At 47.5% G+C, this 84,057-nt stretch carries 66 protein-coding genes, 1 tRNA gene and 1 pseudogene; 31 read left to right on the top strand and 37 right to left on the bottom strand.

Translation table 11 applies throughout. The annotated features are described in order from the left end of the window. The first annotated feature begins 185 nt into the window (after nucleotides 1-185). Both ilvD and JFC05_RS07115 read left to right on the top strand, forming a co-directional pair. Nucleotides 186-2,096 carry a dihydroxy-acid dehydratase gene (gene ilvD, locus JFC05_RS07120; RefSeq protein WP_198336360.1) on the top strand — a complete coding sequence of 637 codons (1,911 nt, stop codon included), beginning with the start codon at nucleotides 186-188 and terminating at the stop codon, nucleotides 2,094-2,096. A 320-nt stretch (nucleotides 2,097-2,416) separates the two neighbouring features. Further along, nucleotides 2,417-3,670, top strand: coding sequence for a cation:proton antiporter (locus JFC05_RS07115; protein ID WP_198336359.1), 1,254 nt, complete (start codon nucleotides 2,417-2,419; stop codon nucleotides 3,668-3,670). Between the two features lie 44 nt (nucleotides 3,671-3,714). Here JFC05_RS07115 and JFC05_RS07110 read toward each other — a convergent pair whose 3' ends face one another. The 4 genes from JFC05_RS07110 to JFC05_RS07095 form a co-directional block, all read right to left on the bottom strand. Further along, a complete protein-coding gene (locus JFC05_RS07110) occupies nucleotides 3,715-5,094 on the bottom strand; it encodes a serine hydrolase domain-containing protein (RefSeq protein WP_198336358.1) in 1,380 nt (459 codons plus the stop codon). A gap of 83 nt (nucleotides 5,095-5,177) precedes the next feature. Further along, entirely contained in the window at nucleotides 5,178-5,756 is a 579-nt protein-coding gene (locus JFC05_RS07105) for a protein tyrosine phosphatase family protein (RefSeq protein ID WP_198336357.1), read from the bottom strand. Between the two features lie 129 nt (nucleotides 5,757-5,885). After that, the gene (locus tag JFC05_RS07100; protein WP_105246173.1) at nucleotides 5,886-6,800 is read right to left on the bottom strand and encodes a MaoC family dehydratase; all 915 of its coding nucleotides are present in this window, start codon (nucleotides 6,798-6,800) and stop codon (nucleotides 5,886-5,888) included. Nucleotides 6,801-7,074: 274 nt separating this feature from the next. Then, nucleotides 7,075-8,475: a 3-oxoacyl-ACP reductase gene (locus JFC05_RS07095; protein WP_198336356.1), complete on the bottom strand. Its 1,401-nt coding sequence runs from the start codon at nucleotides 8,473-8,475 to the stop codon at nucleotides 7,075-7,077. 530 nt (nucleotides 8,476-9,005) lie between these two features. Here JFC05_RS07095 and JFC05_RS07090 point away from each other — a divergent pair. Both JFC05_RS07090 and ppk2 read left to right on the top strand, forming a co-directional pair. After that, nucleotides 9,006-10,451 carry an acetyl-CoA C-acetyltransferase gene (locus tag JFC05_RS07090; RefSeq protein WP_198336355.1) on the top strand — a complete coding sequence of 482 codons (1,446 nt, stop codon included), beginning with the start codon at nucleotides 9,006-9,008 and terminating at the stop codon, nucleotides 10,449-10,451. A gap of 224 nt (nucleotides 10,452-10,675) precedes the next feature. After that, nucleotides 10,676-11,689: a polyphosphate kinase 2 gene (gene ppk2 / locus JFC05_RS07085; protein ID WP_244658187.1), complete on the top strand. Its 1,014-nt coding sequence runs from the start codon at nucleotides 10,676-10,678 to the stop codon at nucleotides 11,687-11,689. Nucleotides 11,690-11,818: 129 nt separating this feature from the next. Here ppk2 and JFC05_RS07080 read toward each other — a convergent pair whose 3' ends face one another. The 10 genes from JFC05_RS07080 to rsmG form a co-directional block, all read right to left on the bottom strand. After that, nucleotides 11,819-12,166: a PilZ domain-containing protein gene (locus JFC05_RS07080; RefSeq protein WP_192995332.1), complete on the bottom strand. Its 348-nt coding sequence runs from the start codon at nucleotides 12,164-12,166 to the stop codon at nucleotides 11,819-11,821. 63 nt (nucleotides 12,167-12,229) lie between these two features. Continuing rightward, a complete protein-coding gene (locus JFC05_RS07075) occupies nucleotides 12,230-13,348 on the bottom strand; it encodes a DNA polymerase III subunit delta' (protein ID WP_198336354.1) in 1,119 nt (372 codons plus the stop codon). Between the two features lie 68 nt (nucleotides 13,349-13,416). Further along, a complete protein-coding gene (gene kdsB, locus JFC05_RS07070; RefSeq protein WP_227697456.1) occupies nucleotides 13,417-14,268 on the bottom strand; it encodes a 3-deoxy-manno-octulosonate cytidylyltransferase in 852 nt (283 codons plus the stop codon). A gap of 102 nt (nucleotides 14,269-14,370) precedes the next feature. Further along, nucleotides 14,371-15,537: a tetraacyldisaccharide 4'-kinase gene (gene lpxK, locus JFC05_RS07065; protein WP_198336353.1), complete on the bottom strand. Its 1,167-nt coding sequence runs from the start codon at nucleotides 15,535-15,537 to the stop codon at nucleotides 14,371-14,373. A gap of 50 nt (nucleotides 15,538-15,587) precedes the next feature. Then, complete coding sequence (gene msbA, locus JFC05_RS07060) at nucleotides 15,588-17,375, bottom strand: lipid A export permease/ATP-binding protein MsbA (RefSeq protein WP_198336352.1); 1,788 nt, start codon at nucleotides 17,373-17,375, stop codon at nucleotides 15,588-15,590. Between the two features lie 119 nt (nucleotides 17,376-17,494). Continuing rightward, complete coding sequence (locus tag JFC05_RS07055) at nucleotides 17,495-17,926, bottom strand: ExbD/TolR family protein (RefSeq protein ID WP_075102123.1); 432 nt, start codon at nucleotides 17,924-17,926, stop codon at nucleotides 17,495-17,497. 78 nt (nucleotides 17,927-18,004) lie between these two features. After that, on the bottom strand, nucleotides 18,005-18,733 hold the full coding sequence (locus JFC05_RS07050) for a MotA/TolQ/ExbB proton channel family protein (protein WP_226941235.1): 729 nt from the start codon (nucleotides 18,731-18,733) through the stop codon (nucleotides 18,005-18,007). Nucleotides 18,734-18,784: 51 nt separating this feature from the next. After that, on the bottom strand, nucleotides 18,785-19,918 hold the full coding sequence (locus JFC05_RS07045) for a ParB/RepB/Spo0J family partition protein (RefSeq protein ID WP_198336351.1): 1,134 nt from the start codon (nucleotides 19,916-19,918) through the stop codon (nucleotides 18,785-18,787). 117 nt (nucleotides 19,919-20,035) lie between these two features. Beyond that, nucleotides 20,036-20,815: a ParA family protein gene (locus tag JFC05_RS07040; RefSeq protein ID WP_198336350.1), complete on the bottom strand. Its 780-nt coding sequence runs from the start codon at nucleotides 20,813-20,815 to the stop codon at nucleotides 20,036-20,038. Between the two features lie 150 nt (nucleotides 20,816-20,965). After that, nucleotides 20,966-21,682, bottom strand: a complete 717-nt coding sequence (gene rsmG / locus JFC05_RS07035; RefSeq protein ID WP_198336349.1) for a 16S rRNA (guanine(527)-N(7))-methyltransferase RsmG — start codon at nucleotides 21,680-21,682, stop codon at nucleotides 20,966-20,968. A 318-nt stretch (nucleotides 21,683-22,000) separates the two neighbouring features. Between rsmG and JFC05_RS07030 the strand changes: the two genes are divergently transcribed. The 3 genes from JFC05_RS07030 to JFC05_RS07020 all read left to right on the top strand — a co-directional run bounded on the left by JFC05_RS07030 (nucleotide 22,001) and on the right by JFC05_RS07020 (nucleotide 26,828). Next, nucleotides 22,001-24,751 carry an ATP-binding protein gene (locus tag JFC05_RS07030; RefSeq protein WP_198336348.1) on the top strand — a complete coding sequence of 917 codons (2,751 nt, stop codon included), beginning with the start codon at nucleotides 22,001-22,003 and terminating at the stop codon, nucleotides 24,749-24,751. Between the two features lie 224 nt (nucleotides 24,752-24,975). Next, nucleotides 24,976-26,091 (top strand): helix-turn-helix transcriptional regulator, encoded by a 1,116-nt coding sequence (locus JFC05_RS07025; RefSeq protein WP_198336347.1) that lies wholly within the window; start codon nucleotides 24,976-24,978, stop codon nucleotides 26,089-26,091. 89 nt (nucleotides 26,092-26,180) lie between these two features. Next, on the top strand, nucleotides 26,181-26,828 hold the full coding sequence (locus JFC05_RS07020) for a TerD family protein (RefSeq protein WP_075102129.1): 648 nt from the start codon (nucleotides 26,181-26,183) through the stop codon (nucleotides 26,826-26,828). Nucleotides 26,829-26,997: 169 nt separating this feature from the next. Here JFC05_RS07020 and JFC05_RS07015 read toward each other — a convergent pair whose 3' ends face one another. Continuing rightward, nucleotides 26,998-27,981, bottom strand: a complete 984-nt coding sequence (locus tag JFC05_RS07015; RefSeq protein ID WP_198336346.1) for an ion transporter — start codon at nucleotides 27,979-27,981, stop codon at nucleotides 26,998-27,000. 657 nt (nucleotides 27,982-28,638) lie between these two features. Here JFC05_RS07015 and JFC05_RS07010 point away from each other — a divergent pair. Next, complete coding sequence (locus JFC05_RS07010; protein WP_198336345.1) at nucleotides 28,639-29,280, top strand: OmpW/AlkL family protein; 642 nt, start codon at nucleotides 28,639-28,641, stop codon at nucleotides 29,278-29,280. A gap of 260 nt (nucleotides 29,281-29,540) precedes the next feature. Here JFC05_RS07010 and JFC05_RS07005 read toward each other — a convergent pair whose 3' ends face one another. Both JFC05_RS07005 and aceE read right to left on the bottom strand, forming a co-directional pair. Next, nucleotides 29,541-31,307 carry a 2-oxo acid dehydrogenase subunit E2 gene (locus JFC05_RS07005; protein WP_198336344.1) on the bottom strand — a complete coding sequence of 589 codons (1,767 nt, stop codon included), beginning with the start codon at nucleotides 31,305-31,307 and terminating at the stop codon, nucleotides 29,541-29,543. Between the two features lie 25 nt (nucleotides 31,308-31,332). Further along, entirely contained in the window at nucleotides 31,333-34,146 is a 2,814-nt protein-coding gene (aceE, locus tag JFC05_RS07000; protein ID WP_198336343.1) for a pyruvate dehydrogenase (acetyl-transferring), homodimeric type, read from the bottom strand. Nucleotides 34,147-34,880: 734 nt separating this feature from the next. Between aceE and JFC05_RS06995 the strand changes: the two genes are divergently transcribed. Together JFC05_RS06995 and JFC05_RS06990 are read left to right on the top strand one after the other, a co-directional pair. Further along, the gene (locus tag JFC05_RS06995) at nucleotides 34,881-40,187 is read left to right on the top strand and encodes a DUF11 domain-containing protein (protein ID WP_227697455.1); all 5,307 of its coding nucleotides are present in this window, start codon (nucleotides 34,881-34,883) and stop codon (nucleotides 40,185-40,187) included. Nucleotides 40,188-40,359: 172 nt separating this feature from the next. Next, entirely contained in the window at nucleotides 40,360-41,130 is a 771-nt protein-coding gene (locus JFC05_RS06990) for a hypothetical protein (RefSeq protein WP_198336341.1), read from the top strand. Nucleotides 41,131-41,270: 140 nt separating this feature from the next. Here the strand turns inward: JFC05_RS06990 and JFC05_RS06985 are convergent, their stop codons facing one another. From JFC05_RS06985 to JFC05_RS06970, 4 genes are all read right to left on the bottom strand, one after another. Continuing rightward, nucleotides 41,271-41,963 (bottom strand): TetR/AcrR family transcriptional regulator, encoded by a 693-nt coding sequence (locus JFC05_RS06985; RefSeq protein ID WP_198336340.1) that lies wholly within the window; start codon nucleotides 41,961-41,963, stop codon nucleotides 41,271-41,273. A 237-nt stretch (nucleotides 41,964-42,200) separates the two neighbouring features. After that, nucleotides 42,201-43,220, bottom strand: coding sequence for an endonuclease/exonuclease/phosphatase family protein (locus JFC05_RS06980; protein WP_198336339.1), 1,020 nt, complete (start codon nucleotides 43,218-43,220; stop codon nucleotides 42,201-42,203). Nucleotides 43,221-43,501: 281 nt separating this feature from the next. Then, the gene (locus JFC05_RS06975; protein WP_198336338.1) at nucleotides 43,502-44,014 is read right to left on the bottom strand and encodes a hypothetical protein; all 513 of its coding nucleotides are present in this window, start codon (nucleotides 44,012-44,014) and stop codon (nucleotides 43,502-43,504) included. Between the two features lie 261 nt (nucleotides 44,015-44,275). Further along, nucleotides 44,276-45,934, bottom strand: coding sequence for an FGGY family carbohydrate kinase (locus JFC05_RS06970; RefSeq protein ID WP_198336337.1), 1,659 nt, complete (start codon nucleotides 45,932-45,934; stop codon nucleotides 44,276-44,278). Between the two features lie 695 nt (nucleotides 45,935-46,629). On the opposite strand from JFC05_RS06970, the gene JFC05_RS06965 reads away from it, so the two are divergent. From JFC05_RS06965 to JFC05_RS06945, 5 genes are all read left to right on the top strand, one after another. Further along, nucleotides 46,630-48,267 carry a TolC family protein gene (locus JFC05_RS06965; RefSeq protein WP_227697454.1) on the top strand — a complete coding sequence of 546 codons (1,638 nt, stop codon included), beginning with the start codon at nucleotides 46,630-46,632 and terminating at the stop codon, nucleotides 48,265-48,267. A 108-nt stretch (nucleotides 48,268-48,375) separates the two neighbouring features. Beyond that, on the top strand, nucleotides 48,376-49,242 hold the full coding sequence (locus JFC05_RS06960) for a YihY/virulence factor BrkB family protein (RefSeq protein ID WP_198336335.1): 867 nt from the start codon (nucleotides 48,376-48,378) through the stop codon (nucleotides 49,240-49,242). Nucleotides 49,243-49,287: 45 nt separating this feature from the next. Beyond that, on the top strand, nucleotides 49,288-50,481 hold the full coding sequence (locus JFC05_RS06955) for an HlyD family secretion protein (RefSeq protein WP_198336334.1): 1,194 nt from the start codon (nucleotides 49,288-49,290) through the stop codon (nucleotides 50,479-50,481). A 3-nt stretch (nucleotides 50,482-50,484) separates the two neighbouring features. Continuing rightward, a complete protein-coding gene (locus JFC05_RS06950; RefSeq protein WP_198336333.1) occupies nucleotides 50,485-51,885 on the top strand; it encodes an ABC transporter permease in 1,401 nt (466 codons plus the stop codon). Next, complete coding sequence (locus JFC05_RS06945) at nucleotides 51,885-53,069, top strand: ABC transporter permease (RefSeq protein WP_198336332.1); 1,185 nt, start codon at nucleotides 51,885-51,887, stop codon at nucleotides 53,067-53,069. The genes JFC05_RS06950 and JFC05_RS06945 overlap by 1 nt, the downstream gene beginning before the upstream one ends. A gap of 434 nt (nucleotides 53,070-53,503) precedes the next feature. Here JFC05_RS06945 and sthA read toward each other — a convergent pair whose 3' ends face one another. The 3 genes from sthA to ppsR all read right to left on the bottom strand — a co-directional run bounded on the left by sthA (nucleotide 53,504) and on the right by ppsR (nucleotide 56,623). Next, nucleotides 53,504-55,153 (bottom strand): Si-specific NAD(P)(+) transhydrogenase, encoded by a 1,650-nt coding sequence (sthA, locus tag JFC05_RS06940; protein ID WP_105246235.1) that lies wholly within the window; start codon nucleotides 55,151-55,153, stop codon nucleotides 53,504-53,506. A gap of 89 nt (nucleotides 55,154-55,242) precedes the next feature. Further along, nucleotides 55,243-55,647, bottom strand: coding sequence for a DUF4377 domain-containing protein (locus JFC05_RS06935; protein ID WP_100749539.1), 405 nt, complete (start codon nucleotides 55,645-55,647; stop codon nucleotides 55,243-55,245). Between the two features lie 79 nt (nucleotides 55,648-55,726). Then, complete coding sequence (gene ppsR / locus JFC05_RS06930; RefSeq protein ID WP_192995369.1) at nucleotides 55,727-56,623, bottom strand: posphoenolpyruvate synthetase regulatory kinase/phosphorylase PpsR; 897 nt, start codon at nucleotides 56,621-56,623, stop codon at nucleotides 55,727-55,729. Nucleotides 56,624-57,236: 613 nt separating this feature from the next. On the opposite strand from ppsR, the gene ppsA reads away from it, so the two are divergent. The 6 genes from ppsA to JFC05_RS06900 all read left to right on the top strand — a co-directional run bounded on the left by ppsA (nucleotide 57,237) and on the right by JFC05_RS06900 (nucleotide 62,758). Next, nucleotides 57,237-59,621, top strand: a complete 2,385-nt coding sequence (gene ppsA / locus JFC05_RS06925; RefSeq protein ID WP_198336331.1) for a phosphoenolpyruvate synthase — start codon at nucleotides 57,237-57,239, stop codon at nucleotides 59,619-59,621. Between the two features lie 154 nt (nucleotides 59,622-59,775). Next, complete coding sequence (locus tag JFC05_RS06920; protein WP_227697453.1) at nucleotides 59,776-60,765, top strand: RDD family protein; 990 nt, start codon at nucleotides 59,776-59,778, stop codon at nucleotides 60,763-60,765. Nucleotides 60,766-61,065: 300 nt separating this feature from the next. Then, on the top strand, nucleotides 61,066-61,464 hold the full coding sequence (rpsF, locus tag JFC05_RS06915) for a 30S ribosomal protein S6 (protein WP_075102154.1): 399 nt from the start codon (nucleotides 61,066-61,068) through the stop codon (nucleotides 61,462-61,464). A 16-nt stretch (nucleotides 61,465-61,480) separates the two neighbouring features. Beyond that, on the top strand, nucleotides 61,481-61,708 hold the full coding sequence (gene rpsR / locus JFC05_RS06910; protein ID WP_058368567.1) for a 30S ribosomal protein S18: 228 nt from the start codon (nucleotides 61,481-61,483) through the stop codon (nucleotides 61,706-61,708). A 25-nt stretch (nucleotides 61,709-61,733) separates the two neighbouring features. Next, nucleotides 61,734-62,243 carry a 50S ribosomal protein L9 gene (gene rplI / locus JFC05_RS06905; protein WP_075102155.1) on the top strand — a complete coding sequence of 170 codons (510 nt, stop codon included), beginning with the start codon at nucleotides 61,734-61,736 and terminating at the stop codon, nucleotides 62,241-62,243. A 245-nt stretch (nucleotides 62,244-62,488) separates the two neighbouring features. Beyond that, a complete protein-coding gene (locus JFC05_RS06900; RefSeq protein ID WP_227697452.1) occupies nucleotides 62,489-62,758 on the top strand; it encodes a hypothetical protein in 270 nt (89 codons plus the stop codon). Nucleotides 62,759-63,050: 292 nt separating this feature from the next. Here JFC05_RS06900 and JFC05_RS06895 read toward each other — a convergent pair whose 3' ends face one another. Together JFC05_RS06895 and JFC05_RS12770 are read right to left on the bottom strand one after the other, a co-directional pair. Beyond that, entirely contained in the window at nucleotides 63,051-63,602 is a 552-nt protein-coding gene (locus JFC05_RS06895) for a histidine phosphatase family protein (RefSeq protein ID WP_198336329.1), read from the bottom strand. A 173-nt stretch (nucleotides 63,603-63,775) separates the two neighbouring features. Continuing rightward, the gene (locus JFC05_RS12770) at nucleotides 63,776-63,895 is read right to left on the bottom strand and encodes an adenosylcobinamide-GDP ribazoletransferase (RefSeq protein ID WP_244658186.1); all 120 of its coding nucleotides are present in this window, start codon (nucleotides 63,893-63,895) and stop codon (nucleotides 63,776-63,778) included. A 174-nt stretch (nucleotides 63,896-64,069) separates the two neighbouring features. Between JFC05_RS12770 and JFC05_RS12960 the strand changes: the two are divergent. Both JFC05_RS12960 and JFC05_RS06885 read left to right on the top strand, forming a co-directional pair. Continuing rightward, nucleotides 64,070-64,126: pseudogene (locus JFC05_RS12960) on the top strand (hypothetical protein); the annotation flags it as partial. Nucleotides 64,127-64,250: 124 nt separating this feature from the next. Continuing rightward, nucleotides 64,251-65,063 (top strand): enoyl-CoA hydratase, encoded by an 813-nt coding sequence (locus JFC05_RS06885; protein ID WP_198336328.1) that lies wholly within the window; start codon nucleotides 64,251-64,253, stop codon nucleotides 65,061-65,063. Between the two features lie 35 nt (nucleotides 65,064-65,098). Here JFC05_RS06885 and arfB read toward each other — a convergent pair whose 3' ends face one another. From arfB to JFC05_RS06870, 3 genes are all read right to left on the bottom strand, one after another. Beyond that, a complete protein-coding gene (arfB, locus tag JFC05_RS06880) occupies nucleotides 65,099-65,512 on the bottom strand; it encodes an alternative ribosome rescue aminoacyl-tRNA hydrolase ArfB (RefSeq protein WP_075101581.1) in 414 nt (137 codons plus the stop codon). A gap of 206 nt (nucleotides 65,513-65,718) precedes the next feature. After that, nucleotides 65,719-66,057 carry a RidA family protein gene (locus tag JFC05_RS06875; RefSeq protein WP_075101582.1) on the bottom strand — a complete coding sequence of 113 codons (339 nt, stop codon included), beginning with the start codon at nucleotides 66,055-66,057 and terminating at the stop codon, nucleotides 65,719-65,721. A 64-nt stretch (nucleotides 66,058-66,121) separates the two neighbouring features. Next, entirely contained in the window at nucleotides 66,122-67,369 is a 1,248-nt protein-coding gene (locus JFC05_RS06870; RefSeq protein ID WP_198336327.1) for an NAD(P)/FAD-dependent oxidoreductase, read from the bottom strand. 452 nt (nucleotides 67,370-67,821) lie between these two features. Here JFC05_RS06870 and ychF point away from each other — a divergent pair, with 452 nt between their 5' ends. The 4 genes from ychF (at nucleotide 67,822) to JFC05_RS06850 (ending at nucleotide 72,186) form a co-directional block, all read left to right on the top strand. Further along, entirely contained in the window at nucleotides 67,822-68,913 is a 1,092-nt protein-coding gene (ychF, locus tag JFC05_RS06865; protein ID WP_105246264.1) for a redox-regulated ATPase YchF, read from the top strand. 276 nt (nucleotides 68,914-69,189) lie between these two features. After that, nucleotides 69,190-69,792, top strand: a complete 603-nt coding sequence (locus JFC05_RS06860) for a hypothetical protein (protein ID WP_198336326.1) — start codon at nucleotides 69,190-69,192, stop codon at nucleotides 69,790-69,792. 120 nt (nucleotides 69,793-69,912) lie between these two features. Beyond that, nucleotides 69,913-71,361, top strand: coding sequence for a deoxyguanosinetriphosphate triphosphohydrolase (locus JFC05_RS06855; protein ID WP_198336325.1), 1,449 nt, complete (start codon nucleotides 69,913-69,915; stop codon nucleotides 71,359-71,361). 144 nt (nucleotides 71,362-71,505) lie between these two features. Further along, on the top strand, nucleotides 71,506-72,186 hold the full coding sequence (locus JFC05_RS06850; protein ID WP_198336324.1) for a TetR family transcriptional regulator: 681 nt from the start codon (nucleotides 71,506-71,508) through the stop codon (nucleotides 72,184-72,186). A gap of 12 nt (nucleotides 72,187-72,198) precedes the next feature. Here the strand turns inward: JFC05_RS06850 and gspK are convergent, their stop codons facing one another. From gspK to JFC05_RS06820, 6 genes are all read right to left on the bottom strand, one after another. Further along, nucleotides 72,199-73,227, bottom strand: coding sequence for a type II secretion system minor pseudopilin GspK (gspK, locus tag JFC05_RS06845; protein ID WP_198336323.1), 1,029 nt, complete (start codon nucleotides 73,225-73,227; stop codon nucleotides 72,199-72,201). Between the two features lie 38 nt (nucleotides 73,228-73,265). Then, the gene (gene gspJ / locus JFC05_RS06840) at nucleotides 73,266-74,078 is read right to left on the bottom strand and encodes a type II secretion system minor pseudopilin GspJ (RefSeq protein WP_198336322.1); all 813 of its coding nucleotides are present in this window, start codon (nucleotides 74,076-74,078) and stop codon (nucleotides 73,266-73,268) included. Continuing rightward, nucleotides 74,075-74,548, bottom strand: a complete 474-nt coding sequence (gspI, locus tag JFC05_RS06835) for a type II secretion system minor pseudopilin GspI (protein WP_198336321.1) — start codon at nucleotides 74,546-74,548, stop codon at nucleotides 74,075-74,077. The genes gspJ and gspI overlap by 4 nt, the downstream gene beginning before the upstream one ends. A 3-nt stretch (nucleotides 74,549-74,551) precedes the next feature. After that, complete coding sequence (locus JFC05_RS06830) at nucleotides 74,552-75,211, bottom strand: prepilin-type N-terminal cleavage/methylation domain-containing protein (protein ID WP_227697450.1); 660 nt, start codon at nucleotides 75,209-75,211, stop codon at nucleotides 74,552-74,554. Between the two features lie 362 nt (nucleotides 75,212-75,573). Then, entirely contained in the window at nucleotides 75,574-76,257 is a 684-nt protein-coding gene (locus JFC05_RS06825; protein ID WP_075101590.1) for a TetR/AcrR family transcriptional regulator, read from the bottom strand. Nucleotides 76,258-76,490: 233 nt separating this feature from the next. Next, the gene (locus JFC05_RS06820) at nucleotides 76,491-77,279 is read right to left on the bottom strand and encodes a TatD family hydrolase (protein WP_105246280.1); all 789 of its coding nucleotides are present in this window, start codon (nucleotides 77,277-77,279) and stop codon (nucleotides 76,491-76,493) included. Nucleotides 77,280-77,504: 225 nt separating this feature from the next. Between JFC05_RS06820 and JFC05_RS06815 the strand changes: the two genes are divergently transcribed. Next, nucleotides 77,505-78,170 carry an acyltransferase gene (locus tag JFC05_RS06815; RefSeq protein WP_198336319.1) on the top strand — a complete coding sequence of 222 codons (666 nt, stop codon included), beginning with the start codon at nucleotides 77,505-77,507 and terminating at the stop codon, nucleotides 78,168-78,170. A gap of 46 nt (nucleotides 78,171-78,216) precedes the next feature. On the opposite strand, the gene tfpB is transcribed toward JFC05_RS06815, so the two are convergent. Continuing rightward, on the bottom strand, nucleotides 78,217-80,004 hold the full coding sequence (tfpB, locus tag JFC05_RS06810; protein WP_198336318.1) for a type IV pilus assembly ATPase TfpB: 1,788 nt from the start codon (nucleotides 80,002-80,004) through the stop codon (nucleotides 78,217-78,219). Nucleotides 80,005-80,105: 101 nt separating this feature from the next. Then, complete coding sequence (locus tag JFC05_RS06805; protein WP_227697449.1) at nucleotides 80,106-80,981, bottom strand: tRNA (N6-threonylcarbamoyladenosine(37)-N6)-methyltransferase TrmO; 876 nt, start codon at nucleotides 80,979-80,981, stop codon at nucleotides 80,106-80,108. Between the two features lie 531 nt (nucleotides 80,982-81,512). Here JFC05_RS06805 and JFC05_RS06800 point away from each other — a divergent pair. From JFC05_RS06800 to JFC05_RS06790, 3 genes are all read left to right on the top strand, one after another. Further along, entirely contained in the window at nucleotides 81,513-82,286 is a 774-nt protein-coding gene (locus tag JFC05_RS06800; RefSeq protein WP_105246286.1) for a ferredoxin--NADP reductase, read from the top strand. 153 nt (nucleotides 82,287-82,439) lie between these two features. After that, nucleotides 82,440-82,526, top strand: a tRNA-Leu gene (locus JFC05_RS06795). Between the two features lie 182 nt (nucleotides 82,527-82,708). After that, nucleotides 82,709-83,986, top strand: coding sequence for a tyrosine-type recombinase/integrase (locus tag JFC05_RS06790; protein ID WP_198334084.1), 1,278 nt, complete (start codon nucleotides 82,709-82,711; stop codon nucleotides 83,984-83,986). Nucleotides 83,987-84,057: the final 71 nt, after the last annotated feature.

Raw genomic sequence — 84,057 nt, 5'->3', positions numbered from 1 at the left:
GGGCTTGGCCGTCTTTAGTAGGAATCCCCTCCGTTTAGGGAGGGGAGGAAGTCAACATTCATATCTAATGGTATGGTCATGACCTAGTATTATTCATTGGTCGTTATTTAGTATAAAAAGCACACTATCATCACAGCTGAGGCTGCACTTTTTTATAAACCTCGCCTATTTGTAAGGAAAATCACATGGATTATCGCTCAAAAACCTCTACCGGTGGTCGTAACATGGCAGGTGCTCGCGCACTGTGGCGTGCAACTGGCATGACTGATGGCGACTTTGGCAAGCCAATCATTGCCATTGCCAACTCATTTACTCAGTTTGTACCCGGTCACGTACACCTAAAGGATTTGGGTCAGATGGTTGCACGTGAGATCGAAAAAGCGGGCGGTGTGGCAAAGGAGTTTAATACCATTGCGGTCGACGATGGTATCGCCATGGGCCATAGCGGCATGCTGTACTCATTACCCAGTCGCGATCTGATCGCCGACTCAGTGGAATACATGGTCAATGCCCACTGCGCCGATGCCTTGGTATGTATCTCTAACTGTGACAAAATCACCCCAGGCATGTTGATGGCCGCGATGCGTCTTAATATTCCTGTGGTGTTTGTCTCTGGTGGGCCTATGGAGGCTGGTAAAGTCATAGCCAGTACTGTGGCTCATAGTCATAACAATGATGGCGGCAGCGATGTCCATACCACTGATAATAAAGGCAACGCCATTCGCAAGCTCGACTTGGTCGATGCCATGATGGATGCCGCTGATGACCGCATCAGTGACGAAGACGTTTTGGCCATCGAAAGCTCTGCCTGCCCGACTTGCGGCTCGTGCTCTGGTATGTTTACTGCCAACTCCATGAACTGCTTGACCGAAGCACTGGGGCTATCATTGCCCGGCAATGGCTCACTGCTTGCAACCCATGCGCTGCGCCGCGAGCTGTTTTTAGAAGCGGGCCGCACGATTGTCTCATTGGCCAAACGCCGCTATGAGCAAGACGACGAGTCTGTCTTGCCGCGCTCTATCGCCACCAAAGCTGCGTTTGAAAACGCCATGAGCCTCGATATCGCCATGGGCGGCTCGACCAACACCATTTTGCATTTACTGGCGGCCGCCAACGAAGCAGAGGTGGATTTTAAAATGGCGGACATCGATCGCCTAAGCCGCGGTGTGCCTTGCCTATCTAAAGTCGCGCCCGCCTCACAAAAGTACCATATGGAAGACGTCCACCGTGCAGGCGGCGTGATGGCATTACTCGCCGAGCTTGATCGAGCAGGCCTATTGACCACCGACATACCGACCATCCATAGTGCCACGATGAAAGAAGCCATCGACAAATGGGACATTATGAACCCTGACAACACCGAAGCACGGTCGCTATATGTTGCAGCGCCGGGCGGTGTACGTACCACTCAAGCGTTTTCGCAGGCAAAGGAGTGGCCAAACCTCGATGTCAATCGCGAGTCAGGCTGTATCCGTAGTGTCAAACACGCTTACTCAACAGATGGTGGCCTTGCCGTGCTTTATGGCAATATCGCTGAGCGTGGCTGTGTGGTCAAAACCGCAGGCGTTGATGAAAGTATTTTAACCTTTACAGGTCGCGCGCGTATTTTTGAGTCGCAAGACGCAGCCGTCGCCGCCATATTGGCAGATGAGATCGTCGCAGGTGATGTGGTCATCATTCGCTATGAAGGACCAAAAGGTGGCCCTGGTATGCAGGAGATGCTATACCCTACTACGTATCTTAAGTCTAAAGGCTTGGGCAAAGAGTGTGCGCTGCTAACTGACGGCCGCTTCTCTGGTGGTACCTCTGGCCTCTCTATTGGTCACGCCAGCCCAGAGGCAGCAGAGGGCGGTGCGATTGGTTTGGTTATGGAAGGCGACACCATTCATATCGATATCCCAAATCGCACCATCAACATGCAAGTCAGTGATGCCGAGCTGGCGGCGCGCCGCGAAGAAATGCAAGCACGTGGCCGTGATGCGTGGAAGCCTGTCAGCCGTGAGCGCTATGTGACGCCAGCCTTACGCGCTTATGCTGCCATGACCACCAGTGCAGATACAGGGGCGATACGCGACGTGAGTCAAGTTGAACGCTAACGACATCCCTACTCTCTAAAACCTCAAGCTGTTGAGAAAAGCCTGCATCGTGCAGGCTTTTTTTTCACAAAAAAACAACGCAGCACGCGTTTTGATAACGATTTTTTTGCGGTAATAATATATTTTTGGCGTCATGATAAGATTGACTCAGAGCAGCCGCGCTGACGACTTCGAACAAACTATCAGTCAGATAACTTAGGTGACAGATAACTGAGGTGAGCTGGTTATCGACTAGGCCGTCATACATTAAATATTTTTAAATAGTTGTCGATAAAAACTTTTATAACATATTTTTATAACATAGTCGCGTGCACCCCTTTATGATTGAAAACTATAACGTCTTCTTATTGGTCTGCGGTATTGCCTTTTTGTTTGGGGCGCTGTTTCCTATCATGTTTAAACACACCCCGATATCATTGCCGATGCTGCAGGTAAGCTTTGGATTGCTCATGGGTTATTGTTGGACGACGTTATCGTTTTTGGACCCGATTGACAATGGCCTTATCATCGAAAAACTCACAGAAATCGTGGTCTTGGTATCACTGGTTGGCGCGGGTATCAAGATTGATACAGAGCTGTCTTGGCGGCTGTGGCGACCGACGATTAGGCTGCTGCTCATCACCATGCCGATTGGTATTTTTACCATGGCAGCTTTGGGCTACTATGCTTTTGGCTTGAGTATGGGGGCGGCGATTTTGTTGGGTGCGGTGTTGGCACCGACCGATCCTGTCTTAGCGTCTAGCATTCAGGTCGGCCCACCAAACACTGGCGGCGAGGACACGACGCGCTTTACCTTGACCTCAGAGTCAGGGTTAAATGACGGATTGGCGTTTCCATTTGTTTATTTGGCCATCAAGGTGGCAGAAGCGTTGAGCGCAGGTCAGCGTTTCGATGGCGAGATGCTCTGGTCATGGTTTACCCACGATGTTTTGTGGAAGATAGGCGCAGGATTGGTGGTGGGTATCGTCGTTGGCAAAGCCATGGCCAAGCTTGTGTTTTCTAAATACAGTCAAGAAACGCCCATCTCACAAGGCTATGTAGTGATCGCTCTGACGCTGGTCGCTTATGGACTGGCCGAGTATGTAGAGAGCTATGGTTTTATCGCTGTGTTTGTCGCAGCCTTTGCCTTTCGCCGCTCAGAGCACCAGCATGATTACCATCAAAAACTCCATGATTTCGCTGAGCAGTCAGAGGGTTTACTCATGTCACTGGTACTGGTGGTGTTTGGGATGCTGCTTGGTCAAGCCTTACAGTCAGGCATCGAGCTGACATGGCGGGTCTACATCGTCAGCTTTGTGTTTTTACTTCTGATACGCCCTATCGGCGGGTTTATCGCCTTATCGGGGCTAGGCCTGCCTCATTCCGAAAAATACGCAATCTCGGCTTTGGGCATTCGCGGTATCGGCACCTTGTATTACTTATCCTATGCGCTCAACCACGGCTACTTTGCAGACGATGATGCGCTCAAGTTATGGGTGGTCTGCTCTATTGTAATTTTGATATCTATCTTTATGCATGGCTTGAGTGCGCCAAAGCTGCTCAAAATAACACCCAATAAGCCGCCTTCGACATAAGCATTATCGAACATGTTAGCAATTTATACACTAGCTACGTGTGGCTAAGGCGCTATCAACGCGAGTACTGCTTCGGTCAAAGCAAACTGACGAACGTCATTGAGCATCGTAGTATCGAAGTTATGAATAAAAGCAAACGACAATTGCCGCGATGGATCACACCACGCCACTGAGCCGTTGTAGCCCATGTGACCAAAACCCGCCGCAGTATCAGCACAGACACTAAATAGACGATGATAACCCAAGCGCCAATGCATAGGCGCTGGCATGACTGCGTCTAACCCTGTGACTTGGGGCGTGGATAACTGCTCAAAAGTAGCGCGATCGATTAGCATCTGACCTTGCCATACCCCGCCATTGGCAAGCATGGCATATATCGTCGCCAGCGCCTGAGCCGACGCGACCCCATTAGCAGCAGGGATGACGGCTTGTAGCGTTTGTCGTTGATAGTAATCAATAGGCTGCTTGCCGGCTGGGATAAGCGCTGATTTGTAGTTTTTTAGATTGAGGTGGCTGGTATCAAAATACAGACGACTGATACCTGCAGTGGTTAACGCCGGCTGGCGGTGATGTCCTTTATCCGTCCCAGAAGCAGCTACAGAGCGCTGCATCTGCAAGGCTTGCTGCTGCCAACACGCCGCGCTTGGTAGATGGTTATAGACAGATAAGGTATTTGCCGAGTCTGGTTTTAATGTGGGTTTTTGTCGTTTTTGCCGCAGCTTAGAGGTTGTCGTCTCGTCTGCATCAAAGTCTTTGGCCAGCTTGGCGACAAGGTCGACTTTATCATCTGGCACCCCAAAATAGCAGCTATCAGCAATCCCTAATGGCGCCGTCAAATAATGGCTTAGCGCTTGCGCAAGCGGCATCTTGGTGACGATTTCTACCAAGCCGCCCAGCACCCAGCCGTATATTAGCGCACTATAAGCGGAGTCGTAAGCGTCGGCTTGGTCAGGTTGAGTCATGGTCATGTCGGCAACTTTTTTGCGCATATACGACCAGTCTAGTACCGCCTCGCTATCTGCCTCAATACTGGTAATTGCAAAGAGATCAGCTTGGTGCGACATCACCTGCCGTAGCGTAATATGCGCTTTGCCATTAGCCGCAAATGCCGGCCAATACTGGGCAATGGGGACGTCATAAGCGAGTAGCTGTTTGGAGACCAATACATGAACCAAAGCCGCGAGCACCCCTTTACCGGTCGAAAAGTTAATCGCTAGGGTTTGCGGTTGCCATGCCATCTCTGGACGCGCCAAGCCCACACTGGCACGAGCGATACACTCGCCTGCCTGATAGACCACTAGCGCCCCGCCAGCTGGCGCATCATCAAGCTGCAAGCTGGTCAGCAATTGCTGTAGACGCTGCTGCAGGGTGGTATTTATTTGAGCGTCATCGCGTTCGTTGGTTTTGTTCATTGTCTCAGTCATGGCAGCCTTACTCTATTATCATAAAAAGGCCACCGTCTGGTCGCCTTTTGTTCTATTAACCGATTACTTTAGGGTATGTCTTATTAGCGCGGGACCAACAAACGATTATACACCTCATCTTCTAGCTTGCTCAGACCGTGACTACGTCCCCGTGCCATGGCTGTATCCATTTTTCGGCCGCGCAACCAGCCGGCGCGCAGTGCCGTCACCGCGCCCACTCTATTACCAGAGCCACAGTGTAGGGCTACCTTTTTGCCGTGATACTGGCGCAGGATGTTATCAAACGCCAATACTTTTAGCTGCTTTAAATCAGCAGCGCCGCTGATAGGCAGCTGCTCATAATACATGCCTGCGCGCTTGACGGCGGCAGCTTCATCGAAGCTCAGCTCGTCATCAGGCTGCAAGTTGATGACCAGCTCGACGCCAGCCTTTGCCAATGCGTCAACTTTTTGTTCATCCAGAGCGCCGCATACGATGGTATTGGCATCAGGGCGAAAATAAGGCTCAAAGAGGGTCGAAAGCTCGATGCCATTGTCCACATTGTCCGCATCAGCTATGGCGCTGTCGTCTGCCGCAGCATCATTGGCAGCAGCGGTATTAGGCGCCGCGACATCATTGATTTGGTCTGAATTTGGGGTTGTTACTGTAGTATGTGAGGTCATAATAATAAAAAGATTCGTTAGTCTGTCTACGTAGGATATATATAAAGACAAACGCGCTTTAGTACTTAAACGCGTTTGATCCGTTCGCCATAACTTTCGATAGCAGTTAGGCGAAAGCCCCAGCTGTATTTACTTAGCGGTCTTGAGTGTTACCAAACCCGCTAGATGAGGCTTGTCATTTTTGGCGCTAAATAGACCAAACTCACAACTATCATCCGTGTTTTGTAGCTGTGATACCGGCTCGGCTATCAGCTCTACTTCAGCAGGCAAAAAGATAGGGAGTTTAAAGGACACATCGACAGTACAGGCATCAGGCAGCTCATCCATCAGCGCGAGACATTTGGCTTTCGACCACATACCATGAGCGATCGCTTTTGGAAAACCAAAGGCCCGTGCCGATAATGGATGCAAGTGAATGAGGTTAAAATCCCCTGAGACAAACGCATAACGACGGCCAATATCTTCTGGTACTTCAAAAACACTGTGGGTACCATTGTCATCGATAGTCGGTTTTACGGTAACTGGGCGCGGTTTGCTTTTTTTGTCTTTACTGCTGCTGGGTTTTTTGCCACGTGATAGATAGGTTGATGTCCCCTCCCACACCACCTCGTCTTTTGATTTGACTGTCGTGACAAAATCAAACTGTTGACCTTGGGCATGGTCGCGCAGATTATCAAAAGTCACAGACATCGCCACTGTTTCACGCTCACCGATAGGACGATACTGCGTCACACTGTTGTCTACGTGTACGAGACCGAGCATCGCAAAGGGAAACGGCTCTTTGACCATCATGTTCATTTGCAGCGTCTGCGACAACACAGAAAAATAAGTAATAGGCACTTTGCCATTATCTGCAAAACCACAAATCTTACGATAATCGTCTAAATTTTCTTGATCAATATGGAGGTCATCGACGTAGTAAGTCGCTTGTGGTAACTGATCTTTACTGACTTTGCCACTGTTGCCGATAGGCAATAAACTTTTGACGATATTGGCATAAGTTGTATGCGCTTTTGGCAACGCATCATAGTGTTTGTCTGACATAAATAAATCCTAAGTAGGGCTGGAGCAAACCTTTTGGGGCATTGTTATCATGAATTCTACGTTTTTATCATAAAATCATGAATTCTACGTTTTTATCATAAAAAAGCCACCCTTGGGCAGCTTTATTACAATTTATCAGCAATTTTTTCGTAAGCATATGTTAGGCAATCAAGAAAAAACCTCACATTACGATGTGAGCACCGCTTTATTCTTTAGCGACATTTACCTTACTTACTTTTGCCACAGCTTAGCTATGCACGGACAATTGCTTGTCCTAAGCACCCAGTAAGCTTTGACCACAAACGCGAACGATGTTTCCATTTAGGCCACCCGATGCAGGAGAGGCAAACCAAGCGATGGTCTCGGCCACGTCTACTGGCAGACCGCCTTGGCTCATGGAGTTCATGCGGCGACCTGCCTCACGAATAGCAAAAGGGATGGCCTCTGTCATTTGCGTCTCGATAAAGCCTGGTGCCACAGCATTGATGGTCATACCCTTGGTATTGTCTTGTAACTGTTTGGCGGTAGCATTGACCAGTCCGATGACGCCTGCTTTAGAAGTGGCATAGTTGGTTTGTCCCATGTTGCCTGCGATGCCTGAGATAGATGACACACATACGATACGTGCGTTGTCCTTTAATACATCGTTTTCTAATAGATAGCGATTGAGTCGTGCGATGCTAGCTAGGTTGATATCGATGACCATATCCCACTTTTTTTCATCCATTTTTGCCAACGTCTTATCGCGCGTGACCCCAGCATTGTGAATGATTGAATCAAGCCCACCGCGCTTTTGTGCCGCCTCTGCAATTTGCTTGCCTGCATCCTCGCTGGTGATATCGACTGTCAACACAGAGCCGCTGATTTCGCTTGCGACTTTTTGTAGATCTGCCTGCTGCTGAGGTACATCTAGGCAGATAACGTGAGCGCCTTCGCGAGCCAATACACGCGCGATTGCTTCACCGATACCGCGGCTGGCACCTGTCACCAGCATGGTTTTGCCACCTAAAGGCTGTGTCCAGTCGACATCCACAGTGTCGCCTTTACTGACACGTACCACTTGGCCTGACACATACGCTGAGCGCGCTGAGGTAAAGAAACGCAGCGTTGAATCAAGATTTTGCTCAGCACCTTCTTCGACGTAGACCAACTGGGCGGTGATACCGCGCTTAAACTCTTTACCAACAGACTTCACAAAACCCTCAAGCGCACGCTGCGCCAAGGCAGCCTCGATGTCTGTGAGGTTTTCTGGCGTACGGCCAATGATGATGACACGGCCTGATTTTTCGACACGGCGCGCCACTGTATGAAAAAATGCGTATACCGCTTTTAGCTGATCGGCGTTACTGATATTACTGGCATCAAATAGCAATACTTTAAACTTATCATCGCCGCCCGTATTGGCTTTTGCGTCTACACCAGCATCAGCCAGCGCATCTTTGATATCGTCGCTACTATTGACGTACACATCTGCATGGACCTCTGATAAGATGCGGGCCACTGCAGCGCTTACGCTTTTGTCGTCGCCATCAGCGCGACCAACCAACACACTGCCACGTACCAAAGGCTCACCGCTCTCAAAACGATCTAACGTCACTGGCAGTGGTAGACCTAAATTTTTGGCCACTTTTTTGCCAATAGACGACTGAACAAAATCACCATAACGGTCTGACATAATATAATCCCTATAATAAATGGTTAAAATAATTAAAAATGCAATGCGCCTATTATATAGACTCACCGGACGCATCATTATTGATATTTAGTAAATGCATTAAAATCTGGCTTAACTATACACTGCCGTTATAAACAAGTCCAAAAACTGACAAAGTCTACAACAATCTGTAAACAAGCCAGTATACAAGATGGCAACTTTTTTTCGCGTCACCGTGCCTGATACTGTGTTAAAATCAGACCCATAAGTTATGGCAAATGCAATTATCGATAACAATATATTATCAAATGCATTATTATGCAATGGTAATAATCGAGACGCCTGAGTTTACAAAAATAGTCTGGGTTTTCAAGCCGCTCTTTTGCTTTTAAAACCCTGACCAAGCGGCGACAAATAAGCGTCACATCGTTTGCCAAAGACATACATTACGCTGGTAAAAACGTCTTATCATAGATGACCATAGTAAGTAATAAATAACGGCCAGCAGCCACCTTTTTTCTTTTGTACCCATACTCTTTAAGGATAATATTATGAGTAATAAAAACAATCACCCTGATAGTCCAGTCGTTGAAAGCACTGTCGTAAAGTCTACCGATAGCAGCAGCAATAACAGCAAAAAAACCACTGAGGGCACTGCCGCAGCCGTCAGCAAAACAGCAGCTGCCACCCAATCAAAAAAGGCCAAACCAGCCTCAAACCTAAACCGCGTCGCAATCTTGGGCGGCAACCGTATCCCCTTTGCCCGCTCAAACGGCACTTATGCTGACGTCAGCAATACGGACATGCTAACCGCTGCATTAGATGGTTTGGTCGAGCGTTATAACCTACAAGACGAAATCATCGGAGAGGTCGTCTCTGGTGCGGTCATGAAGCTGAGCCGCGACATCAACTTAACGCGTGAAGCGACGCTAAACACAGCCCTAAACCCTCATACGCCAACATACGATATCTCACAAGCCTGTGGTACTGGCTTACAAGCGACCTTTGCCTCTGCCAACAAAATCGCCCTTGGTTTGATTGACTCAGCCATCACAGGCGGTGTCGATACCACCTCTGATGCGCCTATCGCTATCGGTGATGGTCTGCGCAAAGTCCTTATCAAACTTGGTGCGGCAAAAGACAATAAGCAGCGCCTAAAAGCACTAATGGGGCTAAACCCGAAAGATTTGATCGACACCCCACAAAATGGTGAGCCGCGTACCGGCCTATCAATGGGTGAGCACCAAGCCATCACCACGCTTGAGTGGAATATCAGCCGCGAAGCCCAAGACGAGCTGGCGTTTAATAGCCATAAAAACCTAGCACGTGCTTATGACGAAGGCTTCTTTGACGACCTTATCACGCCATATAAAGGCTTGACTCGTGACAACAACTTGCGCCCCGACACCACGCTCGAAAAGTTGGGCAAGCTAAAGCCAGTATTTGGTAAAAAGAACGCCAACCCAACCATGACAGCGGCCAACTCTACCCCTCTCACTGATGGCGCCTCTTGTGTCCTACTCGGTACGGATGAGTGGGCAAAAGAACACGGCCTCAAGCCATTGGCGTACATCGCGCACCAAGAAACAGCGGCTGTTGATTTCATCGGCAAGTCAGGTACTACTGAAGGCTTGCTAATGGCACCTGCCTATGCGGTACCGCGTATGCTTGAGCGTGCTGGCCTAACGCTGCAAGACTTCGACTTTTATGAAATCCACGAAGCGTTTGCGTCACAAGTGCTCTCAACGCTTGCAGCATGGGAAGATGAGACATTCTGTCAAGAACGTCTAGGTCTTGATGCGCCACTAGGTTCCATCGATCGTAGCAAGCTTAACGTCAACGGTTCATCACTAGCAGCTGGTCATCCTTTTGCTGCAACTGGTGGTCGTATCTTAGCCACAGCGGCTAAATTACTCGACGAAAAAGGCTCAGGCCGTGCGCTTGTCTCTATTTGCGCTGCTGGTGGTCAAGGCGTCACTTGTATCTTAGAGAAGTAAGCTGAGAGTTTACTGCTTATGAATAAATGATTTATTCATAAGCTTATCGTTATATTTAAACGTCCTTTGATGATCATCAGAGGGCGTTTTTTATGGCTAAAAGGTTTTTATTGTGACTGCTTTTTATAAATAACCGTTAACCTATCTCTAGAATTTATTAAAGGTATGGTAAAGTAATGATAGCCCTAACACTGCTATGACATTTTTATATTAATGAGTTTTATATGCCTAAGATACCATCAGCAATAGACCCTGACTCTCTAACGATTCAAGAGCGACACGAACTGAGCCCGCCTGAGCAGGATAACTTTGTCGAGCGTATGGATAAGGAGGTATACGATGATGAGCTGCGTCGCAAGATGCATCTAGACTTGATCGATACCTATGATGAGGAGCTTGAGAACGAAGTTGATGATTATGTGCGAGATTTTCATTTCGATGGTATTGAGATGAGCGAGCATGAGGTTTTGGAGCGGCGCACCTACTTTCAAGAGCTGGTACGTCTGCAAAGAGAGCTGATAAAACTCCAAGATTGGGTGGTGGATCGCGGCGAGCGCATTGTCGTTATCTTTGAAGGACGCGACTCTGCGGGTAAAGGCGGTGCGATTAAGCGCATCACTCAGCGGCTGAATCCAAGGGTTTGTAGAGTAGCCGCCCTACCTGCGCCTACCGAGCGTGAACAATCACAGTGGTATTTTCAGCGTTATGTAGCACACTTGCCAGCGGCGGGCGAGATTGTCTTATTTGATCGTAGCTGGTATAACCGTGCTGGTGTTGAGCGCGTCATGGGGTTTTGCAGTGATGCGCAGTACGAAGAGTTTTTTCAATCGGTACCTGAGTTTGAGCGTATGCTAGTGCGCTCAGGTATCCGCCTCGTAAAATACTGGTTTTCAATTACTGATGATGAGCAGCATTCACGGTTTATGAGCCGCATCCATGATCCGCTAAAGCAGTGGAAACTATCACCGATGGACTTACAATCGCGTCGACGCTGGGAAGATTATACTAAAGCCAAAGAGACGATGTTTGAGCGCACTCATATCCCAGAAGCGCCTTGGTGGGTGGTTGAGGGTAATAATAAAAAGCGCGCGCGTCTTAATTGTATCGCCCATCTGCTCGAGCAAATCCCTTATAAAGAAGTACCGCGTGATGAGGTCGAGCTACCAGAGCGCAAACGCGATGATGAATATTACCGCGAGCCTATCCCAGATGATATGTACGTGCCGCCGCGTTATTAACGACTTACGATTATCTTGCCCTACTCTATCTCAAACAAAAAGGCCGCGGTATCTTAAATGAGATACCGCAGCCTTTTTTATACTTTATACGCCTAGCATAGCATGCCAGTCATCACCATAACGCGTCAGCTACATGGTATAAGTAGACTGCAAACTGTCGATTTTGCCAGCCAATAAACGCTCTACTTCGTTTTTGATTCTTTGCCCTGCGATATCGGTGCCGATTTGTACCGCAAAACCGGCTGGCCGGCCGCTTTGGCTTTTAGAGTTGATCCACACCACCTTACCATTCATCGGTAAACGCTCGCTGGAGTTTGGCAACGTGATGGCAATAAACACTTCATCGCCCAACTGCTGTGGACGATCAGACGGTACAAATAACGCTCCATTGGTCACAAAAGATAAGTAGCTGGCATATAGCGTTTCGATGTCTTCAATATGGCAGGTTAAGACCCCGCCGCGTCCTGGCATGGCCATAGTCAGCTTCCTTTAGTCATTGGATTAAATTTTTATGAGTGAGCGCTCGTTTTAAATATTGGTTTATAAACGCGCCAATTCTTGCATCAGCTTATCATAGGCAAATTTTTCTTGCACATTTTGTTGTAGCGCAACTTTGCTTTGCTGCAAGTGATGAAAAAATGCCTCTATAGCACTGTCGTCAGGGGTACTGCCATCAGCCTGATCGCTCGTAAGCGCTGTCCAATTGATGTCTTGCTGTAGTACTGCTAGACCTAAACAGACGCGGCGTATGTCGAGCAGCATCAGCTCAGAGAGCTGAATAAACTCTATAATACTAAGCTGTGATTGCCAATAGTCGCTAGCCGCCACGCTACTACGTTTGCCACTTCGCAGCGCCAGCCAAGTCGTCAGCCACAAGGCACGCTTGCTATACCATGGGGCGTTGGCCAAGGCAATCGCAGCGAGCGGCGCGCCGTTAGCCAGCTGTATAAGCTGGCGAAGCCCGGCTGGGCTCACGGCTTCACGGTTGACCGTCGCCCCAAGTGCCTGCGTTATATAATCCATGGCGACTGCAGGCTCAATCGTCTGTAACGCCAACTGCTGGACGCGGCTTTTGATCGTGGGTAACAGTTGGGCTGGACTGTCGCTAATCAAAAACAAATGTACCTGCGCTTGCGGCTCCTCCAAGGTCTTGAGCAGCGCGTTGGCGGCAGCGACCGTCATTTGCTCTGCATGGTCTAACACACAGATGCGCAGGCCTTGGCCGCCTTGATAAATAAAGGGCTGTAGCGCGCGGATGTCATCTACTTTTATTTTTAAGGCGCTATTGCTTGTGGTCTTGGTGTTTTTTTTACCGACTTTTTCTTTAGCTTCTATATTATCGATACTGACTGGCATACTGATAAGTGGCAGCGTCTGTAAGCTTGGATGTGTACCAGATCTGAGCCACTGACAGCTATCGCACGTGGCACACGCCCCTTGCGGATGGGTGGCACGCTCATGGCATAACAGCCACGCCACCAGACGCCAAACAAAAGCACGTTTGCCCATGCCTTGCATGCCTGCGGCCAGTAGAGCATGCGGCAAAGTCTGCTGCCGAGTGACGCGGTCAGTGAGCTGTGACCATAATGCCTGCTGCCATGGCAATAGTGGCGCAAAGTAAATATCATCTGCAGTCTTTGATGCACCTATATTTTCCATTGTATGACCTATGGCTCCAGCTTTATAAAATGACTTGAAAGCTTAATGGTAATTTTGCTTAGGCTATTTTAGTTAGTGGTGCTGCTCGGGCTCTGAAAGTCGGTAAATGCCATTGCATTGAGGCGATCCAAGTCCTCTTGGGTATCGACCCCAGCCGGCAGATGACACGCTGCGGTCGCGATAGCAATATGGCCGCCGTTTTCTAGTACGCGTAGTTGTTCCAGACTCTCTAAGGTCTCAAGCGGGGTCTGTGGCCAATGTACAAACTGCTGTAGCAAGCTCACGCGGTACGCATAAAGCCCCAAATGCCGATAAGCGTTTTTGGGTGGTTGCTTGTTTGGCTCGTCTGCCAATACCACATCACGGTCACAAGGAATAGGCGCGCGGCTAAAATATAGCGCGCGCTGCAGCGCATTGGTATATTGACTGACGACCTTGACCACTGAGTGACGCAAAAAAGTCTCATAATCATCGATCGGCTCACACAAGGTGGCCATGACGCTGGCTTTATCCGCGACCAATAGATCCTTTACTTGTTCTAATAATAAAGGCGGCACCAGCGGCTCATCGCCTTGCATGTTGATGACGATATCCTGATCAGCCCAGCCTTTGATGGCTGCAACTTCCGCTAAGCGATCTGTACCCGAAGCATGCTCGCGGCTGGTCATCACCACCTCAAACCCTGCGTCCATACACACCTGAGCAATGCGCTCATCATCAGTTGCGATACACATGTCATCAGCAAAATGTGCCGCTTGCGCCTTTTCAGCGACCCACAAAATCATCGGCTTGCCATGAATAGCTAATAACGGCTTGCCAGGTAGTCGAGTACTCTTAAAACGGGCAGGAATCACAATGTGAGTTTTGACAGCAGCCATAGACGCAGTAGCAGGGTCAATGACAGACTCAATGTTAGACATGGTTACTTCCTTAGTAGATTTGATGTGACGTACCGTCTTATATATTTTTGATAATGGCTATCTTTGATAATGACTGTTTTTAGAGCCGCTTTATTTTTTTGTTTATTTTAGCGCCTGATGAGGCTTGATATCGATATCCAGTCTCTGTAATTGCTCTGTCAATAAGCGGTAGCAATCATCAGAGAGCACGGCGGTGACTGGCAATACCCAGAGCCTACTCACCAGCGCTTGGTAGTCATCATCTAGCGCATTATCAGCCATGGCTTTTGAGAGTAATGCTTTGATTTTTACAGCGTCTTTTGTGGTAACGACAATAGGATGCTGACGATACTGTAGCAGCTCCGCCAAAGTAAAATCATAATGATCTGGATAAGGATGAGCGATAACCTCAAAGCCCAAATCTGTGAGCGTCTCAAAAAAACGCTGCGGATAGCCGATGCCGCTGACTGCATGTACTTGACTGCCTGTCTTTGGCGCTGCCGGATGATCTTGCTGCTCACTTGTCTGTATATCGGCCTTCGCAGCGTTTGGTTTTTTGGTATTCGCCAATGCAGGTGCCCATAAAGGCTGCATGCTGTCCGCTTGCATATACATAAGCAGGCGCTGATTCGGCTGCTTTTGCTTGCTTGCGTGCTCGGCGGCTGGACTTATCTGTTGCTTGCTATGATACACAACAGTGGCACCCTTAAGCCGAGACAATGGCTCACGTAAAAACCCTGTCGGTAGTAGCTGCTTATTACCAAAACCGCGAGCGGTGTCCACGACGATCCACTCTATATCACGCTGCAGTGCATAATGCTGCAAGCCATCATCAGCAATGATCAGTTGCAAGTCTGGATGAGCGGCCAATAACGTGGTGATCGCTTGCTGCCGATTGGGACTGACTGCCATCGGTGCGCCTGTCATGTTGACGATCAAACACGGCTCATCGCCGACCACGCTAGGGGTGCTGCTGGCATCGACCAGCGCTGGCATCTGGCTGGTATCGCCGCCATAGCCGCGACTAATCACCCCCACCTTGATACGATGTACCGCTTGTAGATAGCTCACCAACTCAATAATCAGCGGCGTCTTGCCACTACCGCCCACACTGATATTACCGATGACCATGACAGGTATGGGCGCCCGATAGCTGGCAAACACCCCCCATCGATAAGCCTGACGACGCAGCGTGATGATGAGACCATATAGCCAACTAATAGGCAACAGCAGCCATAGCCAAGCGGCTTTGCGTTGCCATGCACGCGTCACTGTCGTCTCAATACTCAAGGCTGGTTGCTCACTTATTCGTTGATTTGAAGCTTTATACGCACTGACGGCTACTCAAAATCGCGGGCATACATCTGGGCATAATGACCTTGCTTCTGCATCAGCTCATCATGGGTGCCCAGCTCTACAAGCTGACCACCATCCAAGACTGCGATACGATCGGCGGACTCAATGGTCGTCAATCGATGAGCAATGACCAATGTCGTCCGGTCTTTCATAACATTATCAAGTGCCTGCTGGATATAGTACTCTGACTCATTGTCCAGCGCGCTGGTCGCCTCATCTAGTATAAGAATCGGTGCATCTTTTAGCAGAGCCCGAGCGATAGACAAACGCTGACGCTGACCACCAGACAGCTGCAGACCTTCAGCGCCGATTTCGCTTTGATAGCCATTTGGCAGCTTCATAATAAAATCATGAGCAAACGCATCTTTGGCTGCTTTTTCTACCTCTGCTTGGCTTTTATTGGCCAAACTGCCATAAGCGATGTTATTAAAAACAGTGGTATTAAATAGCACCACCTGCTGATTGACCATCGCAATCTGCGCACGCAGACTCTCAAGCTCGATATCCTCAATCGGCCGTCCATCCAAGGTAATCTGCCCCGAGGAGGTCGGCAAGGTACGCGTCAACAAATTAACCAATGAAGACTTACCAGCGCCGCTGCGCCCTACCAAGGCTACCGTCTCCCCTGCTCGCACATCCAGCGTAAAGTCGCGCAGCGCTACGGTCGAATCAGGATACACCAAACTGATATTGTCCAGAGATATCTCCCCAGACAACGCTGGGCTGACCGTGCCGGTGTCTTTTTCTTCTGGCTCATCAAGTAGCGCAAAGATGGACTCACCCGCGGCAATGCCTTTTTGCAGTTTTTGATTGACATCGGTCAGGGATCGAACCGGCTTACTGAGCAGTCCTGCCGCGGCGATATACGAGATAAACTCACCGGCAGAGATATTATCGATCACCGATGGTCTAAGGGCCAGCCAAACCACCACCGACATCGCCATGGCCATCAGCAGCTGTACCGCTGGGGTATTGATACTGTTGGTCACGACGACCTTCATACCTTGGCGCAGGTTCTTTTTGGAGGTTTTATCAAAACGCTCGGCTTCGTAAGCTTGACCGCCGTAGTTTTTGACCACCTGATAGCCACCGATGACTTCATTGGTGATATGGCTGACATCCCCCATGGTTTCTTGGATGCCTTTTGACAACTTGAGATAACGCTTGGATGCGATGCGAATCAGCCATAATATGGGCGGCAACACCACAAACAAAATCAAGGTCAAACGCCAATTACTATAGAACAAAAATCCAATCAGACCAATCACAGTCAAACCATCTCGCAACACCGTTTTCATCGAGTCGGTACTGGCAGCGGTGACTTGCTCGACGTCAAATATCAACTTTGAGGAGATGGTGCCTGCCGGATTGGCCAAATAAAACGCACTCGGCAAGCGCAGCAGCTTATTAAAAACTTCTACTCGTAGCTCATAAACCAGATTTCGTGAAATCAAAGCAGAATAGTAATTACCCAAAAAGCTACCCACACCGCGAACTAAAAAAAGCATAATAATTAGAACGGGAAACCAATCCCTTTTACTCTGATCACTTTGCTTGATCGCATCAGTAATATATTGCAATAACTTCGCTGTCCCAATCTCGGTCGATGCATTAATAGCAAAGCCTATAATAGTCAACAGCAATGCCCACCAGTACGGTTTAAGATAACGTAGCAGCCGCAGCAATGTCTGGTATTTCGGCGTACCTGAGGGCGCAGCCGACTGTTTTTTTGCAGACGGTTTTGTAGCGTTTGATGAATAAGCTTGGCTCATAAAAGCCTCAATTTGGGTGTCATAACATGAATGGACTGCATCTATACTGCACCTTCAAGAACTGCAGCTTCACAGAACTACAGCTTTACAGATAAGTGCGGCATCGAGCACGCCATATATTATTGCGGTAACGATTGGCCAAGCGGCACAACCGTACTGATATTTAGGTTCAAAAACCCCATTTTGCCAGCGACATCCATCACACGCACGACTGATTGATGCGTGGCATTGGCATCCGCTGCGATGACAAAGAGCATCTCACGATTGCTACCGGCTTCTTGCTGAAGCATACTGGTCAGCTCCGCTTCATTGCTGCTCGCAAGTGTGATGCCATTGACAAGGTAGTTACCATCTTCTTGCACTGCCACTTCGATGGTATTGTTCTGCTCTGTCAGCGCCACCCCTTCTGCCTCAGGGAGAATGATGTTTAAACGGCTAAAATGATTGAACGAGGTGGCCAGCAATAAAAACACGATTAGGAATAATAAACAATCAATCATCGGTGTCAGATTGATTTCAAGGGGCTCGACCGTCGGTTTTCTAAAGCGCATACCATTCTCTTTAATTGACTCAATACCACACTTGGTAGAATACTGATAACGTAAAATACTGATAACCACTGACGCAGATTATGAGGTCATGGCTGCTTCAGCATTGACCTCCCCATGCATAGCAGGCGCTGAGTCTGCCGCGCCCTCTACTGCAGCAGAAGGAAACTGACGCATATCCGCCAGGTTACTATCTGCTAGCAGGTGATAGTCGTATAGCTCTTGAATCATCAAGCCCGCTTGGGTCTCAAACTGTGCATTGATATCAATGATACGGCGCTGAAAATAGCGATAGGCCACCAGTGCAGGGATGGCCACAATCATCCCTGCAGCTGTGGTTATCAGCGCTTGTGATACCCCAGCGGCTAGCATCGTCGGGTCCTGCATCGCGCCATCAGTAATCGCCAAAAACGATGAAATAATACCCAGTACAGTACCCAATAGCCCAAGCAGTGGGGCAATCGCGCCGATGGTGCCGAGCATGTTGATGTTTTTTTCTAACTGATGGATTTGCACACTGGCACGGTTTTGCATGTGCATGGTCATCGATTCTAGCCCATACTGGCGATAGAGCAGCCCTGTCGCTAGGATATCGCCTAATGGGGTTTTTTCTTTAACGTTCATCAGCTGAGTGCGGCCGATATCACCGTTTTCACGCAAGCGTGTGATTAGCTGTTCACGCAGTCTGCTTGGAACGATTTTGTTAAACTGTAAGGTATGACTACGCTCGATAATGATGACCAATGCCAAAATTGAGCACAATACAATCGGCGTCATCAACCAACCACCTGCCTTTACCAACTCCCACATATTGCTTCTCTTTTATGTTTTTTTAAATAGTTGTTATAAAGATGGCGCTTGTTAAGCCTGCGCTTCTATCTGTTTGATCAAAGCGGCCAGCTGGTCTTGACTATGAAAAAATATCTCGACACTGCCCTGCCCGTCTTTTTTGTGCTTAAGCTTTACTTCAGCGCCGAGCATATCTGTCAGGCGCTGGGTTAGACGCTCGACGTCACGTGATTGCACTTGCTCAGCACGGCTGACTTTTGGCGCAGGCTGGAGGATAGATTTTACCAGTTTCTCAGCTTCGCGTACCGTCATGCCGCCATCGATGATCTTTTGGGCGATGATCGGCTGCTGCTCAGAAGAGAGCGCCAACAGAGTACGCGCGTGCCCCATATCAAGCGCATTGTTGGCCAAATGATCTTTGACCGTATCATGCAGCTGGTTGAGACGCAGCAAGTTTGACACAGTGGTACGCGCCTTACCGACTACCTCAGCGATCATCGCATGGCTCATACCAAACTCGGTATGAAAGCGCTGCAGTGCAGCGGCTTGTTCAATCACGGATAAGTCTTCACGCTGGATATTTTCAATCAATGCTAGCGCAATCGCCAGCTCATCAGACAAAGCGCGTTCAATCGCTGGAATGACTGGCTTACCTGCCATCTTGGCCGCACGCCAGCGCCGCTCACCTGCGATGATTTCGTGCGTGACAAAATCCTCACTCTTATCCTCACTGGCCAGTAGTGGACGAATCACGATAGGCTGCATAACGCCATGCTGCTCGATAGACGACGCCAACTCTGCCAACGCCGTTTCACTCATATCACGGCGTGGCTGGTATTTACCCGCTTGCAGGCGTTTGACATCGATCTGTACCAAGCTGATTTGATCTTCAAGCGCACTATTGTCTGTACATGTGGTACGCGATTTGGCCGCTGCCTTGTTTGTAGCCCTTGATTTTCGGCCACTGCTATCAGGCGCGCGCGTTTGGGTTTTAGCAGCATTGGTACGCTTAGAGCGAGTCGCGACACTAGGCGCTTTTGCGTTCGTGTTTGATGGCGAGGTATCTGACGTGTCGACGGGCGCAGCATTGCTACGCGCAGCCATATCGTCTTGCAAGGCAGAGGCGGTAATTTGCTTTTCTTTTTTGATTGACCCTAATAAGGCATCTAAGCCTCGATTGGCCGCCAACCCTCTCTTTTTCGCCATGATTACCTATCCTCTAACACTAAAATAAAAGCCCATTTTTTACAAATGCGGCTTACTCATTACTTATAAATATGATAGTTACTGCTTATCTACTCTAACGCTGGCCACGCCGCGTTTTTAAGCGCTTTGCTTAATCACTTCAGCGGCCAGTTTTTGGTAAGCGCGCGACCCTTTTGACCACCTCTCATACGCAATCACCGGCAAACCATGGGCAGGTGCTTCTGCCAGACGAATGTTTCTGGGGATATGGGTTTTGTACATGATATCGCCAAAATGCGCCTCAAGCTCGGCTGAGACATCGCGTGCGAGTGTGTTACGTGCATCATATAGGGTTCTTACGACGCCGCGTATATAGAGATTTGGATTGAGCTCAGTTAAACGCTCAATAGTCTGCGACAAGTCGGCCAGCCCTTCTAGCGCATAGTATTCGCATTGCATTGGAATAATCACACCGTCAGTTGCCACCAAAGCATTGATTGTCAACAAATTCAAACTCGGCGCGCAATCGATAATCACATAATCATAAGCCGGTGTATTGGTAGCGGCTTGCTGCTCTACCAGCGCCGCCATGGCGTTTTTAAACAGCTCATGACTGTCTGTTTTGTTCATCAAAGTGATGTCCATACCTGCCAAATCTCGGTTGGCACCAATCACGTCAAACCCAGCAGGACTGGAGACAATCGCATCAGCCAGCGAGACGCCATCGAGCAGCACATCAGCGATGGTCAAGGACAGCTCGTTTTTATCGACACCTGTACCACTGGTCGCATTGCCTTGTGGGTCTAGGTCAATCAGCAGGACACGCTTGCGCTTAGCAGCCAAGCTGGCGGTCAAATTTACCGCCGTCGTGGTTTTACCCACGCCGCCTTTTTGATTGGCAATTGCTATGATTTCCATACACTCACTCAATTTTAATAGGATCTATTACGGTTATTCTCTTTTTTACTGACGCTTGCAATCACAACACCCTGCAACCTTGAGACTCATCAATATATGCTATTTGGATATCAAGGTAAACGATGTTTCACGACCGCACGGGCTCATAGCTTAGACATTTTTAGCAGACAATTCAATCAAATGACGACTATCATGTAAACGCGGCACTGTTAACTTTATGGTGTTGATACGCCAGTCATGCTCGAGCGCTTGCAGCTCTTCATCGCTTGGCACTTTGCCCTTCATCGCGCACAATCGTCCCTCTGCGGCCAGTCTTGGCTGTGCCACGTGGACAAAATCAATCAGGCTGGCAAAAGCACGCGAGGTCACCACCTCATAACTGGCCTCGTGCGCCTCGATACGAGAAGCAATAGGCTGCATATTATGTAGGCCAAGCTCACTACTGATTTGTTTGATAAAGCGAATTTTTTTCTGATTACTGTCCAAGGCTGTGCAAGTGCGCTCAGGCTGGCAAATCGCGATAATAACGGCTGGCAGCCCTGCCCCTGTACCGATATCTAACAGTGACCCTGACGGCAAATGCGGTATAATAGCCAAACAATCAATCACATGCTTGATCAGTGCTTCTTTGGGATCAGTGATGGCGGTGAGATTATACGCCTTATTCCACAATAAAAGCTGATCTAAGTACAATAATAGCATGCGCTGCTGCATCTCACTCAAAGACAAACCCAGCTCATTGATCGCTTGTGCCAACGTATCGGCCAGTGCTGGCAGCTGTGTGCCAAGTTTAACAAAGCCGGCCGGATCGATAGCGGCATGATTCACGCTGGTAGATGGTGAGGTTTTTTTGGCAGAAGCTGACATAAGGCGCATTATCCAGTTTTGACATGTGAACCGTTTATTTTATCACGCACTCCGCGTATTGAATAGTTGCAGATTGCCCCAATGTGAGACATCTTATACTATCTGCGCAGTCTTTGAGGCGTTATTGTTCTTTAATCATAGCAAACCGCTGAGTATTTACTGCTATCATACGCAGCAAAGACCGCAGCTTTATGATGAAATATACTAAAAAACCAATCGCTCATTTTTAAAGGCCGCATCCTAGACACCGATAATCAAACCGCCTCATAGCAACACTTCCCAATCATCAAAAACGCGACCAAACAAGACACTAATGATATGGTAACACCCTCGATTCAGCTGACCGACCCAGCAATAGACACCACCAAAGAACAGACAAAACACGCAAAAAAGGTAACACAGCTGCATCCACGTTTTTTAGAAGTGAAGCAGCACTGCCACCTAAGCGCCGCGCAATTGAAGCGCTACAGCGATCCTACGGCACTGCCAAGCGACACCCGAACTGCCCCTGATTTGGACGTGGGCTTTGGCCAGCAGCGAGCGCTAAAAGCATTGCAAACCGCCCTAGACATCAAGGCCAGTGGCTATCATGTGTTTGCCGCGGGCGAAAACGGTTTGGGCAAACGTACGGTCATCAGCCGTTTACTGACTCGCATCGCTGCCGATGCGCCAACGCCTGATGACTGGGTCTATGTGCATAATTTCGCTGATCCTCGTACGCCGCAAGCATTATCCCTACCTGCTGGACAAGCAGAGATATTGCAGCAGCAGGTGAGTCAATTGTGGCAGCAAGCCAAAAAACGCCTCAGTCAGCGTTTTCGCAGTGATCAATACCAAAGCAAAATAGAAGCCATCAAAAACGCCACCCATCAAAAAGAAAGCCAGGCTTATGATGTGCTCAATGCCGAAGGCAAGCAATACGACTTGGCTTTGACGTTTCGCTCGTTTGATAACAAAGCGGTGTTTGTCCATCCAAGTCAGCTCGCCGCCGATACCGCCGCTGAGCACACTCCCGCCAGCCCTAGGTCAGATAATCCGTACGCCGCAGCCAAGCCCAATGAGACGGCGCATCGTCGTGGCAAGCAAGACAAGGTGCTCTCTGGCGATGACGAATACGAAGCCGAGCTCGACAACTTCGTACAAAAAAACCACATGCAAAAGCGCCTAAGTCAGCTCACCATCGCACTAGAGCAATTAGAAGACGAAGCCAATGACGCCATCGAGGCACTGCATCGTGACATTGCACGCCGTGCCCTACAGCCGTTATTTGCCCCAGTTTATCAGCAGTTTGCAGCTCAGCCACAAGTCGTCGATTACCTAAAAGCCGTATCTGCAGATATGGTCACGCATGCCGAGCGCATCGTCAATGGCGATGATGAAGAGTTTGTCACAGCAGCGCTGGCCACCACTCCCAGTCGTTATGCGGTCAATGTCATCGTCAGTCACGCGCCAGACAGTGGTGCACCTGTGGTCTTTGAGGATTTGCCGACGCATCTAAATCTATTGGGCCATGTCGAGCAAATCACCCAGTTGGGCACAGTCACCACTGACGTCAGTATGATTCGAGCGGGCGCCCTACACCGTGCCAATGGCGGTTATCTGTTGTTGGAGGCCAGTCATTTACTTGAGCATCCTTATGCTTGGCAAGGCCTCAAACGCGCTCTGCAATCACGCAAAATCAAACTCTCTAGCCTTGAGCAAATGCTGACTTTGACGGGTAGCTTATCACTTGCGCCGTCACCCATTGACCTTGAGGTCAAGGTGATTTTGCTGGGCGAAGCTGACCTATATTACGAGCTTTTGGAGCTTGAGCCTGAGTTTGATGCCGTCTTTAAGGTGCGTGCCGACTTCCACGACGATGTGACGCGCAGCCCTGAGCACGAGTTGGCATTGGTGGCAAAAATGGCTGATATCATCGATCATGCTAGCCTTTGTCCATTCGATCGCAATGCACAGGCGGCGCTGCTTGAGCATTTGAGCTTACAAGCCGAAGACCAAGACCGCTTAAGCTTACACAGCGACTTGTTGATCAAACTGCTGCACGAGTCTGATCGCCATGCGCGCTTAGATGGCCAGCATATCGTTGATGCCCATCACGTCATGCAAGCCATTGAGGATATGGACGAGCGCTCAGGGTATCTGCGCGACTTATACTGGGATGAGCTAAAAAACGGCCAGCAGCTCATTCAAACCCAAGGTCATGCGGTCGGGCAAGTCAACGCCCTGACCGTGGTCAGCTATGCCGATAGCGAGTTTGGCATGCCAGCACGCCTCACCGCCGTCATTCAACCCAACATCGGCGCAGGTGAGATTCTCGATATCGAGCGCGATGTGGATTTGGGCGGTAGTCTACATGCTAAGGGCATGTTGATTATGACCAGCTATTTGCGGGCGCTGTTTAGTCAACACCACGCCCTTAACTTTAGTGCCTCACTTGCTTTTGAGCAAAGCTACGCGCAGATCGATGGCGACAGCGCCACGGTCAGCGAAGGCTGCGCGCTGCTCTCAGCCTTAGCAGATGTGCCAATCGATCAGTCCTTAGCCATTACTGGCTCCATGAACCAATTAGGTGAGGTACAAGCTGTCGGTGGCATCAACGCTAAAATCGCTGGATTTTTTGATGCTTGCCACGAGCAAGAACTGACAGGTCAGCAAGGCGTGGTCATCCCTGTTGCCAACATCCAGCAGCTGATGCTGCGCGACGACATCATCGCTGCAGTCAAAGCTGGTAAGTTTCATATCTATGGGGTGCAGAGCCTAAGTGAAGCGTTGACACTGATGACAGGACTGCCTGTCGACACCATGAATAAAAAAGGCCGCTATCGTAAAGACACGTTGTTTGGCAAAGTATTAAATCGCTTACTGCTGTGGGACGAAAACCAAAACGTCGATGACGATATTGAGGATAAAGACGCCAAGCAAACCGGCCAAAAAAAGCGCAAGGCAAAAAAGAAAAAAGACAAGAAAAAAAGACGTCAACATCAAGAAGAGAAAGATGAAAAAGGTAATGACGACTCAACCGCGGATATCACGACAGCTGATGAGTCGCCTGATATCTCCCAGCCCTGATGGTGACAGGCATTAGAGCATGGGCTGACGACCTGCTACCGTCGTTTATCATACGCTGCTCATCAATGATAGACACAACATAGATGTCAAGATAGACGTCAAGCTGCTTTTCTGCCATGATAACCGGCGACGGATTCATTAAAATACCAGCGTTAAAATATTAGCATTAAAATATCCATATCGATTGCGACATTGATTTGTGACTTCATAAAGGTTATCTCTGAATGACTGTACATCATACCCTCACAGATGAGCGAATAGACGAGCAGCGCACGAGCACCGATGCCCCTGCTGCAGAGACTCATCATAATAATCGTCATGGCGCGGCAACCACGGCGCGGCAGTGGCAAGTACTCTCACAGCTACAGCGCAATCGCTGGGTGGGAACGACGCACATTTACGAGCAGCTCAAACTTGCAGGGTTTGACATCAGTCTGCGCACCGTACAGCGCGACCTAAACGCCTTGTCCAAACGCTTTCCCATCGAAAAAAACAACGCCAACCCGCAAGGCTGGCGCTGGCGTGACGATGCCCCGCTACACAGCCTACCGCATATGAATCTATCACAAGCGGTGGCTTTTAATATGGTAGAGGCCAATCTCACCCAGCTATTACCGCCCGTGATTTTAGACGAGCTGTTTCCTTGGTTTGATTTAGCAAGACGACAGCTAAAAAACAGTAAAGTCACGCACTCTTGGATCGACCGAGTACGCATTGAGCCTGCTACTCAGCCCTTAATCGCCCCGCACATTGACCTCGAGAGCAAAGACAATCTGTATCACGCGCTTTTTTATCAATTGCAGGTCAAAGCCTGCTACACCCGTAGCAACAAAAATGAGGCCAGCGAATATACGCTAAACCCCATTGCCATCATTCAGCGCGGCGTGATTATCTATTTATTAGCGACCCGTACCGATGACCCAGAAGCCATCATTCGCACCTTTGCTCTGCACCGGTTTGATAGCGTTGAGATTTTAGAGAGTCCGGCACAAACGCCAGAGGATTTTCAGCTTGATACCTATTTGGAGGCAGGCAGTATGGGCTTTAGTCATCCGTTGTTTGGCGAGCTACCTGAGCGTGGCAAAAACACGGCCATTGAGCTACAATTCACCAAACAAGCTGGCAAGAGTCTGACAGAAAGTAAGCTTAGTGACGATCAAGTCGTCACCGTCAATGATGACGACACCCTAACCATCAAAGCCACGGTCAACCTAACCTCACAGCTGGTTTGGTGGTTACGCGGCTTTGGTAGTGGCCTGCTCAATGCTCATCCCGAGCTGCTATATCGAGCCGTCTTGGATAACAGCGCCAATAACGCCACTGATAATAAGCCTGATTAACTGGTGTTATTTTGTCTTAAGCGTTACAGACTCAAACCACGATAACATCCTCGAACCATTGCAACTCGAACCATTGTAAAAGGAACACTATGTCGACCACGACCCCATCGCCACTACTTTCCGACAGCTTAAGAGGACTAGGCTTAGATGCGGGGACTTTGTTTTTTGCGCTAAACTACGAATTTACCAGAATTGAGCCAAAGGGACTGCTAAAACGTTTTAAAAAAAACCAAGGCGCGATAGATATCGACATCGCGTGCGCGTTATACGATGACAATTGCACCATCAGCGATATCGTTTGGTTTAAGCAGCTGCGAGACAAAGCGGAGTCGGTACGCCATCAAGGCGATAGCTTAAATGGCAAAGATCGCGGTGAGCAGGCCATGTATTTGGCACCGCTTGATCAAGAGCAGATCAGACTGTATTTAGACAAAATTCCTGCGCATATCACCCATATCGCCATGATGGCCAACTCTTATCACGGCCATCCTTTTTCTCGAGTCAAAAAAGGCGAGATACACCTGAGTGATGATGAAGGCAATCGCTGTTTTGAAGTCAATCTCAAACAGCTGCCACGCGACTGCCAAACACTTTGGGTCGCTCATTTGCGCCGAGAAGTAGATGACTGGCATCTAACTTTGCAAAACTTACCACTGGCAGCAGAGGATTTGGCCACAGCCGCGCAGCAAGTCGCCTATGAACTGGCGCGCGCCCTTCCTATCCCTCAAGGCCTATAAAAAGCCTATAAAGAGAAATCAGCCACAGCGTTTGACTGCAGCCATTAAAACCAGAAAATGAGACCATAAAAATGAAATCGCAGGAATGGAGATGTAGAAATAAAGCTGTAAAACTACTAAAACACAAAACGGATAAAAAAGACTAGGGCGTGTTGAGTAGTGCACTGCTCTATAACGGCTCGCCGCAGTGCGGGCAGTAATTCTTTTGCCGCCTTTCCACCTCTCTTTCGCGGCGCTCAAGCTCTTGCTCACGCAGCACTTGTAAAACGATATTTTGCGCCTGCTCCTTGTCCAGCCCCAGCTCACGGCGAATCTTGTCAATCATCATCTGGTTTTGCACCAAATCAAAATCACTGTCAATCAGCTGCTCACGAAAATGCTGCTCTAACTCCTCGCGGCGCTGGGCCAGCTCATTGGCCAAACCAGTCGCCAAAATACCAGCTGGCAATGCCGCCAGACCCACACCCAATATGGTAATGATGGCACCCAATATCTTACCTGCATTGGTGATCGGTATGACATCACCATAGCCGACGGTCGTCAGCGTCACCACCGCCCACCACATCGCCTTCGGTATCGACTCAAACTCATCTGGCTGCGCGTGATTTTCGACCAAATAAATCCCGCTAGAGGCGGTGACAATCATGATAATCAAGATAAAGATAACCGCTTGAAATGAGCCTTTTTCTTTACTGATGACCACCAGCAAGATACGCATAGAGGCAAAGTAGCGGGTGAGTTTCAAAATCCGAAACAGACGCAGAATACGCAAGAAACGCAAGTCAATAGAGACAAAGAAGTTTAAAAAGGCAGGGGCGATTGCAATCAAGTCGATCATCGCCGACGGGCTTTTGAGCCACTCCCAGCGCTGACGCCAAGTGGTATTATCTGGTTTGGCTTCGGCCACACTCCACAGACGCAGCAAATACTCGATAGAAAAAATAACGATAGAGAAATTTTCAAACCAAATAAAATAGTCTTGATAAGGGTAATACCAGCTGTCTACAGACTCGGCAATCACAGCGGCGACATTGGTCATGATCAAAAAAATCAGGAAGTAGTCCACATAACGGCTAAACCGAGTGTCATGCTCATCGTTTTGCAAAATATCATAAACAAAAAAACGTAAGCGCCGTATAGATTGGAATAGCATGCTGACCTTATGCGGTAAAACCCGCGCGTGGATAAATAAAATAAATCGCCATTGCCGCAAAAAACATCACCGTGACCGCCATAATGCCAAAGCTGACCTAAAAGGCGTCGATCGGCGGCTGCGTGTTATCCACAGCTAGCGTGTGCCCTCAGATTATACAAAATTTTTATAGTAAATATAGACAGTTATCAACAGCGTAAAGGCAATTGCCAAGATAGCCGATCGTAAAAACCGTTCATCGACCTTTAACTGGTGGCTGATATTTTGGGCAGGCAACAAAAACAGATGGCACTCAGGACAACAGCCATCCACTTCATTTAATAGCTGCATCGTCCGTGCGTTAGTACAACGCAGAGGAGAGTTACTACAATAACCAAGCATAGTATGGCGCGCCTCCGTTTATAAAATAAAACCTTTATCCTTTACCTATCATCCACTTCTAAAAGTTCACAATACCTCAATATCGATAACTTTACGCAAAAATCTTGGTTTAATACTGAGAATAACCATTTATTACCTTACAGAAATTGTGGTTTTGTATTATAATGGCATTATAATGTTACAGATTAATCAATAATCATAATATTATGTATTGGTCACTACTGTCATCCCTCATTAGCTGACTGATAATCCTCTATTACGTTAAGGAATCAAACGATGAAACTACAATCCCTAGTTTTAGCCGCTGCTACTGCACTTACTATGACTTCTGCTTTTGCCGTTCCTGCTGGTACTTGGACAGTGGCCGCTGGTGCACACTATGTTGACCCTAAAAGCGACAACGGTACTGTATCTACTGTCTTAGGCGATTTTGCAGTTGACGTTGACGGCGATGTGCGCCCAACCATCAGTGGCGAATACTTCATCGCTGATAATGTTGGTGTTGAGTTACTAGCAGCCATTCCATTCCATCATGACATCACCCTAAAAGCTGGTGAAACTACTGTTGATGCTAAAACTCAGCATCTACCCCCTACTCTATCTGTACAGTATCACTTCGACGGCTATAACCTGCCTATGAATGTGAAGCCTTTCGTTGGTGTTGGTGTGAACTATACAACTTTCTTTAAAGAAAAAGTTTATATCCCATTAGCTGGCGATTATGACCTAGATCTTGATGATAGCGTTGGCGTTGCTGGTCATATCGGTCTTGACATCCCATATGCACCTACTGAATCTTTCCGTATCGATGCGCGCTACATGGACATCAAAACTGACGCTAGCCTAAACGGTGATAAAATTGGTGAAGTCGATATCAGCCCATGGGTATATGGCGTTGCGTTTGTAAAACAGTTCTAATAAATCTATCATAGCAAGTAAAGTATGCCAGATAAGAAGCCAGCCGATGTTCTGGCTTTTTTGTCTGTATGATTTGCTACAATCTGTTTATTCTAGTTTTTTATAATCAATCCACTATAATATTGGCGCACTTAATGTCATGTCACAAGCCCATAAAAAAAGACCATCCGTGCAGACAGTCTTTTTATAATACATAACCATTGATGCAATCTATCAGCCGCTATTAGCCAAACAGCACTCAAAAGTGCTGCCAGTCAGAGCTACAGCAAGATACGGCGCGGATCCGCTAACAAAGTCGTAATATAACGGGTAAACACTGCTGCATCAGCACCATTAATCACTCGGTGATCATAAGACAACGACAGCGGCAGCATCAAACGCGGCTCAAACGTCTGCTTGGTTTCGTTCCAGCGCGGCTGCATACTGGCTTCAGAAACCCCTAAGATACCCACTTGTGGCCAGTTGACCAGCGGCGTAAATGCCGTACCGCCTAAGTTCCCTTGGCTCGAAATCGTAAAGCTCGCGCCTTGCAAGTCTTTAGCGCCAAGCTTCTTATCACGCGCCTTTGCTGCCAGCTCACCTATCTCGATAGCGATCTGCTTAAGACCTTTATCTTGAACGTTTTTGATAACGGGTACGATAAGCCCATCATCCGTCGCCACAGCGATACCCATGTTGACGCTTTTGCGTACGATAATCTGAGTATTGTCATCGCTCAAATGACTGTTAAAGCGTGGATGCTGCGTCAAGGCATGAGCCGTCGCTTTTACCACAAAGGCTAGGATAGTAAAGCCAATACCTTCAGCTTTCATACCGCCTTTGAGCTCACCACGCAGTTTTTCAGTCTCAGTAATATCGGACAAATCAAACTGTGTGACTTGTGGCAGCAAGGTATTGTAGTTAAGCTGCGGTATAGAGACCTTTTGTAAGCGGCTTAAATCCTGAGTCTCAGTCTCTCCCCAAATCTCGGTATTACTCATATCGGGTAAGTTTGGCAGGCTTGCCTGAGCGCCAGCGCTGTTTGTCGGCGCCGCTTTTTGTTTGCTTAAGCTTTCTTTGACATGAGCAAACACATCTTCTTTTAAGATACGATCATTGAGCGCTGAGCCACTCACTTGAGTAATATCCACACCCATTTGACGTGCCAGCTTACGTACGGCAGGACCTGCATACACATCGACAAGCTTTTCATTCACTTGACTTTCTGTCAGCTTGCCACCGCTTTTGCTGGCAGCACTAGCGCCTGTCGCTTGAGCGCTTTGTTTTGGCTTAGCGGTCGACTGTGTTTTAGCACTGGCTTGCTGCTCACTGCTGCCAGCCTCGCTATCTGCTTTAGCTGACGCGGCTTCTGTTGCAGATGACTCTGTTTCAGACCCCTGTGTCTCAGATGTGCTATTGGTCTCATCCTCACCAATAATGACAATAAAATCTTGACCGTTGGCGACCATGTCGCCTGCTTCGACCAGTATTTTTTCGACCTTACCAGCGATGGGGGCTGGTACTTCCACCGAAGCTTTGTCCGACTCAATCAACAAAATCGATTGCTCAGCACTGACGGTATCACCGACACTGACCATAATCTCGGCCACTTGCGCTTCTTCAACACCTAAATCTGGCAATGCATGTGTACTGGCTGTACCCGCGCTCGTCGCAGGCTGTTTGGACTCTGACGAGCTAGCATCGCCAGCTTGAGACTCAGTTGTGGTCTCAGACTGTGCGCCAGCATCCTTTTCATCCGCTTGATTGCGGGTGTCATCAGTGCTCTTTTCACTGACTGGTGCTTTTGCTTGTGTATCGGCCGCAGCGCTCTCAAGCTCAATGAGCACCATGCCTTCACTGACTTGGTCACCAACAGCAACGCTGATTTTGGTGACTTTACCAGCAGCAGAGCTTGGTACTTCCACTGATGCCTTGTCAGACTCTAATAAAATGATATTGTCGTCTTTTTCGATGACATCGCCAACTTCGACCATAATTTCGCTGACTTCGGCACTATCGACACCCAAATCGGGGGCTTTAATGTCCATGGTTTATCTCCTCGTCTTATCGTTATTATTCTTTGACATCATCGTCATTGAGCAGCGTCGCGTCAGCTTGATCTTCGGCGCGGCCTTCATTACTGATTTCATCATCCTCTTCACTGACAAACTCAGGCACAGGGCTTGGGTTGATGTTGTCAGGAGCTGGTGCATCTGGGAAATGATCGTAATAAGGCTGCTGCTGCCATGCTGGCGGCTGATCGGCCTCAATCTCAAAGCTTGAGATGGCATCTTTGACCAAGCGCATTTCTACTTCGCCTTCATCTGCCAAGCGCTTGAGCGTCGCCACCACGATATGAGCGGCATCTACATGGAAGAAGCTGCGTAGTTTTTCGCGGGTATCTGAGCGACCATAACCATCAGTACCCAATGTAGTATAAGGACGGCTATCAGGTAACCAGCCACGTATCTGCTCTGAGTAGTTACGCATATAGTCTGTTGCCGCGACCACCACCCCTTTATGCGGTGCCAATTGCTCTGTGACCCATGGCACTTTTTCTTCATCCATTGGGTGCAAGCGATTGTAGTCATCACATGCCATACCGTCACGCGTCAGCTCATTAAAGCTGGTCACGCTCCAGACGTTTGCGGTGATATTAAACTCTTCTTTTAAAATCTTCGCCGCTTTTTGTACTTCGCGTAAGATAACTCCAGAACCAAGCAGCTGTACTTGGCTTGAGCCATTGTCTTCTAGCAAATACATCCCGCGCTTGATGCCTTCCTCTACGCCCTCTGGCATCGCTGGCTGCTCGTAGTTTTCGTTCATGAGGGTCAAGTAATAATACACGCGCTCACCCTCACCATACATCCGGCGTAGGCCATCATGCATGATGACCGCCAGCTCATAACCATAGCAAGGGTCATAGCTCACGCAGTTCGGCACGGTGTTAAACAAAATCTGCGAATGGCCATCTTGATGCTGCAAGCCCTCGCCATTGAGCGTCGTACGGCCTGCTGTCGCACCAAGTAAGAAACCTTGTGCCTGACAGTCGCCTGCCGCCCATGCCAAGTCGCCCACACGCTGAAAGCCAAACATAGAATAGTAAATATACAGCGGTATCATTGGCAAAGCGTTGATCGAATAACTGGTCGCCAGCGCAATCCAGGTACTCATCGCCCCTGCTTCGTTGATGCCTTCTTCCAACATGTGACCGTCGATGGCTTCTTTATAGCCCATCAGCGCTTCACTATCTTCAGGCGTGTATTTTTGTCCTGACGCCGAGTAAATACCTAACTGACGGAACATGCCCTCTAGGCCAAAGGTACGCGCTTCATCAGGAACGATAGGCACGACGCGATCTTGAATGTCTTTGTTTTTTAGCATCGCTGATAACAGACGGACAAACACCATGGTCGTCGACTGCTCTTTGCCATTACTACCTTTTAAGATACGATCAAAAATCGATAAATTAGGGATATTTAGAGGAATATGACCACTACGACGGTTTGGCAAATGACCGCCCAACGCTTCACGGCGACCTTTTAGGTACTTCATCTCAAGCGAGTCTTCTTTTGGACGATAGAACGGCAGCGTCTCAAGCTCTTCATCATTGAATGGCAAATCAAAACGATCGCGGAAATACTTCAATGACTCATGATCTAGCTTTTTGATTTGGTGCGATTTATTCACCGCTTGCGCTTGCGTCGAGAGCCCATAACCTTTGACTGTTTTGACCAAGACAACTGTTGGTTGACCTTTGGTCTTCATGGCTTCACTAAAGGCAGCATAGACCTTCATTGGGTCATGACCACCACGGTTTAGACGCGCGATGTCATGGTCAGACAGCTCATTGGCCATCTCTTCAAGCTCTGGGTATTTACCAAAAAACTCTTTACGGGTAAATTCAGGAGTACGTGCCTCATATAGCTGGTACTCACCATCGACCACTTCTTCCATACGGTGCTTGAGCACACCTGTCACGTCTTTATCAAGCAGTGTATCCCAGTTACCACCCCAGATGACTTTAATCACGCGCCAGCCTGCACCGCGAAATACCGACTCTAGCTCTTGAATAATCTTGCCATTACCACGCACAGGGCCATCGAGGCGTTGCAAGTTACAGTTGATGACCCAAATTAGGTTGTCTAGTTTTTCGCGGCCAGCAAGTGAGATGGCACCCAAGCTTTCCGGCTCGTCTGTCTCGCCATCACCTAAGAAAGTCCAAATTTTACGGCCTTCTTTTTCGAGCAAGCCACGGTTTTCCATATAGCGATGGACGTGCGCGTGATAAATCGACATGATCGGGCCAAGTCCCATAGAGACCGTTGGGAACTGCCAATAGTCTGGCATCAGATAGGGATGCGGATAACTTGATAAGCCTTTACCACCGACCTCACGGCGAAAATTATCCAACTGGTCTTCACTCAAGCGGCCTTCTAAATAAGAACGGGCATAGATACCTGGCGCGGAGTGACCTTGATAATAAACCATGTCACCACCGAAATGATCACTTGCGGCTCGAAAAAAATGGTTAAAGCCTGTCTCATACAGCGTGGCACTAGAGGCAAATGTCGCCAAATGGCCACCTAGATCGTCATCGTTTTTGTTGGCACGCATCACCATCGCCAGCGCGTTGTAGCGAATCAGCGCACGGATCTTACGCTCAATGGTCAAGTCGCCAGGATACATCGGCTCGTCCTCGACTGCGATGGTATTGATATAAGCAGTATCAAGGCGGTTGAATGGCAGGCCTTCTTGCACCGCCATATTGTATAAGGCTTTTAGTAAAAACTGCGCGCGATCTTTGTCTGCATGTTTGATCACAGACTCAAAGGCTTCAAGCCATTCTTGGGTTTCGGTGCTGTCAGCATCCTTGTAATAATTCATCTTTGTTTGTCCTTTTTATGAGTAGTTCCTGTTTACTACAGGGTTCGTTGTTTTGCTTAAATACTAGGGTAAGACTTACTGGTTATACAAAATAAGGTTAAAGCCTGCAATTAAAGGTTCTATATTACTTTATGTATAACCGTTATTCATTAATATAATGAAGAAACAGATAATTTTGCAACTTCCTTATGCTGCTAAAGGGTACTGTCTACAGATTTAAGTTTAAATGCGAGGCTGGCATGAGAGGACTTTGTCAATTGGTTTGAGAGCAATCACAATCTTAAAGTCAGTTTACATACAATCACTGAGCTCTATTATAGGCGCTTGTGAGCTAAATGTTTATGGCTATTAGTAAATACCCATACGTTAGGCATTTTTTAGAAAAATAGCCCATTTGATAATCGCTACTTTGTTAGCTCAGCAAAGCTTAGTGGTACAAAGAGTGATACTGGAGCTGCGCTTACGAATACTATTGATACGTTAGCACCTCAAGCAACTGAAACCATGCAATTTAAAGTCAAAATCAAAACTGCTAGGGTGGTTACTCCCTAGGTTGGTTACACCTACACCATAATTTTATTTTAGATTAAAACTATTACCTTAAACTGAATTTTCACTCTATAAGTATCTGCGGGTACTTATAGAGACCTTCTCTGGCTTCTGATTTAATTAAGCTAGGAGAGTTTCACCCCCATTTTGTTTTATTGGATAAGCGACACATGGCTCTATCTATTATGACACCGTCTAATCGTATTGCCTTACGTACAGCGAAGATATCTGCGCTGTCGTTTGCTATGTTGCTTATGCAATCAAATATCGCCATCGCAGCCGATGATATAAACCCAAATCTACAGATTATCAATAATATTGCTAACGCAAGCTATAACGTCAATAATAAAACTGACGTCAGCCTATCTAGCACCTCTAACCAAGTGCAAGTCAAGTCTTCTGCTCTGCCTGAGTATGGTATTGAGCTGACCCAACCTCTAATACAAACTGTTGAGCCTGGTACTACTGTCAACTGGATAAACGTCCTAAAAAACACCAGCTATAGTAATCAGACTGTCGAGCTGAGCCTTGACGTTGCTCCATCGCTTTCAAATGTCAAAGTCTATCAAGACCTAAATAACAACGGCATCATCGATGGTGAAGATAGCGAGATTATCTTCGATAACTTAAGCACCCAAATCAAGCTAGGACAGAGTGAGAGCATTCAGCTCATTGTCCAAGCACTTTCTGACGCCAATGCTCAGGACGGTGATACTGCCGAGATTCAGCTTGGCGCTGTGGTCACCGAGGATCCATCACTAAAAAAAGTCACAGCCACTGACAGCTTGGTCATTGTCAAACCAGATATCGGTTTCAAAAACGAAGCTTTCGATAGTGAGCCAACCTCTTCACAAATTGGCAAAAACGTCTATCTCGAAACCAGCTTTGCACAATGTAACCTGCAAAGCGATGAGAAAGACCAAGTATGGGTCACCATCAAGTCAGCCAATCCACCAGTTGGAACTGGTGACACTTATTCACTAAAAGCTATCGAAACCGGTGTGAACACGGGTAAATATCGCTTAGACGCCCCTACGCAAAATAATGCAAATGCAATTAACGATGCCATTATTCAGACACTAGAAGGCGACACGCTGACGGCTACCCTAGACGCCTGTATTGCCCCCTCTGTCGGATTGGATGAGCAACCTAGTGCGTCTGATCTCAATAAAATTGACCGAGATCTCAGCACAACCATCGTCATAAACGATACCTCCCCTACGCTACAGGTCACCAAAGAAGGTGATGTGAAAACTGCTGAGCTAGGCGACTATGTCAACTATACGATTAATATCAAGAATGATGGCAAATCTACTGCCTATAATGTTGAGTTAAAAGACGCGATGCCACGTGGCTTTGACTATGTGTCTGGTAGCTTGCGTGTTGATAACGCTAAAACAGACGACTTCACAGTAGAAGGCAAGTATCAAATCTTAGGTTTGGGTGATCTGGCAGTTAATGAAAGCAAAACAGTCACTTATCGTGTCTTGATTGGCTCTTCTGCCTTAGGTGGCGACGGTATTAACCGCGCCATCGCACAGGGTCGCGACTCTGAAACTGGTGGATCAGTACTGACTTCGATAGAGGCACAGTGGCCTATCGAAGTGAACCGTGGTGTCATGAATACCGATGGTATCATCATCGGTAAGGTCTATCACGATATCAACCGCGATGGCATCCAGCAAAAAGAAGACGGCGAGCTTGGCGTGGCAGGCGTGCGTATCTATATGGAAAACGGTAACTTCATCGTTACCGACCCTGAAGGTAAGTATAACTTCTATGGTGTCAGCGCTAAGACGCACGTGTTAAAAGTCGATCGCACCACTATTCCAAACGCTACAGAACTAGTGATTCAAAGCAACCGTAATACTGGCGATGCCGGTAGCCGTTTCGTCGATCTAAAATACGGCGAGCTGCATCGTGCTGACTTTGCTATCGTCGGTGGTATGGGTGATAGCACAGATCGTCTAAATGCAGAGCTGGTAGAGCGTAGCAAGACTATTAGTGCAAAGAATAATGCGCTAGAAGCTGCGGTAAAAAACAAACTGGCATTAGAGCCTATCTACGATCGCGATGACGATGACAACGTCGATGCCAGCGGCTGTAAGTCTAACGACGCGCTAGATCAAGGTATCCAATGTGATTCAGCTATCGTCAATGAGATGGTTAGTCCAGCTAACGAACGTATCGACCTAAAAGTCAATACTATCAATCAACCGAAAGAAAAAGTACTCGAAGAGTTTCTAAAAGAGGTTGCTAATAACGATGTTGCCTTTATTAATCTAAGCGAAGGCCAGCAGCTCAGCAGCTATAAGCAAATGGTACAAGTACAAGCGCCACTAGGCAGCAGCTTTACCCTTTATGCTAATGGCAAAGCCGTATCAGAGCAGCAAATCGGTAAAACCGCCGAGCAAGAAAAGCAAAAAGTAACCGCTTTTGACTATTACGCGGTTGATTTGAAGCGCGGCAGCAACACCTTGCGCGGCGTGGCAACTGACGTCAATGGCAAAGTCATCTCTGAGCAGACGATCAACGTCTTGACGCCAGATAGCTTGCAAGCGATTGACTATCGTACTCAAGATAGCTTAGTCCCAGCCGATGGCATGAGTGAATATCAAATCGTCGTCAGCCTAAAGGATCGTGATGGTCGTCCTTATGTCGCTTCTACGCCGATTACTATCGATACCAATATCGGCCGTATCAACCTAAAAGACGGTAGTAAAGAAGCGGCAGGCACCCAGATTACCGTCAAAGGTGGTGAGCTACTGATACCCGTCACCGCGCCAAGCGTACCGGGTAAAGGCGAGCTGGTCATCGATACCGGTAGCAGAAAACAAGTGATTCCGCTACAGTTTACCGCGCAGCTACGTCCGCTGATCGCGGTCGGTATTGTTGAAGGTGCGATCTCGCTTAAAGACTTTGATGGCGGTCAAATCACTGACGCTCAAGGTGCTTTTGAAAAAGAGCTGCATGAGATATCAGGTAATGACGATTATGCCGCTTCAGGCCGCGCCGCTATGTTCCTAAAAGGCAAAGTACGCGGTGATTATCTATTAACGCTCGCTTATGACAGCGATAAAAAAGGCGAGCGCCTGTTCCGTGATATCGAGCCTGGTGAGTACTATCCGGCCTACGGCGACTCTTCAGCCAAAGGTTTTGACGCGCAGTCAACCAGCAAGCTCTATGTGCGCGTTGATAAAGGCCGCTCGTTCGCCATGTACGGCGATCTAAAAACTCAAATTGATAATGATGAAGGCATCAAGCTTGGTCAATACAACCGTACTTTGACGGGCCTAAAAGCCCAGTATGAAGATGATAATACGCGTGTGACTGCCTTTGCCGCTGAGACCAGCACGTCACAGCGCGTTAATGAAACTCGCGGTTTAGGTATCTCAGGTCCCTACCCATTAGCTGAAGACTTCGATGCCGTGTTAGAGAACTCTGAAACTATCGAAGTGATCACTCGCGACCGTAATAACCCTGGCTTAATCGTCAACCGTGAGACCCTCACGCGTTTTGCGGATTATGAGATTGACCCAATCAGCCGCAGCTTATTTTTGAAATCGCCTATCGCTAGCCAAGACTTAGCGGGTAATCCTATCTATTTACGCGTCACGGTAGAAGTCGACGAAGGTGGTGACGATTATTTGGTTGGCGGCGTAGCCGTTAAGCATCAGCTCACGGATAAAGTCGCTATCGGCGGTAGCTATGTCAACAGTGATGATCCGCTAAATAAAGAACAGCTTGCTAGTGTTAATACCGTTATCAAGATGAATGACAAGCTAAAGCTGGTCGCTGAATATGCCAAAAACAAAGCAGAAAATCCCAATTACGACCCCAGCAATCAGATCAATAACACTGAGCTTACTGGCAATGACGTCGAAGGTGACGCTTTCAGAGTGGAGCTTGATTATGACGACAAGAAAAGTACCCGTGCCAAAGCCTATTATCATGATGCCGATACAGGCTTTGTCACTGGTGCGTCTCCGCTAACGGCTGGCCGTACCGAGTCTGGCGTAGAAGTCACTCATACCTTTAATGATAAAAACACCGCCTTAAAACTAGAAGGTGTACGCACAGAAGACCACGCCACTGATGCCAGCCGTGAAGGCGTACAGGCCAGTGTCGAGCAGCGCCTGAGTGAAAATGTCGTCGGTGAGATTGGCGTACGCTACTACAAGCAAGATGCTACTGCCGCTTCACGCAACACGCAAGCTGCCACAGATGTCGTAGACGTCACTGACGATACGTTATTTAACGATGACATTATCAACCAGTCAGCACTGAATGGTGTTAGCAATGCGGATAAAGACATCGAAGGCACCACCGCTCGTGCTCGTATTACCTCTCGCCTGCCCAAGCTAAATAATAGCTTGGTATTTGCAGAGTATGAGCAGGATATTGACAATAGCGAGCGCAACGCCACCTCTATCGGCGGTGAGACAGCGCTGGGTAAACTCGGTCGCTTGTACGCGCGTCACGACTTAATCAATAGCTTATCTGGCAGTTATGGCCTTGATGATACAGACGAGCGCCAACGTACTGTTGCTGGCTTTGATGCCACCTACATGAAGGATGGCAAGGTCTATAGCGAATATCGTATGCGTGATGCGATCAGTGCGCGCGAAGCAGAAGCCGCTATCGGTCTCAAAAACAAATGGTACGTGCAAGAAGGTCTGACCCTAAGCACCTTGTTTGAGCGCGTCGAATCACTAGAAGGCGAGACAGACAATACGGCGACCGCAGCGGGCATTGGCGTCGAATACTTAGCCCAAGAAAACTACAAAGCCTCAGGACGCTTTGAGAAACGTTGGGGCGAAACCAGCGACACCTTATTAGGAAGTGCAGGCATCGCCTATCGTTATACCGATGATATTACCCTACTTGCCAAAGACATCTACTCACAGGTCGACTATGATGATGGCCATCGCACCATCAACCGTTTTCAGTTAGGCGCTGCATACCGCGACTATGATAGCAATCAGCTAGACATGCTGGCAAAACTTGAGTACCGTTTAGACGACAATGCTACTGGCACTGACCAATATCAAAAAGATACAACGATATGGTCGTGGAGCGGCAACTACCATCCAACGCGCGCGCTCACTCTCTCTGGTCGCTATGCGGGCAAATATACCCAATACGACGCTGATGATATCGTCAGCGAAAACACCGCGCATGCTGCCTATGCACGCGGTTTATATGACATCAGCGAGCGCTGGGATATAGGTCTACAAGCTGGTACTTACTGGAACAAGCAAGCGGATGATATGTCATATATGCTTGGGGCAGAAGTCGGCTACAGCCCGATGACTAACCTCTGGTTATCACTTGGTTATAACTTTATGGGTTTTGAGGATGAAGATATCGCTTATAACGACAGTACGCAAGAAGGCGCATACTTCAGATTACGATTTAAGTTTGATGAGGATTTATTCAAACGCGAAGACCCACGCAAAAATAAGCGTTTGCCGAGCAACGCGACGCTATAATCTAACAAAATTGTCGTCGCTCTGAGCTGCGGCAATTTTTTCATTACTGTACTGATATTTTTCAGTTGGCTCATATATACTGATAAACGTTTGATATAGTGATTAGGGTATGTCCTGATATTGACAAATACTTAAAAAATAAAACCGATTGCCTGAATACAAGGGTTGTAATATGTCGAAGTCTGCCAGCACAGTAGCTACCTATAAACGCTCTTTTTATACGGCACTGTCCGCAGTATTGCTACTCACGTCTGCTTCATCAGCATTGGCAGCAAGCGACCGTGTCAAAACCAACACACTGATAAGTAATGACTACTGCCATAGCAATTTAGAAAATCACATCCCTTCTTATCAATACCAAAGCGCCGAGCAGCAGGCATTGAGCTGTATGCTCGCACAGGTAAAACCCTATCAGCAAGCGGATAAGACAGCACGCCAGCGCTACTGGGCCTATAAAGCGCAAGCCTGGCTGAATTACGCCATTCATCAAAACAGTATCAATAGCCGCTCTACCGCTGGTGCCTACGCTGCCCAAGCGACAGAGTCCATCTTACAAGCCCTACAAGAGGGTACAGAGCAGCGCATCGATCTGTATCAGGACATCCCTGCGATGTCTGCCTTGATGCGGCCAGACCTATGGGCAACTATAAGCGCCCTCAAAGACAGTGACGGCATCGCTGTCGCCCCGCGTGAGATGGCGTTTAGTGAAGTAGCGCTGATTTGGGCGGCCACCAATCAATGCGCGCGCGGCTGGCGAGAGTCAGGGATTCATTTTCGTATGGCCGATCGCTGGCTTGAGCAAGCACGCCAAGCCTACGTCAATGCTCACGACTCACAGACCAATGTTGCCCTGCAAGCGCGTATCGTTCGCTATTATGAGGCGTACGCCCCTCTTGACTCAGGCGAAGACACATGTCATGGGCAAGCGCTCTCTCCTATCTAAGCCACCTACCCTGCTAACTAATCATCAAGCACCAAGCACTAAACACTAAGCACTAAGCATAAGTACAGGCATAAAAAAGCCGACTATGCAGTGAGCATGTCGGCTTTTTCGTTGCTATTCAACCAGTAGCATACTGTCAACTAACGGTTTTTACGCGGTAGCTTTTCTGGCAAATAACAGCGCAAATAAGCGATAAATGCCGTATTTGCTTCTTGAATATAGTCATCCGTAATGGTCTGGTGGCGACGATAAGACAAAGTAAAGATCGCATTGACGATGCTATAAGCAATCAATAACGTGTCTTGAATATCATCAAAATTCGGCATCTCATAGCGTTCTGATAAGCGCTTATACACCAAGTCTACGATTTGATGATCGATATCTTCACCGAAACTGTCTCCTTCAAAGTCTGGAGTATTGGTATCATAGATCAGCTTGGCTTTGGTTTCATCATTATGAAAAATTGTCACACACTTATCGATCAACGCGGTCAAATACCCCTGCCATCTGTCGTAATTGCCGATATCGACCGTCTCTACCATCTCTAATATCTCGATGGCGTTCAAAAAACGCAACGCTAAAAATATCGCTTCGATATTAGGGAAGAAATGATAAGCAGATGCGCGCGGAATACCTGCCTCTTCGCACACCGCTGCAAGGGTAATATCGTTAATAGCATGGGTTTCGCTTAGCTTTTTGGCACCAGCCAAAAGTTTTTGACGACGTGCACGACCCTGCTGACTGGTAAACTTAAACTTATTTGGCACCAGCTTTTTTGCCAGCTCCGAATCTACTAATACATCTTCAATTTTTTCGTCTTTGTTATCACTCATTGTAAATCTCTTAATGTTACGTCCTATTTCATAAATACAATCTTCATTGAGTAGCATTCGTCCTAAATCACTGGAAAATCAACGAGTGGCTCAAATGTAGAGCCAACGTTATCGCTACTATATTCAACGAGGGTGCATCATAAATGCTTATACACTATGAAGCAAGGGACGTGAATGGGTTAAAAGTTAATATATCGATTAACACTCTATTAGCCTTAACTGTCTAATTTTATGAGGTTAATCATTAAGCCTAATTTTCGCTCTTATGATACCATGATCGATGACCCTATCTGCATAATCCCATTTTAAATGATCATTAAAATAGTCCACCCGCTCTACCTGACCGAGCGAAAACTTGCTATCAGGTAAGAACTCTTCTGACACAAATAATTGATCGATGACCTCTGGCATACCTTGGTAAATATGAGTATAAGCCACATCTTTCATCCAGCCATAACGCGCTTGAATACGGGCAGCATCAAATAGTGCAACATCGCGCATGCTTTTATCATAATTGACCTCGCCCGTCTCCGTCATCAGCTGCGTGGTGACGCTATTCGTCACATCATTCATGTCACCCAACAAAATCAGCGGCTCACGGGTATTCTGCAAACGCTCAATGATAGACATACGAATCGAAGCCGCCTCGGCCGCACGCATACAAAGACTTCGCAGCTTGGCACGGACCCTGATATTAGGGTCATCCATATCTTCTAGCAAGTTACCGGCCTCATCACGCAAGAAAAAAGCACGTTTGCTTTTTAGATGCGCGGTGACGATGGTGATTGGCTGACCATAAGCATCAACTCGCACCATCAGCGGTGGCCGATTAAAGCGCTGGTAGAGACCCACATCAGGGACATCAAGCACTGCCTTCGGTGCCACCTCCTGTAACAAACTGACCTCTAACGGCTCAAAACGGCTGATCATGCCTACTGCTGGTGTCTTTTGGGCACCCTGCCCTTGGGTATACGGGCTGGCCACATCATTGCTTGCCAGCGGTGCGATGACGTGCTTTGCCTCAAAACCCAAAGACGCCGCCAGCGCTACTAAAGCGGCACTATCCCAAACTTCTTGTACAGCGATGATATCGGCATGAGCCTTCGCCAACAATTCGCTGATACCGCGTAGCTTATGATTGTATTCAGTATCATTATAAGCAGGGGCATTGTCATAATAAATGCGGTTGGGATTTGCAAAGTTCAATAAGTTTGCGGTCGCGATATAAAATTGATGATTATCAGCCTTATTATTCATATATTCCCTATTATTTTTATAATGTCTGATATATTCATTCACACCCATAAATAATAAACTTTTTTCATAAAAAAAGCTTCCAAAGATGCCTTCGGAAGCCTCAAAATAACATAAATCATATAAATAAAAGCGATTGAAAGAAACTAATGTACAATTAAACTCTCTGCTGTAACGTCATAGTAAGCTCTTATAATACTGCTTAGTTTTTAGACTGTTACGCTTTTTTATTTATATTTCTGATGAGTTTTTATAAGATTTTTAGGGCCTTATAAAGAAGCCAATTAAGAAACACGGTTCCACGCATCGCGTGAGGCTCGGCGAGCATCATTCCACTCTAGGCGAGACTCGCCTTTTACTTCATGCCATGAGCGCTCTAAGTCAGCTTCGTGGTCTTCAAAACGCGCATCGGCTGGATAGCGCGCACGATTGGCGTAGCCTACTGCATATGCTGGGTGTAAATCACGATCAAAATCTAGGCCATCGCGATAGTAGTCTGCATTGGCATACTCAGCGCGCCAGTATGCTTCTTCACGCGTCGGATCAATCGCTTCTGCAGCTGCATGACCGGCGCCGCCACCGACGACTGCGCCAATCGCGCCGCCAATTAGTGTCCCTAGCGGCCCTGCCATTGTACCAATAGCCGCGCCCGCTGCTGCACCGCCAACGCCGCCAACACCTGTGCCGATAGGATGCGAGCCTGGCTCACCGGTGATGATGTCTGCGTTTAGGTCTTTTTTAGACTCTTTTGACATGTGTTTTACTTCACTGCGATCAATACCGTCATGGTTACTCATAATATTATCCTTAAATTATTTGTTATGTTTTAACTACTCAGACCGCCAAGTTTGCGGACTTGTGAATACCATTAAAGTATAGGAATTTATGGATAAGCTTCGATAGACGCGTTATGTAAACTCTGTCCCACTTCAGATTGCCTTACGTTACAGCCTGTATCTTTCTCACGGTCATGTACGGCCGTTTCAGGTTTTCAGTAATACTCCTATATTGATTTTATCGTCTCCTAAATTTTCTATATCATTTTTTATCGCGTTGTTTTATAGCGGCATTAAGGATCGTTTGATAGCTTGCTGCCATTTACTCAGATGCTGCTCACGCATATCTGCTGACATGCTCGGCTCAAATATACGCTCTACTTGCCAAGACGCTTGCATCGTGGTGTCATCATAAAGCCCTGTTTTTAGACCCGCGAGCATTGCTGCACCTTTTGCGGTGATTTCTGTGTCCCTAGGACGCAGCACCGGCACATCCAGTAGATCTGCCTGAAACTGCATCAGCAAATCATTATTGGCCGCGCCGCCATCTACCCTGAGCTCTGTAAGCGGATGCGGGCTGTCTTTTTGCATTGCAATCAGCACGTCATAGGTTTGATAAGCGACCGCTTCTAGCGCTGCACGAGCAATATGCGCCTTAGTAGTGCCGCGGCTCATCCCAGTGATACTGGCGCTGATATCAGAGCGCCAATAAGGCGCGCCAAGTCCTGTAAAAGCTGGCAATAGTACCACCTCTTCACTACTGTCTACTTGCCGTGCCAAATCCTCCACTTCACCACTTGTCTTAATCATACCCAAATTATCTCGTAGCCACTGGATAATGGCACCTGCCATAAACACACTACCTTCCAAGGCATAGGTCACTTCTTTTTTTGGTGGCTGTAATAGGCGCATACCTGACTGAACGATTTGGTCAAATGATAAGTTATCTGGACGCGTTGGGCTGGTTTTTCGCTGCCACGCGATGGTGGTCAGCAGTTTATGTTCGCTGATTTTTGGTTGTTTGCCTATGTTCATCAGCATAAAGCACCCAGTCCCGTAGGTGTTTTTGGCCATACCCGCATCCAGACAGCCTTGGCCAAAGAGCGCCGCTTGCTGATCACCCAATACCGACTGAATAGGTATTTGCTTGGCAAATAGGCCTTTTTTGGTTTTGCCAAAATCTCCGTCAGACGGCAAAACGGTGGGTAGGATGCTCATGGGTATCGAAAAACGGGCACACAGCACCTCTGACCATGACAGCTTATGAATATCAAACAATAACGTCCGAGATGCATTGGTCACATCGATGACATGCGCGCCACCAGTCAGTTTGTATATCAACCAGCTATCGATGGTGCCCACCGCTATCTCACCTCTACTGGCGCGCACGCTCAGCTTAGGGTTGTTTTCGAGCAGCCAAGCGATTTTGCTGGCACTAAAATATGGATCGAGGCGCAGGCCAGTCAGACGCTGCACCTCTTCTGCCATGCCATGCTGCGCGCTGCTATTGAGACCCGTGTCGCTAACCGCAACTTTGCTCAATGCGCTTTTGCTCCGTGCACCGCTGTCAGACTCGCCGCGACTTGCAGGCTCAGCCGCCAGAGTTTTGCAATAGCTGGCCGTACGCCTGTCTTGCCAAATAATCGCTGGCGCTAATGGCTTGCCGGTTTGTTTGTCCCACATCACAATAGATTCACGCTGGTTGGTGATGGCAATGCTACTGACATCGGTGGCCAGCAAGCCTGCAAGGTTGATCACATCGTGCGCACAGCTAATCTGCGTCTGCCAAATTTGCTGGGCGTCTTGCTCTACAAAACCTGCCTTAGGTGTCTGCAAGGTCGTCGGTTGCTGCGCCATCTTAATGGGGCGGGCGTGATCGTCGTAGAGTATCGCTCGGCTCGATGTCGTGCCTTGGTCCAAGGCCAATATATATCCTGCCATTACCTGCCCCTTTTTTGCTGATATGCTAAATAATCGTCAGCTCAGTTTACAATATGTCCTGAGTCTGTCCTATTCTGAGTATAGTCGATGTACTCTAAAAAGCGCATAGTGCTACTGGGATGCTATTTTTAAACGTAGGTTGCGCAGCCTCTGGGAACGCAGCACGCAAGTAAAGTTTATAACAGTAGCGCGTTTAAATTTATATAACAGTTTCATGTTCAACTGACTATATGTCCTATATAACGCTAAGTCTTCTATTTTTGATGTTAGGCTTATGATACCGATTATAGCGCGGTATTTTGCCGGCACTGCTTGCCATATGTATAGCCATCTTTTGCGCGGTTTGATGTCTATTTATTTACTGTAGCTGATTGTCTATCATAGCGCTATTTAATACACAATAGAAAAAGTCAAAATACTGAGCATTGACCCGTCACGATTGAGGCTCTACAGTATGTTCATAATAGGGCACATCCTCACTTATTTGCTTTGGATGAATAGTCTATAATAAATGCACAATGCTATCTGCTGCCGGCTTGCGATACGCAGTCATACCCGTAGCAACCCGTATACCAGTGTACTTTTTTATAGGTCTGATGGTCTTGAATCATACCTTGCACTCTTATTAACGGCTTATGTGACTTATGAAATTTGCTTTATCGGCTCTCTCTATTGCTATGATGACGGTGACTCTAATGAGTGCATCGATAGTTACCCATGCAAACACAGACACTCGTGTAGACCCCACGGCAGCGCCTAGCCACGCCGGCTTTCAAAATGAGATACCAACCATCACGCAAATCGTTGAGGCAGAGGATAGTGCGGCGCGTATTCAGGCAACCGACGACATCCGCATCGCACACAGTGCGATGAGTCATGACAATAAGCGTGTCACAAAGCCCTTAAGTACGCTTATCGACCCCATCACGCACAAGACAGTGGACAACAGCTATGCGCTGGATGTGTCTAGTTTTTTGAGCCTTGAGCAAGCACAAGATATCTTATTGCAAGTCTCACCCAAGATCGCAGCCAATGATGCAGCCATCGCCGCCAGTGAATACCAAACCGACGCTCTCAAAACCTTAGACAACCCACTGGTGTTTGCGCGCGTTTCAGCCAGTGCCTACCACCTCGATGAGGATATCGATTTGTCTTCACTCAGAAGCGGCATTGTCAATGAGATTAATAACAGCGTCGATGGCATTGTCCCACCGCCTGTCCCAGATTTGCCAAACTTCGGTGAGCTCGTCGGCGAACGCCTGCCAGACTCTTATGATTTTAAGCGCTCAGGCGAGACGACCAGCGCTGGCCTAGGCGTGGCGTGGCCCATCTATACCGCCGGACGCACCGCAGCTCTAACGGGAGCCTCCCGCGCCCGTACCCAAGAAGCACTCGCAGACAGCATACTGGATAAAAACGCACTATATAACACATTAATCGAGCGGTATTTTAAAGCGCAGCTTGCCATCATTGCCGCCTATTTGCGCGACGATGCTTATGATACGTTAAAACAGACCGACCATATGGCCGAGCGCTTGTATGAAGAAGGCTTTATCTCTCATGTCGATAGACTAGAGGCACAGTCGGCTCTGGCAGATGCCAAAAGCGAAGCTGTCAAAGCCAACAACGATGCTCGCCTTGCGATGATTGCACTACAAAGACTGCTACGCACTGACTACCGTATCAAGCCCACTACGCCATTGTTTGTCTCCAGCCGCCCGTTGCCTGATGTCAGCTACTTTCAGGACTTGGCGCTCAATAATCACCCAGGGCTACAAAAAGTTGCGGCCAAGCGCGCGCAGGCGCAGCAGCTACATGCCTTGTCCGATACAGGCTACAAGCCGACGATCATGCTTTATGGCTACGGGCAAGTTGAAAAAGACCCAAGCTGGGTCGCTGGTATCTCTGCCAGCTGGAAACTGTGGGGCGGGCTCGACAAAACCGCATCACTGGCCTCTAGTAGCGCGCAGATTCGTCAAGCCGACTTGTCTGAGATCGAGGTCAGTGACAACTTACTCCTGCTGGTCGAAAAAAACTGGCATGATGTCAATAATGCCCAAGCACGCTATCAAGCCCTGCAGAGCAATGTAGATCTGGCCGCAGAGGTGCTGCGCTTACGCCGTTTGGGATTACAAGAAGGTGTCAATACCACGATAGATGTGGTACAAGCACAAACGCAAGCGCTCAAAGCTCGTACCGAGCAGGCACAAGCAGCACATGACTATGTACAAGCACTGGCCGCCTTGATGCAAAGCTGCGGCACACCGTTGGCATTCAATGCTTACCTCAATGCTGCTGACATTCAATTGCCGACTTTATATACTCAGCAATAAAAAACACAGCGAAAAACAAATCACAACGACTTAAGTAAGCTACCGTCATTTACTTAACATGGCTAATAGAGACACCTAACCTGAACCTTTAGTGTGAATGATTGTTTTATGGAAAATCTGACTGCTACCTCGACCCGCAATTGGCGACAGACGTTACTAGAGACGTGGCGTATTGCCAATACCTCAAACGTCTGGGCACACTGCGCAAGCGTCGGGTATTTTGGTTTTTTGTCGATTTTTCCAGTCATGGCTGTGTTTGTGCTGCTGTACGGCTTGGCGTTTTCGCCCGCCGAGATGCAAGAGCAGATATCACTGCTACGCCCCTTTATACCTGATACGGTATATGACGTCTTAGATTCGCGCCTAAGTGATCTGGTCTCTAACACCGCCTCTACCCTCACTTTTGGCCTGACTGTCTCAGCCTTAGTTGCTTTATATGCAGGCTCCAAAGGGGTTAAGTCATTAATCGTTCTTATCAATCTGGCCTTTCATATCAGCCAAGAGCGCGGTTTTATTCAAGGCACTATACGCGCCCTTGGTTTGACCTTGGCGGCAGTGGTGGTTTTGATTATAGCCATATCGTCTATCGCGATTATTCCTGTTGCCGCCACTTATCTGCCCTTCCCGCAAGTCGCCAAGACAGTGGCGCTTTGGAGCAGATGGCCGATACTGGCAGGCATTATATTTTTATGCTTTTTGGGTTTATACCGATTAGCGCCCAATCGGGACGCAGTCGCGCTAAAAAAACTGGTGCCAGGTGCGCTGGTAGCGACCGTCCTTTGGATTGTGCTGTCGATATTGTTTTCGCTGTATGTGCAAAACTTTAATAATTATAGCGCTGAGTTTGGCGTGCTTTCGGCTGCTGTGGTCATTATGCTATGGCTGTATTATTCAGCGTTTATCGTCGCCTTTGGTGCTATTTTTAACGCTGAGACGATCGAAAACGCCAAGCCTTATGCGATTCGTGTGTATTAATATCCTCTTTGTTTTCAACTTTGTTGCTTTAGGACTCTCACCGTCATGACTGAATTTCCAAACGAATCAGACGACTCACGCAAACTCCCTGATTCTGATGAATCAGCGCGGCCTCATGATGCACAGACGTCAACGGAGTCTGTAAAAGAGACGCCTGATGACAGCACAGCACCAGCCGCGGCCGATTATTATCGCGGTACGCCAAAGTCAGACAATGCCGCCATGCGAAAAAAAGCTGTATTGGCTGGCGTGGCACTCATCATCATTGCTGTCATTGCCTACGGCCTATACAAAAGCACCGCGCAAAGTGAGCCGCCGCTTGTGACGCTGCAAGGACAGATGCAAATGCAGCAAACATCTATCGCCGCAAAGGTGCCAGGGCGCATCGCTCAAATCTTAGTTACCGAAGGTGATGAGGTCACACCCGGCCAGCAGCTGATTGAAATGGACTCGCCTGAGATCAATGCCAAGATCGCTCAAGCGCGGGCAGGCAAACAAATGGCCCAAAGTCAGTTGGATAAAGCCGAAAACGGCGCGCGCCCGCAAGAGATTGCGCAGGCAAAAGCGGCATGGCAGGCCAACAAAGCCGCCTCTGATTTAGCACAAAACACTTATCAGCGTGTCGACCGCCTTTATAAAGAAGGCTTGATGGCACGGCAAAAACGCGATGAAGCTTATGCGCAGTATCTGGCCACCCAAGATCAGACCGAAGCGGCGCGGCTGCAGTATGACTTGGCACTAGAAGGTGCGCGCAGTGAGGATAAATCAGCGGCCACCGCACAAGTAGCGCAGGTTGATGCCCAGCTTGACGAGGCTTTGGTCGCAAAAGAAGAAGCCAATCTTAAAAGTCCGATTGCTGGTATCGTTGATAATGTCATCGTAAGCGCAGGCGAAGTCGTCGGTCAAGGAGTGCCAATCTTGACGCTGGTCAACACCGACGATCAGTGGGTGGTGCTCAATATCACCGAGTCGCATCTCAATCAATTTGCCATCGGTCAAGTGTTTACGGGCACCATCCCAGCGCTATCTTCTGCCGGCAAGCCCTACAACAAACAATTTACCGTTTATGCCACCTCGACCCTCTCCGACTTTGCCACGTGGCGACCGACCAATAACGATGATGGTTTTGATGTGCGCACCTTTGAGGTCAAGGCTCGCCCGACTGTGCCCGATGCCCGTATCCGCTCCGGCATGAGTGTCATCGTACCTATCGACCCAACCAACATGAGCCAAGAGTAAGCCATGCGCCTAACTCAGCTAAGTGAGGCTTTTATACGTAGCGCCGCCTATGAGCGGCGGTTTTTGCACAAAAACCCATGGGACTTGACCATGGTGGTATGGATTCCCTTGCTCACCGTCTTGCTGATTTGGTGGATATTTTCGCAGACTCAGATTACCAACCTGCCTATTGGGGTCATTGATCAAGACAATGGCCCAGTGGCCAATACCGCCGTGCGCTATCTTGATGCTAGCCCAACGCTGAGCGTCAGACAGATGTATTATTCAGCCGCAGAGGCAAAAGCGGCTATTTTGCAGCGTGATATCTACGCTGTTGTCATCATCCCTGAAGACTTCTCGCGCAATATCTTATCGAGCAAATCCGCACCGCTTATTTTACAAGTAAATGCCCAGTATGGCACGCACTCAGGTATTATTCAGACTGGTGTGCAGGCAGTCGCAGGTACTCTGTCGGCAGGCGTTGAGATTCAGCGCTTGATCAAACAAGGCATGGCACCATCACAAGCGGCAATCGCCTATTCGCCAATCAGCATACAACGCATCAGTCTGTTTAATGCCGCCACCGACTATCAGCAGTTTTTGGCCTCTACCGTGATACCGGCGCTATTACACATACTGGCCATGGTCATCGGTGCCACGACCATCGGCCGTGAGCTACGAGATAAGCAGCTTGGCCATTGGTATGGTTTTATCGCCTCTGCTCAGGCTTATGACAATCTTAGTGGCAGCATTAGTGACAATCTTAGTGATAGTGCTAGTGCCAATATTAGTGGCAATGTGAATAACAATGTAGCTGATAACACTGTGCAAAATATAGTCGCGCTCAGTCAACCTGCAGCTAAGCTGCCAAATAGTACCGCTAAGGACAACACCAATCAAAAACCTGTATCTACGCTGCCGAGCGTGCACATGGGTGTTTTGCTTTTTGGGTTGTTGGGTAAGTACTTTTGGCCGATGCTGGCTTATGGTCTCTGGTCTATCTTGGCGCTGTGGCTGGCCACGCCGCAAGAGTCCGTAGCGAGCAGCGCTGTTTTTGCCACTTATCTTGGCCTGCTGCTTTTGATGATGCTATCGTTTTGGCTGGGCGCTATTTTTACTTTAGGCTCTTTTTCATTACGTATGGGTTTGTCTACCACTGGTTTTATCTCCGCGCCTTCGTATGCCTTTGCTGGCGTGACCTTTCCTTATATTGCCATCAGTGACAGTGCCAAGCATTGGTCAGACGCCTTGCCACTTACCCATTATCTTAAGCTACATATCGCGCAGATGCAGATGCAAGCGCCTGTCGCCATCTCCCTGCCGATACTCTACGGCCTTGCCATCGCCACTGTCGTCGCTATGATGCTGACTGCCCTACTCACCAAACGTGCACTGGCACATCCTGAACGCTGGGGAGCACGCTAATGCCGCCATTATCAACAGACCATAACGCTAAAGTCACCCAGCCGCCAGTGCAAGGCTTTTTTGCAAGCTTTTTTCAGACCCTAACAGACGTTTTTACGGACAAAGGCATTGTATTGATGCTGATTATTGCCCCCATCATCTATGGCTTTTTTTATCCGTGGCCATACTCATCGGAGGTCGTCAATCATGTGCCAGTCGGTATCGTTGATAAAGACAACAGCGACTTATCACGCACCATCGTTCGTTATGCTAGCGCCAGCCCTCAGCTCGACACCAGACGGTTTTTAGACGAACAAAGCGCTAAGGAAGCCATTTGGGCAGATGAGATTGCAGGCTATATGGTGATCCCAAGTGGGCTTGAGCAAAACGTGCTGTCGGGTAAAGCAGCTAGTGTCAGTATTCTTGGTAATGGCGGTTATTTTTTGCTTAATAAAAACGTGCAGATGGGATTTTTAAAAGCGGTTAGCACGGTCTCCGCTGGGGTCAAAATTAAAAAGAGTGTCGCGCAAGGTGCCTATGCCCCGACAGCCGCACAAAACGCACAGGCCGTACCGCTACAGATTGTCCCGCTATACAACCAGACAGAAGGCTATGGCGCTTATGTGGTGCCCGCCGTTTCTATTATCATCTTGCAGCAAACACTACTTATGGCCACTGCCATGCTCATTGGTACTTGGTATGAGCAGCGGCGGCATCAGACCAGCATCAGCGGCTGGCTTGGGCGTATCACAGCGCTTAGTACACTGAGCTTTTTGATCGGCTGCTTTTATTATGGCTGGGCGTTTGAGCTACATCACTACCCACGCGGGCAAAATATGCTCGGCAGCCTGCTGTTTCTTTTACTGTTTTGTCCGGCGGTGGCGACACTTGGCTGCCTACTTGGGCTTTGGTTTCGTCAGCGTGAGCGCAGCATGCAGATTTTGATTTTTAGCTCATTGCCGATGTTTTTTGTCAGCGGCTACCCATGGCCTGCCGACCAGCTGCCTACTTTCTTACAAATAGTGCGCTGGTTTATTCCGACCACGCCCGCCATCAATACCTCAGTCCAGCTAAACCAAATGGGCGCGAGTATCTCTCAGGTCGCGACTGGGTTTTATGCGCTAGCGGCCTTATGGGCGCTGTATTTTGCGCTACTTGTGTGGCTTCGCTGGTATAATGCGCCAAAGCGTAGGCAAGTCTCGTAGCGGCGGCTCGGCTCGTTTAAAAGCTTTCTAGGGCGTGTCCTCAATTCAATCGATAGCCATCTAAATGGGCTAAAAATGGCTAAATCTGGTCAAACGGTGTCAAATAGCTGGTTAATATCTCAATATTATCTGCGCTATTTTCCTTGTTTAACGGCGATTTATCTCATTTTTATCGCCATTTTTAAAATGAGGACACTCCCTATAGCCGATGCACTCTAAAAAGAATATAGCGCTACTGGGATGAATTTTGCGCAGCCTCTGGGAACGCAGCACGCAAGTAAAATTTATACCAGTAGCGCGTTTAATCTTATATAACAGTTTTATTTTCAATTGATTATAGTCTAAAAGGCAGCTCATCTAAAAATGCCATGAAAAAAGCGCCTGCTAATCATAAGCAGGCGCTTTTTTATTTGACTGAACGTCGCGCGTCATTTTTAAAAAACGCGGTTTAGTCCATTTAATGCAGCCACGCGATATGCTTCAGCCATCGTTGGATAGTTAAAGGTAGTATTTACAAAGTACTCAAGGGTGTTGTTGCTCTTGCACTTCATCACCGCTTGACCGATATGGATAATCTCTGAGGCGTGATTGCCATAGCAATGAATACCCAAAATCTCCAGCGTGTCACGGTGGAATAATATCTTTAATACACCAGAGCGCTCGCCGATGATCTGTGCGCGCGCCAGATGTTTAAAAAATGCTTGACCTACTTCATAAGGGACTTTTTCGTCCGTCAGCTCTTGCTCTGTCTTACCGATACTAGAGATTTCAGGAATGGTATAGATACCAGTCGGTACACTTGATACAGGCTCTGCATCACTGTCACCGACCATAAAGGCTGCCGCACAGCGCCCTTGGTCATAAGCGGCCGACGCCAGAGACGGCCAACCAATCACATCGCCGGCTGCATAGATATTGTCGATTTCGGTACAGTAAGTGTCATCGACTTTTAGCTGGCCTCGGCTATTGGCTTCAAGACCGATGGCCTCTAGGTTTAGGCCTTCTGTGTTGCCTGAACGGCCATTGGACCACAAGATCGCGTCTGACTTGATGCGTTTGCCGCTCTTTAGGTGCAAGACCACATAATCGTCATGGGTTTCTAAATAATCAATCTCTTCATTACTACGGATCAGAACACCAAACTGCCTAAAGTCATGGGCAATCGCATCGCTAATTTCACTATCTAAATAGCTCAGTAGCTGGTTTTGGTTATTGATTAAGTCAACTTTATAGCCAAGGCCGGTAAAGATAGAAGCATACTCACAGCCGATAACCCCTGCGCCATAGATGATGATTTTTTTGACGACATAGTCCATCTGCAAGATTTTGTCAGAGTCAAATACCCGTGGATGGTTAAAGTCAAGAATATCTGGGCGATAAGGACGGCTACCGACGGTGATGATGGCTTTGTTAAACGTGACAGTCTCAAAGATATTGTCATCAGTTTCGACGCGCAGAGTATGGGCATCGACGAAGCTTGCCCAGCCATTAATCACTTCGATACGATTGCGCTCATAAAAACGCGTGTGGGTGTTGACTTGCCGGCGAATCACTTGACGTGCTTTGGCCAGCACTTCATTGAGCGGGACTTGCTTGTATTCCATCGCTTTGGTAAACATGGGATCACGGCGAAAGTTGATCAAGTTAAACACCGATTGACGCAGCGCTTTACTCGGTATGGTGCCGACGTGCGTTGAATTACCACCAACCTGCTCACGCGGATCAATCACCGCCACCTTTTTGCCCGCTTTGGTCAGCTTCATGGCCGCCGCTTCACCAGCAGGACCCGCCCCTAAGACTACTACATCATACTCATACTGATGCTTATCGCCCTTTAGACGACGCGAGTCTTTGGTAAAGCCAGTTTTGATATCGATACGAGTATCATCGAGCGGATTGACCAAGTCAGGATGATGCATGATGTCTTCGGTGACTTGCTCGTGGGTTTGCTCGATTTTCTCTTTTCTACCTTTACCTTTGGTGTGCTCAGGGTTTGGTATAGGCGCGCTTTGTTTGTTAGATACTTCGGTATGGGTATCTTCACCAACATCGTTGGTCGCATCGCTTGGTTTTTTACTTCCCATTATGTCCTCTTTATATATTAATGTATGTATCATATCGCCCATGAAACAGCGTCATAGATCTTCTCATTATCATAGCTTTAATCATAGCTCTAAGGGGTGCCTACCATACGTTGAGATAGGATATTTTGCAACGTCCAGTGACCTGTTAGACGTTGTTGCCCCTCGTCGATCTGTGGCCGTACACTGATGACGTATTCGGTGCCAAGGCTTGGCGCAAAGTCATCAATCCAGTCATAAGGAATCTGAAACACACTGCCATCTTTGCTAGATTTGGCCAGCAAGCATTGCATCGGTAGCGCTGAGGCGCAGGCGACACGATTGGGCATAATGGTGAGCGTTTGAGCGTCACCAAGCACAATACTCGGAATATAACGCGGCTCAGGCACAGGCTCACGAGCAAATGGCGATGTCTGGCAGGCACTCAATAGCGTCGCGGCGCTAATAACGCTTGCTAATAATAAAGGTGTTTTTTTGGCTTGATAAAGTGAACGCATAATCTTCTCTATATAAAATGACCGTTTGATAAAGATAGTGTGATAAATCTGGAGGTATAAAATGTGAGCGCTCAGCATTCTAACCGATGCGGCGTTTTAGCCCCGTCATCTGCAAGATACGCGTGGCAATCTCTTCTACCGACATCTCAGAGACATCGAGGCTTGGGATACCATGAGTGATATAAATACCTTGTATGGCGCGCTGCTCTTGCTGACACTGCTGATAGCTCGAATAACGGCTGCCCGCGCGGCGCTCTTGGCGAATCTTGACCAAGCGATCGGTATCAATCAGTAAACCAAACAGCTTGTCTTTGTGTTCGCGCAGGGGTTTTGGTAATTGATTGTCATACAGATCATCTTCGGTCAATGGATAATTGGCGGCGCGAATACCGAATTGTAACGCAAGATATAGTGACGTCGGTGTTTTGCCCGAACGTGATACCCCTACCAAGATAATATCGGCAGCATTATAATGACGGGTGCGCGCCCCATCATCGTTATCTAAGGCAAAATGTACCGCGTCGATACGCTCTTTATACGTCTCGGAGTCGACATCATCATGAGCATGACCTGAATGGCCGTCTGGCTCTACCCCAGTCTCTTCTGCGACGCGGCCGATCAGCCCCTCATACATATCCAAGTTACAGCTGTGCGCTGAGTTGATTGTTTCGCGAATCTCGGGGCTCACGATGGTATCAAACACCAATGGCAGCAAACCATCACGCTGATAAGCCATATTGATTTGCTCAACCGCATCCTCAGCACGCTCTAGGCTATCGACATAAGGCAACACTCTGGTCTCAAAAGGAACCGAGGAAAACTGACTTAAGATCGCACGGCCCAGCGTCTCCGCCGTAATCGCCGTACCATCTGAGATAAAAAACGCGGTTCTGATGGCCTGAGAGCTGTCCAAGTTTAGCGCGTGGCGGTTTTGAATGGTGGGCTTGACTTGTTCAGCTGGATTGCTTGAGTACATGCGTGGATACCTCGGTTGAAAACTCATCGATTGAAAACTCAATAGGAGTCTTCATCTAGTTTTTGTCTATTATATGGCGTTGTCTGATATATAGCATCTGGGTCTTTATTATACATACCGTGCACGGCTGAGCGCCCTGTTTTTCTGCTTTATATTATACGCATAATAGAAGTCTAATAGAAATCAATGTTACAGGCGTACACTTATCACCAACATCCATGCCGGCACAAAGGCTGTGCGCGGCAAAGGCGATCAAATAGCCGCGCCATACCTCCTAAAAACCAGCCATGTTATGTGGTTTTTGAGGCGACGGGCTTTATAAAACATCCATCGATGGCTTTAGTGGTTATCACTGCTGGTAGTTTTGGTAAAATCAGTCGAAACGGTGGGCGCTTGGAGATATCAACAAACGGATTTTTTTCTTAGCTTTTTTGGACACAGATAGCCCTTTATAATTGCTGTTTCTATAGCGTCATCATAAATTATGTAGCAAATCCGACAATTTGTATCTTTTTCACAAGTTTTTTGGGTCAACCCCTCGAAATTCTGCAAATATAGCGGTATAATTCACCGTTATAATCTTTACTAAATAACCTTATTTTCTGGAGTTATCATGGCAGCGCAATCTACAGCACTTGTAATCAATCTAGATCAGTTAGGAAAAGACGACATCGATATGGTCGGTGGTAAAAACGCCTCACTCGGCGAGATGATCAGCCACCTATCTGATTTAGGCGTTAGTGTTCCAGGCGGTTTTGCGACGACTTCCAATGCGTTCAATCGTTTTTTGACCGAAACAGGCTTGCTCGATAAGATCAACAACGAGCTAAAAACCTTAGACGTCAACGATGTCAACAAACTTGCTGCCACTGGTAAAAAAATCCGTACTTGGATCATTGAGCAAGCGCTGCCAAGCGACCTTGAGCAAGAAGTACGCAAGTCATTTGAAGCCATGAGCGGCGGCGAAGACATCGCGGTTGCGGTACGCTCTTCTGCGACTGCCGAAGATTTGCCAGATGCGTCATTTGCTGGTCAACAAGAGACTTTCTTGAACATTCGTGGTATTGATAACGTCCTAATCGCTATTAAAGAAGTATTTGCCTCTTTGTATAACGACCGTGCCATCTCTTATCGCGTGCACAAAGGTTTTGAGCACGAAGGCGTGGCACTATCGGCTGCTGTACAGCGTATGGTACGCTCAGAAACAGGCGCCGCGGGCGTGATGTTTACCCTTGATACCGAAAGTGGCTTTGATCAAGTGGTCTTTATCACCTCAAGCTACGGCCTAGGTGAAATGGTCGTACAGGGCGCGGTGAACCCAGACGAATTCTATATCTCTAAAAAATTACTCGCCAATGGCAAGCCTGCCGTTATTCGCCGTAACCTCGGTAGCAAGCATAAGAAAATGGTGTATGGCGATGAAGGCAGCACGTCAAAATCAGTGAAAACCGTTGATGTTGAAAAACAAGATCGCATGCAGTTCTCACTCACCACAGAAGAGCTAACCTCACTTGCCAAGCAAGCGGTCACCATCGAGCAGCATTATGGCCAAGCGATGGATATCGAGTGGGCGAAAGACGGTGACAGCGGTGAAATCTTCATCGTACAGGCGCGCCCTGAGACCGTTAAAAGCCGCCAAGACAGCAATGTTATGGAGCGTTATGTCATCGATACCACTGATGCCAAAGTATTGTGCGAAGGTCGTTCAATCGGTCAGCGTATCGGCTCAGGTAAAGTACGCATCGTCACCAACCTAAACGAGATGGACAAAGTAGAAGAAGGCGATATATTAGTCTCTGATATGACGGATCCAGATTGGGAACCGGTCATGAAACGCGCCTCTGCGATCATCACCAACCGCGGTGGCCGTACCTGTCACGCGGCTATCATTGCTCGTGAGCTAGGTGTACCAGCGATTGTTGGTTGTGGTAACGCCACTGAGCTATTGGTCGACGGTCAAGACGTCACCGCCTCTTGTGCCGAAGGCGACACAGGCTTTATCTACGAAGGTCAGATCGACTTTGAAGTACAAACCAACTCTGTCGAGACCATGCCAGAGCTAGCATTTAAAGTGATGATGAATGTCGGCAACCCAGACCGCGCCTTCTCATTTACCCAAATGCCAAACGAAGGTATCGGCCTTGCCCGTCTTGAGTTTATCATCAACCGTATGATTGGTGTGCATCCAAAAGCGCTACTAAACATGAATAGCTTGCCACGCGAAATCTCACAAGCCATTCATGAGCGTATCGCAGGCTATGCCTCACCTGTCGATTTTTATGTTGATAAATTGGTCGAAGGTATCTCAACCCTAGCGGTTGCCTTTATGGACCAGCCTGTCATCGTTCGTATGTCTGACTTTAAATCAAACGAATATGCCAACCTATTGGGTGGTAAGCTATACGAGCCATCAGAAGAAAACCCAATGCTAGGCTTCCGCGGTGCCAGCCGTTACGTGTCTGACAACTTCCGCGACTGCTTTGAGCTTGAGTGTAAAGCACTAAAACGTGTCCGCGACGAGATGGGCTTGACCAACGTTGAGATCATGATTCCATTCGTTCGTACCACTGACGAAGCACGTCAAGTCATCGAACTGCTTGAGAAAAATGGCCTAAAACGCGGCGAGAATGGTCTACGCGTTATCATGATGTGTGAGCTACCCACCAACGCTCTATTGGCAGAAGAATTCCTTGAGCATTTCGATGGTTTCTCAATCGGCTCTAATGACTTGACTCAGCTAACGCTCGGTCTTGACCGTGACTCAGGTATCGTCTCTCACTTATTTGATGAGCGCGACCCTGCGGTTAAGAAACTGTTGACCATGGCTATCGAAGCTTGCCGTAAGCAAAACAAGTACGTCGGCATTTGTGGTCAAGGTCCATCTGACCATCCAGATCTAGCATTCTGGCTCATGGAACAAGGCATCAGCTCTGTGTCACTAAACCCTGACTCAGTGCTAGACACTTGGTTCTTCTTAGCTGGTGAAGACAAAAAATAAGCCGTTACATTAAGTCACGACGGTGATTGACACAGTCATTACAAGTACTACTTTTAGGGTCTATTTGATTTTTTCAAATAGACCCTAATATAATGTGAGACAAGTAGTGGCTTAAAAACAGTGACTTAATATTTGACTAACTATGCAGGCAATTATGCAAATTTTTCTTGCTCGAAATAACGTACAAGCTGGTCCATACAATTTGGAGCAGCTCAATATCATGTTGGCATCTGGCGAAGTGGTGCTAGATGACCTGATGTGGCATGAAGGCTTGGAACAATGGCAACGTGTCGGCACCTTAACCAACAACCAAACGGTCTATACACCCGCTCCGGTTAATGGCGCTGAGGTCAATGACTCTATCATTAACAACGTCACTATCTTTCCAGAAGACAATGCCTCAGGTAAGCAAACCGACAAGCCTGTGTCTTTAGATAGACTGTACGGCAAGCCTGAGCGTAAAGATACGGCGAATAACACTAAGGTCGACATGACGACCAATCGTCACCACACCCCGCATCACAACGTCTCATTAAACAAAACCCATCTGAATAAAGCTGCCACCAACCAAGATAAGGTCGTTGGCGACGTCGTACTAGCGCCTATCATGTCGCGAGTATTGGCGACTGTTATCAATGCTCTCGTCTATATACTAGCTTCCATTCCGATGATAATGGCTTGGTCAAAGTTAGACATTGACTATTCAAAGCTCCAGAATATCGAGAGTGTAGAAACTTTAAATAAAGCTTTAGAGTATTCTACAAGTTTAATAGAAACTATTCCTAGCAGTACTTTGATGATGTCGCAAGCGCTTATATTTGGTTTGCTTGCATTACAATTAATATTCATTTCGCTCCGTGGGCAATCGTTGGGCAAGTTACTTACTGGTATTCGGGTCGTAGATCAAACCACGCATACTCTTCCCTCCTTTACTAAACTTATAGCTGTTCGTACTTTATTGCTACTTATCATTTACTATCTACTGTTCATGATCCTAGGTTTCTTTGCATTTGCAATTATCGGGGTACATTATTACATGGCATTAAAGAGCCCTGAAAATATCGGTTGGCATGACAAACTGGCTAAGACGTTGGTGGTCAAAGCCGACAGCAGTCAGCTGGCAAAAAAGCCAACTCTGAAATAATCAACCGATAAATAACAAGCTCGATCTCTAAATTTATCCTTAAATACCTCTTTAAATACTGAAAAAGCAGCGCATGATCGTGGCTTTTTTAGTATTACCGGCAATGCGTGAGTGATTAACCTTTGTATTAGCCACTCACTACTGTTATAATACGGCGCTTTATAAACTAAGCTTATCTCCAAGATTTTATAAGAACTATTTTTATAAATAGGATTTTATAAAACTGGGCGTTGGGTTTACCTTATAAATCTCCTTGCTATTGACATAGGGTCAATAGCTACTAATCCGTAAGGAGTCATAATGCGACATTACGAACTGGTGTTACTTGTACACCCAGACCAAAGCGACCAAGTGGTCGGCATGGTTGAACGCTATATCAAGTTGGTTCAAGACAACGGTGGTGCTATCCATCGCCTTGAAGATTGGGGCCGCCGTCAATTGGCTTATCCAATCAACAAGATTCACAAAGCTCACTACGTTCTTTTCAACATCGAAACTGACGGTGATACTTTAGCTGAACTTGAAGAATTATTCCGCTATAACGACGCGATCATTCGTAGTCTAGTTATGCGCCGTGACGAAGCTGTCACTGAAGAGTCGCAGTTAGCCAAGAATGCCGATGAAAAACGCGCACGCAAAGCAACTACTCGTCGTCCAGACAATCGTGAAAACGACGACAACGACAACAGTGAAGACTAATTAAAGGAGAATACTCATGGCACGTTTCTATCGCCGTCGCAAATTCTGCCGTTTCACTGCTGAAGGCATCACTCACATCGACTATAAAGATGTTGAATTGCTAAAACAGTACATCAGTGATAATGGTAAAATCGTACCAAGCCGTATTACCGGTACGTCTACTAAGTATCAGCGTCAACTAGCCACTGCTATCAAGCAAGCTCGTTACCTTTCACTACTTCCGTATACTGACAACCATCAGTAATTTAACCGTTAACTAGGAATGACTCATGCAAATTATTTTGTTACAGCGTATCGTCAACCTTGGTAAACTCGGTGAAACTGTCGATGTAAAACCAGGTTACGGTCGTAACTTTCTTATCCCTCAGGGCAAAGCGCTACCTGCGACCAAAGCTAACATTGAAAAGTTCGAAGCACGTCGTGCTGAGCTTGAAGCTGAAGAAGCAAAAGAAATCGCTACTGCTCAAGAGCGTGCTGACGCATTAACTGACGTTAATGTCATCATGCGTGCTAAATCAGGTGACGAAGGCAAGCTATTTGGCTCTATCGGTACTCGCGATATCGCTGAAGCATTGACTAACTCAGGTCTAGAAGTAGACCGTGCTGAAATCAAGCTACCTGAAGGCACTCTACGTCAAGTGGGCGAATACAATGTTGATATTCAGCTACACCATGACGTGACTGCTAGCATCTTGGTTACTATCTTGTCTGAAGATGGCGACAATGAAGACGCAGCTGACGATGTAGAAGACGACAACGAAGATTACTCAGAAGAGTAAGCCTTTGTAGCAGTCTAAAAAAGCCAGTGACATCATGTCGCTGGCTTTTTTTATTCCTGATCGCTGCTAATCTCGCTTGACTTATTTGTTGCGACCCGATGATATACTCTAGCAACTATCTGCAATAAACCCTTAAATATCTTATACTTAATGATAAGATAACCTCTATAAAACCCTCTATATATTTAATTATCTGACTGTTATGCTATAACTTTCTCATTTGTTGATAGGGTATGACGAATAGTATGCCAAATAACAATACGTTGAACGACAAAACATTAGACAGCCGTGTGATAAATACCAATGATAAATTGTTATGTATCCAAGGTAATAAGTTTTATGCAGAAGGTGAGGTTTATACTGTCGGTAGAATTGTAAATAATAAGTATTTTCAACTGCTGACTGGCAGTGATGACGATCACTGGTATGCCACAGTAGATGAAAGAGGTATTTATGTCAGCTTCGATTCTATGACGCCTGATAATAACAAAGCATGGTTTGATAAGATTGCTTAAATGATGCAAAAGCCCTTGTCCATCGCTGCAGAAGATAAAATAAAGGTGGTGTTCTAAAAAGTATGCTGGCGATAGAAGTCAATAAGAAATCTATGCTAAGTTCTCTGATTCTATAGGGCTTTCAAGGCTTCAAAAATTGTTCAAGTTTTAATCAGCATACTTTTTGACACACCACCAAAATAAACTGGTCATTACACATGGCCAGTTTTTTGCTATGAGCCTTTTTATTAGAGCATGTCATTAGGGTATATTTTCAAATGTATTATCGTGGAAGCTGGCATTGAAAACACACTCAAAAAAGAAAAGGCAAGTCTTGTCGCTCCCCGTACGCCACTGAAACTGGCCAATCTGCTACTATCTTCGGTATATTTTGTCCAGCATCAATCATCTTGGCAGCAGTTATCCAGCCTGCATGACCGACTGCTAATACTGGTTTTTGACCACTATTTTGCGCAGCCATGTCACTTAACCAGTTCTCCACACGCTCAAATAACTGCTGCAAGCTCTCGCCACCATCAGGCGCAAAGTGAGCAAAGTTAGCACACCAGTCATCGATCTCTTGCTTGGCAATTTGCGCCCAATCTTGACCATCCCATTGACCAAAATTAATCTCAGGGGCGACATGACAGGCAAAACCGCGCTGCGCCAATATCTGCCCGACTTTGAATGAGCGCTGTAATGGGCTTACCCAGATCACCTTTGGCAGTTGATGCCGCCGCACAAAACGCTCGATACGATGCGCCAGACGTTTTAATTTGCGCTTATCGACGGCCACATCACTTTGGCCGATGCAGCGCCCATCAGTGGCCATGGGTTTTGGATGCCGCCAAGTATAAAGCGTCATTGGTGGATTTGCCTCCTGTTTTTTTATAGTCAATTCACCATAAAATAAACACAGTGCTACTGGGATGAGTTTTTCGTAGCATCTGTCTGCGTAGGCACAGCAAGCAAGGAAAATTTATACCAGTAGCGCGTCATAATACTTGTACTCTTTTCATTTAGGACTGACTATATACTTCAGACAAAAGGTATAGAAGCAGCCAGCCCCGCATATATGGCGATTTCACTTACCTGCTGCGTCGCCCCTAGCCCATCGCCCGTATAGCCATCTAAACGCCTACGTAATAAGCGGCACATATAGTCTGTCGCCAGCAGCGCCAATATCAGCGCTACTATCCAGGCTCAGACCAATCTGCTGCACAGTGCTCGGAAACAAGTAAATAACGAGCGCGCCTGCCACCAATAGCCAACCACTACTAAACAGCGCTTGGTATAAGAGAGTGATTTTGTCGTTCTTGTAAAACGACCCATAACAGAGATGTTAATGGAGCAAAAAACATTCTCGCGGTCGGGCTTGACCGTCTTTAGTAGGAATCCCCGCTTCTTTAGGTCGGGAAGGAAGTCAAAACGGATATTCAACACAAGTCAGCTGTTATATCACTGATAAGCCATGCTATCATTTGGGTTTATGTCCCATTATCAAGGAAGATAAATGTACAACACCCATACGTCTGAGACCAATGAGTCGTTCGTTATCAGAGAAAACCATAAAGAGGCAAACGGCGTCGTCACGCTTACTCTCAATCGCCCCAAACAATTCAATGCGCTATCAAGCGATATGCTCACCGCCATGCAGACAGAGCTGGACAATATCGCCCAAGACAGCAATATCCGTGTGGTCGTCATCGCGGCGGCTGGCAAGGCATTTTGTGCAGGTCACAATCTAAAAGAGATGCGCGCCCACTCGAATGAAGCATTTCACAGCGCTTTATTTAAACAATGCAGTCAGATGATGCTGACCATCAACCAGATGCCGCAAGTCGTGATTGCCAAGGTACAGGGTATCGCCACTGCCGCAGGCTGTCAGCTGGTCGCCGCTTGCGATCTCGCCGTGGCGGCTGATGAAGCCAAGTTTGCCACCTCTGGTATCAATGTCGGGCTGTTTTGCTCGACGCCGGCTGTCGCTGTCAGTCGCAACCTCTCTCGCAAGCAAGCGTTTGAGATGCTCATCACTGGTGAATTTATCGATGCCCGTACCGCCTTGCAGCAAGGGCTCATTAACCGTGTCGCGCCAGCGGATCAGTTGGCGGCTAGCCTACACTCTTTAATCGATAGCATCACTGCCAAATCCTCTGTCGCGCTCAAAACTGGCAAGGATATGTTTTATCAGCAGTTGGAGATGGACTTGGCAGACGCCTATGACTATGCAGGCAAAGTGATGAGCTGCAATATGATGGCAGATGACGTGCGCGAGGGCATTGATGCGTTTATCGAAAAGCGCGATGCTGTATGGACGGGACGATAAGACTCACGCGCCAGAACGCATGACTAAACATGTGATTAAAAATCCACCTTGCCGCGTAACGCTTTTATTTTGCCGCGCTGCGTCTTTTGATCGACCCGTTTACGCTTAGCACTTTTGCTGGGTTTGGTCGGTTTACGTGTCGGCAGCGTTTTCGTGGATTGCAAAATAAAGGCTTTGAGGCGCTCAAGCGCATCTATCTTATTGCGCTCCTGCGTACGGTACTGCTGCGCTTTTAATACAAAGATACCATCTTTGGTGACACGGCTGTCTTTACTGTTTAATAAACGCTGTTTGTGCTCCTCGCTTAAGCTTGAGGCATTGATATCAAAGCGTAGGTGAATGGCCGAGGCGACTTTATTGACGTTTTGTCCGCCTGCCCCTTGCGCACGAATGGCATGCATCTCTACGTCGCTATCGCTCAGACGCATGGTATGGCTGATAAAAATCATAAGACTCTTTTTTGTTGTATATGGTTTTTATGATATGGGGCTTAATTTAGCATTTATAAACCGCAGTAGAGTAATGACAAAAAAGCTAACAGCAAGAAGCCAAAGGACAATACCAATGAAAAAGGACACGATATCGCTATCATGTCCTTTTTGTTTGGCTCTGACTGCTTACTAATAGCAGCGCTGCGCTTCGTAGTAACGCTAAGTTACTCTGCGGCAGTGGCAATCATCTCGACGAGTAGCTCAGGACGCGCCAGTGCAGACTCGCCGCAAGCACGCGCTGGTGGCTGTATGCCTTCAAACCACTTATCCCAGACTTCATTCATCGCGGCAAAGTCTGCCATGTCTTTAATCCAAACGGTCACTGAGAGTAGCTTTGATTTATCGCTACCAACCTCTTCGAGCAATGCTTGGATTTTTTCTAGGCAAGTGAGGGTTTGGGCTTTGATGTCGTCTTCTGCGTTACCCACCTGACCGCACAGATAAACGGTCTGGTTGTGTACCACGATTTTACTCATACGCTGATTGCTGTGTAGCTTTTTCATCGTATTTTATCCTTAATATCTAATGAAAGTTAAGTTGCGTTTGTCCGGTAAGCAGCTCTAACGCCTAGCTAGAGAAACGCTGAGCGCTAAATGGGGTGATATCGACCAATAGCGGCTTATCATGAATCATCTCTTCTACGATGCGCCCTGTCATCGGCCCCAAAGTAAAGCCTTGATGGCTGTGACCAAAGGCAAACCAGAGCTTGTCATGCTTAGGTGCAGGACCAATGACCGGCTTCATATCTGGCATACAAGGGCGCGAGCCTGCCCACGCTTCGCTCTCGACAGCGTCATCTAGCGGTAGAATTTTGCGCGCGAATTTTAGGACGGTCTGTAATTGACCGAAGTTTTTTGGCGCGTTCATGGTGGTCATCTCAGCACCGGTGGTGATGCGAATACCTTGCTGCATCGGTCCCATGACAAAGCCTTTGTCCATATCAAACATGCTGTGATGGATGGTGTTTTTGTCCGTCACTTTAAAGTGCTGATGGTAGCCGCGCATTGGGAACAACGGCAGGTTATAACCCAGTGGTTTGATCAAGTCGTTTGACCAAGGGCCGGCGGCGATGACCAACTTATCACTATAGTAGGTTTCTTTATCCGTGATGATTTTCCAGCCTTCACCTTCTTTGACGATTTCTTTTACGTCACTTTCTTTGATCGTCCCTTGCATCTCTTCGAAGTTTTTGGCATAAGCTTTGACCAAGGCGCTCGGGTTTGAAACTTGCCACGAGTTGAGCCAATGAATCGCGCCCACAAACCCATCAAAATTGGCACTCGGCTCCATCGCTTTCAACTCTGCCAGACTCAGTACGTTGTGCTCGACGCCCTGCTCACGAGCTGCAATGGCTGATTCAATCGCCTCTTTAAAGGTGTCTTCAGAGCGATGCAGCTGCAACCATCCATCACGCGTGATCAGCTCATCGGCACCAGATGCCGAAATCATGGTTTGATGCTCACTGGTACAATGCGCAATCAGCGTCTGCCACTCAGCTTCGATTTTTTTAACCGTGGCTGGCGCCGAGTACTTCCAGTATTGCAGCAAGGCTTGATGATAACGCAAGAGAGCCGGTATCCGATAACGGATATCGGTACCTTGGTTGGGCAGTACGCGAATCATCTCTGTCAGCTGACGCGGGAAAGGATGAGTGTGGATGGCTTCACGCTGGATCAAGCCAGCATTTCCATAAGAGGTCTCTGACCCTGGGAGTTTTTTATCTAGTAACAGTACTTGCGAATTATTTTTTTGTAGATGCCACGCAATTGAGGTGCCAACCATGCCAGCACCAATAACAACAACCTCATAGCGCATAGAATATCCTTTCCTAACAGGTAGTAGAGTCTTGCATATTAGGGGGTGATAATAACGCGAACCTGATAATTAATAAACCCATATTTAACGGATTTTTTCGCCGAAAAATACTTTTGGTTATACGTTTTTAATAAAGGTATTTTTTTCAGGAATAACAAGCCATTTTATTAAAAATAAAGCCCGCAAGCGCCCCACTCTCCTGATATTGCGGCGCACCTACGCGAAAATCACACGGGGCGATAGCTCATAAGAGCGCCCATAACGAGGGTATCGTCATATGTGTATTTTGATGTCAGTACTAAGACCAGTTTTGCGACAGATGTTTGAGTCCAAATACACCGCAACAACCTCACCCTTACCCTCGGAAAATTTGCTACAATATGTCCAATTTTGGCTGGCGCTTTCATCGAGCATCGGCCGACCTTATTTTATAATACTATCGAGAGAGCATTATGGGTTTTAATTGCGGCATCGTCGGCCTACCAAACGTGGGCAAATCCACCTTATTTAATGCGTTGACCAAAGCGGGCATCGCTGCTGAAAACTTTCCGTTTTGTACCAAAGACCCCAATACTGGCATCGTCCCTGTGCCAGATCCTCGTCTCAAAAAACTGGCCGATATCGTCAATCCTGAGCGCGTGCTACCCACGACCATGGAGTTTGTCGATATCGCAGGTTTGGTCGCAGGAGCCTCAAAAGGCGAAGGCATGGGCAACCAGTTTTTGGCCAATATCCGTGAGACCGACGCGATTGCACATGTGGTACGCTGTTTCGACGATGACAACGTCGTCCACGTCGACGGCCGCGTCAGCCCTATTGATGACATCGAAACCATCAATACAGAGCTGGCGCTCGCAGACTTAGAAGCAGTCGAGCGTGCTATTCAAAACCAAAGCAAAAAAGCCAAAGGCGGTGATAAAGACGCGCAGGCCATGCTTGAGGTGTTTAAGAAAATCGAACCTTTATTGGCTGAAGGCAAAGCGGCACGCGCAGCAGGTCTGGATAAAGATGAGCAAAAACTGATCCGCAGCTATGGTTTGATCACTTTGAAACCGACCATGTATATCGCCAACGTAAGCGAGGATGGTTTTGAAAACAACCCTTATCTTGATGCGGTGCGCAACTATGCCACAGGCGAAGACTCTATCGTTATCGCTTTGTGCAACCAAATCGAATCTGAAATTGCGCAGCTCGACGAAGACGACAAAAAAGACTTTTTAGAAGACATGGGCATGGAAGAAGCCGGTCTTGATCAAGTGATTCGTGCAGGTTACGACTTACTTGATATGCAGACCTACTTTACTGCTGGGGTCAAAGAAGTGCGCGCATGGACGGTCGCTGTCGGCGCTACGGCACCGCAAGCAGCTGGCGTTATTCATACCGATTTTGAGCGCGGCTTTATTCGTGCTGAGGTCATCGCTTATGACGACTTTATCGAGTATAACGGCGAAAAAGGCGCTGCAGCCGCTGGTAAATCTCGCCTAGAAGGCAAGACTTATATCGTCCAAGACGGCGATGTGATGCACTTTAGATTTAACGTGTAACTTTCAATAGTACATAATTAGCTGAATGTAAAACTGTTATGGATTTGAACGCGCTACTGGTATAAATTTTACTTGCGTGCTGCGTTCCCAGAGGCTGCGCAACCTACGTTTAAAAATAGCATCCCAGTAGCGCTATGACATTTTTAAAGTGTATTGACTATAGCTTGTTTAAAATTAATTGGCCGATGTTGGATATTCTCCATCATCGGCTTTATTTTATCGCTATATTGTTATATTATAACATATCTTTATTTCGCTTATTTGAGGGCTCATGCTGTGAATAATTATTGTGCTAGACTTGCAGGTATTACTATACTAGGAAGTGTGATAGCAGGCTCTTTATTGGGCTGTCAGCCAAACAACGATACCGATACAGCGGTATCTAAAGAAGCACCAGTAGAGAATCACGCCGATCATGAACAAGGTCATGAAATTCGTGACAATAAAGAGCATGAAAAGCACGGCCACGAAGAGCATAGTGATATGGAACATGGTCATGAAGGGCCTAATAATCATGAAGATCACAGTCATGAAGGTCATAGTCATGAGGAACATGCGCACGCAGGTCACGATCATGCAGCTCATACCAGCAACAGCACTACTTTCTCTTGTGAGCCTACTGCTACTATTGGCGTTTCTTATCATAGCGACAGTACACCGCAGACAGCGCATTTACTCATCGATGGTATCGAATACGACTTGGCCGCCAGCGCTGAGAGCAATGACCAACAAACCTATATGAGCGATATCGGTCTTGATGATCGCCACGGCATCATCTGGCAAGTCAGTGGTGATGAGGCGATACTACTGAGCAAAACCTTAGATGATGAGGTCGCCATCAGCGATGAGCAGATACTTTTTAACTGCCATACAGCCTAATGATCATCACGCTGAGCGGTGGTACGAAAGCGGTACTAAGTAGCAGCTGTACCAAGGATGCTATTTTGCTATGCTAGAGGCTCCCTTGGTTTCGGATATTTTTATATGCTAGGCACCTCTATGTCTTTGTCGTCTGCCACCACCCAATGGTCTCATCTTCTAAACGCTCAGCGCCTCGGCGCTCATAAAAAACACAATGCCAATACCAGCACTCGCTCTCAGTTTCATAAAGACTATGACAGGCTGGTATTTTCGCACTCTTTTCGTCAGCTCAATCAAAAGACTCAAGTACATCCCTTGACCAATCAGCTGGGTATTCATACCCGTCTGACTCACTCTCTTGAAGTCTCTTGTATCGGGCGCTCTTTGGGTATGATGGCAGCAGAAAAGCTCCATGATAAGCTGTCCCACGGTCTGCCCGCTGGGGTCTCGCCTGCTGATGTCGGCGTCATCGTGCAAGCGGCATGTTTGGCCCACGATATCGGCAACCCGCCATTTGGGCACGCAGGTGAGTACGCCATTCGCGACTGGTTTTCCCATCCTGAGCGGCAAGCGGTTTTGCAGCATTTATCCTCCTCTGAGCAGTTGGATTTATTGGCCTACGAAGGTAACGCGCAAGGGTTTCGTTTGCTCGCACGTAACGAGCATCATCCTGATAAAGGCGGCATGCGTTTGACTTGCGCAACCTTAGGCGCTTTTATGAAATATCCTTGGCTGGCCACCCACAGCAATGACAGCTCACAACTTACCTATCCGCAGCGCCCTGCTGCCACCTTACAATCCCGTCCATCGCAAGCCAAAAAAGTACAAAAATTTGGCTGCTTTTATAGTGAAGCGGCGCAGCTAGAAACCTTAGCATCGTGTTTAAACCTGCCGCGCTCCAAGCAGCATGACGGTTTTGCCCGTCATCCACTGGCGTATCTATTAGAGGCGGCGGATGATATTTGTTACGCATTGATTGATTTAGAAGACGGCATCAATCTAAATATGCTGACCTATCAAGATGTGGCGGCGATATTTTATGAGCTGATCGGTGAGCGACCTTGTACCATCGAGTTACCTGCTCATATGTCTGTCAGGCAAAGTCTGGCATCACTGCGCGCGCGGGCGATGATGCGTTTGGTCAATACCGTAACGGATGCTTTTGTTGCCAATGATGACGCGTTACTGGCCGGAACCCTTAGCGGTAGCCTATTTGCCCACTGTGATACCAGCGTACAAAGCGGCATCCATCAAGCCAAACAGCTGGCGCGTGAGCAGATATTTAACCATCCAAGTAAAGTACGTATGGAGCTTATGGCCAATCAATGCCTGCATCGTCTTTTAGATGCCTTTATGCCGCTGGCGTGGACGGGGAGTACGATCATAAGCGCTGCGCAGCCTATGTCTTTTGAGCAGGAGCGTTTGCTAAAGCTGCTACAGCCGCACTTAGATGAGCAGCGCCGTACGTTATCAGACAATGTCTACCATAATATTTTAAGCATTCTAGACTTTATTACGGGTATGAATGATCATGAGGCCTATCGACTGGCGCAAGAGTTACAGGGGCATTGGGGGACGGTAGTATAAGACGCATCCATTTGAAAACCGCGATAAACAAAATGAGTGGGTGCGATATGGCGACTATTGAGTTAACAGTCGTTGCGTATTTTGGTCGTATTTGTGCGCTAAAATGCGTATGATAACCCTTTACTGGATAACTTTTGAAATACTATGAGTAGTCGCGAACAAAAAAAACTTCAAACTCGGCACGCTTTTTTTAATGCGGTGCTCGATTTATGTATGACTGGGCAAGCCTTTAGCTCTATTAGCCTTCGGCAGGTCACCCGCGAGGTGGGCGTGGTGCCGACGGCATTTTATCGGCATTTTGACGATATGGAATCGCTTGGTCGAGCCTTAGTGATTGAGGAGCTAGGCAGTACACTCGCTATACTGAGTGATAGCCTGCAGATTGGCCGTAAGCGCAGTTTTGATCGGCAAATCGCCAAAAGTATCCAGCTGTTTTTGTATATGGTCAGCGATCAGCCGTACTATTGGCAGTTTTTGGTCAGTGAGCGCTATGGCGGCTCTGATGCGGTGCGCAAAGCCATCAGCGATCTGGTCAAAAACCACACGCAAAACTTAGCAGATGACTTAGCGTTGCAGCCAGCCTTTACTCACATCAATGCTTATGATCGACGGCTACTGGCTGAAGCTGGCATCAATATGTTTTTTTCTTGGATCATCGATTGGTTGGAGCTGACTTACACCGAAGATCATGATGACGAGATCGATCTAAACGAAGTCGAAAAAAACAAACAACTGATGCTCCATAACTGTACTCGGCAAGCACAGATGCTGTTTTATGGTGCGTACAACTGGAAATCAAGCGAAGAGACTCGTTTAAAAGATTAGCGGCTCTACAGCTTAAAAGCTGGGTCTAAAGGCCCACAAGCGCTGTGCCACCACCTGAATATGCTTAGCTATTTTATCGGTCTCACTCGCAACACTCTCGTTATTGCCGCCGCTACTATTTGCGGCATTGGCAGGCGTTTTGCTGATCAGTATGGTGGCAAAGCGTTGTTTTGCGGCACCAGTATCAGCGGCCGTGATCAGCGCCACAAATGCTTGGCTTTCGGTAGCAAGCAACGGAGTCAACGCTTGGCGCTCGTCAGCGCTCACCGTACCAAGCGCTGGTAGTTGCCACAGCGCATCAATCGCCGCTAATGCTTGCTGGCCGCGCATATCGACCAGCGCCTGCATCTGCTGACGATCAGCCGTCTCTGTCAGGGCAGCGAGCAAAACTGGACTGGCAGTATTGATATTGATAGGCAAATAATAAGGCACTGCAGTGATATAAGGACGTAGTGCTGCTAAATCCTCAGCGCTGACCTTTTCGATATCTTGTAGCTGCTCTACACTGACAAATGGCTGATTGGGCAATGTGCTGGCCGCGCCCCTCGATTGCTGTTCATAGACCACACCTTCATCACCGCCATCTTGATAAACCGTGCTGTCACTATCTTGGTAGTCAAGCACAGCTATAGCAATCTCTGGTGCCAAATTTAACTGTACCAGCAACCTCTGAAATACCGCCAATGCGGTGCCATCCACTGCGCCGTCATGATATAAGTTATTGATATTAAATCGACTGGCTTCATCACGCACCTCGACGCTAATACTGCGCCCATCCAAGGTATACGGCGGGATCGGCTGCGCCCAAATATCTTGCTCACTATCCGTCTCATTTAGCGTATCATCAGCGCGAATCAGCGTCACGGCCAGCTGTTGACCCGCATGGATGTCTTGTAAAAGCTGGTTTTGCTCAAACAATAATCCACTGCGTCTAATGGCAATCTTTTGACTGGCCAGCATGGCACCGGCCACGACGGTGATGCTGACCACCAGTAGCAATATCGTCAATAAGGCAACCCCGCGCTGTGAGTTCGCTGTCATCGACATAACTGCCCTCTAGTATCGAATAAAGGATGCATTTAGACACTGCCCCCTGCATCATCGGTTTGGGCACCGCCATTATCATCATTGTTACTATTGTTGCTGTTGTTGTTGCTGTTACCATCATTAACTGTATTTGCTGTTTTAAAGCTATCAACAGCTAGCGACTTAGGAGCGAGCGCCCATTGCCACGTGATTGGCATGTCTTGATAAGTAAAGCTCACCGCCACACCTTTTGGCAAAAGAGTGATTTTGGCCTGAGTATTGGCTACGCGGCTCGTTTGATTTGCCGATGTGTCCAAGCGCCCACCCTCTGTATTAGGGAACTGATCGCTTGGCTCTGGCATTAATGCCTGCCAGCGTCCTGCACTCACGCCTTTTAATAGCACACTATCTAAGCTTGTGCTCTCGCCATTCATACTATGGATACTATGATATTGACGGCGAATTAGCTGATCGTTAGCAAACACATAGGCAATCCGCTGCACACTAGCGCTACTCTGATAGCGTGGATCAGGATCGGCAAATCGTACAAAACTGACAGACTCGCCATCCACGCTCATAAACGGCTGAGGCGGCGGAAGTGTTGCTTGCGGATCTGTGCTGCTGTTATTGGTTAAGTCATCAGTCGTTGACGCTTCATTCGCCTGGTAAGCAATGACTTGCCCCATATCTTGTTGCAACTGCAAATACGCGTATTGTAATACTGCCAAATCATCTGCATGACGCTGGGCACGCTCACGCGACTTGCTGACACTGTCAAACACTTGCCACCCTGCGACTGCGAGCATGGCAAATATCGCCATTGCTAGCAGTAGCTCTAGTAAAGTAAAGCCCCGCTGCTGCCTCATGGCGCACCGCCAGATGCGGCCAAACCTGCTAAATCTAGGCTGCCGATGTCTTGCTCACTATTGCTTAGCATCACACTGATATCGGTCACAGCCGTACGTGCTTGGCCATCTACTATTGGCGCAACTGAGATATTTACTTCTTTTAGCGCAGGCGTGATCGCCTCATTGACCGTCATTACCACCTGCCAATCTCGGCCTTGGGCATTGATCGTTTGGGTGCGATTGGCCGTCAGCCACGTCTCTTGAATACGTAAATCCGCCGCCGCGTTTTGTGCCACAAAATGCGCCAGTGTACGGGTACGCAGTATGTCGACTGAGCTTAAATAAGCACTACTGGCGCGGCTGGCTGCAACAGCAACCACAGCCAAAATTGCTAGCGCTACCATCACCTCTATCAACGTAAAGCCGCGCTGGCTCTGCTCTAAAAGTGATGAGGCAGCTTTATCATAAGCGTTGGTGTGTTGGCTCATCACTTACTGTCCTTGTCCAATCATCATACTACCGTCGGGCATAATCGTGATCACATCACCTACCAGCCGCGCCTCATGCAGCACCTCGATGGTCACCGGCGTGGCCTGCCCTGTACCAAACCAAACCACCTGCGGCACCATCTGATCGACAAACCAAGGCTGCAATATCTGAGCTTGCTGAGCGCTTGATACCTCTACAGCCGCCAAGCTCTGCACCCTGATATGAACACCAGATGGCAGCTCGGGCAGCGTCACCTCCGTCTCAGGCTCCCAGCTTGGCGTTGGCAAGGCTTCATCAGAACCACCGCTCATGGTAGACAATTCTGCCGACAGCTCCATGGCATTTTTGGGCGTACTATCATTGCTATCTGCTGAAACGCTCGCTGCCTGATACGCGGCATAGGGATTGGACAAGGTCACAATCACAGGCGTCACCTGACCGCGCTTATCGGCCTGCAGACTAAGACCCATCGGCTGCATACGCTCAGCGGACAATAACCTTACATAGCTGAGTGAGTCGGTCAGATGCTCATAAAACGCGCGGTTTTTACGCGCTTCACTACTGCCCACAGATAGGCTCATCATGCCAGCGAATATCGACAAGATGACCACCACTACCACGATTTCGACCAGTGTAAAGCCTGTTTGAGATTTAGAAGACATGAAGTGCGAGTGTGCCGAAGCAGAAGTATGAACACAAGACGTACGGGCGTTTTTTATGAAAGGAAGTGTAGGGTCATCAATATCAGGCATAACCGTCTTATCATACAGCCTATACTGACTAAATTCTGATTGAATCAACCTTAGAGAGCTGGTCGCTGAGCGAGTCTGAGTCTTGACAGTGACCGGCATATTGCACCTATAAGCTCATGATTGTATTAAGGTAAGTACAAAAATTCTCTGTGCTGCCTGCCAAAAGGCCACAGCACAGAGCGATGTGACTGCCTACATTGGGCACTGTTTTTATCTGTTGGGATATGTGCTCTTAACTCATGTAAGTCATCATCTTTAACACGAGAAACGCGCTAATAATTGGTGTTACGGTGCTCTTCTGATTCTGTATCGATTTGCTCTACCAACTCTTGCATATCCTCATCCATCACGTCATCATCAGCAGCCGGATAGTGACTTGGCAACTCCAACATTTGCTGCACAAAAGCATAACGCAAGGTGTCGCGGCGACCCAAATAACGCTGATAAAAACTTGAGTTTAATAACCCCGCCCCGCCTTGACCCATCGCCCAAATCGACGACAAATAATCACGAGTGCTCAAACTACTGTGCTCGTCTTTTAGATACGCGCTAATGATGTCGATCAAACGCTTCATACGCTGACGGCGAATGTCATACAGCTCGCCAAACAACCGGTTAAGACCTGTCACCGAGGCCGCCAGACGCTCTTCTATCTGGTTGAGCAACATGGCTTTTTGGGGATTAAACAGTTGCTGCAAAATCATACGAGCCACCCCCGCTGATGGGCAGTCATCAATACGGTTGATCTCAAACAACTGCTCTTCATAACGAATAATAATACGCAGATACAGCTCATCTTTACTGGAGAAATGCTTATATAACGTGCCTTTGGCCAAATCCAGCTGATCTGCCAAACTGTCCAAAGTGATATCACCATCGCCGGACTCAAGTAACAGTTGCTCTGCCATCGCTAAGATATTCTCTTCTCGTGCTTTGAACTGATGCTGACGACTCATAATCTCTCCTAAAACTTGACAAGATTAAGCATATAACCATCGTTTATACGGATGTATCGGCAACAAGCGGATGCAACTATATGAAGACTGCTCGAGAACTGCCAAAGGGAATATGCTCGTGTTTGCTAAATAGTCATGGGTAACTGCCTGATTACGCTCGATATTAGAAATAAAAAAGAGACAAAGCCCTCACATTACCCGATAAATGACTGAGTGGTCATAGCATAACCATTTTAGCAGTACTGTGCCAGCAAATTTTCAAAGTTTTTTGCTGTCAGTGCTCCAACCTCCTCACTGTCACACTCATACATCTGAGCCAGATAACGGGCGACATACGGCACATAGGCAGGCTCATTGGGTTTGCCGCGCTTGGGGACAGGAGCCAGATAAGGGCTGTCGGTTTCGATGAGAATTCTATCTTTGGGCATCTTGCGCGCCGCATCTTGAATCATCTGCGCGCTCTTAAAACTGACGATGCCTGAAAACGAGATATAAAACCCTAGATCCAGCGCTCGTTTGGCCGTCTCCCAATCTTCAGTAAAACAATGAATGATGCCATGCTCGGCGCCTTCTGCTTTTAGGATATCAAGGGTATCTTCTTTGGCATCGCGCATGTGCACCACCAAAGGTTTTTTGAGCTGCTGGCTGGCATAGATATGACGAGCAAGACTTGCTTGCTGCTCTTTTTTATTTTCTGTTGACCAGTAGTAATCCAGTCCCGTCTCCCCGATGGCCCAGACATGCTCAGCATCAGCGGTTTGTATCAGCCGCTCGGTTGTCGCGGATTGCAGCACTGTGATATCTTCACAAGGATGAATGCCGACACTCATGCCCAGCTCTAACACCTCATCGCTATGAGTGCTGACAATATGAGCGATGTCATCATATTCAGCAAAATCACACATAATCGCCATCGCGCGCGTGACATTGGCCGCTTTCATCGCGTCAATTGCGCCGGACAGTTGACCATCATATTTGGTTAAATCCAGACGGTTTAGATGGCAATGCGTATCAGTAAACATAAACACTCTCGTTAATTAAATACATAAGTGGTAAATTTTAAAATAAGACATGACACTTGAGAAATGACAGTTAAAAAATGACCTTAACAGTATAAAATGCCTCGTCTTTGTGCTATTTATTGCTCTGACTTGCACTGTTTTCAAGGCATAATCCATAAAGACCCATAGAGCGCTGCGACCAGCGGCCTATCACGCCTAACATTCATCCACATAAGCCCTGCTATTATGACGCCAAAAAAGACAGTGACCCTGCCCCCTATCCTCAAAACTCTGCTACCCAAACAACTCTACAAACAGCGATTTTTATTGACAGATAACGGACAGGACAATCATATCGATATCGCCCATGATGCGCGTATCATCGGCGGCTCAACCATTACCATACGTAAAGGTCATGACAATCAAATCAGTATCGGCAAGCACGGGAAGTTTAACAAGCTCAATATCGATATCAATGGCAGTCATAATCATATTACCATCGGTAAGCACGTCAAATTTTCAGGCCATCTGCTGATTGTGGGCGATCGTTTGCACATTGATATCGGCGATCGGACCACGGCGATTGACTGCTATGTGTTGGCACGTGACAAAAGCGTGCGCATCGGCAAAGCATGCATGATATCGCGCGGGATAGAAATCCGTGCAACCGATGTCCACAAAGTCTACGATACCGAGTCCAACGAGCGCCTAAACCAGGCCCGCGCTGATGTGGTATTGGAAGATCATATCTGGATCGCAGCCAACGTCACTATCTCCAAAAATGTTACCATCGCTAGCGGCTGTATCATTGCCGCAGGGTCTTTTGTCAACAAACCCATTACCACCCCAAACTGCATGGTCGCAGGCACGCCCGCGAAAATCATGCGCCAAAATGTACGCTGGGAACGCTAAGGCAGTATGCAAACATGAAGGACAGCGGTCTATTTGCCGCATACGCTTAATGCAGCGGTACCACGCGCATCACCTCTTCTATGGTCGTCACCCCTTCACTGATACTCTTGGCACCCGATAATCGCAGCGGCTGCACCCCTTCGCGGTAGGCTTGTTTTTTTAGTGCCTCTACATTGGCATCGGTTGCGACCAACTTTTTTAACTCATTGGATAGCGGCATGATTTCATACAGGCCCACACGGCCTTGATAACCCGTTTGGCGGCAATGCTCACAGCCTGTTGCGCGGTAGATTTGCGCAGGCAAGGGCGCGCGCCAAGGCTGCACCAGCTCCTGCCATTGAACGGCAATCTCACTCTCGGGGCGCACCTCTAACGCTTGCTTGCAGTGTGGACATAAGGTACGCAATAAACGCTGTGCCATGACTCCGAGTATGGTCGCTGAGGTCAAAAACGGCTGCACCCCCAAATCATGCAGACGTGTCAGTGAGCTTGGTGCATCATTGGTATGCAGTGTTGAGAGTACCAAGTGCCCAGTCAGCGACGCTTGTACCGCCATATTGGCCGTCTCAGTATCGCGAATCTCCCCAACCATGATGATATCTGGATCCTGACGCATCAACGAGCGGATACCATCAGCGAAATGCAAATCCACTCCCGCATTGACCTGCATCTGATTAAAGCTCGGCTCAATCATCTCGATAGGGTCTTCGATGGTACACACGTTGACCTGCTCGGTCGCCAACTGTTTGAGCGTGCTATATAGGGTGGTGGTCTTACCAGATCCTGTCGGACCGGTGACCAAAATAATACCGTTTGGATGGGCGGTCAGCTCATGCCATGTCTCGAGCTGCTTACCCGACAAACCAAGCTGAGCAAACGAACGTACCAGCACTTCAGGGTCAAAGACGCGCATCACCAGCTTTTCGCCAAAAGCGGTCGGCATGGTAGAGAGTCGCAGCTCGGTTTCTAGCCCCTTTGGCGTACGAGTCTTTAGACGGCCATCTTGCGGCTTGCGCTTTTCGGCGACATTTAGCCGCCCCAAGATTTTGATACGCGCAGTCACTGCGACGATGATGGCCAGCGGCATCTCATATACTGTATGCAGCACCCCATCGATACGAAAGCGCACCCTCCCCATCTCACGCCGCGGCTCTAAATGAATATCACTGGCACGCTGCTCAAAGGCATACTGCAGCAGCCAGTCGACGACTTTGACAATATGTTGATCATTGGCATCGGGGTTGGTGTTGTCCCCAAGCTGCAATAACGCCTCAACATTGGTCACATCAGCGGCAGCACGTTTATGTAAAGAGTTGGCACCCGCAATCGCTTGTGTCACTTGATAAAACTCTTGACGATAACGCTTGAGCTGATCGGGACTGATATAGACGGTGCGATAGGTTTTGGATTTGATCAGCTTTTCGATATTGGCGTGCCAATCGGTAAAAAACGGCTGGTCTGTACCAATGACGACCTCATCTAATGTGACCCCAATCGGCAAAATATGCTGCGAGCGAGCATATTCAAAAGACATCAGCTGCGTGACTGCTGGCACATCAACCTTTAGTGGATCAATACGCACCATCGCCATACCCGCTTTGGCTGCCAGCCATTTGTTGAGCCATGACAGCGTTAGTTTGGCTTCAGAGGTGCTGTCTAGCGCATGAGCATTGGGCAAACCAAACTCGCTAATGGTCAGTAGTGGGTGCTGCTCCTTGGCTCGGCGGCTGGTGATGACCAAATTATAGCTGCGTTGATCAATGACTCTATCCGCCAGTAACTCATCTAGACACCACCGTAAATCTATGACTATCGAATACTTCTGCTCAGACATATTTTTCTTCTTTTTTGGTCAGTACATGTGAGGCCATCGTCTAGATTGGCCAAGCTCAGCTGCAGCATTATATAAGCTCTTTCGCGTGATACTATATAACATTATGCTATGCTGGTAATCGCTGTGATCTGTAGCGCCCCTGAGGCAAGCTGCCAAAACGCTATATCGACAGACTTATAGCGCATCGTAAAGGTTTTGTGCACTTCCTTGCGGCGATAGGCAGGTCGCGGATCTTGAGCGATGAGTGCTTGAATGATGGCCATATCCGTATCGACAAGTTGCCAGCGCGCCTGATCGATTAACACTTGCCTGCCAGCACCTTGCGCAGTTTCTCTAGTAAACGCATCAGACATTAGCTGCAAAAACTGCTGATAAGCGGTGTCAGTGACTGTGACCTCTAGCAGCTCAGGTGCCGTAGGAGCAAAGCCACTACGAGCATCGAGCAGTGCATCGCTATACGCCACATAGGGCTTGATATCGATGATGGGCGTACCATCTATCATATCAGCGCCACTGATGATAAGAAACGCGCGACCTTGTACTACCTCGACGCGCTCAAGCTTGACCACAGACAAACCCAGCGCTGATGGGCGATACATACTACGACTGGCAAACACGCCTATTTTTTGATTGCCGCCCAATCTTGGTGGCCGCACTTGCGGACGAAAATGCCCCTTTGCTGTCGTGCGCGCCGCTGTCGCATCCTCTTCGCCGGCAGGTGCGGCTGCACTCACTCTGCCAGCTTTGGCCGTATCATTATGATGAAACTGCCAGCTCAGCCAGATATGACTAAACGCCTCTAAACCAACAAAAGCGGCGGGCGTATCATAAGGCGCAATCATCTCAACTACACTCATCAGCGCCACCAAGTTTGGTTGTCTTGGCGCCCCAAACTTTTGCGAGAGCGGCGCACGATGATAGCCAATAATAGGCGCCCGATGACAATCGGCGAGCATATCGTCACCTGATACAGGCATAAATTCTCCAAAAACACGCTTATTGCGTGATACAAAATTATTTACTAACGATATTCTATTTTATCATGCCACATAGTCGCTGCCAGACGGATTTTTATTTTAAAGTTTGGTATTATGAGCGAGAATTTGATGACCGCCCCTATTTTTATACAAACAGTTTTATAGAAACGGCTTGATAAAAGCAATTTGATATGGGCAGATCAATAGAGGCGACTTGATAGGCTAAGCGCACTGACGAAACTGCTTTTGATAAAAATAATGATACCTTGTCGTATTTTGCCTTATCTTAGCGGGCAGATTTGGCTGAAAGAACTGATTTTCACGGCTTGACGCCACAGGCATTCGCTGTCATTTACAACATTATATAAAATGATAAAATATATAAGTTAAAGTATATAAAAGGCTAAGTTAGCGCTTCATATCGCCTATAAAAACCAGTACTTTATTAGCACCGAAACGGTCATTGAAAAATTTTATCTTATACCTATTTAAACCATACGATACCGATAATCACTTATTAACGAGGACTTTATGTCAAAACTTCGCACCGAAACGGTTACAGAGGTTCATCATTGGAATGACTCTCTATTTAGCATCAAAACCACTCGTGACGATGGCTTACGCTTCCGTAATGGCGAGTTTGCGATGATTGGAATCGTGGTCGATGGCAGACCGCTGCTGCGCGCTTACTCTATTGCCAGTCCCAACTACGAAGAGCATTTAGAGTTCTTTTCGATCAAAGTACAAGACGGCCCACTGACTTCACGCTTGCAACACATCAAAGTTGGCGATGAGTTATTGGTCAGTAAAAAACCCACAGGCACGTTAGTGTTGGATGACCTGTTACCAGGTAAGCACCTTTACATGCTATCGACTGGTACTGGACTTGCGCCCTTCTTGGCATTGTCACGTGACCCTGAGGTTTATGAGCGTTTTGACAAAATCATTTTGGTACATGGCGTGCGTCATGTCGAAGACTTAGCCTATCGCGATATGTTTGAAAACCAGTTGCCTAACGATGAAATCTTTGGCGAATGGTACCGTGAGAAGTTCATTTACTACCCCACCGTGACCCGTGAAGAATTTAGAAACCAAGGCCGAGTCACCGATTTGATGAGATCAGGTAAGCTGTTTGACGATATCGGCTTGCCACCGATGAACAAAGACGATGATCGTGTCATGCTATGCGGTAGCATGCCATTTAACGCGGAAGTATCAGAGATACTAGACGGCTTTGGCCTCACTGTCTCCCCACGTATGGGCGTACAAGCCGACTATGCCGTTGAACGAGCCTTTGTCGGTTAGGTCTGCATTTTTTGCTATATCGTCAAATAACTGCAAATTATTTAAAATAATTCTTGACGACAAAAAATAGGCTGCTATAATACGCAGCCTATACGGCAAACGCCGTAGCCCAATTCGATAACTGTTATTTTTATAAACGTTATCTGCTTACATGCCAGTGTGATGGAATTGGTAGACATGACGGATTCAAAATCCGTTGCCTTTAAAAGCGTGTCGGTTCGAGTCCGACCACTGGTACCACTATACGAAACCCTTACAGTCTATGGATTGTGAGGGTTTTTTATTGCGTGAATTATTTATAAATTGGTCGAGTAATACTAGCGTCAAATAAAATTTTGATACTATCTTGATACTTTAATACATCTGTATGTTCACGTATTATAGTGCTATTAATATAATAACTGCGGCGTGACGGATGAATTATGAAAGTTAAGCTTAGTAAGAAGTTTATCGATTCAGTTGCATATGCTTCAAGTGGTACAGACATCTATATGGATGAAGTATTAACGGGTTTTGCACTTCGTGTAGGTAAGCAATCTAAGAGATACACGCTTCATAAACGCATCAATGGTAAGCTCTATCGTGACGAAGTTGAAGAAACACATCTAATCACTTTGACTGAAGCTCGTGAAAAAGCTAGCACGATGATGGTCAACATAAAAAAGGGGCTTGATGTTTACGATGGTTATCACGCTACTCCAAAGTTAAAAGACATTCAAGATTGTAATATACCAACACTCAATGAAGCATATACCTACTTTAAATCGATGAAGCCAAATCTTGCTAGCCGTACTATTGAAACTTATGATCAGCAAATACTTGGTCGACTCGATGACTGGCTTGATATATCGTTAAACGATATAACTAAAACTATGATAAGTGAAAAACATAAGGAAATCAGCAAATCTAGTCCAGCTCAAGCGAATGCCACTATGCGAGCTCTCCGCTCTATATGGAACTACTGTCAAGATAGTTTTTTAGATGACGATGAGGAGTACATAATAAAGGATCAACCCATTCGAATACTGAATGCCAAGAATGATTGGAACAAAATTAAACCTCGTACTCGTCATGTTGAAGAAGAGTATTTAGGAGTATATTTTAAAACTTTGATTGAACACCGTGACGGTAGTTCTTTCAAACAAGCATCTTATAGCAATAATGCTCGTGATCTTTTACTGCTTTTTATGTTTGCTGGAGTTCGCTTAAATGAAGCGCAGACACTAAGATGGGAAGATGTAGACCTTGACGCTGCTCGTATCGTTTTTAAAGCTACTAAAAATGGTTCTGATTACCATATGCCTACTGGAAAAATACTTCAAGCCATACTTAGTGAACGCTATAGATTGAGCAATGGAGAGCGTTGGGTATTTCCGAGTGATTTGAAAAGAAATAGCGACCACGTTAAAGATTTGAGCGGTAGTTATCATTCAATATCAGACAAAGCTGGCTTGCACATTACGCCTCACGATTTACGTCGTACATTTGGCACTGTCGCCAATAGTCTTAATGTAACCTATCCTGTACTAAAGAGACTGCTAAATCATCGTGAGGCTAAATCTAGTGATGATGTGACACTACATTACATACAGGTATCACAGCGACAATTACGTGAAGCTTTAGATGAGATTGAAGCTTTTTATTGCAAGCATATAGGAATGACTCAAGATGAGGTGATTAAGAGCCTCTTACAGACATAACTTCATATAGTTTTTTGGTGTAATGGACAAAATTCATGCTAAAAAGTAGAAGGTAGTCGCTAATGGACATA

The sequence above is a fragment of the Psychrobacter celer genome, from assembly GCF_016107555.1.
Taxonomy (GTDB): Bacteria; Pseudomonadota; Gammaproteobacteria; order Pseudomonadales; family Moraxellaceae; genus Psychrobacter; species Psychrobacter celer.
Note: the sequence above shows the minus strand (reverse complement) of the source record. Positions and strands in the feature narration are given on the sequence as shown.

Coding starts and splice junctions, on each gene's coding strand:
- JFC05_RS06995 (WP_227697455.1), top strand. CDS start 34,881: ATGACACCGTCTAATCGTATTGCCTTACGTACAGCGAAGATATCTGCG.
- ilvD (WP_198336360.1), top strand. CDS start 186: ATGGATTATCGCTCAAAAACCTCTACCGGTGGTCGTAACATGGCAGGT.
- gspI (WP_198336321.1), bottom strand. CDS start 74,548: ATGAGCCAACACACCAACGCTTATGATAAAGCTGCCTCATCACTTTTA.
- JFC05_RS06950 (WP_198336333.1), top strand. CDS start 50,485: ATGCGCCTAACTCAGCTAAGTGAGGCTTTTATACGTAGCGCCGCCTAT.
- JFC05_RS06955 (WP_198336334.1), top strand. CDS start 49,288: ATGACTGAATTTCCAAACGAATCAGACGACTCACGCAAACTCCCTGAT.
- JFC05_RS06900 (WP_227697452.1), top strand. CDS start 62,489: ATGCCAAATAACAATACGTTGAACGACAAAACATTAGACAGCCGTGTG.
- tfpB (WP_198336318.1), bottom strand. CDS start 80,004: ATGTCTGAGCAGAAGTATTCGATAGTCATAGATTTACGGTGGTGTCTA.
- JFC05_RS07025 (WP_198336347.1), top strand. CDS start 24,976: ATGACTGTACATCATACCCTCACAGATGAGCGAATAGACGAGCAGCGC.
- JFC05_RS06960 (WP_198336335.1), top strand. CDS start 48,376: ATGGAAAATCTGACTGCTACCTCGACCCGCAATTGGCGACAGACGTTA.
- JFC05_RS06820 (WP_105246280.1), bottom strand. CDS start 77,279: ATGTTTACTGATACGCATTGCCATCTAAACCGTCTGGATTTAACCAAA.
- JFC05_RS06850 (WP_198336324.1), top strand. CDS start 71,506: ATGAGTAGTCGCGAACAAAAAAAACTTCAAACTCGGCACGCTTTTTTT.
- JFC05_RS07050 (WP_226941235.1), bottom strand. CDS start 18,733: ATGTGGGAGTTGGTAAAGGCAGGTGGTTGGTTGATGACGCCGATTGTA.
- JFC05_RS06945 (WP_198336332.1), top strand. CDS start 51,885: ATGCCGCCATTATCAACAGACCATAACGCTAAAGTCACCCAGCCGCCA.
- JFC05_RS06800 (WP_105246286.1), top strand. CDS start 81,513: ATGTCAAAACTTCGCACCGAAACGGTTACAGAGGTTCATCATTGGAAT.
- JFC05_RS07095 (WP_198336356.1), bottom strand. CDS start 8,475: ATGTCAGACCGTTATGGTGATTTTGTTCAGTCGTCTATTGGCAAAAAA.
- JFC05_RS07030 (WP_198336348.1), top strand. CDS start 22,001: ATGGTAACACCCTCGATTCAGCTGACCGACCCAGCAATAGACACCACC.
- ychF (WP_105246264.1), top strand. CDS start 67,822: ATGGGTTTTAATTGCGGCATCGTCGGCCTACCAAACGTGGGCAAATCC.
- JFC05_RS06970 (WP_198336337.1), bottom strand. CDS start 45,934: ATGGCAGGATATATATTGGCCTTGGACCAAGGCACGACATCGAGCCGA.
- msbA (WP_198336352.1), bottom strand. CDS start 17,375: ATGAGCCAAGCTTATTCATCAAACGCTACAAAACCGTCTGCAAAAAAA.
- JFC05_RS06895 (WP_198336329.1), bottom strand. CDS start 63,602: ATGACGCTTTATACTTGGCGGCATCCAAAACCCATGGCCACTGATGGG.
- rpsF (WP_075102154.1), top strand. CDS start 61,066: ATGCGACATTACGAACTGGTGTTACTTGTACACCCAGACCAAAGCGAC.
- JFC05_RS06920 (WP_227697453.1), top strand. CDS start 59,776: ATGCAAATTTTTCTTGCTCGAAATAACGTACAAGCTGGTCCATACAAT.
- JFC05_RS07010 (WP_198336345.1), top strand. CDS start 28,639: ATGAAACTACAATCCCTAGTTTTAGCCGCTGCTACTGCACTTACTATG.
- JFC05_RS06825 (WP_075101590.1), bottom strand. CDS start 76,257: ATGAGTCGTCAGCATCAGTTCAAAGCACGAGAAGAGAATATCTTAGCG.
- ppsR (WP_192995369.1), bottom strand. CDS start 56,623: ATGTACTCAAGCAATCCAGCTGAACAAGTCAAGCCCACCATTCAAAAC.
- rpsR (WP_058368567.1), top strand. CDS start 61,481: ATGGCACGTTTCTATCGCCGTCGCAAATTCTGCCGTTTCACTGCTGAA.
- JFC05_RS06935 (WP_100749539.1), bottom strand. CDS start 55,647: ATGCGTTCACTTTATCAAGCCAAAAAAACACCTTTATTATTAGCAAGC.
- JFC05_RS07055 (WP_075102123.1), bottom strand. CDS start 17,926: ATGCGCTTTAGAAAACCGACGGTCGAGCCCCTTGAAATCAATCTGACA.
- aceE (WP_198336343.1), bottom strand. CDS start 34,146: ATGAATTATTACAAGGATGCTGACAGCACCGAAACCCAAGAATGGCTT.
- JFC05_RS06985 (WP_198336340.1), bottom strand. CDS start 41,963: ATGAGTGATAACAAAGACGAAAAAATTGAAGATGTATTAGTAGATTCG.
- JFC05_RS06975 (WP_198336338.1), bottom strand. CDS start 44,014: ATGAGTAACCATGACGGTATTGATCGCAGTGAAGTAAAACACATGTCA.
- ppsA (WP_198336331.1), top strand. CDS start 57,237: ATGGCAGCGCAATCTACAGCACTTGTAATCAATCTAGATCAGTTAGGA.
- JFC05_RS07080 (WP_192995332.1), bottom strand. CDS start 12,166: ATGGCCATGCCAGGACGCGGCGGGGTCTTAACCTGCCATATTGAAGAC.
- JFC05_RS06815 (WP_198336319.1), top strand. CDS start 77,505: ATGACGCCAAAAAAGACAGTGACCCTGCCCCCTATCCTCAAAACTCTG.
- JFC05_RS06875 (WP_075101582.1), bottom strand. CDS start 66,057: ATGAAAAAGCTACACAGCAATCAGCGTATGAGTAAAATCGTGGTACAC.
- JFC05_RS12770 (WP_244658186.1), bottom strand. CDS start 63,895: ATGTGCCGCTTATTACGTAGGCGTTTAGATGGCTATACGGGCGATGGG.
- JFC05_RS07045 (WP_198336351.1), bottom strand. CDS start 19,918: ATGGCGAAAAAGAGAGGGTTGGCGGCCAATCGAGGCTTAGATGCCTTA.
- arfB (WP_075101581.1), bottom strand. CDS start 65,512: ATGATTTTTATCAGCCATACCATGCGTCTGAGCGATAGCGACGTAGAG.
- JFC05_RS07020 (WP_075102129.1), top strand. CDS start 26,181: ATGTCGACCACGACCCCATCGCCACTACTTTCCGACAGCTTAAGAGGA.
- ppk2 (WP_244658187.1), top strand. CDS start 10,676: ATGCCTAAGATACCATCAGCAATAGACCCTGACTCTCTAACGATTCAA.
- JFC05_RS07105 (WP_198336357.1), bottom strand. CDS start 5,756: ATGACCTCACATACTACAGTAACAACCCCAAATTCAGACCAAATCAAT.
- JFC05_RS06790 (WP_198334084.1), top strand. CDS start 82,709: ATGAAAGTTAAGCTTAGTAAGAAGTTTATCGATTCAGTTGCATATGCT.
- sthA (WP_105246235.1), bottom strand. CDS start 55,153: ATGGGAAGTAAAAAACCAAGCGATGCGACCAACGATGTTGGTGAAGAT.
- kdsB (WP_227697456.1), bottom strand. CDS start 14,268: ATGTCTAACATTGAGTCTGTCATTGACCCTGCTACTGCGTCTATGGCT.
- gspK (WP_198336323.1), bottom strand. CDS start 73,227: ATGACAGCGAACTCACAGCGCGGGGTTGCCTTATTGACGATATTGCTA.
- JFC05_RS07110 (WP_198336358.1), bottom strand. CDS start 5,094: ATGACTGAGACAATGAACAAAACCAACGAACGCGATGACGCTCAAATA.
- JFC05_RS06855 (WP_198336325.1), top strand. CDS start 69,913: ATGTCTTTGTCGTCTGCCACCACCCAATGGTCTCATCTTCTAAACGCT.
- JFC05_RS06990 (WP_198336341.1), top strand. CDS start 40,360: ATGTCGAAGTCTGCCAGCACAGTAGCTACCTATAAACGCTCTTTTTAT.
- JFC05_RS07040 (WP_198336350.1), bottom strand. CDS start 20,815: ATGGAAATCATAGCAATTGCCAATCAAAAAGGCGGCGTGGGTAAAACC.
- JFC05_RS07075 (WP_198336354.1), bottom strand. CDS start 13,348: ATGGAAAATATAGGTGCATCAAAGACTGCAGATGATATTTACTTTGCG.
- gspJ (WP_198336322.1), bottom strand. CDS start 74,078: ATGAGGCAGCAGCGGGGCTTTACTTTACTAGAGCTACTGCTAGCAATG.
- JFC05_RS06830 (WP_227697450.1), bottom strand. CDS start 75,211: ATGTCTTCTAAATCTCAAACAGGCTTTACACTGGTCGAAATCGTGGTA.
- JFC05_RS06885 (WP_198336328.1), top strand. CDS start 64,251: ATGTACAACACCCATACGTCTGAGACCAATGAGTCGTTCGTTATCAGA.
- JFC05_RS07015 (WP_198336346.1), bottom strand. CDS start 27,981: ATGCTATTCCAATCTATACGGCGCTTACGTTTTTTTGTTTATGATATT.
- rplI (WP_075102155.1), top strand. CDS start 61,734: ATGCAAATTATTTTGTTACAGCGTATCGTCAACCTTGGTAAACTCGGT.
- JFC05_RS07090 (WP_198336355.1), top strand. CDS start 9,006: ATGAGTAATAAAAACAATCACCCTGATAGTCCAGTCGTTGAAAGCACT.
- JFC05_RS07100 (WP_105246173.1), bottom strand. CDS start 6,800: ATGTCAGACAAACACTATGATGCGTTGCCAAAAGCGCATACAACTTAT.
- JFC05_RS06805 (WP_227697449.1), bottom strand. CDS start 80,981: ATGCCTGTATCAGGTGACGATATGCTCGCCGATTGTCATCGGGCGCCT.
- JFC05_RS07005 (WP_198336344.1), bottom strand. CDS start 31,307: ATGGACATTAAAGCCCCCGATTTGGGTGTCGATAGTGCCGAAGTCAGC.
- rsmG (WP_198336349.1), bottom strand. CDS start 21,682: ATGTCAGCTTCTGCCAAAAAAACCTCACCATCTACCAGCGTGAATCAT.
- JFC05_RS06965 (WP_227697454.1), top strand. CDS start 46,630: ATGAGTGCATCGATAGTTACCCATGCAAACACAGACACTCGTGTAGAC.
- JFC05_RS06980 (WP_198336339.1), bottom strand. CDS start 43,220: ATGAATAATAAGGCTGATAATCATCAATTTTATATCGCGACCGCAAAC.
- JFC05_RS07115 (WP_198336359.1), top strand. CDS start 2,417: ATGATTGAAAACTATAACGTCTTCTTATTGGTCTGCGGTATTGCCTTT.
- JFC05_RS06870 (WP_198336327.1), bottom strand. CDS start 67,369: ATGCGCTATGAGGTTGTTGTTATTGGTGCTGGCATGGTTGGCACCTCA.